This is a genomic window from Pseudomonas kitaguniensis (assembly GCF_049199985.1).
Lineage (GTDB): Bacteria > Pseudomonadota > Gammaproteobacteria > Pseudomonadales > Pseudomonadaceae > Aquipseudomonas > Aquipseudomonas kitaguniensis.
Map to the genome: position 1 here is coordinate 1 of NZ_JBLZPT010000002.1, position 113,768 is coordinate 113,768.

At 60.2% G+C, this 113,768-nt stretch carries 104 protein-coding genes, 2 tRNA genes, 2 rRNA genes and 2 pseudogenes (1 of these 110 running past the window's edge); 53 read left to right on the forward strand and 57 right to left on the reverse strand.

Annotated features, from left to right (window positions below):
* The 5 genes from ACOZK9_RS03885 to ACOZK9_RS03905 form a co-directional block, all read left to right on the forward strand.
* Positions 1–224: ribosomal RNA gene (locus ACOZK9_RS03885) — 23S ribosomal RNA — on the forward strand; the annotation flags it as partial.
* A gap of 154 nt (positions 225–378) precedes the next feature.
* Positions 379–494 (forward strand): 5S ribosomal RNA (gene rrf, locus ACOZK9_RS03890).
* 172 nt (positions 495–666) lie between these two features.
* Positions 667–1,326, forward strand: coding sequence for a paraquat-inducible protein A (locus ACOZK9_RS03895; protein ID WP_421555323.1), 660 nt, complete (start codon positions 667–669; stop codon positions 1,324–1,326).
* Entirely contained in the window at positions 1,313–1,936 is a 624-nt protein-coding gene (locus tag ACOZK9_RS03900) for a paraquat-inducible protein A (protein WP_058411515.1), read from the forward strand. Before ACOZK9_RS03895 ends, ACOZK9_RS03900 begins: the two co-directional genes overlap by 14 nt.
* A complete protein-coding gene (locus ACOZK9_RS03905; protein ID WP_421555324.1) occupies positions 1,929–4,232 on the forward strand; it encodes a PqiB family protein in 2,304 nt (767 codons plus the stop codon). The genes ACOZK9_RS03900 and ACOZK9_RS03905 overlap by 8 nt, the downstream gene beginning before the upstream one ends.
* A 163-nt stretch (positions 4,233–4,395) precedes the next feature.
* On the opposite strand, the gene mksF is transcribed toward ACOZK9_RS03905, so the two are convergent.
* Genes mksF through mksB form a run of 3 tightly spaced genes read right to left on the reverse strand, consistent with a single transcriptional unit; the run spans position 4,396 to position 9,201 of the window.
* Positions 4,396–7,236: an Mks condensin complex protein MksF gene (gene mksF / locus ACOZK9_RS03910; RefSeq protein WP_421555325.1), complete on the reverse strand. Its 2,841-nt coding sequence runs from the start codon at positions 7,234–7,236 to the stop codon at positions 4,396–4,398.
* A complete protein-coding gene (gene mksE / locus ACOZK9_RS03915) occupies positions 7,233–7,934 on the reverse strand; it encodes an Mks condensin complex protein MksE (protein WP_122249617.1) in 702 nt (233 codons plus the stop codon). Before mksE ends, mksF begins: the two co-directional genes overlap by 4 nt.
* Positions 7,924–9,201, reverse strand: a complete 1,278-nt coding sequence (gene mksB, locus ACOZK9_RS03920; protein WP_058411511.1) for an Mks condensin complex protein MksB — start codon at positions 9,199–9,201, stop codon at positions 7,924–7,926. The genes mksE and mksB overlap by 11 nt, the downstream gene beginning before the upstream one ends.
* A gap of 187 nt (positions 9,202–9,388) precedes the next feature.
* On the opposite strand from mksB, the gene ACOZK9_RS03925 reads away from it, so the two are divergent.
* Complete coding sequence (locus tag ACOZK9_RS03925) at positions 9,389–10,132, forward strand: hypothetical protein (RefSeq protein WP_058411510.1); 744 nt, start codon at positions 9,389–9,391, stop codon at positions 10,130–10,132.
* On the forward strand, positions 10,125–10,577 hold the full coding sequence (rimI, locus tag ACOZK9_RS03930; RefSeq protein ID WP_058411509.1) for a ribosomal protein S18-alanine N-acetyltransferase: 453 nt from the start codon (positions 10,125–10,127) through the stop codon (positions 10,575–10,577). Before ACOZK9_RS03925 ends, rimI begins: the two co-directional genes overlap by 8 nt.
* A 58-nt stretch (positions 10,578–10,635) precedes the next feature.
* Here rimI and ACOZK9_RS03935 read toward each other — a convergent pair whose 3' ends face one another.
* Positions 10,636–11,040 carry a hypothetical protein gene (locus ACOZK9_RS03935; RefSeq protein WP_058411508.1) on the reverse strand — a complete coding sequence of 135 codons (405 nt, stop codon included), beginning with the start codon at positions 11,038–11,040 and terminating at the stop codon, positions 10,636–10,638.
* Positions 11,041–11,192: 152 nt separating this feature from the next.
* Between ACOZK9_RS03935 and can the strand changes: the two genes are divergently transcribed.
* Positions 11,193–11,837, forward strand: a complete 645-nt coding sequence (can, locus tag ACOZK9_RS03940) for a carbonate dehydratase (protein ID WP_058411507.1) — start codon at positions 11,193–11,195, stop codon at positions 11,835–11,837.
* Here can and ACOZK9_RS03945 read toward each other — a convergent pair.
* The 3 genes from ACOZK9_RS03945 to ACOZK9_RS03955 all read right to left on the reverse strand — a co-directional run bounded on the left by ACOZK9_RS03945 (position 11,834) and on the right by ACOZK9_RS03955 (position 15,494).
* A complete protein-coding gene (locus tag ACOZK9_RS03945) occupies positions 11,834–12,247 on the reverse strand; it encodes an SET domain-containing protein (RefSeq protein WP_421555326.1) in 414 nt (137 codons plus the stop codon). The genes can and ACOZK9_RS03945 overlap by 4 nt on opposite strands.
* A 254-nt stretch (positions 12,248–12,501) precedes the next feature.
* Positions 12,502–13,671 (reverse strand): hypothetical protein, encoded by a 1,170-nt coding sequence (locus ACOZK9_RS03950; protein ID WP_421555327.1) that lies wholly within the window; start codon positions 13,669–13,671, stop codon positions 12,502–12,504.
* Between the two features lie 122 nt (positions 13,672–13,793).
* Positions 13,794–15,494 (reverse strand): acid phosphatase, encoded by a 1,701-nt coding sequence (locus ACOZK9_RS03955; protein ID WP_058411504.1) that lies wholly within the window; start codon positions 15,492–15,494, stop codon positions 13,794–13,796.
* A 158-nt stretch (positions 15,495–15,652) separates the two neighbouring features.
* On the opposite strand from ACOZK9_RS03955, the gene ACOZK9_RS03960 reads away from it, so the two are divergent.
* Both ACOZK9_RS03960 and ACOZK9_RS03965 read left to right on the forward strand, forming a co-directional pair.
* Positions 15,653–15,943: a nucleotidyltransferase family protein gene (locus ACOZK9_RS03960; RefSeq protein WP_058411503.1), complete on the forward strand. Its 291-nt coding sequence runs from the start codon at positions 15,653–15,655 to the stop codon at positions 15,941–15,943.
* Positions 15,940–16,284, forward strand: coding sequence for a HepT-like ribonuclease domain-containing protein (locus tag ACOZK9_RS03965; RefSeq protein WP_058411502.1), 345 nt, complete (start codon positions 15,940–15,942; stop codon positions 16,282–16,284). Before ACOZK9_RS03960 ends, ACOZK9_RS03965 begins: the two co-directional genes overlap by 4 nt.
* Positions 16,285–16,321: 37 nt before the next feature.
* On the opposite strand, the gene ACOZK9_RS03970 is transcribed toward ACOZK9_RS03965, so the two are convergent.
* Positions 16,322–17,740, reverse strand: coding sequence for a short-chain fatty acid transporter (locus tag ACOZK9_RS03970; protein WP_058411501.1), 1,419 nt, complete (start codon positions 17,738–17,740; stop codon positions 16,322–16,324).
* A gap of 185 nt (positions 17,741–17,925) precedes the next feature.
* Between ACOZK9_RS03970 and ACOZK9_RS03975 the strand changes: the two genes are divergently transcribed.
* A complete protein-coding gene (locus ACOZK9_RS03975) occupies positions 17,926–19,215 on the forward strand; it encodes an MFS transporter (RefSeq protein WP_122249611.1) in 1,290 nt (429 codons plus the stop codon).
* 3 nt (positions 19,216–19,218) lie between these two features.
* On the opposite strand, the gene ACOZK9_RS03980 is transcribed toward ACOZK9_RS03975, so the two are convergent.
* Positions 19,219–20,589, reverse strand: coding sequence for a GntT/GntP/DsdX family permease (locus tag ACOZK9_RS03980; RefSeq protein WP_058411499.1), 1,371 nt, complete (start codon positions 20,587–20,589; stop codon positions 19,219–19,221).
* A gap of 286 nt (positions 20,590–20,875) precedes the next feature.
* Between ACOZK9_RS03980 and ACOZK9_RS03985 the strand changes: the two genes are divergently transcribed.
* From ACOZK9_RS03985 to ACOZK9_RS03995, 3 genes are read left to right on the forward strand one after another with little or no spacing between them, the layout of a single operon-like run.
* Positions 20,876–22,063, forward strand: a complete 1,188-nt coding sequence (locus tag ACOZK9_RS03985) for a TolC family protein (RefSeq protein ID WP_421555406.1) — start codon at positions 20,876–20,878, stop codon at positions 22,061–22,063.
* Between the two features lie 18 nt (positions 22,064–22,081).
* Complete coding sequence (locus ACOZK9_RS03990; RefSeq protein WP_058411497.1) at positions 22,082–23,188, forward strand: efflux RND transporter periplasmic adaptor subunit; 1,107 nt, start codon at positions 22,082–22,084, stop codon at positions 23,186–23,188.
* 18 nt (positions 23,189–23,206) lie between these two features.
* Entirely contained in the window at positions 23,207–26,362 is a 3,156-nt protein-coding gene (locus ACOZK9_RS03995) for a CusA/CzcA family heavy metal efflux RND transporter (protein WP_421555328.1), read from the forward strand.
* Here ACOZK9_RS03995 and ACOZK9_RS04000 read toward each other — a convergent pair.
* The 3 genes from ACOZK9_RS04000 to ACOZK9_RS04010 form a co-directional block, all read right to left on the reverse strand.
* A complete protein-coding gene (locus ACOZK9_RS04000) occupies positions 26,277–27,713 on the reverse strand; it encodes a heavy metal sensor histidine kinase (protein WP_152751318.1) in 1,437 nt (478 codons plus the stop codon). The two genes, ACOZK9_RS03995 and ACOZK9_RS04000, sit on opposite strands and share 86 nt — an antisense overlap.
* Complete coding sequence (locus tag ACOZK9_RS04005; protein ID WP_058411494.1) at positions 27,710–28,384, reverse strand: heavy metal response regulator transcription factor; 675 nt, start codon at positions 28,382–28,384, stop codon at positions 27,710–27,712. The genes ACOZK9_RS04000 and ACOZK9_RS04005 overlap by 4 nt, the downstream gene beginning before the upstream one ends.
* A 359-nt stretch (positions 28,385–28,743) precedes the next feature.
* The gene (locus tag ACOZK9_RS04010; protein WP_058411522.1) at positions 28,744–30,063 is read right to left on the reverse strand and encodes an OprD family porin; all 1,320 of its coding nucleotides are present in this window, start codon (positions 30,061–30,063) and stop codon (positions 28,744–28,746) included.
* A 226-nt stretch (positions 30,064–30,289) separates the two neighbouring features.
* Here ACOZK9_RS04010 and ACOZK9_RS04015 point away from each other — a divergent pair, with 226 nt between their 5' ends.
* The 3 genes from ACOZK9_RS04015 (at position 30,290) to ACOZK9_RS04025 (ending at position 32,680) form a co-directional block, all read left to right on the forward strand.
* Entirely contained in the window at positions 30,290–30,622 is a 333-nt protein-coding gene (locus ACOZK9_RS04015; protein ID WP_058411493.1) for a DUF2790 domain-containing protein, read from the forward strand.
* 105 nt (positions 30,623–30,727) lie between these two features.
* Positions 30,728–32,044 carry a methyl-accepting chemotaxis protein gene (locus ACOZK9_RS04020; RefSeq protein WP_421555329.1) on the forward strand — a complete coding sequence of 439 codons (1,317 nt, stop codon included), beginning with the start codon at positions 30,728–30,730 and terminating at the stop codon, positions 32,042–32,044.
* A gap of 60 nt (positions 32,045–32,104) precedes the next feature.
* Positions 32,105–32,680: a flavin reductase family protein gene (locus ACOZK9_RS04025; RefSeq protein WP_421555330.1), complete on the forward strand. Its 576-nt coding sequence runs from the start codon at positions 32,105–32,107 to the stop codon at positions 32,678–32,680.
* A gap of 18 nt (positions 32,681–32,698) precedes the next feature.
* On the opposite strand, the gene ACOZK9_RS04030 is transcribed toward ACOZK9_RS04025, so the two are convergent.
* From ACOZK9_RS04030 to ACOZK9_RS04050, 5 genes and pseudogenes are all read right to left on the reverse strand, one after another.
* Entirely contained in the window at positions 32,699–33,508 is an 810-nt protein-coding gene (locus ACOZK9_RS04030; RefSeq protein WP_421555331.1) for an AraC family transcriptional regulator, read from the reverse strand.
* Between the two features lie 188 nt (positions 33,509–33,696).
* A pseudogene (locus ACOZK9_RS04035) lies at positions 33,697–34,188 on the reverse strand (laccase domain-containing protein); the annotation flags it as partial.
* A gap of 27 nt (positions 34,189–34,215) precedes the next feature.
* Positions 34,216–36,045 carry a gamma-glutamyltransferase gene (gene ggt, locus ACOZK9_RS04040; RefSeq protein WP_421555332.1) on the reverse strand — a complete coding sequence of 610 codons (1,830 nt, stop codon included), beginning with the start codon at positions 36,043–36,045 and terminating at the stop codon, positions 34,216–34,218.
* A 36-nt stretch (positions 36,046–36,081) separates the two neighbouring features.
* Positions 36,082–36,861 carry a PhzF family phenazine biosynthesis protein gene (locus ACOZK9_RS04045; RefSeq protein WP_058411487.1) on the reverse strand — a complete coding sequence of 260 codons (780 nt, stop codon included), beginning with the start codon at positions 36,859–36,861 and terminating at the stop codon, positions 36,082–36,084.
* Positions 36,862–36,957: 96 nt separating this feature from the next.
* Positions 36,958–37,791 (reverse strand): EamA family transporter, encoded by an 834-nt coding sequence (locus ACOZK9_RS04050; RefSeq protein WP_421555333.1) that lies wholly within the window; start codon positions 37,789–37,791, stop codon positions 36,958–36,960.
* Between the two features lie 371 nt (positions 37,792–38,162).
* Between ACOZK9_RS04050 and ACOZK9_RS04055 the strand changes: the two genes are divergently transcribed.
* The 11 genes and pseudogenes from ACOZK9_RS04055 (at position 38,163) to ACOZK9_RS04105 (ending at position 55,474) form a co-directional block, all read left to right on the forward strand.
* Positions 38,163–38,675, forward strand: coding sequence for a sigma-70 family RNA polymerase sigma factor (locus ACOZK9_RS04055; RefSeq protein ID WP_058411485.1), 513 nt, complete (start codon positions 38,163–38,165; stop codon positions 38,673–38,675).
* Positions 38,672–39,625, forward strand: a complete 954-nt coding sequence (locus tag ACOZK9_RS04060; RefSeq protein WP_082648972.1) for a FecR domain-containing protein — start codon at positions 38,672–38,674, stop codon at positions 39,623–39,625. The genes ACOZK9_RS04055 and ACOZK9_RS04060 overlap by 4 nt, the downstream gene beginning before the upstream one ends.
* Before the next feature lie 195 nt (positions 39,626–39,820).
* The gene (locus tag ACOZK9_RS04065; RefSeq protein ID WP_122249598.1) at positions 39,821–42,745 is read left to right on the forward strand and encodes a TonB-dependent receptor; all 2,925 of its coding nucleotides are present in this window, start codon (positions 39,821–39,823) and stop codon (positions 42,743–42,745) included.
* A 119-nt stretch (positions 42,746–42,864) separates the two neighbouring features.
* Positions 42,865–45,762 carry a TonB-dependent receptor gene (locus ACOZK9_RS04070; RefSeq protein ID WP_421555334.1) on the forward strand — a complete coding sequence of 966 codons (2,898 nt, stop codon included), beginning with the start codon at positions 42,865–42,867 and terminating at the stop codon, positions 45,760–45,762.
* Positions 45,763–45,825: 63 nt separating this feature from the next.
* The gene (locus tag ACOZK9_RS04075; RefSeq protein ID WP_371918593.1) at positions 45,826–47,676 is read left to right on the forward strand and encodes an extracellular solute-binding protein; all 1,851 of its coding nucleotides are present in this window, start codon (positions 45,826–45,828) and stop codon (positions 47,674–47,676) included.
* Positions 47,663–48,727, forward strand: a complete 1,065-nt coding sequence (locus ACOZK9_RS04080; protein WP_058411483.1) for a microcin C ABC transporter permease YejB — start codon at positions 47,663–47,665, stop codon at positions 48,725–48,727. Before ACOZK9_RS04075 ends, ACOZK9_RS04080 begins: the two co-directional genes overlap by 14 nt.
* A complete protein-coding gene (locus ACOZK9_RS04085; RefSeq protein ID WP_058411482.1) occupies positions 48,727–49,749 on the forward strand; it encodes an ABC transporter permease in 1,023 nt (340 codons plus the stop codon). The genes ACOZK9_RS04080 and ACOZK9_RS04085 overlap by 1 nt, the downstream gene beginning before the upstream one ends.
* Before the next feature lie 15 nt (positions 49,750–49,764).
* Positions 49,765–51,342: an ABC transporter ATP-binding protein gene (locus ACOZK9_RS04090; RefSeq protein ID WP_058411481.1), complete on the forward strand. Its 1,578-nt coding sequence runs from the start codon at positions 49,765–49,767 to the stop codon at positions 51,340–51,342.
* 130 nt (positions 51,343–51,472) lie between these two features.
* Positions 51,473–51,981 (forward strand): annotated as a pseudogene (locus ACOZK9_RS04095) (sigma-70 family RNA polymerase sigma factor).
* Positions 51,982–51,984: 3 nt separating this feature from the next.
* Complete coding sequence (locus ACOZK9_RS04100; protein ID WP_058411479.1) at positions 51,985–52,923, forward strand: FecR domain-containing protein; 939 nt, start codon at positions 51,985–51,987, stop codon at positions 52,921–52,923.
* Between the two features lie 121 nt (positions 52,924–53,044).
* Positions 53,045–55,474 (forward strand): TonB-dependent siderophore receptor, encoded by a 2,430-nt coding sequence (locus ACOZK9_RS04105; protein WP_058411478.1) that lies wholly within the window; start codon positions 53,045–53,047, stop codon positions 55,472–55,474.
* Positions 55,475–55,839: 365 nt separating this feature from the next.
* On the opposite strand, the gene ACOZK9_RS04110 is transcribed toward ACOZK9_RS04105, so the two are convergent.
* The 3 genes from ACOZK9_RS04110 to ACOZK9_RS04120 form a co-directional block, all read right to left on the reverse strand.
* Positions 55,840–55,916, reverse strand: a tRNA-Met gene (locus ACOZK9_RS04110).
* A gap of 263 nt (positions 55,917–56,179) precedes the next feature.
* Positions 56,180–56,413, reverse strand: coding sequence for a hypothetical protein (locus ACOZK9_RS04115; RefSeq protein ID WP_152745865.1), 234 nt, complete (start codon positions 56,411–56,413; stop codon positions 56,180–56,182).
* A 408-nt stretch (positions 56,414–56,821) separates the two neighbouring features.
* On the reverse strand, positions 56,822–57,367 hold the full coding sequence (locus ACOZK9_RS04120) for an RNA polymerase sigma factor (RefSeq protein ID WP_058411476.1): 546 nt from the start codon (positions 57,365–57,367) through the stop codon (positions 56,822–56,824).
* Between the two features lie 263 nt (positions 57,368–57,630).
* Here ACOZK9_RS04120 and sctW point away from each other — a divergent pair, with 263 nt between their 5' ends.
* From sctW to sctU, 11 genes are read left to right on the forward strand one after another with little or no spacing between them, the layout of a single operon-like run.
* On the forward strand, positions 57,631–58,689 hold the full coding sequence (gene sctW / locus ACOZK9_RS04125; protein WP_058411475.1) for a type III secretion system gatekeeper subunit SctW: 1,059 nt from the start codon (positions 57,631–57,633) through the stop codon (positions 58,687–58,689).
* Positions 58,686–60,779, forward strand: coding sequence for a type III secretion system export apparatus subunit SctV (gene sctV, locus ACOZK9_RS04130; protein ID WP_058411474.1), 2,094 nt, complete (start codon positions 58,686–58,688; stop codon positions 60,777–60,779). The genes sctW and sctV overlap by 4 nt, the downstream gene beginning before the upstream one ends.
* Positions 60,780–60,816: 37 nt before the next feature.
* Complete coding sequence (locus tag ACOZK9_RS04135; RefSeq protein ID WP_183141058.1) at positions 60,817–61,728, forward strand: FHA domain-containing protein; 912 nt, start codon at positions 60,817–60,819, stop codon at positions 61,726–61,728.
* On the forward strand, positions 61,725–63,083 hold the full coding sequence (locus ACOZK9_RS04140; protein WP_058411472.1) for a FliI/YscN family ATPase: 1,359 nt from the start codon (positions 61,725–61,727) through the stop codon (positions 63,081–63,083). The genes ACOZK9_RS04135 and ACOZK9_RS04140 overlap by 4 nt, the downstream gene beginning before the upstream one ends.
* Complete coding sequence (gene sctO / locus ACOZK9_RS04145; protein WP_058411471.1) at positions 63,070–63,483, forward strand: type III secretion system stalk subunit SctO; 414 nt, start codon at positions 63,070–63,072, stop codon at positions 63,481–63,483. The genes ACOZK9_RS04140 and sctO overlap by 14 nt, the downstream gene beginning before the upstream one ends.
* Complete coding sequence (locus ACOZK9_RS04150; protein ID WP_421555335.1) at positions 63,480–63,938, forward strand: type III secretion system HrpP C-terminal domain-containing protein; 459 nt, start codon at positions 63,480–63,482, stop codon at positions 63,936–63,938. The genes sctO and ACOZK9_RS04150 overlap by 4 nt, the downstream gene beginning before the upstream one ends.
* Positions 63,935–64,948 (forward strand): FliM/FliN family flagellar motor switch protein, encoded by a 1,014-nt coding sequence (locus ACOZK9_RS04155; protein ID WP_058411469.1) that lies wholly within the window; start codon positions 63,935–63,937, stop codon positions 64,946–64,948. Before ACOZK9_RS04150 ends, ACOZK9_RS04155 begins: the two co-directional genes overlap by 4 nt.
* The gene (sctR, locus tag ACOZK9_RS04160; protein ID WP_058411468.1) at positions 64,945–65,598 is read left to right on the forward strand and encodes a type III secretion system export apparatus subunit SctR; all 654 of its coding nucleotides are present in this window, start codon (positions 64,945–64,947) and stop codon (positions 65,596–65,598) included. The genes ACOZK9_RS04155 and sctR overlap by 4 nt, the downstream gene beginning before the upstream one ends.
* Before the next feature lie 7 nt (positions 65,599–65,605).
* A complete protein-coding gene (gene sctS / locus ACOZK9_RS04165; RefSeq protein WP_058411467.1) occupies positions 65,606–65,869 on the forward strand; it encodes a type III secretion system export apparatus subunit SctS in 264 nt (87 codons plus the stop codon).
* A 10-nt stretch (positions 65,870–65,879) separates the two neighbouring features.
* Positions 65,880–66,668: a type III secretion system export apparatus subunit SctT gene (gene sctT / locus ACOZK9_RS04170; RefSeq protein WP_058411466.1), complete on the forward strand. Its 789-nt coding sequence runs from the start codon at positions 65,880–65,882 to the stop codon at positions 66,666–66,668.
* The gene (gene sctU / locus ACOZK9_RS04175; protein WP_421555336.1) at positions 66,665–67,762 is read left to right on the forward strand and encodes a type III secretion system export apparatus subunit SctU; all 1,098 of its coding nucleotides are present in this window, start codon (positions 66,665–66,667) and stop codon (positions 67,760–67,762) included. Before sctT ends, sctU begins: the two co-directional genes overlap by 4 nt.
* Here the strand turns inward: sctU and ACOZK9_RS04180 are convergent, their stop codons facing one another.
* From ACOZK9_RS04180 to ACOZK9_RS04270, 19 genes are all read right to left on the reverse strand, one after another.
* Positions 67,763–68,128: a transcriptional regulator gene (locus tag ACOZK9_RS04180; protein ID WP_122249514.1), complete on the reverse strand. Its 366-nt coding sequence runs from the start codon at positions 68,126–68,128 to the stop codon at positions 67,763–67,765. It abuts the gene before it with no gap.
* On the reverse strand, positions 68,125–68,328 hold the full coding sequence (hrpT, locus tag ACOZK9_RS04185) for an HrpT family type III secretion system protein (protein WP_122249515.1): 204 nt from the start codon (positions 68,326–68,328) through the stop codon (positions 68,125–68,127). Before hrpT ends, ACOZK9_RS04180 begins: the two co-directional genes overlap by 4 nt.
* Complete coding sequence (gene sctC / locus ACOZK9_RS04190) at positions 68,325–70,460, reverse strand: type III secretion system outer membrane ring subunit SctC (RefSeq protein WP_058411462.1); 2,136 nt, start codon at positions 70,458–70,460, stop codon at positions 68,325–68,327. The genes hrpT and sctC overlap by 4 nt, the downstream gene beginning before the upstream one ends.
* Before the next feature lie 15 nt (positions 70,461–70,475).
* Positions 70,476–70,841, reverse strand: a complete 366-nt coding sequence (locus ACOZK9_RS04195) for a type III secretion system chaperone (RefSeq protein WP_147468888.1) — start codon at positions 70,839–70,841, stop codon at positions 70,476–70,478.
* A 28-nt stretch (positions 70,842–70,869) separates the two neighbouring features.
* Positions 70,870–71,103, reverse strand: coding sequence for a hypothetical protein (locus tag ACOZK9_RS04200; RefSeq protein ID WP_058411460.1), 234 nt, complete (start codon positions 71,101–71,103; stop codon positions 70,870–70,872).
* A 109-nt stretch (positions 71,104–71,212) separates the two neighbouring features.
* On the reverse strand, positions 71,213–71,803 hold the full coding sequence (gene sctL / locus ACOZK9_RS04205; protein ID WP_152745890.1) for a type III secretion system stator protein SctL: 591 nt from the start codon (positions 71,801–71,803) through the stop codon (positions 71,213–71,215).
* The gene (locus ACOZK9_RS04210; protein WP_082648970.1) at positions 71,781–72,362 is read right to left on the reverse strand and encodes a type III secretion protein; all 582 of its coding nucleotides are present in this window, start codon (positions 72,360–72,362) and stop codon (positions 71,781–71,783) included. Before ACOZK9_RS04210 ends, sctL begins: the two co-directional genes overlap by 23 nt.
* Positions 72,355–73,140 carry a type III secretion system inner membrane ring lipoprotein SctJ gene (sctJ, locus tag ACOZK9_RS04215; protein ID WP_058411457.1) on the reverse strand — a complete coding sequence of 262 codons (786 nt, stop codon included), beginning with the start codon at positions 73,138–73,140 and terminating at the stop codon, positions 72,355–72,357. The genes ACOZK9_RS04210 and sctJ overlap by 8 nt, the downstream gene beginning before the upstream one ends.
* 4 nt (positions 73,141–73,144) lie before the next feature.
* Positions 73,145–73,510 carry a hypothetical protein gene (locus ACOZK9_RS04220; RefSeq protein ID WP_172979333.1) on the reverse strand — a complete coding sequence of 122 codons (366 nt, stop codon included), beginning with the start codon at positions 73,508–73,510 and terminating at the stop codon, positions 73,145–73,147.
* A gap of 88 nt (positions 73,511–73,598) precedes the next feature.
* Complete coding sequence (locus ACOZK9_RS04225) at positions 73,599–73,766, reverse strand: hypothetical protein (RefSeq protein WP_161936687.1); 168 nt, start codon at positions 73,764–73,766, stop codon at positions 73,599–73,601.
* Positions 73,767–73,983: 217 nt separating this feature from the next.
* Positions 73,984–74,898: a sigma 54-interacting transcriptional regulator gene (locus ACOZK9_RS04230; protein WP_058411456.1), complete on the reverse strand. Its 915-nt coding sequence runs from the start codon at positions 74,896–74,898 to the stop codon at positions 73,984–73,986.
* Between the two features lie 263 nt (positions 74,899–75,161).
* A complete protein-coding gene (gene ychF, locus ACOZK9_RS04235) occupies positions 75,162–76,262 on the reverse strand; it encodes a redox-regulated ATPase YchF (RefSeq protein WP_421555337.1) in 1,101 nt (366 codons plus the stop codon).
* A 21-nt stretch (positions 76,263–76,283) separates the two neighbouring features.
* Positions 76,284–76,868: an aminoacyl-tRNA hydrolase gene (pth, locus tag ACOZK9_RS04240; protein ID WP_058411443.1), complete on the reverse strand. Its 585-nt coding sequence runs from the start codon at positions 76,866–76,868 to the stop codon at positions 76,284–76,286.
* A gap of 168 nt (positions 76,869–77,036) precedes the next feature.
* A complete protein-coding gene (locus ACOZK9_RS04245) occupies positions 77,037–77,642 on the reverse strand; it encodes a 50S ribosomal protein L25/general stress protein Ctc (protein ID WP_058411442.1) in 606 nt (201 codons plus the stop codon).
* 138 nt (positions 77,643–77,780) lie between these two features.
* Complete coding sequence (locus ACOZK9_RS04250) at positions 77,781–78,722, reverse strand: ribose-phosphate pyrophosphokinase (RefSeq protein ID WP_003208392.1); 942 nt, start codon at positions 78,720–78,722, stop codon at positions 77,781–77,783.
* 46 nt (positions 78,723–78,768) lie between these two features.
* Positions 78,769–78,843 (reverse strand) — tRNA-Gln (locus ACOZK9_RS04255).
* A 37-nt stretch (positions 78,844–78,880) separates the two neighbouring features.
* Positions 78,881–79,684: a 4-(cytidine 5'-diphospho)-2-C-methyl-D-erythritol kinase gene (gene ispE, locus ACOZK9_RS04260; protein ID WP_259642704.1), complete on the reverse strand. Its 804-nt coding sequence runs from the start codon at positions 79,682–79,684 to the stop codon at positions 78,881–78,883.
* A 49-nt stretch (positions 79,685–79,733) separates the two neighbouring features.
* On the reverse strand, positions 79,734–80,351 hold the full coding sequence (lolB, locus tag ACOZK9_RS04265) for a lipoprotein insertase outer membrane protein LolB (RefSeq protein ID WP_058411440.1): 618 nt from the start codon (positions 80,349–80,351) through the stop codon (positions 79,734–79,736).
* A gap of 4 nt (positions 80,352–80,355) precedes the next feature.
* Positions 80,356–82,080 (reverse strand): tetratricopeptide repeat protein, encoded by a 1,725-nt coding sequence (locus tag ACOZK9_RS04270; RefSeq protein WP_421555338.1) that lies wholly within the window; start codon positions 82,078–82,080, stop codon positions 80,356–80,358.
* Positions 82,081–82,295: 215 nt separating this feature from the next.
* Here ACOZK9_RS04270 and hemA point away from each other — a divergent pair, with 215 nt between their 5' ends.
* From hemA to ACOZK9_RS04300, 6 genes are all read left to right on the forward strand, one after another.
* The gene (gene hemA / locus ACOZK9_RS04275; RefSeq protein WP_058411438.1) at positions 82,296–83,585 is read left to right on the forward strand and encodes a glutamyl-tRNA reductase; all 1,290 of its coding nucleotides are present in this window, start codon (positions 82,296–82,298) and stop codon (positions 83,583–83,585) included.
* The gene (gene prfA / locus ACOZK9_RS04280; RefSeq protein WP_421555339.1) at positions 83,582–84,664 is read left to right on the forward strand and encodes a peptide chain release factor 1; all 1,083 of its coding nucleotides are present in this window, start codon (positions 83,582–83,584) and stop codon (positions 84,662–84,664) included. The genes hemA and prfA overlap by 4 nt, the downstream gene beginning before the upstream one ends.
* Positions 84,665–85,495: a peptide chain release factor N(5)-glutamine methyltransferase gene (gene prmC, locus ACOZK9_RS04285; RefSeq protein ID WP_122251911.1), complete on the forward strand. Its 831-nt coding sequence runs from the start codon at positions 84,665–84,667 to the stop codon at positions 85,493–85,495.
* A complete protein-coding gene (locus tag ACOZK9_RS04290) occupies positions 85,489–86,244 on the forward strand; it encodes a molybdopterin-synthase adenylyltransferase MoeB (protein WP_421555340.1) in 756 nt (251 codons plus the stop codon). Before prmC ends, ACOZK9_RS04290 begins: the two co-directional genes overlap by 7 nt.
* On the forward strand, positions 86,237–87,031 hold the full coding sequence (gene murI, locus ACOZK9_RS04295; RefSeq protein WP_421555341.1) for a glutamate racemase: 795 nt from the start codon (positions 86,237–86,239) through the stop codon (positions 87,029–87,031). Before ACOZK9_RS04290 ends, murI begins: the two co-directional genes overlap by 8 nt.
* 111 nt (positions 87,032–87,142) lie before the next feature.
* A complete protein-coding gene (locus ACOZK9_RS04300) occupies positions 87,143–87,661 on the forward strand; it encodes an acyloxyacyl hydrolase (protein WP_058411433.1) in 519 nt (172 codons plus the stop codon).
* 59 nt (positions 87,662–87,720) lie between these two features.
* On the opposite strand, the gene ACOZK9_RS04305 is transcribed toward ACOZK9_RS04300, so the two are convergent.
* The 12 genes from ACOZK9_RS04305 to ACOZK9_RS04360 all read right to left on the reverse strand — a co-directional run bounded on the left by ACOZK9_RS04305 (position 87,721) and on the right by ACOZK9_RS04360 (position 97,732).
* Positions 87,721–88,026 carry a YkgJ family cysteine cluster protein gene (locus ACOZK9_RS04305; RefSeq protein ID WP_122251909.1) on the reverse strand — a complete coding sequence of 102 codons (306 nt, stop codon included), beginning with the start codon at positions 88,024–88,026 and terminating at the stop codon, positions 87,721–87,723.
* Between the two features lie 54 nt (positions 88,027–88,080).
* Positions 88,081–88,572 carry a DUF2878 domain-containing protein gene (locus ACOZK9_RS04310; protein WP_421555342.1) on the reverse strand — a complete coding sequence of 164 codons (492 nt, stop codon included), beginning with the start codon at positions 88,570–88,572 and terminating at the stop codon, positions 88,081–88,083.
* Entirely contained in the window at positions 88,565–89,836 is a 1,272-nt protein-coding gene (locus tag ACOZK9_RS04315) for an SAM-dependent methyltransferase (RefSeq protein WP_099235386.1), read from the reverse strand. The genes ACOZK9_RS04310 and ACOZK9_RS04315 overlap by 8 nt, the downstream gene beginning before the upstream one ends.
* Positions 89,823–90,632: a DUF1365 domain-containing protein gene (locus tag ACOZK9_RS04320; RefSeq protein WP_421555343.1), complete on the reverse strand. Its 810-nt coding sequence runs from the start codon at positions 90,630–90,632 to the stop codon at positions 89,823–89,825. Before ACOZK9_RS04320 ends, ACOZK9_RS04315 begins: the two co-directional genes overlap by 14 nt.
* Positions 90,629–91,876 carry an NAD(P)/FAD-dependent oxidoreductase gene (locus ACOZK9_RS04325; RefSeq protein ID WP_421555344.1) on the reverse strand — a complete coding sequence of 416 codons (1,248 nt, stop codon included), beginning with the start codon at positions 91,874–91,876 and terminating at the stop codon, positions 90,629–90,631. The genes ACOZK9_RS04320 and ACOZK9_RS04325 overlap by 4 nt, the downstream gene beginning before the upstream one ends.
* Positions 91,873–92,655, reverse strand: coding sequence for an SDR family NAD(P)-dependent oxidoreductase (locus ACOZK9_RS04330; RefSeq protein ID WP_122251907.1), 783 nt, complete (start codon positions 92,653–92,655; stop codon positions 91,873–91,875). The genes ACOZK9_RS04325 and ACOZK9_RS04330 overlap by 4 nt, the downstream gene beginning before the upstream one ends.
* The gene (locus ACOZK9_RS04335; RefSeq protein ID WP_058411426.1) at positions 92,652–93,077 is read right to left on the reverse strand and encodes a nuclear transport factor 2 family protein; all 426 of its coding nucleotides are present in this window, start codon (positions 93,075–93,077) and stop codon (positions 92,652–92,654) included. The genes ACOZK9_RS04330 and ACOZK9_RS04335 overlap by 4 nt, the downstream gene beginning before the upstream one ends.
* Positions 93,070–94,515 carry a deoxyribodipyrimidine photo-lyase gene (gene phrB, locus ACOZK9_RS04340; RefSeq protein WP_421555345.1) on the reverse strand — a complete coding sequence of 482 codons (1,446 nt, stop codon included), beginning with the start codon at positions 94,513–94,515 and terminating at the stop codon, positions 93,070–93,072. The genes ACOZK9_RS04335 and phrB overlap by 8 nt, the downstream gene beginning before the upstream one ends.
* Positions 94,516–95,445, reverse strand: a complete 930-nt coding sequence (locus ACOZK9_RS04345; RefSeq protein ID WP_058411517.1) for a MerR family transcriptional regulator — start codon at positions 95,443–95,445, stop codon at positions 94,516–94,518. It lies immediately after the preceding gene.
* Positions 95,446–95,460: 15 nt separating this feature from the next.
* Positions 95,461–96,420, reverse strand: coding sequence for a YbgA family protein (locus tag ACOZK9_RS04350; RefSeq protein ID WP_058411424.1), 960 nt, complete (start codon positions 96,418–96,420; stop codon positions 95,461–95,463).
* A 113-nt stretch (positions 96,421–96,533) separates the two neighbouring features.
* Positions 96,534–96,749 carry a TIGR02450 family Trp-rich protein gene (locus tag ACOZK9_RS04355; protein WP_058411423.1) on the reverse strand — a complete coding sequence of 72 codons (216 nt, stop codon included), beginning with the start codon at positions 96,747–96,749 and terminating at the stop codon, positions 96,534–96,536.
* Positions 96,749–97,732, reverse strand: coding sequence for an NAD(P)/FAD-dependent oxidoreductase (locus ACOZK9_RS04360; protein WP_058411422.1), 984 nt, complete (start codon positions 97,730–97,732; stop codon positions 96,749–96,751). The genes ACOZK9_RS04355 and ACOZK9_RS04360 overlap by 1 nt, the downstream gene beginning before the upstream one ends.
* A 237-nt stretch (positions 97,733–97,969) precedes the next feature.
* Here ACOZK9_RS04360 and ACOZK9_RS04365 point away from each other — a divergent pair, with 237 nt between their 5' ends.
* On the forward strand, positions 97,970–98,869 hold the full coding sequence (locus ACOZK9_RS04365; protein WP_421555346.1) for a TIGR01777 family oxidoreductase: 900 nt from the start codon (positions 97,970–97,972) through the stop codon (positions 98,867–98,869).
* Between the two features lie 14 nt (positions 98,870–98,883).
* Complete coding sequence (gene hemH, locus ACOZK9_RS04370) at positions 98,884–99,909, forward strand: ferrochelatase (protein ID WP_152749939.1); 1,026 nt, start codon at positions 98,884–98,886, stop codon at positions 99,907–99,909.
* Positions 99,910–99,918: 9 nt separating this feature from the next.
* Here the strand turns inward: hemH and ACOZK9_RS04375 are convergent, their stop codons facing one another.
* Together ACOZK9_RS04375 and algW are read right to left on the reverse strand one after the other, a co-directional pair.
* A complete protein-coding gene (locus ACOZK9_RS04375) occupies positions 99,919–102,015 on the reverse strand; it encodes a TonB-dependent siderophore receptor (protein WP_421555347.1) in 2,097 nt (698 codons plus the stop codon).
* A gap of 113 nt (positions 102,016–102,128) precedes the next feature.
* Entirely contained in the window at positions 102,129–103,283 is a 1,155-nt protein-coding gene (gene algW, locus ACOZK9_RS04380) for a Do family serine endopeptidase AlgW (protein WP_058411418.1), read from the reverse strand.
* Between the two features lie 102 nt (positions 103,284–103,385).
* Between algW and ACOZK9_RS04385 the strand changes: the two genes are divergently transcribed.
* The 4 genes from ACOZK9_RS04385 to cysN all read left to right on the forward strand — a co-directional run bounded on the left by ACOZK9_RS04385 (position 103,386) and on the right by cysN (position 107,729).
* Positions 103,386–104,144: a Nif3-like dinuclear metal center hexameric protein gene (locus ACOZK9_RS04385; RefSeq protein ID WP_058411417.1), complete on the forward strand. Its 759-nt coding sequence runs from the start codon at positions 103,386–103,388 to the stop codon at positions 104,142–104,144.
* Between the two features lie 269 nt (positions 104,145–104,413).
* The gene (gene cysD / locus ACOZK9_RS04390; protein ID WP_122251901.1) at positions 104,414–105,331 is read left to right on the forward strand and encodes a sulfate adenylyltransferase subunit CysD; all 918 of its coding nucleotides are present in this window, start codon (positions 104,414–104,416) and stop codon (positions 105,329–105,331) included.
* Positions 105,332–105,435: 104 nt separating this feature from the next.
* On the forward strand, positions 105,436–105,777 hold the full coding sequence (locus ACOZK9_RS04395) for a four helix bundle protein (protein ID WP_421555348.1): 342 nt from the start codon (positions 105,436–105,438) through the stop codon (positions 105,775–105,777).
* A gap of 53 nt (positions 105,778–105,830) precedes the next feature.
* Positions 105,831–107,729: a sulfate adenylyltransferase subunit CysN gene (cysN, locus tag ACOZK9_RS04400; RefSeq protein WP_421555349.1), complete on the forward strand. Its 1,899-nt coding sequence runs from the start codon at positions 105,831–105,833 to the stop codon at positions 107,727–107,729.
* A 101-nt stretch (positions 107,730–107,830) separates the two neighbouring features.
* Here the strand turns inward: cysN and ACOZK9_RS04405 are convergent, their stop codons facing one another.
* From ACOZK9_RS04405 to ACOZK9_RS04415, 3 genes are all read right to left on the reverse strand, one after another.
* On the reverse strand, positions 107,831–108,730 hold the full coding sequence (locus ACOZK9_RS04405; RefSeq protein WP_421555350.1) for an acyltransferase: 900 nt from the start codon (positions 108,728–108,730) through the stop codon (positions 107,831–107,833).
* On the reverse strand, positions 108,731–110,830 hold the full coding sequence (gene pta, locus ACOZK9_RS04410; protein ID WP_058412782.1) for a phosphate acetyltransferase: 2,100 nt from the start codon (positions 110,828–110,830) through the stop codon (positions 108,731–108,733).
* Between the two features lie 79 nt (positions 110,831–110,909).
* Entirely contained in the window at positions 110,910–111,200 is a 291-nt protein-coding gene (locus ACOZK9_RS04415) for a DUF3565 domain-containing protein (protein ID WP_421555407.1), read from the reverse strand.
* On the opposite strand from ACOZK9_RS04415, the gene ACOZK9_RS04420 reads away from it, so the two are divergent.
* Complete coding sequence (locus ACOZK9_RS04420) at positions 111,199–111,684, forward strand: FKBP-type peptidyl-prolyl cis-trans isomerase (RefSeq protein ID WP_027606858.1); 486 nt, start codon at positions 111,199–111,201, stop codon at positions 111,682–111,684. The two genes, ACOZK9_RS04415 and ACOZK9_RS04420, sit on opposite strands and share 2 nt — an antisense overlap.
* A 184-nt stretch (positions 111,685–111,868) precedes the next feature.
* Here ACOZK9_RS04420 and rpsT read toward each other — a convergent pair whose 3' ends face one another.
* Complete coding sequence (gene rpsT, locus ACOZK9_RS04425) at positions 111,869–112,147, reverse strand: 30S ribosomal protein S20 (protein WP_003171647.1); 279 nt, start codon at positions 112,145–112,147, stop codon at positions 111,869–111,871.
* 253 nt (positions 112,148–112,400) lie between these two features.
* On the opposite strand from rpsT, the gene murJ reads away from it, so the two are divergent.
* Positions 112,401–113,768, forward strand: the 5' portion of a protein-coding gene (gene murJ / locus ACOZK9_RS04430; RefSeq protein ID WP_058412779.1) for a murein biosynthesis integral membrane protein MurJ. The gene runs 171 nt beyond the window's last position; the window shows 1,368 of its 1,539 coding nt (coding positions 1–1,368); its start codon is at positions 112,401–112,403; its stop codon lies beyond the right edge, outside the window.

The window sequence follows — 113,768 nt, forward strand, 5'->3', positions numbered from 1 at the left end:
CTCTGGTGTTCCGGTTGTCACGCCAGTGGCATTGCCGGGTAGCTATGTTCGGAATAGATAACCGCTGAAAGCATCTAAGCGGGAAACTAGCCTCAAGATGAGATCTCACTGGAACCTTGAGTTCCCTGAAGGGCCGTCGAAGACTACGACGTTGATAGGTTGGGTGTGTAAGCGCTGTGAGGCGTTGAGCTAACCAATACTAATTGCCCGTGAGGCTTGACCATATAACACCCAAGCAATTTGCTTGCTCTGACGAGCACCAGATTGCGGTGTGTGAAGACGATAGAACCGAAAGTTCGATCTCACAAAACACCGAAGCTATCACATACCCAATTTGCTGAAGCGAGGCCATCAGGCCACGACTCAGTACCCGAATTTCTTGACGACCATAGAGCATTGGAACCACCTGATCCCATCCCGAACTCAGTAGTGAAACGATGCATCGCCGATGGTAGTGTGGGGTTTCCCCATGTGAGAGTAGGTCATCGTCAAGATTAAATTCCAGAACCCCTGTTTGCTAACGCAAACAGGGGTTTTGTTTTGGGCGGTCGGAAACCCTGGAAACCTTGCTTGCCCACGGCTGGGCGGAGACAAATTCGTACAGTTATTTATGAACCACACCACTAGAATAGGCGCCTAACCTTTTTTAGAGCTTGAGCCCTATTTATGCCCGATCCGGTTGATACCTTCGAGGTGTCGGACTTGCCGCTGGACGAACTGGTGGCATGCCACGAGTGTGACTTGCTGATGCGCAAGCCAGAGCTTGTCCGTGGTGAAAAGGCCCAATGCCCACGCTGTGGTTATGAGTTGTACGCTCACCGGCACAACGTCGTTGACCGAAGTTTGGCGTTAGTGCTTGCTGCACTGTTGCTGTACGTACCCGCGAACTTTTTACCCATCATGCAGCTCAATCTACTCGGGCAGTCCTCGCAGGACACCGTATGGACCGGCGTTGTCGGTCTGTTCAACAGCGGCATGCAAGGCGTGGCCCTGGTGGTGTTCTTCTGCAGCATGGGCATTCCGCTGATCAAGTTGCTGTGCCAACTGGCGGTGTTGCTCTGTATTCGTTGGAACATCGGCCGCAGCTACGGCCTGCTGTTTTATCGCATTTACCACCACCTCAAGGATTGGGGCATGCTCGAGGTCTACCTGATGGGCGTGCTGGTAGCGATTGTGAAGCTCGCCGATATGGCCACGATCAGCATAGGCCTCGGTCTGGGCTGCTTTATCAGCCTGTTAATGGTCCAAGTGCTGTTGGAGGTGGTGATGTCACCTCACCAAATATGGGAAGCGCTGGCAGAAGAGGATGCGTATGCGGGCGATTGATGCGGGCATTCTGATCTGTACCGAATGCCACGAGTTAAACCAGCAAGACCCGGACGCCGACGAGCAAACCTGCACCCGTTGCGGCGCGCTTGTGCATGCTCGCCGTCCGAACAGCTTGACGCGCACCTGGGCGCTGCTGATCACGGCGGCTATCTTGTACATCCCGGCCAACCTGCTGCCGATCATGACCGTCAGTTCCTTGGGCCAAGGTGAGCCAAGCACCATCATGTCGGGTGTGATTCAGCTGGTGCAGCACGGCATGTTTCCAATCGCCGCAGTGGTGTTCATCGCCAGTATCCTGGTCCCCACCTTCAAGCTGGTGGGCATTGGCTTGTTGCTGTTCTCGGTGCAGCGTCACCAACCGCTGTCCGCGCAGCAGCGCATTATCATGTACCGCTTCATCGAATTCATTGGTCGCTGGTCGATGCTGGATATTTTCGTGATCGCCATCCTGGTGGCGGTTGTCAACTTTGGGCGACTTGCCAGTGTCGAGGCCAATCTCGGCGCTGCAGCGTTCGCCAGTGTGGTGATCTTGACGATGCTCGCCGCAGTAACTTTTGATCCCCGACTCATTTGGGACAACACGGAGTCGGACGACGACCATGAGTGATTTGCCAAAAGCTAAAACCCGCCCAGCGTCCAACTGGTCGGCCATCTGGGTGTTGCCGTTGGTTGCCCTGATCATCGGTGGTTGGTTGGGGTGGCGCGCCTATTCCCAATTAGGCATTGAGGTGCAAGTTCGCTTTGAAAGCGGCGAAGGGATTCAGGTCAACAAAACCGAAGTGGTTTACAAAGGCATGCCCGTAGGCAAGGTCAAGGCATTAGCGCTGGACGACGAGGGCAACAATCGCGGGGTCATCGCGACCATCGAGATGGGCAAGGATGTCGAGCAGTACCTTCGGACCAACACGCGTTTCTGGCTGGTCAAACCCAGCGTCAGCCTCGCCGGCATCACCGGCCTCGAAACCCTGGTCTCGGGTAACTATATCGCTGCCAGCCCAGGCGATGGCGAGCCCACGCGCAAATTCAAGGCGCTCTCTGAAGAGCCGCCTTTGTCGGATGCCAAGCCGGGCTTGCACCTGACCCTCAAGGCCGATCGTCTTGGTTCGCTTAACCGTGGCAGCCCGGTGTTCTACAAACAGATCCAGGTCGGTCAGGTCAAAAGTTACCTGCTGTCCGAGGATCAGAGCACCGTCGAGATCAAGGTCTACATTGAGCCGACTTACGCCAATCTGGTACGCAAACACACGCGATTCTGGAACGCCAGTGGCATCAGCATCGACGCCAACCTCTCCGGCGTTAAAGTGCGCAGCGAATCGCTGTCCAGCATCGTCGCCGGCGGCATCGCCTTCGCCACACCCGAGAATCGTCAAGACAGCCCGCCGACTGACCCGAGCCTGCCGTTTCGCTTGTATGAAGACTTCGATGCCGCTGCGGCAGGGCTCAAGGTCAAGGTCAAACTCACCGACTTCGAAGGCCTGCAGGCCGGGCGTACGCCGGTGATGTACAAAGGTATCCAGGTCGGCAGCCTGAAAACCTTGAAGATCGACCCGGATTTGACCAGCGCCAATGCCGAGCTGACCCTCGACCCGCTGGCCGAGGATTACTTGGTGCAGGACACGCAGTTCTGGGTGGTCAAACCGTCTATTTCCCTGGCAGGTATCACCGGGCTTGAGGCGTTGGTCAAAGGTAACTACATCGCCATTCGCCCCGGTGACAAAGGTACCGCGCCACAACGTGAGTATGTCGCTCGCGCCAAGGCGCCGCCGCTGGACCTGCGGTCTCCCGGCCTGCACATGGTGCTTTTGACTGACAGCCTCGGCTCATTGGACGTCGGCAGCCCGATCCTCTACAAACAGGTCAAGGTTGGCTCGGTGCAGAGCTACCAGTTCTCGCGCAAGAACAAACAACTGGTGATCGGCGTGCACATCGAGAAGGAATATGAAAACCTGGTGAATGGCTCGACGCGCTTCTGGAATGCCAGCGGTGTCACGCTCACTGGTGGCCTCACCGGCGGCGTGCAAGTGAAAGCTGAATCGCTGGCGAGCCTGATGGCCGGTGGTATCGCTTTCGAAACCCCACAGCCGAATGTACCCCTGAAAAAGCGTATCCCGCGTTTCCGCCTGTTTGCCGACCGCGACGCCGCCAATCAGCACGGCACGCTGGTGACGATCAAAGTCGACCGCGCTGATGGCCTGAGCGTTGGCTCGCCGATACGCTTCAAGGGTCTGGACGTGGGCAAGATCGAAAGTGTCGACCTGAGCGCCGATATGCAATCGGTGCTGCTCAGCGCGCGCATCACTCAAGTGGCGGACCGTGTTGCTCGCGTCGGCACGCAGTTCTGGGTGGTCAAGCCTGAACTTGGCCTGATGAAGACCGCTAACTTGCAAACGCTGGTCACCGGCCAGTACCTCGAAGTGCTGCCCGCCGCAAAAAATGCCGGCCCGCAGAAGAGTTTTGTGGCCTTGAATCAGCCGCCTGAAACGGTGCACCAAGAGGCTGGCCTGCGCCTGGTGCTAAGCGCCGCCCGCCGTGGTTCGTTGAAGGAAGGCGTTCCGGTGACTTACCGCGAAGTCACCGTCGGCAAAGTCACGGGTTATGAACTGGGCCAGACGGCTGACCGGGTATTGGTTCACATCCTGATCGAGCCCAAGTACGCGCCGCTGGTGCGCAGTGGCAGCCGCTTCTGGAACACCAGCGGTTTCGGTCTCGACTTTGGGCTGTTCAAAGGCGCGACGGTACGCACCGAGTCGCTGGAAACCCTGGTGGCAGGCGGTATTGCCTTCGCCACGCCAGACGGTGAGCGCATGGGTAATGCCGCACGCCCTCAACAAACCTTTGCGCTGTTCGACAAGTTTGAAGATGAGTGGCTGACGTGGGCGCCGAAGATTCAACTCGGTAAATAGACCGAGGTGCGGCCATCGGGAGCAAGCCCCCTCCCACATTCTGAAGTGTGAGCACGTTCAAAGTGTGGGAGGGGGCTTGCTCCCGATGAGGCCCTCAAACCCCAGCCCAAAAAAAAGGCCGCGATCCCCAGGATCGCGGCCTTTTGCGTATCAGCGAATAAACTCAGACTTCATCCAGCTCCGGCTCGTCTGCCTGCACATTCACCGTCGCCTTCACGGCATCATGACGACGGATGTACTTCCAGTCCGCCTCATCGATATAAATGCCATTCGGCCCGCTGCCGCCTTCCAGGTCGATTGCCACCTGGGCCGACACCTGCGGTTTCACACTGGCCAGAATCGGCACAAAGCCCAACTGCAAACTGGTTTCGAGCAGCGCCGCCTGGTTCTTCTCGTCGATGTCCGCGGCCTCATCCAGGTAGTACGGCAAGCGCACGCGCCCAGCCTGGTCGCGGTCCATCAAGTGCAGCAACAAGTACATGTTGGTCAGCGCCTTGATGGTCATGGTGGTGCCGTTGGACGCGGCGCCATCAATGTCGGTATGAATCACTGGCTGGCCGTGCACCTTGGTGATTTCGAAGGCCAGTTCGAACAAATCCTTGAGGCCCAGCTGGTTGTGGTTGGCGGCCACCAGGCGCGCCAGGTATTCCTTGGCCTCTTCGTTCTTGTTGTCTTGCTCGGCGCTCTGGCTCAGGTCGAACACCGACAGCGTTTCGCCTTCTTCATATTGACCGGCACTGTGGATGATCTGGTCGATATGCTTGAGGGCTTCCTTGTTCGGCGCCAGCACGATGCGAAAGCTCTGCAGGTTGGACACCTGGCGCTTGTTGATCTCGCGGTTGAACAGGGCCAGTTGGTGTTCCAGGCTGTCATAGTCGCTGCGGATATTGCGCAGGGTCCGCGCGATGTCGGTGACGGCCGCACGGCGCGCCTTGCCGAGGGTCAGCGCTTCATCGGTGCGGTGTGCATAGGCGTTGATCAGCAGGTGCAGGCGGCGCTCGACGTCGTCCTCGCTGTCGAACTTGGCCACGCCCTTGAGGCGCACCTGCGCATACAGCGCTTCAATTTGCCCATCGGCGCGCAGCAAACCTTGCCAGCTGTCCTGATAGTCATTGAGCAGTGGCAGCAGGTTGTCCATCGAGTCATCGACCGGGTCCATGAACGGCGTACCGAACGGCAAGTCTGCCGGCAACAACTGGCGACGGCGCAGCGCGTCATCCAGGGTTCGCTGCTTGGCTTCCATGTCGGCGATCTGGCGGCCGACCAGTTGCAGCTTGGCCGACAGTTGTTGGACGCGCTCGGTAAAGGCATCGCTGGAACGCTTCAACTCGTCCTGAGCCGCTTCCATCTGCGCCAGGTTTTCGAGCTTCTCGCCTTCTTCGGCACTCAACGTTTGCGCGCGGCGGAAGTCTTCCAGGGCCTTTTGCGCATCCAGCACTTGCTGGTACAGCGCTTCGGTTTGGGTTTTGCTCGCCGCACGGTCGGAGGCCACGGCTTGCTGGGTTTTCAGCTGCTTGAGTTCTTTTTCCAGGCGCTCTTTCTGGTCGCGCAACGCCGCGCGGTCGGCCAACGCTTGCAAGGCCGGCGGCTCGATGTGGGAGAGGTCGATAGACAACCCTGGCACTTCAAAATGCTCGCCCTTGAAGCCATCAAGAATCTGCTCCAGGGATTTAACCCACTGGCCGTCCTCGTCCAGCGTGATGCCATGCTCGCCCAAGGGCAGGCTGAACAACGAACTGTTGAACAGCCGCATCAGGCGCTCGACATCCGGCTGCGAGAATTCTTCGCGCAGTTTGGCGTAGCTGTTGTTGTCGGCGTGATCGAGCTGTTGCTTGACCGACTTGAAGCGTTTTTCCAGGTCGCGCAAACGCTCGTCCAAGTCCTCGGCGCTGAACTGCCGGGACTGCGCCAGCGCACCGGCCAATTCGTCGTGGGCATCCTTGGCCGCCAGCAGTTGCTGCTCCAGCACTTTGACGTTATCGACCAAAGCAAAACGATGCTTGAGCACCGAGAGTTCGCCGAGCCAGCGCTGGATGCCGCTGATTTCGCGCTCCAGGCGCATCAGCTCTTGGGTGCCGCCGCGTTGATTGTTTTGCAGCGCGTCCTGCTCGTTGCGGTAATGTTCGGCCTGAATGGTCAGCTCTTCCTTGCGCGCGCCGGCGTAGTCCGACCACGTGCCCAGCAACGAATCCAGAAGTGGCGACAGGCGATGCAACTTGCCGCGCAACACGTCGCGCTGGCGAACGCCATTCGCCAATGCTTCGACCAGCGGCCCGGCGGCTACCAGAGAGTTGTAATCCTGCTCCATGCGTCGCACATCGCGGAAGGCTTCTTCGCACGCCGCAATGTAATCAACACTGCCGGAACGCAGGCTGTGTTCGAAGGCATCCAGGAACAATTGCTTGAGCTTGGCCGCGGTGATTTCGCGCATGTGCAGCAGGTTGATAAACAGCGCGCGGAAGGTCTTCAGGCTCTGTTCGCTGGTGGAGCGCAGCGGAATCAACGTCAGGTCGAGCGGGATCGACGTGTGCCCGCCCACCAGCAAACGACGCAGCTCATCCGGCTTCAGTTCATAGGCTTTCAGGCCTTCGCGCTCAAGGTTGGTGAACAGCTCTTTCTGACGCAGGCAGGTGTCGTTTTTCTGGTAGTGGGCCAGGTCCAGCTTGCCGGCGTAGGCAAAAAACTGGTGACCGAAACCACCGCCCGGGCCACGGCCGACCACGCCGATGACGTGCGGGCCGTGGGGCAGGGAGACTTCCACGAGGATGTAGCTGGTGTCGGTGGCAAAGTAGAAGCGCCGCGATTGCTCCAGCGTGTACTTGCCGAAACTCATGTCCGACATGCGCGCCAGAATCGGGAACTGCAAGGCGTTGATCGACGCGGACTTACCCAGGTTGTTCGCGCCGTACACCGACAGGGGCTCCTCCAGCGGGAATAAACCCAAGCTGTAACCGGCGGTGTTCAATAGGGCGAAGCGGCGGATGCCGTAGCGTTCCTTGCTCATGCGTCGGTCTCCTGTTCTTCGGCGATGGCGCGGGCCATGGCGTCTTCTTCGCTCTCAAATTCGCTCAGGTCGAGCGGATCATCGGTCTTCAGCAGCTTTTCATCGCTGTCTTCGTCGATGATCACCGGCGCCGGCAATGGCAACACGCTGTGCACGCTGGCCGCGAGGTCGCGGTCTTGTTGCACCGACAAGCACACGTCGAGAAAGCGGTGCATCGGCGGCAGGAAGCGGTACACGCCGTTGTCTTCGCTGGCAAAACCCAGTTGGGTCATGCGGCGCATGATTTTTTCTTCGAGTTCTTCCTGGGTTTGCACTTCGGCCTGGATAAACAGGTCGCGGTACTTCTCCAGCAGCGACGGCAGTTCATCGCGGCCCAGGCTGCCACCGTCGAGCACGGCAATCGGGTCACGGCCCTGGTCGGCCAGGTGCTCGACGATGATGAAGGTGAACAGCGCCAGGCGCTGCGCGGTCTTGTTGACCTGCGCGCTGGCGATGGCCGAGTCCGGCACGAAGTAGTAGAAACCGCGCGTATCGCACACCAGTTCAAAGCCCAGGGCCTTGAACAGTGTGCGGTACTGGTCCTGAAAGTTTGACAGTTGTGCGTACAGCTCCGGGTCGCGGCGGCTGACGTGGTAACCCTTGAACAGCTCGCGAAAGATCGGCGCCAGCTGGGACAGTTCGGATAGATCAAGTTGCATTGGGTGTACTCGCGGAATTCTCGGGCGCATCAGCGTTGGCCGGGAGCAGGGCGAATGAGCGCAGGCTGACCTGGTGCTCGTGTGTGTGGTAATCGCGGCGTTCCAGGCGTTCGCGCTTGAAGCGTTTTTCACGCGAGAGTCGCGAGAACCAGTACAGCAATTCGTCGGTGGCGCCGTCGGGTTCCTGCGCAAGCAGCCAGGTCATCAGGTCTGGCATCGGCAGCGCGTCTTCGCAGCGCTCGAGCATTTCCTTGACCGTGCGCGGTGCGCGTTGGGCTTCGCCCTTGTGGGATTTGTGCGCCTTGGGGAAACGCGCCGGTTTGGGCTCAAAATTAGCCAGCGCATACACATACGCCTCTACCTGGCTGGCACTGCCGAGGAAGGTGCTTTGCGGCCGGCTGAACATCGGCATTGCCGCTTGCGGCACCGCGTCCAAACCTTTACGGCGGATGGCCGACAATGCCAGCGCCGCGCCGCGCGTCACGGCGTTATGCCGGCGCGCTTCTTCACGCAGCGGCAGCAGCAGCTCGCGCGCGTGACGCAAGGTCAACTGGGCGCTGGTTTGCATTTCGAGGATGCGCGCGTGGGTGCGCAGCAGCATGTCGTCGTCCACCAGGTGGCCGAGGCGCTGTTGCTCGGTGAGCATGCGCAGCAACACGTTCTCGACCTTGCGCACGCCTTGTTCGAAGGCGCCGTCGGCGTTCACCAGTTGGATCATCGGTTCAACGTATTCGTCCCACGTCGCCAACACTTCGGCGTAACGCTGGCGCAAGGGGATCTGCCGGTCGCTGGTCTTGGCGCGGTCGGCCACGGCGGCGAGCGCTTGTTCGTCGTTGGCGAGTTTTTTCAGCACATCGCGCACGCGCATATCCAGCAGGCGCAGTTGCCGGGCCAGGTCGTGGCCATCACGGATGTCGAAGGCGTCCTGAATGTAGCCGGCCAAACGCTCGAGGTGGCGCAGGTAGGCTTCGATTTCCAGGCACAGGCCGAGGCGGTGCTCTTTGCGCAGGTAGGCGAGGAAGTCGTGGATCTGCGCGTTCAGCTCGAAGCGGTTCGGGCTTTTGGCGACAGGCACCAGAATATCCAGGCGAATCCACACGTCCAGCAAACCGGTGATGTCTTGGGGCGTGCTGTCCAGTTGTTGGGCGGCCAGTTGCGCGCGCAGTTCGCTCAGGCTCAAGGTGCCTTGGTCGAAATGTTCGCACAGTGGCTCAAGTAAGGCCCAGTGTTCGGCGAGGGCGCGCAGGACGCGCTTGGGTTCGATCATGGGAATGGCCGGCTGGTTGGCGATTAAAAGTCGCGATTGTACTGCATCAGGCGCGGGATTTATCCACAGCCGGTCAGTGCACAGTGGGCGATTGTTACCGAACAGCGGTAGAATCCCCGCTCTTTACTTATCCACAAGTGGCCGAGCTGTGCTTATCGAGTCCCGACGTCGCGCTTACTTGACCGCCATGCAGGTGGTCAACTGGCTGCCCCGCACCGAATTGCCGTTTGCCGCCCCGTCGCGGCCGCAGTTGCTGGACGCGCCCGAGCCTTTTGAGGCACTTGAGGTGTCGGGTGAGGAGGCCGCAGCGCCAGTGGCGGTGGTGAAGCCCGAGCCGCAGGCGCGGCCTGTTGTAGAGCGCGCAAAGGTCGAAGTACCGCGCCCGTCGCCAATCGCAAAACCTGCCGTCGCCGAAAAAACGGCCCCGGTGGCCAAAGCCGCTGTGGTGCCGCCGCCACGCTTTGCCCTGCAATTGCTGCGGGCCGGGCGTTGCCTGCTGCTGGTGGAATTGCCTACCGGCGAACGCTTCCAAACCCGCGACCCGGCCTACATGCTGCTCAAAGACATGCTGCGCGCCGCAGGCCTGCCCGACAGCCCGCAAATCATCGGCGACCCGGTGCGTTGGCCATTGTTGGTGCGCGGCACCATGGACCAAGGCCCGGAAGCCGCGCGTGATTTTGTGCAAGGTTTTGTTTCGGCACGTCTGGAGGACGAACCCTGCGTGTGCCTTTGGCTGATCGGTTTGCCCGCCGTGCGCTTTGCCGGCGAGGCGAATGCCGAAGCCTGGTATCGCGAACTGCAGGTCGAAGGCCTGGGTTCTGTATGGGCCTTGCCGGGCCTGGAATTATTAATGGAAGAGCCACAGCGTAAGGCTGATGTATGGCAAGCCATGCGCCAGCTGATGGCGCGCTGGAAAAGTACCGATGAGTGACGCTTTATCCTTCCGCCCGATGACCGAGGCGGACCTCGACGCCGTACTCAAGATCGAGTACGCGGCGTTCAGCCATCCCTGGACCCGCGGAATTTTTCTCGATGGGCTGGGCAAGTACCAGATCTGGCTGATGTTTGAAGGCGAACAGCAGGTCGGCCACGGCGTGGTGCAAATCATCCTCGATGAAGCGCATTTGCTGAACATCACCGTCAAGCCGGAAAGCCAGGGCCGAGGCCTTGGGTTGAGCTTGCTCGAGCACCTGATGTCGCGAGCCTATGAGGCCAAGGCCCGCGAGTGCTTCCTGGAAGTGCGTGACAGCAATACCGGGGCGTTCCGCCTGTATGAGCGTTACGGGTTCAACGAGATCGGGCGCCGACGCGATTACTACCCCGCCGTCGGTGGGCGTGAAGATGCCGTCGTGATGGCCTGCACGCTGGTCGACTGATTACAAAAACCACTGTGGAAGGAAGCAAGGTTCCTCCCACAGTCGGCCCTGTGGTATCTCAGCGGTTGCCGTCTACCGGGTCCAGGTCGGCCAGTTCGGCCTCATCCAGCCCATTGCCGCCGCCTATCTCGTCTTCATCGACGATGCTCAAATCGTAATCCGCTGGCTGATCTTCGCCTGCCTCGCGGGCATCGCGTGCGCCGTCTTCATGGATCAGCGTTTCGGGGCTCATGTCATCATCGGTGGGTTCATGATCATCCGTCGAAGCACCGGTCATACCGGCCTCGCGCACCCGTTCGTCGGGCATCAAGTGCTCGCGCTCACCCGGCGGAATTTCATCGCCGATTTCTGCAGTCTGCGTTTGCTCGTCAAAATCCAGCTCACGCATTGAGCCCATGCGATCTTCGTTGTCATCAATCGGTTCGGGCTGTGTAGCGCCGTAGGGACGTCGTGATTCAGTCATGGCCTATCCTCATACTGTGGGGCTTATAGTGTGTGGACAGGCATGGCCGCCTAAAGATTCAAGCTAATTTAGCCTGGCTATTCTCGCGCCGCGCGTGACCCGCACCAGCGGTGGTGTGTCAAAGCTGGGCATCATTCCTGAGGCTTTCCCTGATGAACGAACTACAAGACTTGCTTGATAACAACGAACGCTGGGCGGATGCGATCAAACAGGAAGATCCCGAATTCTTCGCCAAGCTCGCCCGCCAGCAAACCCCTGAATACCTGTGGATCGGCTGCTCCGATGCGCGGGTGCCGGCGAACGAGATCGTCGGCATGCTGCCAGGCGATCTGTTTGTGCACCGTAACGTGGCCAATGTGGTGCTGCATACCGACCTTAATTGCCTGTCGGTGATCCAGTACGCAGTCGATGTGCTTAAGGTCAAACATATCCTCGTCACCGGCCACTATGGCTGTGGCGGTGTGCGTGCCTCGATGCAGGACCGCCAGTTTGGCCTGATCGATGGCTGGCTGCGCACGATTCGCGACCTCTACTACGAAAACCGCGAGCTGCTCGCCCAACTGCCGACGGAAGAAGAGCAAGTTGACCGCCTCTGCGAGCTGAACGTGATTCAGCAGGTGGCCAACGTCGGCCACACCAGCATTGTGCAGAACGCCTGGCACCGTGGGCAAAACCTGTCGATTCATGGCTGCATCTACGGCATCAAGGATGGCCGCTGGAAGAGCTTGAACACCACCATCAGTGGTTTCGAGCAATTGCCGCCGCAATATCGCCTGCGCCCGTTGGGTGACGCTTAAACAGGTTTGTTACGGTCGCGCTGCTCCAGGAACAACTGGCCTTCTGCGCTGAGTTGTTCCTGCGGGCCTTTGATCCAGCCCCGGCAGTTGGGCCCGGCGCATTCGCAGGCAAACTGGCGGTGCAAGACGTCGCCGGCGTTGGCGAAATCAATGGTCAGCCAAGTGTTGGCGGCAATCGGCAACACTGACCAAAGCTCCAGGTAGGCCGTGTCGAAATACACATTCGGGTCGCAGGCGTGACGCAGTTGGCCGCAGACCCACGGGTCATACAGCTGGATCCGTGCCGAGATCTGGAAGGAATGCTGGCGTCGTTCACTCAAGGCATAGCCGAACACCCTGGCGATGAGCGTGTGGTTGTCGAACGCTACGCGCGATTTGATCCCGGCGGCTTCGCCGTTTGGGGCGCGCACGATCTCAAACTGGCGTGTGGTCGGATAGCCGTACTCCGCTGATGTTGTCGCAAACGGGTACAGACCAGCATTGTCAGCGTCACTAGCCTTATCCCTGGCTGGAGTTTTCATGGTTTTCCTGAAATGGGCTGCATCGACCTGCCAATGGTGTCGAGTGCCAGTCTTGCAGCGAATGGGTCCGGCTTAAGACTCGCTGAACAGGCTGCCGATGACTACTGTCAATGTTGACAGTAGTCATCGTTTTTTTGTGCGACCTAAAGCACCGGCGCGATGATGGCCGTGGGCGCAGTGGCATTCTTCAGTTGTTTCAACTGAGCCTTGATGACCGGCGTGGCGCACTTGGCGTTGGCTTGCTGCGGGGTGAGCTTGCGCACCGAGGTGTAGAACAGCTCACACGTCTGCTCTTTGCGGGTGACCTGCCAGGTGTTCATGCAGGCCTTGAGCAGCACATTGGCATCGCTGGCGGGTTTCTGGCCCATCCCGGCTTGCCAGCACGCCGCGCTCAAATCTTGCCCCATCACTTTCAAACCGGCGTCGTCGGCCTTCTGTTCATCGCCTGCATAGGTTGCAGGGTCTGCCGCATACCAGATGTAACTCGGGTGGTTGGCGCCGAGTACCGCCACGCTTTTGCCGGCTTGCGGGCTGATCTGCGCCAAACCCAGCACGCCCACGGTCTGGCCGTATTGCTGCTTGATCCAACTGCGCACCGGCGCGCCGAACGCGACCATCGGCAGTGAAACGTCGCCGTGCTGGCTCAGCTCCTTAACCATGCGCGTCTGATAGTCGGTGAAATAGCCGTAGACGTTTTCCAGGTCCTTGCCTGCGTTCGAAGGCGCGGCGATGGGCGCAATATCAATGATGGTCTGATAAGCAGGCGTTTCGGTGGCTGCGATGCCATTGTCGGTGAGCAAGCTAGCCCAACGGTCGGTGGTTGCCGACTCCAGGTAGTCCTGGGCCTGGGTCAGCGAGTAGTCCGGTGGGAAGTGCAGCAATTCGATGCTTTTGCGGTTTTCCAGGGCCATGCCCAGCGGCAGAAACAGGTACCAGTTATAGGCCCACTTGCCGTCGCTGTTGAGCTTGCTCGCGCCTTGATACGCCAGGTCGGCGGTATCAAGCAGCGTCTTCAGCGGCTGGCCGTACTGGTCGGGCACGCCGCTGAAGGTGGCCGTCACCTCGCCGTCATGGGTTTTTACGCTGACCCTGGCCCGGCTGTAGCCGTCGCGCTGCAGGCTCTGGTTCAGGTAATGCTCGGCAGTTTGCTCCAGCGTCCATGGCCGAAAGCAGATCACATTGCAGTTATTCGGGAAGGCGAACAGTTGGGTGACACGTTGCGTGCTGCCCAGTGGCACGTCGATGTCGGCCTGTACGGCCGCACTGGCCAGCAGTGCGGCCAGGGTAAAAGACAGCCTGGTCGGTTTGAACATAGTTGGTTCCTTGTCAGCGAATGCCCGTCTGCGCGGGGTGAAAGCCCACCCACACACAGTAGCGGTTGCTCAGGAAAACCGCGTGTTAAATCGCCAGGCGTGTCGTTATTGGATAAGCCAACCTACACGTTGAACTGCAAGGCATTGCTCAAGTCACCCATGGGTTTCTGGCCGCGGGCGGTCATCGCGTCATCACGCTGCTTGAGGCCATCCAATGTCTCCAGCTGGAACACCCGAGTAATTAAACGCAGGATCGACGCCGTGTCGTAAACCGTATGGTCAACCGTGCCTTTGCGCGCGAACGGCGACACCACCAAGGCCGGAATTCGCGTGCCCGGCCCCCAGCGGTCGCCTTTGGGCGGTGCGACGTGGTCCCACCAGCCACCGTTTTCATCGACCGTCACCACCACCACCATGTTTTTCCACTGCGGGCTTTCTTGCAGCACCTTCAACGCGCGGGCGATATGCCGGTCGCCCGAGGCCACGTCGGCGTAACCTGCGTGCATGTTCAGGTTGCCTTGAGGCTTGTAAAAACTCACGGCGGGCAGCTTGCCAGCCTGGGCATCGGCGAAGAACTTATTGGTGCTTGATTCATCACCCAAACCGCCATCGCGAAGGCGTTTGTCACGTTCGGCGCGGTTCTCGGGGCCTTGTTGCTTGAAGTAGTTGAATGGCTGGTGGTGGTACTGGAAGTTCGGAATCTTGGGGATGCCGCCTGAATCCTTGAACTGGTCCAGGGTGGCTTGCCACGCCCCGGCGTACCAGGCCCAGTCGACGTTCTTCTTCGACAGCTTGTCGCCGATGTGTTCGTGGGTTTGTGGCACGAGTACGTTGGGCAGGTCCGGTTTGGAGTAATCCGGGTTCTGTGGGTCGCGAATCCAGGTCGGCCAGTAGGGCGGGGCCAGCGTGTTCACGCCGTAACCGTCCGGCGTCAGGGCGCTGGGGCCGAACTGCGGTGGGCCGGTCATGGCGCTGGCCGGGGACGTGCCCAACGGCTTGAGGCGTGGGTCGGTGGGGTCATCGCTTTGCAGCGTGGCGATTTGTGCCTTGGCCACGGACTGCGCGGCATTCGGATAAAACGGCGCAGTGGCGCTGATCAGGTATTGGTGGTTAAGGAACGAGCCACCAAAGGCGCCCTGAAAGAAGTTATCGCAGAGCACAAACTCCTTGGCCACGTCCCACAGGCGCAGGGAATAACGGCTCTGGGCGTAATGGCCCATGACCAAACCACCCGAATCCGCCCAGGCGACAAAGTTGTCGTTCTTGCCACCGTTGATCTGCATCTGGTTCTGGTAGAACACGTGCCACAAATCGCGGGTGACCAGGCTCAAGGGCAAGTCCTCAGCGTTCGGGCCTTTGAGGGCGAATGGCGCGTTGGGCAGGTTTTCCTGGAATTGCACTTCACTGGGGTAGGTCACGCCGTCCACGCTTTGCGGGCCGACTTGCAACACACCGCCCCACGCAGGCGGCAAAGTGCCCAACAGGCTACCGTCGCGGTCGCGTTGCTGGAACTCGGCAGCCGTCAGCGCCGCGAGTGGCTTCTCAACGCCCGGGAAATCGGCGAACAGGTTGTTGAAGCTGCGGTTCTCGGCATAAATCACCACCACGGTTTTCACCTGATCGTGCAACGCCTTGTCCAGTTCTTGCGGAGTCAGTGGCCGAGGCGCCGGTTTGCCGGGTGCCTCACTGGCATTGCCACAGGCAGCCAACGTCGCGCCGACCCCCAACACCGCCGCGCCCCCCAGGAAGCGCCGCCGGCTGGTGTCCAGCGGCGTTTGAGCTACGGAATCGGGAGCGGGGCGTTGGTTGTGCTCGTCACTCATTGCGGGAAGTCCCTGATGCGTGGTTGTTTCAAGATATTTCGCAGGACGGTAGCAACGCAATGTGACGGAACGAAGACAGTGGCGTCAGGCGTGAGATGTGTCTACGCGTGCCCGGCGCTGCTAGACTGACTCGATAATGGACGTCACCGAGGTGAACCGTGAAACCTTCAATCGCCCTTGAACTGAAACGCGCCGCCGTCAGAGACGTGGTGGGCCGTTTTCGTGTCTCAAACCCGAGAGTATTCGGTTCTGTGTTGCTCGGTACCGATCATGAAGGCAGCGACCTTGATTTGCTCGTCGATGCTCCTCCGGGGACCACACTGTTTGATCTTGGTGGGCTACAGGTTGAGCTTGAGGATTTACTGGGGATCAACGTGGATTTACTGACACCTGCCGATTTGCCCTTGAAGTTTCGCGCAAAAGTGTTGGCTGAGGCTCGGCCGGTATGACCGCGAATCGTCTTGCAGATTACCTGGAGCACATCCGGCAGGCCGCCACTGACGCGATCGGCTTTGTTGAAGGCTTGAGCAAGGAAGAGTTTCTGGAAGACCGGCGTACTCAGCAAGCGGTCGTGATGAGCCTGGTCATCATGGGTGAGGCGTCGACCAAGATCATGGATCAGCACTCGGATTTCACTGTGGTTCACGCACAGGTGCCGTGGCGCAGCATGCGTGGAATGCGCAACCGGATTGCCCACGGTTACTTTGATATCAACCTCGACGTGGTTTGGGACACAATCCAGAACGCCTTACCTGATTTACTGGAGCGCCTTCCTGGCCCTCCAGCCTGAACGCCTCGGTTGCAACAACCGATGCGTGATTTTTTGACTAAGGCATCACCGGCGGCAAATACTTCAGCGTCGTCCCCAACGCCCACAGCAAGAACAACACCAGCGGCGTGTGCACCAGCAACTGCACAAATGAAAACCCGATCAAATCCCGCGCCTTCAACCCCAGCACCCCGAGCAGCGGCAACATATAGAACGGGTTGATCAGGTTCGGCAGCGCCTCGGCCGCGTTATAAATCTGCACCGCCCAGCCGAGGTGGTATTGCAGGTCATTGGCGACTTGCATCACGTAAGGCGCTTCGATAATCCACTTGCCGCCACCCGACGGAATAAAGAAGCCCAGCACCGCCGAATAAACGCCCATCAGCAGCGCGTAGGTGTCATGCGAGGCAATGGAGGTGAAGAAGGTCGAGATATGGTGCGCCAGGGTCTGGCCGTCGCCGCCTTTTACCACGGTCATCAGCGCCGCAATCGAGCCATACAGCGGGAACTGGATCAGCACGCCGGTGGTGGTCGGCACAGCGCGGGCCACCGCATCGAGGAAGCTGCGGGGGCGCCAGTGCAGCAGCGCGCCGACCATGATGAACAGGAAGTTATAAGTGTTCAGCCCCGAGATCGCGCTGATCGCAGGCTTGGTCGAAAACTCATGGAACAGCCAACCGGCCGCCAGTAATGCCAGCAAGATAGTCAGCAATGGGCTGTGTTCCAGCCATTCGCCAGGGCGGGTGGGCGGCTGGATTTTTGGCAGGTTGAACGCCGGGTCGACGCCGCAGGCCTTGGCATCACGAGCACTGTTCGGGCCAGGCGCGGTGGCGTAGGCAATGATCAGCGAGACCACGATCAGCGCCAGCAACAACACACCGGATTGCCACAGGAAGATCGTGTCGGTGAACGGGATCACGCCGGTGATTGACAGAATCGACGGCGGCAAACTGGCCGGGTTGGCCTGCAATTGCGCAGCCGACGACGACAACCCCAGTGCCCATACCGCGCCAAGTCCCAAGTAGGCCGCAGCACCAGCGGCGCGGTAGTCCATGCGCAAATCCGTACGCCGCGCAAGTGCACGCACCAGCAAACCGCCGAACACCAGGGACAACCCCCAGTTCAGCAGTGAGGCAACCATGGAAATCAGCGCCACCCACGCCACCGCCGAGCGGCCGTTTTTGGGGATGCGCGCCAAGCGGTCAATCAGCTTCACCGCAGGCGGTGAACTGGCCACCACATAACCGCCGATTACCACGAAGGCCATCTGCATGGTGAACGGGATCAGGCTCCAAAACCCGTCCCCAAAGGCCTTGGCGGCTTCTGTTGGCGCCGCGCCCATGCCCAAGGTCGCTACGGTGACGATGATCACGGCGAGGGCGGCAAATACCCACGAGTCTGGAAACCAGCGTTCGGCGAAGTTGGAACAGCGCAGGGCAAATCGGGCATAGCGGCTTTCTTCGATAGCATCGGCCACGAGTCTTTCCTCTTGTAATTATTATGGTGTTGGCAGTTTTACGGCATGTTCCGCTACGGCCATTGATATGGGAATGCAGTTATCTTCATCGATCCATGAGTAAAACAAATATATCTGTCGTGATTGCCATGATTGGGCTCAGCTCATAACCTGCACGCCATTTTGTTTGTCTGCCGAGCCTTCACATGACTGCCACCTTTGCTTCACAGGCGCAGCGTTTTTCCCGCTCCGACTACAAAACCCTGGGCCTGGCCGCCCTCGGCGGTGCCCTGGAAATCTACGACTTCATCATCTTCGTGTTCTTTGCGCTGACCCTCAGCCAACTGTTCTTCCCACCCGAAATGCCCGAATGGCTGCGCCTGCTGCAAAGCTTCGGCATTTTTGTTACCGGCTACCTGGCGCGCCCGCTGGGCGGCATTTTGATGGCGCACTTCGCCGATCACTTGGGGCGCAAACGCGTGTTCAGCCTCAGCATTCTGATGATGGCGTTGCCCTGCCTGCTGATCGGGATCATGCCGACCTACGCGCAAATTGGCTATTTCGCGCCGCTGATCCTGTTGGTGCTGCGTGTGCTGCAAGGCGCCGCGGTGGGCGGCGAAGTCCCGAGTGCCTGGACCTTCGTCGCCGAGCACGCGCCGCCCCATCACCGTGGCTACGCCTTGGGCTTCCTGCAAGCCGGCCTGACCTTCGGCTACCTGCTCGGCGCACTCACCGCCACGCTGCTGGCGCAGGTGTTCACGCCTGCCGAAATTCTCGACTATGCCTGGCGCTTTCCCTTCCTGTTGGGCGGCGTATTCGGCGTGATCGGCGTGTGGCTGCGCCGCTGGCTCAACGAAACCCCGGTGTTCCTTGAAATGCAGGCGCGCCGCCAAGCCGCCGCCGAAATGCCACTGCGCACCGTGCTGCGTGACCATCGCGCGGTGCTGCTGCCGGCGATGATCCTCACCTGCGTGCTCACCTCCGCCGTGGTGGTACTGGTGGTCATCACCCCGACCCTGATGCAAAAAACCTTCGGCATGAGCCCCAGCCATACGTTTGCGTTGAGCGCGTTGGGTATCGTCTTTTTGAATATCGGCTGTGTACTCGCAGGCCTGCTGGTCGACCGCATCGGCGCCTGGCGTGCCGTGCTGGTCTACAGCCTGTTGCTGCCCGTCGGCATCGCGATTTTGTACGCCAGCCTGATCAACGGCGGTATCTGGCTGGGCGCGGCGTATGCCGTGGCGGGCTTGAGTTGCGGAGTTGTCGGCGCGGTGCCGTCGGTGATGGTCGGCCTGTTTCCGGCGCCGGTGCGGGTGTCGGGAATTTCCTTCACCTACAACATTGCCTACGCGCTGTGGGCGAGCACCACGCCACTGCTATTGATAGCGCTGATGCCGACCCGCCCGTGGATTTGCGTGGGGTACTGCGTGGTGATGGGCGCGGTGGGCGTTGCGAGTGTGGCGCTGTTCAGCAAACGCCACACGTTGGCCGCCTGAGGGTTACGTCAAAAAGTACCAAAGCAACAGCGTGCCCACCAGGCCGACCACCGAGACAATGGTTTGCAACACCGACCACACCCAGATCGTCTGCTTCAGTTGCAAACCAAAATACTCACGCACCATCCAGAACCCGGCGTCGTTGACGTGGCAAAAGAACACTGAGCCTGCGCCAATCGCCAGCGCCACCAATGAACTCTGCGTAGCCGCCAGCCCGGCCATCATCGGCGCGAGGATGCCCGCAGTTGTGGTGGTGGCAACTGTTGCCGAACCGGTGGCCTGGCGCAGGGCCACGGCGATCAACCATGCGAGTAATAAATACGGCATGTGCGCGCCTTCGGCGACTTTGCTGATGGTTTGGCTGACGCCTGCGTCCAGCAAGGTTTGCTTGAGGCCACCGCCAGCGCCGATGGTCAGCAGCAACACGGCAATCGGCGCCAGGGCTTTGCGCAGGGTGTTGCCGACGTCTGCGCGTGGCATGCCGGCGGCCCAGCCCAGGCAGACCACCGCAGCGATCACCGCCAGGCCGAGGGCGATCAGCGGTTCACCGAGAAATTTCAAGGTCAGGGCCACCGGGCTTTCCGCTGCCATGGCGACCTTGGCCAAGGTGCTGCCGAGCATCAGGATGACCGGCAGCAAGATGATCAGCAGCGACACCCCAAAGCTTGGCTGGCGCGGCGCCTTGGGCGGCGCGCTGAACAGCGCACCGATCTCGGCCGGTGCTTCCACGTGCATGCGTTTGGACAGCCAATTGCCGTAGAGCGGCCCGGCGAGGATCACCGCAGGCACTGCCAGGCAAAAGCCCAGCAACATGGTCAGGCCCAAGTCGGCGTGCAGCGCGCCCACTGCAATCAGCGGCCCCGGATGCGGCGGCATCAGGGCGTGCAGGGTGGTCATGCCGGCAAGCGCCGGGATGGCGATTTTCAGCAGCGGCTGGTTCGAACGCTTGGCCATTACAAAGATGATTGGCACCATCATCACCAGGCCCACTTCGAAGAACAGCGGCAAGCCAATCACCATGGCCACCAGCGCCATTACCCACGGCAGTGATTTGCCCTTGCCCAGCCCGAGCAGCGTGGTGGCGATGCGGTCGGCCGCGCCGGATTCCGCCATCAACGCGCCGAGCATTGAGCCCAGGGCGATGATGATCCCGGCTTCACCGAGAATCGCCCCGGCGCCTTTGCTGAACGCCTTGGCGACGTCTTCGGGCGGCAAGCCGGCGCCGACACCGGCGATAAAGGTGCCGATCAAAATCGACAGGAACGGTGGCAGCTTGGTTGCGCTGATCAACACAATAATGCTGGCAATGGCCAGTAGCACGCAGAACATCAAGCGGGTGTCGTGAACCATCCACGCAGCAGTCGATAACGCCAAAACGGAGCTCCTTAGCGAACAGGGTGGGAAATATGTTTCTTTTTGTTTCCTGCTCGAAAAGCATACCTGATACCGCGCTGGCCAAGTGCGCTTGTGCGGTTTTGGTGCGATCAGGGGTGGCGGGCCAAAAATGCCGCACCAGAGCTGTTACTGTCGGATTTGTAATCTTTCCTCCACCGGCCTGATAAGTCCCGAAAGCTACATTGCCCCCGCTGGGAAACCTCAGCGACTTTATGGGCGTGGAACTCTCGATATGGCTTTTTCGGTAAACATACGGGTGGCGGCGATGGCGTTGTGGGTGGCCGCAAGTGCTGCTCAGGCGCAAACCCTCACCCTTGATGCAGCCCTGCAAACCGCCTTCGCCAACAACCCCGACCTGGCCGCCGCACAATGGGAAATCGACATTGCCCAAGGCGCTCGCCAGCAGGCGGGCTTGATCCCCAACCCGGTGGCCTCGTGGGATGCCGAAGACACTCGGCGTAGCACGCGCACCACCACCGTCAAACTCAGCCAAACCCTGGAACTGGGCGGCAAACGCGGTGCGCGGATTGACGTGGCGACCGGCGCTCAGGACGCTGCCGCGCTGACGTTGGAGCAGCGTCGCAACGGCCTGCGCGCCGATGTGATCGACAGCTACTACGGCGCTTTGCGTGCTCAGGAGCGCCTCGACCTGGCGCAACGCTCAATGACCGTTGCCGAGCGTGGCCTGGTTGTCGCGAAGGGGCGCGTGACTGCCGGCAAATCATCGCCGGTGGAAGCCACCCGCGCGCAGGTGCAGTTGTCGCAGATTCGCCTGGAGCTGAATCGCGCGCAGATCGGCCTAAGCGATGCCTACCGCCGCCTCGCCGCCAGCACCGGCAGTGCTGCGCCTGAGTTTCAGGCCGTGGCTACACAACGCCAGTCTGCGCCGCCGTTGCCGGCCTCCGCAGCATTGCTCGCGCGTCTTGAGCAAACCACCGAGGTGCGTTTGGCCGAGCTGCATATCCGCCAGAGCGAGGCCAGCGTCGGCCTGGAAAAAGCCCAGCGCATTCCCGACCTCGATGTTTCCATCGGCAGCCAATACGACGCCAGCGTGCGTGAGCGGGTGAACCTGGTGGGCGTGTCGATGCCGATTCCGTTGTTCAACCGCAACCAGGGCAACGTGCTGGCCGCCAGCCGCCGCGCCGATCAGGCCCGCGACCAGCGTAACGCCGTCGAACTGCGCCTGCGCACCGAAACACGCCAGGCCCTGGACCTGTGGCAAACCGCAGAGACCGAAGTGCGCACCTTCAACGAACAGATCCTGCCCGCCGCGCAAAACGCCGTGGACAGCGCCACGCGCGGTTTCGAAATGGGCAAATTCAATTTTATCGACGTGCTCGACGCCCAGCGCACCTTGATCGCTGCACGCACCGACTACCTCACGGCGACCGCTCAGGCCACCGAAGCGTGGGTGCGCATCGAACGGATTTACGGCGACCTTGCCCGGTTTTGATTTTTTCTGGAGCCACCTATGAATACAAAGTACGCCACGGCGCTGGCCGTGGCCCTGGGCCTGATGCTGTGCGGTTTTGCCAGCGCCGACGAAGAAGAAGGCGAGCTCGAACTCACCGAACAGCAGATCCAGGCTGCAGGTATTCAACTCGCCGAGGCCCAACCCCGCGCGATCAGCACGCTGCTCACGCTGCCGGGGGAAGTGCGTTTTGATGAAGACCGCACCTCGCACATCGTGCCGCGTGCGGCCGGCGTGGTGGAATCGGTCACGGTCAACCTCGGCCAGTCGGTGAAAAAAGGTGAGTTATTGGCCGTGATCGCCAGCCAGCAAATTTCCGATCAGCGCAGCGAACTGGCCGCCAGCGTGCGCCGGGTTGAACTGGCGCGCACTACCTTTCAGCGCGAGCGCCAACTGTGGAAGGACGAAATCTCTGCCGAGCAGGATTACCTGCTGGCGCGCCAGACCTTGCAAGAAGCCGAGATTGCGCTGAACAACGCCCGCCAAAAGATGACCGCTCTCAGTGGCAGCGCGGTATTGGTGGGCGGCAATCGCTACGAGCTGCGTGCCCCGTTCGCCGGCGTGGTGGTCGAAAAACACCTGGGTGTGGGCGAGGTCGTCAGTGAAACCAGCAACGCCTTCATCCTCTCGGACCTGTCTCAGGTGTGGGTCACCTTCGGTGTGTTCCCCAAGGACCTGAACAAGGTACGCGTGGGCAAACCGGTGAACGTCAGTTCTACCGAAATGGGCACCGAGGTGCGCGGCACCGTGGCGTACGTTGGCAATTTGCTGGGTGAGCAGACGCGTACGGCCACCGTGCGCGTGGCGGTGCCCAACCCCGACGACACGTGGCGCCCGGGGCTGTTTGTGACCGTGCAAGTGGCCACCGACACCTACCAGGCGAAAGTCACCGTGCCGCAAAGCGCGATCCAGACCGTTGAGGACAAACCCTCGGTGTTCGAACGCACGGAGCACGGCTTTGTTACCCGTCACCTTGAGCTGGGCGTGAGTGAAAACGGCTACGTCGAAGTGCGCAAAGGCCTGAACGCCGGCGCGCAGGTGGCCACCGTCGGCAGCTTCGTTCTCAAGTCCGAACTGGGCAAAGGCTCGGCCGAGCACGCCCATTGATCCTGCGAGTGATTCCCCATGTTTGAGCGCCTTATTCAATTTGCCATCGAGCAGCGCATCATCGTGCTGTTGGCGGTGCTGTTAATGGCCGGTGTCGGTATCGCCAGCTATCAGAAGTTGCCCATCGACGCGGTGCCCGACATCACCAATGTGCAGGTGCAGGTCAATTCGGCGGCGGCCGGGTTTTCGCCGCTGGAAACCGAACAGCGCATTACCTTCCCAATAGAAACCGCGATGGCCGGGTTGCCGGGGTTACAGCAGACACGCTCGTTGTCGCGCTCCGGTCTGTCGCAGGTGACGGTGATTTTCAAAGACGGCACCGACTTGTTTTTCGCCCGCCAGTTGGTTAACGAGCGCCTGCAAGTTGCTCGCGAACAATTACCCACCGGCATCGAAACGGCGATGGGGCCGATTTCCACCGGGCTCGGGGAGATTTTCCTGTGGACGGTTGAGGCCGAAGACGGCGCGCGCAAAGAGGATGGCACGCCGTACACGCCGACCGACCTGCGGGTGATTCAGGACTGGATCATCAAGCCGCAACTGCGCAACGTGCCGGGTGTGGCCGAGATCAACACCATCGGCGGCTTCGCCAAGGAATACCAGATCGCCCCGGACCCCAAGCGTCTGGCGGCGTACAACCTGACGCTGGGCGATTTGGTCACGGCGCTTGAGCGCAACAACGCGAATGTCGGCGCCGGTTACATCGAGCGCAGCGGCGAACAGTTGTTGATCCGCGCACCGGGGCAGGTGGCGTCGATTGATGACATTGCCAACATCGTCATCACCACCTCGGGTGGCACGCCGATTCGCGTGCGCAATGTGGCGGAAGTTGAAATCGGCCGCGAGCTGCGCACCGGCGCCGCCACCGAAAATGGCCGGGAAGTGGTGCTGGGCACGGTGTTCATGTTGATCGGCGAGAACAGCCGCACCGTGTCCCTGGCGGTGGCGAAAAAGCTCGAAGAAATCAACCGTTCGCTGCCTGAAGGCGTGGTGGCGGTGACCGTCTACGACCGTACCAACCTGGTCGAAAAAGCCATTGCCACGGTGAAGAAAAACCTCTTTGAAGGTGCACTGCTGGTCGTCGCCGTGCTGTTCCTGTTTTTGGGCAATATCCGCGCGGCGCTGATTACCGCGATGGTGATTCCGCTGGCAATGTTGTTCACCTTTACCGGGATGTTCACCCACAAAGTCAGCGCCAACCTGATGAGCCTCGGCGCGTTGGACTTCGGCATTATCGTCGACGGCGCGGTGGTGATTGTCGAGAACGCCATCCGCCGCCTGGCCCACGCGCAGCAGCGCCACGGCCGGCTGTTGACGCGCAGCGAGCGCCTGCACGAAGTGTTCGCGGCGGCCAAAGAGGCGCGACGCGCGTTGATCTTCGGGCAACTGATTATCATGGTGGTGTACCTGCCGATCTTTGCCCTCACCGGCGTGGCCGGGAAGATGTTCCACCCCATGGCCTTCACCGTGGTGATCGCGCTGTTGGGCGCGATGATTTTGTCGGTGACCTTTGTACCGGCGGCGATTGCGTTGTTCGTTACCGGCAAGGTCAAGGAACAAGAAAACCTGGTGATGCGCACGGCACGCCGGGCCTACGCGCCGGTGCTGGATTGGGTGATGACGCGCCGTCCGCTGGTGTTCGGCCTGGCGCTGCTGACCATCGTGGTTTCGGGTGCAGTGGCCAGCCGCATGGGCAGCGAATTTATCCCCAGCCTCAGTGAGGGCGACTTCGCCCAGCAGGCGCTGCGCGTGCCGGGCACCAGCCTGACGCAATCGGTGCAGATGCAGCAGCAACTGGAAAAAACCTTGATGGCGCAGGTGCCCGAAATCGAGCGCGTGTTCGCGCGTACCGGCACCGCAGAAATCGCCTCCGACCCGATGCCGCCGAATATTTCCGACAGCTACCTGATGCTTAAACCCAAGGAGCAGTGGCCTGACCCGAACAAGTCCCGCGAGGTGCTGATCGCCGACATTCAGCGCGCCAGCGCGATAGTGCCCGGCAGTGCGTATGAACTGTCGCAACCGATCCAACTCAGGTTTAACGAGCTGATTTCCGGGGTGCGCAGTGATGTCGCGGTCAAGGTGTTTGGTGACGACATGGCGGTGCTGAACAAGACCGCTGCGGAAATCGCCGAGACCTTGCAAAAGCTTGAGGGCGCCTCGGAAGTAAAAGTGGAACAAACCTCCGGCCTGCCGGTGCTGACCATCAATATTGACCGCGACAAGGCCGCGCGTTTTGGCCTGAACGTCGGCGATGTGCAGGACACCATTGCCGTCGCGGTGGGTGGTCGCCAGGCCGGAACATTGTATGAAGGTGATCGGCGTTTCGACATGGTCGTGCGGTTGTCCGACGCGCTGCGCACCGACATCGAAGGGCTTTCGCGGTTGCTGATCCCGGTGCCGGCGCTGGCCAGCAATGCGTCAGGCCAATTGGGCTTTATCGCCTTGTCGCAAGTCGCCAGCCTGGACCTGGTACTCGGCCCCAACCAGATCAGCCGCGAGAACGGCAAGCGCCTGGTGATTGTCAGCGCCAACGTGCGCGGGCGCGACATCGGCTCGTTTGTCGAAGAGGCCGAGTCCGCCATCAGCCGCGAGGTAAAAGTGCCGGCGGGTTATTGGACCACGTGGGGCGGCCAGTTCGAACAGTTGAAGGAAGCGTCCGAGCGCTTGCGCGTGGTGGTGCCGGTAGCATTGCTGCTGGTGTTCGGGTTGTTGTTCATGATGTTTAACAGCCTCAAAGACGGCTTGCTGGTGTTCACCGGCATTCCTTTTGCGTTGACCGGCGGCATCATGGCGTTGTGGTTGCGCGATATTCCGCTGTCGATTTCGGCAGGGGTCGGCTTTATCGCGCTGTCGGGCGTGGCCGTGCTTAACGGCTTGGTGATGATCGCGTTCATCCGCAACCTGCGCGAGGAAGGGCGTTCGTTATCCGTGGCGATCAACGAAGGCGCGCTGACCCGCTTGCGCCCGGTATTGATGACTGCGCTGGTGGCGTCTCTCGGGTTTATTCCGATGGCGTTGGCCACCGGCACCGGCGCTGAAGTGCAGCGGCCATTGGCGACGGTGGTGATCGGCGGGATTATTTCTTCTACGTTGCTGACCTTGCTGGTGCTGCCGGCGCTGTACCAGTGGGCGCATCGCAAGGAAGAGGAAACACCAGGCGAAACTGCGTAACACCACCGGGCGGGCTGCGTACCTCAGCCTGCCCCTGGTGCAAGGTCATGATCGACTGCACGATGGCCAGGCCCAGGCCAGTGCCGCCCTCGGTGCGTGCGCGGCTGCTGTCGACGCGGTAGAAACGTTCGAACAGGAGTGGCAAGTGTTGCGCCTCGATCCCGGGGCCAGGGTTACTTACCGACACAGACACCTCGTCCGCATAGGTCTCCACCCACAGCGAAATATGCGCGCCCGCCGGGCTGTGGCGGATCGCATTCGACAGCAGGTTCGAGAGTGCACGTTGAATCATCAAGCGGTCGCCCTGCACTTGGGCATCGCCGCTGAGGGTGACGGTGAGTTGTTTGTCTTCGGCGCTCAGGGCGAACAAATCCATTACCCTATTTGCCTCAACCGCCAGCGACACGTCGGTGAATGAAGCCCGCGCCGCCGGGTGGCTGACCTGCGCCAGAAACAGCATATCGGAGACAATGCGCGCCAGGCGCTCCAACTCCTCGCTGTTGGATTCCAGCACCGCTTTGTACTCCTCTGGCGGGCGCTGGCGCGAGAGTGTCACCTGCACCTTGCCCATCAGGTTGGTCAGCGGCGCGCGTAATTCGTGGGCCAGGTCATCAGAGAATTGCGACAGTTGCTGCACGCCCGCGTCCAGCCGGTTGAGCATCACGTTAAAGCCTTGCGCCAGCTCGCCCAGCTCATGCGGCAGGTTGTCGACGGCCAAGCGATGGGTCAGGTTTTGCGTGGTGACTTTGGCCGCCACATGGCTGAACTGTTTCAACGGTGCGAGCCCGCGTTGCACCAGCCACCAGGCACCCATGCCGATCAGCAGCAGCAGCAGCGGCAGCGCGATTACCGTGGCGCGCAGGTAAGCACTGAGCAGCGCCTGGTCGTCCATGCGGTCCAGCGACAACAGCACGCGTACGCGCTCGCCGCTGGCCAGGCGCATCAGGCTGGAAGCCGTCAGCACTTGGTTGTCATTGTTGTCGGCCCAATTGCGGTAGCCGAGGGTTTCGCGCGGCGAGAAGTCTGTCAGCAACGGCTCTTGAGGCTTGGCGCCGATGCTCAGCAGCACGCTTTCGTCGGGCGCGGTGCCGACGATGGTCAGGTAGAAATTGTCATGCCCGATGACCAGGTCCAGCAGTGAATGCGGGCGGGCGCGGATGGCGCGGGCATCCATGCCTTGGGACAGGCTGTGCTGGATCTGTTCCATCTTGCTTTCGAGGCCCTTGCGCGCGAGTTTTTCCAGCTCGTGTGTCAGGGCCAGGTACGCCAGGGTCGCGAGCAACAGCACCAGGCCTGCGCCCATCAAGCTGACCGTCAAGCCCAGGCGCATCGACAAACTGCCGGGTTTCATGCGCGTACCTCCAGCACATAACCCACGCCGCGAATGGTGTGTATCAGCTTGACCTCGCTTTGGTCATCGACCTTGGCGCGCAGGCGGCTGATGGAGACTTCCACCACGTTGGTGTCGCAGTCGAAATTCATGTCCCACACCAGCGAAATAATCTGTGTGCGGGTCAGCACTTCGCCGGTCTGGCGCATCAACACCTGCAGCAGGGCGAATTCCTTGGTGGTCAGGTCGATACGCCGGGTGCCGCGGTACGCGCGATGGCGGCGGGGGTCGAGTTCCAGGTCCGCGACACGGAACACTTCCGGCTGCGGGATATGCTCGCTGCGCCGCAACAGCGTGCGTACGCGTGCGAGTAATTCGGGAAACTCGAAGGGTTTTACCAGGTAATCATCGGCGCCCATGTCGAGGCCCTTGATCTTGTCGGCCAGCCGGCCACGGGCGGTCAGCATCATCACGCGCTGGCTGCCATTGCGGCGCAATTGTTCGAGCACTTCCCAGCCATCCTTGCCCGGCAGGTTGACGTCAAGAATCACCAGCTCGTAGGCGTGTTGCCCGGCGAGGTGCAGGCCGTCGATGCCATTGGCTGCACAGTCGACCACATAGCCACTTTCATTCAGGCCTTGTTGCAGGTAGTCGGCGGTTTTTTGCTCGTCCTCAACCACAAGGATACGCATAGGGATTTACCTTTTACTGATGAGAGAAGGGCGCCATTTCCCTATGGAGTCAGGTGTCTTTGGAGTAGGAGAATTCTGAATCGTGAAGTAGCTTCAGGGTCAACTGCGACCATTGGTCGCGACCCTCCCGCAACGTGAAAAAAAAACGCCCCAGCGGGGCGTTAAAATTCATCTCTTTCCAAAGGAGCTACACAACCGCTTCAGAGATGAATGTGCTCGGTTAAAACAAAGTGTGTACGAGTATATAAAGCTAAACTTAACGGCAAGCTGGGGCGAATATTACAGTTTTGATAGATGGCAAACTGTGAGCAGATGTTAGTTAACCACTAACAACTGTAAGCGCTCACCGGCATGCTTGTTCAAAGTGCCAGTAATGGGTACTCGGCGATCAAGCGGATCTCTTCAAGGTCGGACTCGAATGCACTTGAGCGCACGGTGGCCTGACGCAACCGCAGCGACAAGTCCTTCAGGTTGCCGCTTTGCACCACGTACTTGGCCTCGACGTCGCGCTCCCAGCGGCGTTGATCAGTCAGCGGGTTGCCCGCTGCATCACGGCGCATGTACACCGAGTTGGCATTGCTGTAATCGGCGCCGGTGCCTTTTGCGTAACGGGTCATGAACGACAGGCCGGGAATGCCGAAGGTGTGCATGTCCAGATCGTAACGCAGCATCCACGAGCGCTCCTTGGGCGAGTTGAAATCGCTGTACTGGATCGAGTTATTAAGAAAGATCGAGTCCGACTGGCGCAGGTAATCGAAGTCGTCATCGCCGTTATTGCGCTGATGCGACAACGCCACGCTGTGCGCGCCGGCCTTTACCCCGAGCCTTGCGCTCCAGATGGAGTTGTCGAATTTACCCAGCCGCTGTTTACCTTCGTCCACCGCCTTGTAGTAATTGAAGTCGCCGAATAACGACACATCGTCGGTCAGCGGGTAACTGGCGGTGGTGCCGAGGTAATACTGATCCCATGCATCCTTCAACCGGCTGCTGTACAGGCTTACGCCGAGGTGTTTGTTGAGCTGGTAATCGCCGCCGAAATAGCCGACCCACGGCGAGTCGACCTTGCCCGCATAGAACGTCGCAAAGCCATTGTTCATGCCGCTTTCGCTGGGTTGGCTCATGCCGCTCAGGTGTCCGCCTTGCACGCTCAACCCTTCAACGCTGGTGTTGTGTACGGTGACGCCGCGAAAGCTTTGCGGCAATAGACGCGAGTCGCCAGCGGCCACCACCGGCGTGGCGGGGAATACATCGCCGGCTTTGATAACGGTGTCGAGTACGCGAAATTTCGCCGCGCCACCGACTTTGCTGTAGCTGCTTTGCGGGTGATTGTTGCTGTCTACCGGCAGTACGCCGAACGAGCCCTTGCCGCCGCTGCGGCCGGTGCCGGAGTCGAGTTTGAGGCCGTACATCACAAATGCATCCAGGCCAAAACCCACGGTGCCTTGGGTAAAGCCGGATTCGAATGTGCCGATCAAGCCTTGTGCCCACGCCTCGGAATACCCATTGCCGGTGGGGCTGGACTGGCCCTTGCGGTCATCGCGGTTGAAGTAAAAATTGCGTGCCAGCACGTTGGTGCTGCTGCCTTCGATGAAACCTTCGGGCGTGTCTTCCACGGCTGCGGCTGCCAGGGGCAGTACGGCTAACAGTGAAAGGGGAAGTGTGTAAGCAATAATGCGCATGTTTCGCTCCTGGGTGTTGGCAGTTATCGGCTGCTTATTGGCGTGGGCGTTCTTATTGATTTGGCCCGGGCTGATAGTTGCAAACAGCGGTTAACGACTTCGTTGCGCGAACATTACAAAATTGGAAGCTAGCGGCCTTCTAACAGATACGTAATGTTTTGGTGAACTTGGCGACAGGCTTGATTGAGTAATCTCGTTACTTAACTTTTCAGTCGAGGAACCTGTCATGAACGTTTATAAAATTGGCCTGGGTGTATTAACTGCAGTCTTGTCCTTTGGCGCAGTGGCCGAGGGCGGCGGTGACCGTACCTTTGCCCTGATGATGGAGCGCAATCAAGCAGCCATGGCGGCGTACGCCGAGAAAAAGGGCAAGCCGGCACCCGAGCTGCAGGCGTATCGCTACGGCATGAAGCTGGACATTGCCAAGGTGGTCAACGTCACGCCGCCGATCCGTTCGTGCAATCCGGTGCCCTCGCGCATGACCTATGAAGACTCCAGCGGCAAGCTGAACACGCTTGAATATCAAGTGATGGGTGTGTGCCGAAACAACGGCGGTTAATGGATCCAAAAAAACAATCGGGTTTGGCGTTAAAGAGCGCTTCAGAAAACCCTGGCAGCGCCGATGCAGGTCAGGTCTCTCTCCCAATACGGCCATCGGTGCACCATGTTCAACACCCGTTTGAAACAGGAGCTGTCGGCTCTTCGTGAAGAGTTGTCCAGCTTGAATCAGGTTAAGGAGAGCCTGGAAAGTGAAATGTTGTGCCTGACGCTGGACGCGGAAGGCCGGGTGGAGTGGGCGAACGCCAACTTCCTGCAGGAACTGGCCTATCAGGCGACGAACATTGTGGGGCGCCGGATTGATGACTTGGTGCCGCCACACGTGCGCCAAGACGAATTTCAGCTGCGCTTCAAGAATGCTTTGCTACGCGGTGAACACTTCGCCGGCACCGTGCGCTTGCTGCGGGGTAACGGTAAGGAGGCGTGGTTGCGCTCTATCGTGCAACCGCTGCGTGGCTCGGATGGGCGCGTTCAGCGATTTTCGATTTACTCAAGCGACCTCACCCGCACCATTGAAGCTTCGCGCGATCATGAAAACCTGATCACCGCGCTGGTGCGTTCCACGGCGGTTATCGAGTTCGACCTCGGCGGCCATGTGCTCACTGCCAACGACCGGTTTCTCGGGGGCATGGGCTACAGCCTGGCGCAAATCGTCGGTAAACATCACCGTATGTTCTGCGAGCCAGCGGAATACAACAGCGCTGAATACCAGAGTTTCTGGAGCCGCTTGAACGCGGGTGAGTTTGTTGCCGCGCGCTTCAAGCGCATCGACAGCCATGGTCGTGTGGTGTGGCTGGAGGCGACCTATAACCCGGTGCTGGATGCAAATGACCGGCTGTATAAAGTGGTCAAGTTCGCCACGGTGATCACCGACCAGGTCAACCAGGAACAGGCCGTGGCCGAGGCTGCCAATATGGCCTACAGCACCTCGCGGCAGACCGACAGCAGTGCCCAGCGCGGCACCACCGTGGTGACTCAGGCGGTGGACGTGATGCGTGACTTGGCCAAGCACATGCAACAGGCCGGTGATGGCATTGAGGCGCTGAACGCCCAGTCCCAAGTGATCGGCACCATCGTAAAAACCATCAGCGGCATCGCCGAACAAACCAACTTGCTGGCGCTTAACGCGGCCATCGAAGCGGCCCGTGCCGGTGAGCAAGGCCGTGGTTTTGCGGTGGTAGCCGATGAGGTGCGTCAATTGGCCTCGCGTACCAGCAAGGCGACCGAGGAAATCGTCGGTGTGGTGCGTCAAAACCAGGAGACGGTTCGCGACGCGGTGAGCTTGATGACCGAAGGCCGCCTGCAAGCCGAGCACGGCTTGGCGCTGGCGACCGAGGCCGGCACGGTGATCGTCGAAATCCAGGACGGTGCGCAAAAAGTGGTCAGCGCGGTCGAGCAATTCGCCAATCAGCTGTCGAGCTGACACGTGGGGCTCATGCTTGAGGTATCGTTGGGTTTTTCTTGCTTAAAGAGCCGATCCTCCATGAGCCCTACTTACCGTCGCCCCGTTCCGCTGTCCAAGGCCTACCGCTTGCTCAACCACGGGCCGACCGTGTTGGTGAGCGCGGCCCACGCTGGCCAGCGCAATATCATGGCCGCGGCCTGGGCCATGCCAGTGGATTTCGAACCGCCCAAAGTTGCCGTGGTACTCGACAAGTCCACCTGGACCCGCCACCTCCTGGAAGGCGCAGGCACCTTCGTGCTTCAGGTGCCCTGCGTGGCCCAGGCTGACCTTGTGCAGGCGGTCGGTAACATCAGCGGCCGCGACACCGATAAATTCGCCACCTACGACCTGCACACATTCAGTGGCGAACACACCGCAGCGCCGCTGCTGGAAGGGTGCGTGGCGTGGCTGGAATGTCGCGTGCTGCCCGAGCCGCACAACCAGCAAACCTATGACTTGTTCCTCGGTGAAGTGCTCGCAGCGTATGCCGATGTGCGGGTGTTCAGCGACGGGCATTGGCACTTCGACGGTCATGATCAATTGCGCACCTTGCACCACGTGGCGGGCGGGAATTTCATGGCAATCGGCGCGCCGGTGATCGGGCGCCAGTTGTAAACCTTGCCCGCGTGCATCTCAACGCCCGAGCATCTTCACCCAGCGCGACGGCGGCATGCCGTAGGTGCTGCGAAATTGCCGGGTCATATGGCTTTGGTCAGTAAAACCGGCAGTCATCGCCGCGTCCACCAACGGTTGGCCTTGCGCCAGCAGGCTGCGCACCAGGTCCAACCGCCGCATGATCAAGTAGCGGTAGGGGCTGGTGCCGAATAACAAACGAAAATCGCGCGATAACGCCCAGCGATCACGGCCGCAATGGTCGGCCATTTGATCCAGGCTGATGCTGCGGCCTAACGCGCTGTGAATAAATTCCCTGGCGCGTTCGGCGGCCACGTAATCGAAGGATTTACGGCTGACGATCACGCCCGCCGATGCGCTCAGCGCCTGGGCCAGGTCGTAGAGCGCGTCTTGCTCCTGCAGCGGATCAATCGGGCAGTCCAGGCTTTGCAGTAACACGTCGCTGGCGCGAAACAACCTCGGGTCCGTCGACAGGCCGTTGTGGATAAACGGTAACGGCCTGCCGCCGAGAATCTGTTGGATCAGCGCCGGCTCCACATAAATCATGCGGTACTTGAAGCCTTCCACGCTGCTGGCGCGACCGTCGTGGGTTTCGTCGGGGTGAATCACCATGGTCGTACCGGGCAAGCTGTGGGTCATGCAGCCGCGGTAATGAAAACTCTGCACGCCGAACAGCGTACGCCCGATGGCGTAGGTGTCATGGCGATGCGGGTCGAACGCGAACCCGGCAAAGTACGCCTCGATACGGTCTACGCCACTGGCGTGCGGAGCGCGGTGCAGCCAGTCCAGCGTGGAGTTCGGTTTGCCCATGATGGCTTGTCACACATAAATGGCGGTTAAAACACGTTAACCCAGTCTGCGCGGGTTGTGTGGCGAGGTCTTGAACGATTGTGCAGGTTGCCGGCAGGCGGGTTGGGCATCATTTCGAGTGAGCGCATGGGCAGCCTCTACAGCCGCTCGCGCACATGGCTCGACCGGTTTGCCGGTGGTTGTTACCTCAGCAACGGTGCCGGCTGCTCGAAATACCACGGGGCGGGTGCGCCTTGCCACACATGGCCCTGGTCTGCCTGAAACTGCGCGATAAAGCCCTCACTCACCTCATAACAGCACGGTTTGATCGAAGGGCCGATAGCCACCCGCAATTGGTCTGCAGCAAAGCCCCCGGCGGCAAAGCGCCGTATGGCCGTGGCGATGATGCCGCCTTGTAAACCCTTCCAGCCGCCATGCACCGCAGCGACTTGCTCGGCGTTTTTTGATGCAATAAGAATCGGCAGGCAATCGGCGGTAATCACCGCGATCGGTTGCTGCGTGCGGGTAAACACGCCGTCCGCTTCAAGCGTGTTAGTCAACTGATCCGGCTGCCATTCAATCACCGACGCGCTGTGCACCTGCTTGCAAATGAACACTGCAGCCGGGCGCAGCGGATCATTGATCGAACAAAAACCGTGATCGATGCCGGGAAGGGCACCGAGATTATTGGCGTGCTGCACGAGGACTTTCTCCGTTGATTAACCGGCTCAATCGCCGAGTGCCTCGCCTTCACGCCGAGGGTCGGCGCCGCCGCTCAGCGACACCTTGCCTTGGGTATCCCGCGTGCGCACGATGGCTTGAATGCCGCTGGTCATGTCGATTTCGCTCAACGCGTGGCCTCGGGCCCTGAGTGCTTGCTTTAACGCCGGGCTGAACAAACCGGCTTCGAGTTCGGTCGCGCCGTTGCGGCTGCCAAAGTTCGGCAGGCTGATGGCGGCTTGCGGATCGAGGTTCCAGTCGAGCATCGCGACCAGCGATTTGCTCACGTATTCGATGATCTGCGAGCCACCCGGTGAACCCACCGTGGCCAGCAACTCACCGCTCTTGCGGTCGAACACCAGGGTTGGCGCCATGGCTGAGCGCGGGCGTTTGCCAGGCTCGACGCGGTTGGCCACGGGCTGGCCGTTTTCTTCGGGGATGAACGAGAAGTCGGTCATCTGGTTGTTCAGCAAAAAGCCCTGCACCATCACGTGGGAGCCGAACGCGGCCTCCACCGTGGTGGTCATCGACACCGCGCCGCCCTGGTCATCGACGGCCACCACTTGCGAGGTGGAAATGCGCAGCGGCGAGCGGTCCGGCGCGTACGCCACTTGGATGCCGGCAGGCGTGCCCGGCGTGGCGGTGCCCATGCTGCGCTCGCCGATCAGCGCGGCGCGTTTGGCCAGGTAATCCGGCGCGACGAGGCCCGCGGTCGGCACCGGCACAAAGTCGGCATCGGCGACGTATAAACCACGGTCAGCGAAGGCCAGTCGACCCGCCTCGGCAAGCAGGTGCACGGCCTCGGGTGTCGGTTCAAGGCCCGCGGGCGATGTGCTTTTCAGCGGTTTCATCGGTGCGATGGCAAGGCGCGGGTCGCGCGCCTCAACGGCCTGCAAGGTGCCGAGGATCTGCGCAACCGCAATCCCGCCCGACGACGGCGGTGGCATGCCGCACACTTGATACTGCTTATAGTCGGTGCACAGCGGCGTGCGCTCTTTGGCGGTATAGGCCGTAAGGTCGGCCTGTGACAGGCTGCCCGCATTGCGGTTGCCCTGGACTTTGCGCGCGATTTCATCGGCAATCGGCCCACGGTACAGCGCGTCCGGGCCTTCCTTGGCGATACGCTTGAACACGGCCGCCAGCGCCGGGTTTTTCAGCAGTGTGCCGGTGGCTTTAGGCGTGCCGTCGGCGTTCAGGAAGTAGGCCGCCATCTCCGGTGACTGCGCGATGTAACGGTCGGCGGCGATCAGCGCGTGCAGGCGCGGGGAAATCGCAAAGCCTTGCTCCGACAAACGAATCGCCGGTTCAAACAGCGTGGCCCATGGCAAGTGCCCGGTCTGCTTGTGCGCCATCTCCAGGGCGCGTAAAACCCCCGGCGTGCCGACCGAACGGCCACCTATTTGCGCTTCGGTAAACGCCATCGGCGTGCCGTTGGCGTTCAGGAACAACCGCTCAGTGGCACCGGCCGGCGCCGTTTCGCGGCCATCATACGCGTGCACTTTTTTGCCGTCCCACAGCATGATGAACGCGCCGCCGCCGATGCCGGAAGACTGCGGCTCCACCAGGGTCAACACCGCCTGCATCGCAATCGCTGCATCAATGGCCGAGCCGCCCTGGCGCAACATCTCGCGCCCGGCCTCGGCCGCCAGCGGGTTGGCGGCGGCGGCCATATGGCGCTCGGCGTGGCGGGTGCTGAGGTCGGTGCGATAACCCGAACCCACCTCCGGTGCCGGCGGTTGTTCATTGGCCGGGGTGTGACAGCCGGCCAGGGCGAGGGCGGCGGCAATCATCGACAGTTGACGGCGGGAAATCGAAAACACGCGTTGAACTCCGTTCATTGTGAGAATGATCTGTTGTTCCTGGGGCCGTACTTTTTACACGTAAATGCAGCCTTGCAGGTAAAGCACCGCTGCGCCTGAAATGATCACGCGGTCGCCTTTAAGCTCGCAACGCAACTGCCCACGGCGTGTGCCGCCCTGTTCAGCGGTCAGCAACGACTTGCCCAGGCGCTCGGCCCAGAACGGTGCCAGCGAGGTGTGCGCGGAGCCGGTAACGGGGTCTTCATTGACGCCGACGTTGGGGCCAAACCAACGGGAAATAAAATCAAACCGCGTGCTTTTGGCCGTTACCGCGATCCCGCGTTTGGGCAAGCCTTTGAGGCGCGCGAAGTCCGGTGTCAGGGCTGCAACCTGTGCCTCATCGTCGACCAGAACGATGTAGTCATCGGCGGCAAATACTTGCGCGTGCTCAAGCCCCAACGCGCTCAACAGTCCGCTGGGCGGCTCGCACTGCTGAGGTTGCCTGGCCGGAAAATCCATCGCCAGTTCGTCGCCATTGCGGGTCACACGTAGCTCGCCGCTGCGGGTGGCAAAACGCAGCACCTCAGGCGCCTTCGGCAACTGATGAATCAACACCCACGCCGCTGCCAGCGTGGCATGGCCGCACAGGTCGACTTCAACCTGAGGGGTGAACCAGCGCAATTCATAGCCTTCGCCCTGCGGCACGAAGAACGCGGTCTCCGACAGATTGTTTTCCTCCGCAATGCTCTGCAATAGCGCGTCAGGCAGCCATTCGGTCAGCGGGCAAACGGCCGCCGGGTTGCCGCCAAAAGGCTGTTGGCTGAAAGCATCGACTTGGTAGATGTCCAATTTCATCGGGGGCGCTCCTTGTAGGGGAGGCTGGACACTAACAGTGGGCCCGAAGGGCGTCAAAATACAGATACGCAGTTTTTTCGAGCGCATTAGCTGCGTTCAGCCCAGGCGCAACAGCATTGCCCCCGCTGCAATGACGCACGCTGCAACAATGCGCCCTCGCGTAAGATGTTCTTTCAGCACCCACGCCGAGATCACCACGCCAAACAGAATCGACGTTTCGCGCAGCGCCGAAACGCTGGCGATGGGGGCCATGGTCATCGCCCACAGGGCCAAACCGTATGACGCCAGCGTGCCAACCCCGCCGACCACGCCGAGCCGCCAGTGGCGAGTGGCGTAGTCGCAGAACACAGCACGCCGTGTGGCCAGCGCCCAAGCCGCCAGCGGGATGCCGGTCAGCAAAAAAATCCACAGTGTGTAGGCCGCAGGCGCGCCAGATTTACGCACGCCCACGCCGTCGATAAGTGTGTAGCCCGCGATCACACCCGCGTTGATCAGGGCCAGCACCACGCCTTTTCGTTGCTCGGCAGATGGCGCAGCGGCCATGCTCAAAATGCCGAGGGAGATCACCGCAATACCCAGCCAAGCGAACGTCGACAAGGCTTCGGACAACACACACACGCTCACCGTGGCCACCAGCAGCGGCGCGGTGCCGCGCATGATCGGGTAGGTTTGGCTCATGTCGGCAATGCGGTAAGTCGAGGCAACCAGCACAAAATACAGCACCTGAAAAATCACCGATGCGCCGATAAATGGCCAGCTCTGTTTGGCCGGCAATTCAAGAAACGGAATAACCGTGAAGGCAATCAGGGACGCGATGGAGGTAATCATGCACGTGGTCAGCAACTTGTCGCCGCCACCTTTGACCACTGCATTCCAGGTGGCATGCAGCGCGGCGCCGAGCAGGATGATGGCAAATACATGGAGGCTCATACTGGGTGATTGGCGCGGTTGATCAGCGACGTCAACACGTGGTCGGCCCATGCGCCATTGATCTTGAGGCACGCCCGTTGTGTGCTGATGCCGTGGGTGGGGAATTGACGGTTCACGTTGCGCCTCCGTGGTTGAGGGCGAGTATGCCTCAGGGCTTTTCCCGAGGCATAAAAATCCGCTTGCCGTGGGGTTGCGCCCAGTTCCAGGCGTCCCGGTCTTGCAAAGGTGCATATGTCAAATGTGCAGGTCTTTGCAATTTTTTATTCTTTCCGTATCTACGTGCCCTTCATGCAGAGTCCGACCTTTAGCGATGAATTTTCATCGTTCCTTAACGGCAAGGCTCAATAGCCGTTTTCCGCACGGAGCACGCAATGAGTGTGAATCAGAACCTGCACTTCGGTCTGATTGGGCAGATGTTCAAGAGCGATTACAGCTGGTTATGCGCGCGCGTCAGCCGCGCAATGGACTGCCCGCACGGTGCGCAGGACATTGCGTCGGAAACGTTTTTGCGCGTATTGGCGTTGCCGGACCCGTCGGCCATTCGTGAGCCGCGGGCGTTATTGACAACTATTGCACGGCGGCTGATGTATGAGGGCTGGCGTCGACAAGACTTGGAAAGGGCGTATCTGGAGACACTGGCCCAGGCGCCGCAACTGGCGCATCCGTCGCCGGAGGAGCGCTTGTTGTTGATCGAGACGCTGCTGGAGGTTGATCGCTTGCTCAATGGTTTGTCGGCCAACGCCCGCGCGGCGTTTTTGTATCACCAGTTGGACGGGTTGACCTACGCGCAAATCGGCGAGCGCTTGCAGGTGTCGGTGAGCCGGGTGCAGCAGTACATGGCGGATGCATTCAAGCGCTGTTACTTGGCGATGGAGCACGCGTGAGCGGCGCGGCGCCGGATGAGGCGATGATCGATGAGGCGGCGCAGTGGATGGCGCTGTTGCAGTCGGGGCATGCCAGTGCGCAGGAGCAATTGGCGTTCAGCCGCTGGCGCGAGTCGGACCCACGGCGCGAGGAAGTGTTGAGTCGCATGGGGGCGGGCATGGCGGTGCTGGGCAATGAGGACCTGCGGCGCATGCCCAGGGACAGCTTGTTGCACACCTTGAGTGCGCCCTCGGGGCGGCGGCAGTTTTTGCGCAATACCCTGGCGCTGGCGGGCTTTGTATCGTTGGCCGGGTTGGTCACGCGGTTGTCGGACCGTTGGACGCCGGCGGGTACCTTGAGCACCGCCACCGGCGAGCGCTTGAACGTGACGCTGGGTGACGGCAGTGCGTTGTCGCTGGCGGCGCGCAGCCGGGTGGTGGCGTTATTTGATCCTCAGCAGCGGCTGTTGAAATTGCTCGAAGGGCAGTTGCTGGTGGATGTGGCCAGGGACAGCGCGCGGCCGTTTGTGGTTGAAACCGCTGACGGGCGCATGCGCGCATTGGGCACGCGTTTTCTGGTGCAACAGCAACCGAACCAGACGCAAATCACCTTGCTGCATTCCCAAGTGGAAATCACCACCCGCGACGGCGCCAGGCAAATCATCCAGGCTGGCCAGCAGGCAACGTTCAATGCCCAAGGCATTCTGTCGCTGCACGCTGCGACGGGTGATGAAGCAGCCTGGACGCAAGGGCTGCTGGAAGTGCGCAACCGCACGCTGGGTGAGGTCGTGGAGGCGCTGCGCGACTATCGGCGCGGCATTATTCGGGTCAGCCCGCAGGCAGCGCGCTTGCGGTTGAGCGGTATTTTCCCGCTGGACGACACCGGCAGCGCTCTGCAATTACTGGCCAGCTCCTTGCCGGTGCAGGTCGACTATCACAGCGCGTATTGGGTCAGCATCGACCTGCGCTGAAAAAATAAATGCGCGGCCCTCTATAAAAACGCCGTGGTTGTTGCACAACCCTGCAGCAGTCACGGGTTTGCCCAATCACTGCCGTCGGCACGCAGCGTTATAAACTCATGCTTAAACGGCCTATCGCGGGCCTATAAAAACGCCCACTTGGTTGTTCAACCCATCAACTGAACAACAATGATGGGAGCCCCAACTATGTACACCCACTACCGTTTTCGCCGGTTGCTGGCGGCACTGTCCCTGGCCATTGGCGCGATGCTGTGCGCGCAGGGCACGGCGGCTGCGACGCCAGCGCCAGCGCCCGCCAGCCACATCCAAACCTTTGACTTTGACCTCGCCGCCGCGCCGCTGGACCGCACGCTGCTGAGTATTTCCCGGCAGAGCGGCTTGAGTATTTCGTTCCAGCAAGACCTTGTGCAGGGGCTCAACAGCGCAGCGGTGCGCGGGCGCTTGTCCACCGAGCAAGCCTTGCAGCAGGCGCTGCACGGCTCTGGCCTGGAAGCGCTGCCGAGCGAAGGCGGCTGGGTGGTGCGGCGCGCCACGGTGGTGCCGGTAAAACCGCTGTCGGCAGCCAAGGTGCCGGGCGACGTAGCGTTGCAGAAGGTCGTGGTCACGGGCTCGCGCATCGCCCGTGCGCAGGTTGAGGGGCCGTCGCCGGTCACGGTGATCAGCGCAGAGGAGATCGCTAACCGTGGCTACAAAAACGTGTACGACGCGGTCGCCTCGCAAACCCAAAACACCGGCATGACGCAGGGCGAAGACTACGGCAACACCTTCCAGCCCGCCGCCAGCGCCCTCAACCTGCGCGGCCTGGGGCCGAATCACACGCTGGTGTTGATCAACGGCCGGCGCGTCGCCGATTACCCCACGGCTTACGATGGCAGCGTGAACTTCACCAACCTTGCGAATATCCCGTCGGTGATGATCGAACGCATCGAGATCCTCAGCAGCGGCGCGTCGGCGGTGTATGGCTCGGATGCGATTGCCGGGGTGGTGAACATTATTCTCAAAGACAAAATCAGCGGCGTCGACGTCAACCTGCGCGGCGGTGGCACCGAGCGCGGTGGCGGTGACAACCAGCGTTTGCAGATCAGCGGCGGCGAAAGCTGGGGCGACTTCGACGGCGTGTTCGGCCTGGAGCTGACCAACCGCCAGCCGATCTGGGCCGACCAGCGCGGCTTTATGAACGACGGCCCGGCCAAGGACGTCGGCTACCGGCGCAACCTCGACAGCGGCGAATACCTCGGCCCCGGCTGCGCTGCTTATGGCGGTATCTACAACGGCACGCTCGGTGGCAGTGGCCGCCGTTGCACCACTAACCAGTACTACAACGATTACTGGACCGTGCAGGCGCAAAAAGAAAACTACGACGGCTACACCCGTGGCACCTGGCACTTCAGCGATACCGGCAACGTGTTTGCCGACCTGATGTTCGGCTTCGATCACACCCAGAACAACACGCGCGGCCCCAGCTTTACCTCGCCGGACTTCATCAACCAGAGCACCGGCAACCTGGAGCGCTGGTCGCGCAATTTCGCCAGCGAAGAAATTGGCGGCAAGACCAGCAACAACAGCAAATGGCGTGAAATCTCCTGGACCGGCAGCCTGGGCCTGGAAGACAAGATTGGCGACAGCGGCTGGGGTTATCAGTTGGCGGCCAATCGCTCGGAATACACCAGCACCCGGAACACCCGCTACACCCCGCTCAGCGGTATTCGCGATTACTTCCTCGGCCCGCAACTGGGCACCCAGGACGGGCACCCGGTGTACGCGCCGGACCCTTCGCGGCTGGACCGGCCGCTGACCGAGGACGAGTGGCGGGCGTTCCGCGGCAACCTGGTGCAAAAGAGCAAGTCGGTGTCGCAAACCTTCAGCGCGAATATCAACGGTGACCTGTTCGAGCTGCCGGCGGGGCCGGTGTCATTTGCCGGGGTGACCGAAGTGGGGCGCCAGTCCTACAGCGTTGACGTCGATGACCAGCTCAATGACGGCACCTTCTACAACACCACGCCGGCGTCCAACTCCGGCGGTTCGCGCGACCGTTATGCGGCGGGCGGCGAGTTCAGCATTCCGCTGACCGACACACTGCTCGCATCTGCCGCCGGGCGCTGGGACCAATATAAATTCAGCGGCCGCACCGAGCAGCAGAAAACCTACAACCTGGGCCTGGAATGGCGCCCGGTCAGCAGCTTGTTGCTGCGCGGCAGTTACGGCACCAGCTTCCGTGCGCCGGACCTGAATTACCTCTACCAGGCGAATACCAACGGCTACACGCCTGACCAGATCGACTATTACGGTTGCAGCAAAGGCGTGGCAGGCGCCTGTGATCGGGGGCGGGTCGATTACACCCAAAGCGGCAATGCTGACCTTGCGTCCGAGCGCGGCAAATCCTGGACCTATGGGTTTGTCTGGTCGCCTTCGCGTCAGTTTGATTTCTCTGCGGACTTCTGGCGTGTCGAGATCAAGGACCTGCTCACCACTGTCGATATTAACCGCCTGCTGCAACAGGAAAACCAATGCCGCAACGGCCAACTCGACGCGGCGACCTGCGACGACGTGCTGGCGCGCATCCAGCGTAACGCGAGCAATGCGGCGGTCGACCCGAACGTGCTGCAACGTGTGCAAATCAATGCGATCAACGCCGCCAGCGAACGGGTCAGCGGCCTCGACTTGAAGAGCAATATCCGCTGGGGCGCCGGCCCATACGGCGCCTTTAGTTCGGCCCTCGGCTACAGCCTGGTGCTGTCGCATTACCTCAAGGAGTCGGACGACGCGCAAACCCAGGACCTGCGCACCAGCACCAACAATCACGACTGGCGCAGCAAGGTCAACGCCAGCCTGACGTGGGATTACCAGCGCCTCACCACCACCCTCACCGGCATTCGCTACGGCAGCGTCACCAATGGCGCCGGCGACGGGCGCCTGTCGCCCTGGACCACCTTCAATGCCAGCGCGCGCTACCGTGTGAATGAGCAAGCCAGCGTCGGCCTGACCGTCAACAACCTGCTCAACCAGGTCAAGCACGACGACTCCGCCGGCTGGCCTTACTACCCCACCGGCAACTATGACCCGTATGGCCGCCAGGTCTGGCTGGACGTGAGTTACCACTTCGGCAAGTGATTGTTAAACAACGCATAAGGACATGCGTTATCGGTCTAACTGCCGCCCTATAAAAAATCCGCTATCGGCGCACAACCCTGCATACCCAGACAAAAGGACAGGGAGCCCTCGACGCCATGATGAATGCCAGACCCACCCGATTTTTACTCACGCTTGCCGCGACGGTTGCCACCGGTTCGGTTGCGGCCAGCCCGCTGGATATTCCCGCCGGCGCCCTCGACCAAACGCTACTGAGCATTTCGCAGCAAAGCGGCAAGCGCATTTCGTTTGACCAGTCATTAGTCGACGGTTTGAATGCCCCCGCTATCAAGGGCGAATTAAGCGCCGGTGAGGCGTTGCAGATCGCCTTGCAGGGCACCGACCTGCGCGACAACGAAGGCGCCAGCGGCATCGTGGTGAGCGCCGCGCCGCGCCAACCCAGCGCTCAATCAAGCACTCAGGCCGGTGTCGAAACGCCCTCGGTGATCCCGCAACTGCAACGTATCGAAGTCACCGGCAGCGCGATCCGCCGGGTGGATGCCGAGACGGCGGTGCCGGTGACCATCCTGCGCACCGAAGAGCTGAAAAAACAGGGCGTGACCAGCACCGAACAATTGATCAACCGCATCTCCGCCAACCAGTCCTCGGTAGGCTCCGGCCGTTCGGTCGGCTCCAGCAGTGGCGGCGCGTCGTTTGCGGATTTGCGCGGTATCGGCCCGAATAAAACCCTAGTGCTGCTCAATGGCCGGCGCTTGAGCAACAACGCGACCACCGCCATCAACGGCTCGGGCGTCGACCTCAATACCATCCCGTTTGCCGCCATTGACCGCGTTGAAGTGCTGCGCGATGGCGCGTCGGCGCTGTACGGCACAGACGCCATCGGCGGCGTGATCAACTTCATCACCAAAAAAAGCGTGACCGAGGGCCAACTCACGGCGGGTGGCAGTTCACCGACGGCTGCTGGCGGCGGCGACACCAGCAACTTCAGCGGCAGTTGGGGCTTTGGTGATCTGGAGGCAGACCGCTTTAACGTGTTCGGCGTGGTCAGCCACGACAAGCAGCAAAGCCTCAAGGCGCGTGACCGCGACTACACCTACAACTACCAACCGGGCCGCGGCCTGGATTATTCCTCGGGCATCGCCTCACCGGCCAACTACAGCCAGGGCTCGAACGCCAGCAACCCATTGGCGGCGAGCGGTTGCAACGCGCCTGGCCTGATTTCGCGCAGTGGCATCTGCAGGCAATCGCTGTGGAGTTACCTGGACTTGGTGCCGGAAACCGAGAAGACCTCGTTTTTCGGCAAGGCCACCGGCGAATTGGCCGATGAGCATTCGGTGAGCCTTGAATATTTCTGGGCGCGTAACCAGAACCGCACCCAGATTGGCCCTGGTTTGCTGCAAGGCCTGCAAGTACAACCCGGCACGCCGTTCTACCCCGGCAACGGCATCACCCCAGGCCCGACCACCTTTGCGCTGGACCCGACCCAGCCGGTGGACGCCAACTGGCGCGAAAGCGAAGTAGGCCCGCGTCGCCACGAAGACGATAACGTCGGCCAGCGCCTGCTGTTGACCTTCGAAGGCACGCTGGCCGGCTGGGATTACAACGTTGGCGCCGCGTACAACCAGAACAAGGTCACCAACGCGATCCAGAGCGGCTACGTGGATGACCGTGCGGTGACCAGCGGCATCAACAGCGGCGTGATCAACCCGTTCGGCGCGCAGGCCCCCGCCGGCGCCGCGTTGCTGGCGGCGAATGCGGTGGACGGCGATTACGCCACCGGCGTCGGCCGCGTCAAAAGCCTTGATGGGCGCGTCAGCCGCGACATTGGCGACTGGTTCGGCGCAGGCCCGTCGGCTTTGGCACTCGGCGGCGAGTACCGCAAGGAAGACTTCCACCAGGACTTCGAAGACTTCGCCACCAACGTGCAAAGCCTCGGCATCGACCCGGCCGCCAGCGTGGCCGGCGACCGTTCGGTGTCGGCGCAATACGCCGAAGTCAACGTGCCGGTGCTTGAGAGCCTGGAGCTGTCGGCGGCGGTGCGGCACGACAAGTACAGCGATTTTGGCAGCACCACCAACCCGAAATATTCGTTCCGCTTTCAGCCTTTCCGCGAGCTGGTGGTGCGCGGCGCCTACAGCGAAGGCTTCCGTGCGCCGTCCCTGTACGAGCTGTACAACCCCACCGCGACCACCTTCACCGTGGCCAACTACAACGACCCGCGCCTGTGCGCCGGTGGCTCGCCGAGCAATGGCGGCCTGGCCAACCGCGATTGCGCGCAACAGTTTTTCAGCCGTAATGGCGGTAACCCGGACCTCAACCCCGAGACCGCGCGCAACGTGACGTTGGGGTTTGTTTACCAGCCGATCACCAACTTGTCGCTGGGCCTGGATTTCTGGTGGATCAAGATCGCCAACCAGATCGCTGAATTCCCCGAGTCGGCGGTGTTTGAACAGCCCGACCTGTACCCCGAGCGCATCGTGCGCAAGGCCGATGGCTCGATCGACCACATCGTTACCGGGCTCGCCAACCTCGGCAAGGTCCGCACCAATGGCGTAGATGTGAGCTTCGACTACCGCTTCCCGGAATCCAGATTGGGCCAGTTCGGCACCAACCTGCAGGGCACCTACGTCGACCGCTACGAGTACCAGCAGCAGCTCAAAGGCGCTTACATCGACAAAGCCGGCGATTATCGTGGCGGCGACTTCGCCTCGGCCGGCGCCGTGGCCCGCTGGCGTCATAGCTGGAACGGCACCTGGAACCAAGGCCCGCTCGGCGCCACGCTGACCAACCGTTACACCAGCGGCTACAACGACTACAACCGCGCGTACCACGACAAGGTCGGCGCCTGGAGTGTGTGGGACCTGGCCGGTACCTACACGTGGCGCGACACTGCGCAGGTCACGGTGGGCGTACAAAACCTGTTCGACAAGGAACCGCCGTTCAGCAACCAGACCTCGACGTTCCAGAGCGGTTACGACCCGCGTTACTCCGACCCCTTCGGCCGCACCCTGTACAGCCGGGTTTCCTACAATTTTTGACCAGGCCATGGCCGGCGCCCGCACCGGTGTCGGCCAGGCGTGCGAGGAGCTGCGTTTGTGATTCTGTTTCGTCCAACGGTATGCGCGCTGTTACTGAGCCTGTGGGCTCCGTCGCTGTTGGCCCAGCCGGTTCATGCACTTACGGTGTACGGCGAAGCGCCCAAGTACCCCGCGAGTTTCAAACACCTGAATTACGTCAACCCGCAGGCGCCCAAGGGCGGCAGTTTTCGGCGCGCGTCGATGGAGGACGGGGCGTTCGACCACCTGATTCCGTATGTCGACAAAGGCACCGGCGTCACCCAGATTCAGGGCTGGCTTTACAGCCCGTTGGCCTATCGCTCACAGGATGAGCCTTACACTGTCTACGGGCTGGTCGCGCAAAGCATGGAGCTGGCGGATGACCATTCGTGGCTGCGTTTTTACCTCAACCCCAAGGCGCGCTTCGCCGACGGCACACAGATCACCGCGCAAGACGTGGCCTACACCTTCAACCTGCTGCGCAGCCAAGGCAGCCTGGTGTATCGGCAGCGCTTTGCCGATGTCGATCAAGTGCTGATCGAGTCGCCAAGCCAAGTGCGCTTTACCTTCAAAAGCACTGCAGACCGCACCTTGCCGCTGGACCTCGCGTCACTGCCGGTGCTGCCGCAGCATTGGTGGCAAACGCGCAAATTCGCCAACGGTGGTGGCTTTGAAGCGCCGCTGGGCAGCGGCCCGTATCGCATCAGTGCGCTGGACAACGGCCGCAGCGTGACCTTTGAGCGGGTCAAGGACTGGTGGGGCAACGGTTTGCCGATCAATCAAGGCTTGTACAACTTCGACAGCGTGCGCCTGGAGTTTTTTGGCGACACCGACGTGGCCCGCCAGATTTTGCGGGCTCAGGGTTATGACTTTAATCGCGAGTTTTCGGCCACCAGTTACACCGTCGGCTACGACGGCGACGCCTTGCGCGATGGTCGCCTGCAACGCGAACACCTGGCGCCCAACGCGGTGCAGGGTACTCAGGGCTTTGTGTTCAACCTGCAAAAACCGCAGTTTCAGGATCGCCGTGTGCGTGAGGCACTGAGCCTGCTGTGGGATTTCGACTGGAGCAATCGGCAGATGATGCATGGCCTGTACATCCGCCAGCGCAGCTTCTTTTCGCGCAGCGAACTGGCGGCCAGCCAACTGCCGGATGCCGAGGAACTGAAGCTCCTCGAACCCTGGCGCGGGCAAATCCCCGATGAAGTGTTCGAACGTGTTTACCAGCCGCCGCACACCGACGGCAGCGGGCGCATCCGCCCACATCAGGCGCAGGCCTTGAAGCTGCTGGAGGCGGCTGGTTGGACGCCTAAAGGCGACCAGTTGGTGAACGCCCAAGGCGTGCCGTTGCAGTTCACTTTCCTGAGTAATCAAAAAGGCTTCGAGCGCTTGCTGTTGCCCTTCAAGCGCAACCTGGCGCAGATCGGCATCGGCTTTCATATCCGCATGATCGATTCGGCGCAGTACGCCAACCGCGTGCGTGCGCGCGATTACGACATGATCGTCAACGGCTATCCGGTCAGCCCTTCGCCGGGGCGTGAGCTGAGCAACTATTTCGGCTCGCAAAGTGCTGATGATCCGGGCTCCAACAACTACATGGTGTTGCGCAACCCGGCGGTCGATGCGTTGATTGATGGCCTGGTGCGCGCCAACGACCGGCCGAGCATGCTGCGTTACGCGCATGCCTTGGACCGTGTGCTGCAATGGGGCTTTTACTGGATTCCCAACTACTACCCGCCGGGCTCTTCATCGGTGTGGTGGAACCGCTTCGGCCGCCCGCACACCGCGCCGTTGAACGACGTGGGTATTGATACTTGGTGGGAAGTCAGCCCGACCGCGCTGACCGCCGCGCAGATGCGCCAACACAACGAGGAGCGCCAACATGCTGGCCTATAGCGCGCGCCGTTTGCTGCTGATCGTGCCGACCTTGCTGTGCATCTTGTTGGTGAATTTTTTTATCGTGCAGGCCGCGCCCGGCGGGCCGGTGGAGCAAGCCATCGCGCGCTTGCAAGGCATTGGCGGCCAGGCGTCGGCAGCGGGTGGCAGTGTGGAAAACGTCGGCAATCAACCGCGCACGATGCGCGGTCTGGACCCGGCGCTGGTGGCTGATATCGAGCGCCAGTATGGCTTTGACAAACCATTGGGCGCACGCCTGTGGCTGATGCTCAGCAGTTACGCGCGGCTGGATTTCGGCGACAGTTTTTTTCGCGGCGCCAAGGTCACCGACCTGATCCTGGAGAAGCTGCCGGTCACCTTGTCTTTGGGTTTTTGGGCCACATTGTTGAGTTACCTGGTGTCGATTCCGCTGGGCATTCGCAAGGCGGTGCGCCACGGCAGCCGCTTTGATGTGTGGAGCAGTGCGGCGATCATCATCGGGCATGCGATGCCGGCATTTTTATTCGCGTTGCTGCTGATCGTGGTGTTTGGCGGCGGCAGCCTGCTCAACTGGTTTCCGGTGCGCGGGCTGGTCTCGGAAAACTTCGCCGCGCTGTCGTGGGCGGGCAAGGTGGTGGATTACTTCTGGCACTTGGTGCTACCGGTGCTGGCGCTGGTGATCGGCGGGTTTGCCACGTTGACCATCCTCACCAAAAACAGCTTTCTCGACGAGATGAGCCGCCAGTACGTGGTCACCGCGCGAGCCAAGGGCTTCAGTGAAAAGCAGGTGCTGTACAAGCATGTGTTACGCAATGCAATGCTGTTGATTGTGGTCGGCTTGCCGCAAGCCCTGATCACAATGTTGTTCGGTGGCTCGCTGCTGATCGAGGTGATTTTTTCCCTCGATGGGTTGGGGCGATTGAGTTACGAGGCGGCGGTGGCGCGCGACTACCCGGTGGTGTTCGGCACGCTGTTTATCTTCACGGTGGTCGGGCTGGTGATCAAGCTGCTGGGCGACCTTTGCTACCGGCTGCTCGACCCGCGCCTGGACTTTGCCGGGAGGTCGCATTGATGCAGGTTTTTTCTCCCCTCACTCGGCGGCGTTGGCTGCACTTCAAGCGTAACCGTCGCGGCTGGTGGTCGCTGTGGATATTTGTCGTGCTGTTTGCGCTGTGCCTTGGCGGTGAACTGGTGGCCAACGACAAACCGCTGCTGGTGTCTTATCAGCACGCGCTGTATTTGCCGGCCTTCGAGCGCTACACCGAGCAAGACTTTGGCGGCACGCTGCCGTTTCAGCCGGATTACCGCGACCCTTACGTGCGTGAACTGATCGAAGGGCAGGGCGGCTGGCTGCTGTTCGCGCCGATTCCATTCAGTTATGACACAGTCAATTACGACCTCGCAACGCCGTCGCCTTCGCCGCCCTCCGCGCAGGACTGGCTGGGCACCGATGACCAGGCTCGGGACGTGTTGGCGCGGGTTATTTATGGCACTCGGGTGTCGTTGTTGTTCGCCTTGGCGTTGACCGTGGTGAGCACGCTGATCGGCATCGCTGCCGGTGCCTTGCAAGGTTATTACGCCGGCTGGATCGACCTGCTGGGGCAACGCTTGATCGAGATTTGGTCGGGGCTGCCGGTGTTGTATCTGTTGATCATCCTCTCCGGTTTTGTCGAGCCGAGTTTCTGGTGGCTGTTGGGGATCATGGCGCTGTTTTCCTGGCTGACTCTGGTGGATGTGGTGCGCGCCGAGTTCTTGCGCGGGCGCAACCTGGAGTATGTGAAAGCCGCGCGCGCACTGGGCGTGGGCGACTTCCAGGTGATGCTGCGCCACATCCTGCCGAATGCGCTCACGTCCACCTTGACCTACCTGCCGTTCATCCTGACCGGGGCAATATCGACCCTCACGGCGTTGGACTTTCTCGGCTTTGGCATGCCCACCGGTACTGCATCGCTGGGCGAGTTGATCGGCCAGGGCAAAAACAATCTGCAAGCCCCATGGCTGGCGTTGACGGCGTTTTTTACCTTGGCGCTGATCCTGTCCCTGCTGGTGTTTATCGGCGAAGCCTGCCGCGACGCCTTCGACCCTCGATCCTGATAAGCGAGCCTGTGTGTGAGCGATGCACTGATTCAAATCCGTAACTTGCAAGTGGCCTTCGAAGGGCATAAAGCCGTGCGCGGCATTGACCTGGATATTCAGGCGGGTGAGTGCCTGGCGCTGGTCGGGGAGTCGGGCTCGGGTAAATCGGTGACGGCCCATTCGATCCTGCAACTGTTGCCGGCGCATATCACCCAGACGCGTGGCAGCATTCGCTATCAGGGTGAAGAACTGCTCGGCGCCCGACCGGAACGTCTGCGCCAGATTCGCGGCGACCGTATCGCAATGATCTTCCAGGAGCCGATGACCTCGCTCAACCCGCTGTACACCGTGGAGCGCCAATTGGGCGAAACCCTGCTATTGCACAAAGGCCTCGGCGGCGCGGCGGCGCGTGAGCGGGTGCTGGAACTGCTCGAACTGGTGGGTATTCAACAGCCGCGCCAGCGCCTGAATGCTTACCCGCATCAGCTCTCCGGTGGGCAGCGCCAGCGCGTGATGATCGCCATGGCGCTGGCCTGCGAACCATTGCTGCTGATCGCCGATGAGCCGACCACCGCGCTCGACGTGACCGTGCAGCGGCGCATCCTCACGCTGCTCAAAGACGTGCAACAACGGCTGGGCATGGCGCTGCTGCTGATCAGCCACGACCTCAACGTGGTGCGCAGCATCGCCCAGCGTGTGGCGGTGATGCACGCCGGTAAAATCGTCGAGCAGGCCAGTTGCGATGCACTGTTCGCCGCGCCGCAGCACGCCTACAGCCAGCAACTGCTGCACGCCGAGCCCGAGGGCCACGCGGTCAGCCGTGCCCCAACCGCCAACCTGCTGGAAGTCGATGACCTGCGGGTGTGGTTCGCCCAAGGCAATTTGCTGCGCCGCCAGCCGCCGATTAAAGCCGTAGACGGTATCGACCTGCGCCTGCAACGTGGCAAAACCCTGGGGATTGTCGGCGAGTCCGGTTCGGGCAAATCGACCCTGGGCCAGGCGATCCTGCGCTTGATCGATGCTCAAGGCAGCATCCGCTTCAAGGGGCACGCCCTCGACGAACTCAAGGGCAAGGCACTGCGCCCGTGGCGCCGGCAACTGCAAGTGGTGTTTCAGGATCCCTTTGGCAGCCTCAGCCCGCGCATGAGCGTGCAACACATCATTGAGGAAGGCTTGCGCGTGCACACCGACCTCGACGCGGCGCAGCGCGAAGCTGAAGTGATTGCCGTGTTGCAGGATGTCGGCCTCGACCCCAAGACCCGACACCGCTTCCCCCACGAGTTTTCCGGTGGCCAGCGCCAACGCATCGCCATCGCCCGCGCGTTGGTGATCAAACCCGAACTGATCCTGCTCGACGAACCCACCTCAGCCCTCGACCGCACCGTGCAAAAACAAGTGGTAGCACTGCTGCGCCGCTTGCAGGAAGAACACGGCCTGACCTATCTGTTCATCAGCCACGACCTCGCCGTGGTACGCGCCCTTGCCCATGATTTGATCGTGATCAAGGACGGCGTGGTAGTGGAAGCGGGGAGTACCGAGCAGTTGTTCGACGCGCCGCAGCATCCGTATACGCGGGATTTATTGGTGGCGTCTTCGTTGAAGTGGGGGTGAGATTCGATACGTATGGGCGGTCATATCAACCCAAGCGCGGCGAAGCCGGCCCGCTTTCCAGTCTTGCAAAATCATCCAGCACACACGAAAATGAGATTGATTATCATATAAACCTCTTCAGGTTTGAGCCATGTCCTCCGTCGACCGCCCGTACCAACAGGCCGTACACACCCTTTACGCCGATCATCATCGCTGGCTGTGTGGCTGGCTGCGAAACGCCTGGGCTGTGTCGATCACGCTGCGGACATGGCTCAAGATACCTTCATGCGGGTACTGACCCAACGCAAGGCGCCTGAACTGCGTGAGCCGCGTGCGTATTTGAGCACCATCGCGCGCAGCCTGATGATCGATATGCTGCGGCGCCGGACGGTGGAACAGGCGTATTTGGAAACCCTGGCATCCCGACCCGAAGCGCTGGATATCTCGCCGGAAGCACGCTTTCTGATCATTGAAACCTTGCTGGAGATCGACCGGATCTTGAATGGCCTGGGGGCTCGCACCCGGCAGATTTTCCTGATGGCCCAGCTGGATGGCTTGAGCTATGTGGAGATCGGCCGACAGCTGCACGTATCGGTTAACACCGTCAAGAAACACGCGGTGCGCGCGTTGATGCACTGCCTGCTGGCCACTGAGGAGTAAGGCGTGGCACTGGATCATGCGACCCTTGAAGCCGCCGCTCGCTGGTACGTCGACTTGCGATGTGATGACGCCGATGAAGCCACGCAGGAGGCGCATCGGCGCTGGCTTGAGGGTGCGCCTGGGCATCGTCAGGCCTGGGAACGGCTGATCCAACTGCAGGAACGCTTTGATCGGGTCGGCCCCGGCATCGCTCGGCCAACGCTCAACAGCGCACGGGTCAAGCGGCGTGAAGTGCTCAAGGTACTGTCGCTATTGCTTGCGGCCGGTGGTGCCGGCACGTTGGCCTGGCGCAACACTGCACTGCCGTCACTGGTGGCAGACCAGCGCACCGTCACAGGTGAAAGCAAAAGCCTGAGACTTGAAGATGGCAGCCAGGTGCGCCTCAATACCGCCACCGCGATGAATATTCACTTCAGCCCAAGCCTTCGCGAGCTGCAATTGCTTAGCGGGGAAATCCTTGTAGAAACCGCGCGTGATACCCAGGCTCGGCCCTTTGTGGTGCACACTCGCGAAGGCAGTATCCGCGCGCTGGGTACACGCTTTATCGTGCGTTGCGAAGACGTTCAAACCCGGGTCTGTGTGCTTGAACATGCCGTCGAAGTGCGCAGCGCAACCCACACGCCGTCAGTGCGGGTGGAGGCGGGCCAGCAGGTGTGGTTCAGCCAGGGCCAAGTGGGTAATGTGCAGCCTGCGAGCCCCGACGCCGATGCCTGGACTCACGGCATGTTGGTGGTGAACAACTGGCGCCTGGAGGATTTGATCCTTGAACTCCAACGCTACCGTCCCGGGCACCTGGGCTGCCAGGCGCAGGTCGCGGCGCTGCGTATCTCGGGGGCGTTTCATTTGAACAATATCGATATGATCCTGGAAAACCTGTCCTTTACCCTGCCTGTGCGCATCCGCCAATTCAGTCGCTATTGGACGCGTGTGGAGTCGGTCTGAACAAGCGCCAGAAAATAAATGCCCGACAGGGGTTGTTGATTCAAGTTCTCATTCGACTTGGTAGATAGAGGCGCATCAGACGCCGCTCTCACTCTACTGCCACTGGGCGAAAGGAAACGGTATGTCCGTACGCAAGCCAACCACTCAACGACCGCCTTCACTGGCTCGCATCGTGCGCCGCACGCTGCTCGGCATGGCCCTGGGGGCCCCGCTGACCTCAATCATGGTTGCCGCGCCCGCCTGGGCGCAGACGGCCGCGACCCGCCAGTTCGATATCCCTTCCGGCTCGGTCAACACTGCACTGGCGCAGTTTGCAGCCACGGCGGGGGTCAATATTTCGTTCGACCCTGCCCAGGCGCAAGGGCAACGCTCGCCTGGTCTGCACGGTGCCTACACGGTGGACTCAGGCTTGCGCCAGTTGCTGGCCGGCAGCAAATTGCAGGGCGTGCTGCTGAGTAACGGTAGCTACTCGCTGATCCCTGTCGTCGACGCAACGTTGCAATTAGACCCCACAAGCATCACCGGCAAATCGGTTGAGCCCGCCGCCGGCCCAGTGGAGGGTTACGTGGCCACCCGCAGCAGCGCAGGTACCAAGACCGATACACCGATCATCGAAATCCCACAATCGATCTCGGTGATAACCCGCCAGCAAATGCAGGCCCAGGGCGCGCAGACTGTCACCGACGCTTTGCGCTACGTCCCCGGTGTCAAGGTGGAAGCCTTCGGCCTGGACCCCAAGGGTTTTGACTGGTTGTACATTCGCGGCTTCAACGGCCAGGCCAGCAGTGACTACCTCAATGGGCTGCGCCAGCAAAACAACAGCTACGCATTTTTCCGCAGCGAACCCTACTCACTGGACCGCATAGACGTCGTACGAGGCCCGGCCTCCAGCCTGTTCGGCCAAGGGGATGCGGGCGGCATCGTCAACCGGGTCAGCAAGAAACCCGAGGCCAATCACGTCAACGAAGTGCAGTTGACCGGCGGCAATCATGACCGCCTGCAAGGCCAGTTTGATATCGGCGGTGTGCTGAGTGACGATCAACACCTGCTCTACCGGGTGGTCGGCCTGGCCCGAGACGCCGATACTCAGGTGGATTATGCGGACGGCCACGCGCTGAAAGACGACCGCTTGTACATCGCGCCGTCCCTCACTTGGGCGCCGGATGAAGACACCAGCCTGACCCTGCTCAGTGACTTCATGCGCGATTCGAACGGCGGTTCGCTGTTCGCATACAGCACGCCGAACGGCCACACCACCAACACGCTGATGGGCGATCACAGCTTCAACCATTTGGACCAGGAACAATTCAGCCTGGGCTATGAGTTCCGCCATCGGCTGGACGACACCTGGGAGTTCCGCCAGAACGCCCGTTACGGGCAGGTCGACCTGATCTTCCAGAATCTGCTGCCTACCGCCGTCGACACCAACACCGGCAACGTGACGCGAATCGCCGACCGCTTCGACCAGCACATGGACACGTTCAACCTGGACAACCAATTGCAGGCCGACTTCACCACCGGCCCGCTCAGCCACACCCTGTTGATGGGCGTCGACTACACTTGGCAAGACGCCAGTATCTCGCGCTGGCGCACCCAAGCGCCGGGCCTGAACCTTAACGCGCCACAGTATGGCCTGGCGATCGCTCGTCCCAACGTCGCAAACAGCCTGAGCTCGATTGATTACGATCAGACCATCGAACAGGTTGGCGGTTATATTCAAGACCAGATCAAGTTCGACGACCACTGGATAGTCACGGCCGGCGGGCGCTATGACTATGTTCGCAACGCCTTGGACAACCATGTCGGCGCCTCCTCCAACCAGAAAGACAATGCCTTCACCGGCCGCCTGGGCCTGACCTATCTCACCGAGTTCGGCCTGGCCCCCTACGTCAGCTACGCCGAGTCGTTCACCCCCAACACCGGCACGGACCGCAACGGCAGTGCGTTCGACCCAAGCATGGCGCATCAATGGGAAGTGGGTGTGAAGTACCAGCCCACCGACGCCATCCTGATGACGCTGGCCGCTTACGACCTGACCAAGACTAACGTGCTGACGACGGAAATCGTCGGCGGCGTGAATACCGGCTTCACCGTTGCGTCGGGCGAACAACAATCGCGCGGCATCGAAGCCGAGATCAAGGCACGGCTGGATCAGCACTGGGATCTGATCGCGTCCTACACCTACACCCACGCCGAAATCACTAAGAGCAATCGCGGCGACGAAGGCAAACGCCCGGCCAACGTGCCCAGGCACATGGCGTCCACTTGGTTGAACTACACCTTCAGCGACAGCACTCTCAAAGGCCTGAGCCTGGGCGGCGGTGCCCGCTACACCGGCGTGCTGTATGGCGACAACGACAATACTTACCACATCGACAACTACACGCTGTTCGATGCGGGCGCCAGCTACCCGATCAACAAACACGTGACCGTCTCGGTCAATGCACAAAACCTGCTAGACACCGAGTATGTGGCCACCTGTGACGATTCTTATGAGTGCTACCCAGGGATGCGGCGTACGCTGCTAACCAGCGTTAAATACGCCTGGTGACCAGATGCACACCCTTGACTAAAAAGCGGCTTACCGAGAGGTAAGCCGCTTTTTTATGTACGCCAGGCAGGGCGCGTTGAAGCGCAGCTGGTTCCGTAGAGTCTCGACGGCCGCATCTGGCCGATTGCTGCCCTCCAATCGGTTGCGTTGGACGGCAAATGTAGCAATTAGCTACCATCGCCGAGCATCCATTGAGCGCCTGCACTTCCCCCAATACCCACGCAACAGGAGCACTTCTATACGTGGGCGTACACGGTGGGGAAGGATAGGGGTAGACAGAGGTGAACAGCCAGAAACAAGAAAGCCCGCACGAGGCGGGCTTCTTGTGATTCATAGAATGCTGTAGACATCTATGGATCGGTACTTGGTGGCTACACAGGGACTTGAACCCCGGACCCCAGCATTATGAATGCTATGCTCTAACCAACTGAGCTATGTAGCCAAGTGGCGCGCATTATTCGCGTAGAACGGGAATGCGTCAAGCACTTTTGTTGAAAATTTTTCTACGCTTTCAACTGTTTAACTGAAATCAGGCTAATCGGCGACGAGTGGTTAGGTGCGCACCGGTTTTGCAGCGGTCATGAGCCATTGTCGCAGCGGGCTGGCTCGCGATGGCGTTGGTTCAGTCGGCAGAGGTGCTGGCTGACGCCACGCTATCGCGAGCAAGCCCGCACACATTGGGTGGGTGGCGCTTTGCACGCTGTGTTATTGGCGCGGGTGCAGGCTGTCAATCGAGCCGTTAATCACGGTCTTGGCCATTTCCAGCAAGTGCCACACGGCGTGAATTTTTGCGCGGTCGTGGGGTTGCAGGTGGTCGCCGCAGCCCAGCACGGTGGCGCAGGCGCTGTGGATCAGGTGGGAGAGGTAGAGCTGGGCGTCTTCGAAGCTGAGGTTTTCGTTGACGACGAGGCAATCTGTGGGTGGAAGCGATGTGTTCATGGTGGAACTCCAGTTTATGAACGAAGTTGGCACCTATTGATTTCCGGCTGCTAAACCCAGGCCGCTTGATAAGTGGCGGGGCGAAATTAATCAGCTAACTGAGTGAGAGCAAGCCCAAAAGGTTGTTCAGGAAACGTCCTGCAATTTAAACGGACACGCCCTACTGGCCCTTTACAAAACAGGGTGCGATGCGGGCAACTCTGTGTGTCAGGCCTTCCGAGTTGATCCTATCGCGAGCAAGCCCGCTCCCACATTGGGCTCCCACATTCGATTTCGGCGGGGGCGTTGCGGTGTTGCCGGGGGGCTTGTACGGGCGCTGATCGTTCTTGCTGTCACACACAAAAGAGGTAATTCGGTTGGGCAGATATCCCTGCCGCCCAACGGTTTCCCCTTTACAGGGGCTTACGGTTACAACGGGTTGTGCGTGACGCGTTTAAGGTGTTCGCGCGCGCGCGACAGGCGTGAGCGAACGGTGCCGATAGGGATGTCCAAGGCGTCGGCAGTGTCCTGATAGCTGCCGTCGGTCTCCAACGAGGCATATAGCGTTTTACGCATTTCTACCGGCAAGTCGTCGATGGCCGTCAGGGTTTTTTCCAGGCGGCGATTGATCTCGAACGCCCAATCCAGGTTGTTGTTTTCCTCTTGGCCATGCCACAGCGACTCATCGAATTCGCAATGCACCGGTTTGGCATACATGCGCCGAAAATGGTTGCGGACCAGGTTCTGTGCAATGCCGCACATCCAGGTACTGAGGGTGGCCTGGCCACTGAAGCGCTCCCGGTTACGCCAGGCCTCCAGGTAGGTCAGTTGCAGGATGTCATCCGCATCTTCGGGGTTGAGTACGCGTTTATGAATAAAACGACGAAGCTTTTTCTGCTGGTCGTCGGTCAGTTGGAGCATGAATTGAGGCGAGCTGCCGACGAGGTGAGCCAGGGTTTCAATAGGAATATTCATATTTTTTCCTTAAGGAAGACGCAGTCGAACTGGTGTCGACGTCAAGCCTTTTGCACTGGCTGTGCCAAGCAGAAAAATAAGAACAAGTTATTGATTTATATAGTTAAATCATTTTGTTAAGCGCGCTTTTTACGCAGTAATCTGCAAAATCAAGCCACGCTCTGTGCGGGTTTTTTCAATTTTTCGATCAGCGCTATTTCGATGGAACCAGCGACGTAGGTCTTGCCACATAGGGAAACATTCACCCCGGTAGTGGCATGCCCATGAAAGTCGAATCCATCAACGATGTGCACTCTATCCAGCGCTTGGATCAACCCACTGTTGCAGTTGCCCCCACGCCCACGCCGAAGATTGATGACGTTGCTCATATCTTCAGTCAGGAAGTTGAAGCCAACAATCGGGTGCTGACGCAGCGGTCGCTGGGCGTGCGTGTGCCCCCCACCGAGCAGCTCGCGCAACTCTATGAACAGTTGGGCCACCCGGCCCAGACGACGTTGTCGTCGATTTCCCGGCAGATCAGGATGCAGTTGCTGCAGCTTCCCACTGTCGACAAGTTGATGGACCTCACCGGGGGTGATCCTGCGCGTGCGTTTGTGGTGCTCAAGCATGTGGCGGCACAGGCGGACAGCGAGGTGCGACCGTCCGAAGCGGCCCTGGCGCGTGATGCCATCGCCAAGCTGGAGGTGCGTTTCCAGGGGGAGATCCAGGCGGGCCTCAATATCGCTGTGGCGTTGCAGGCCGCGGGTGTCGACCCGCAAGAGCGCCAAGCGTTACGCGTGCTCTATTACTCCAGCGTGGTCACACGGCAATCGTTGGCAACGATGATGCAGGCTTTGCTGGGCGTGTACGGCGGCGGGGAGTTTTCCAAAGGGCTCAATGTGATGAGTAAAGCCCTGGCGGACGACATAGCGGCGCATGTCTCTTCAGTCCCCTCGGCGCTGTTGCGCACCCTGTTGCTGGGCCTGCAAAGCTGCGGTCAGTTGAACTCGGTGTTGACCAATTGCAACGGCGTGATCCAGCGCCTGCATATCGAGCAAGACGCAGTGGGCCTGCTGCAACGCATGCTGGGTTACGCAGGCTCCGGGATTGCGGCGGCTGAAGTGCTGCGCTTGACGGAGGATCTTGGCGGCCGCGCGTCGCCGCGCAACTTGACGATCCTCAATGCGCTTTACCCGCTGATCCAGACGTTGCCGCAGGCGGTGTGGCCTGACAGCCGAATGCGTCAGGATGCACTGCATGCCTTTTTGGTGGTGATGGATGAGCTTGCCCGTATCGAACGCGGCCCTGCAGGCATTGCCGTTGCATTGAGGACCCTGGCGTGACCGCATTGTCGGCCATCAACAACGTCTTGCTCAAGGTCGCGCAGCGTGCCGAAGTGCTCGGCGCCGTGGTGGTCATGGGCATTGTGTTCATCTTTATTGTGCCGCTGCCCACCTGGCTGGTCGACATCCTGATTGCGATCAACATCTGCATATCCTGCCTGTTGATCGTACTGGCGCTGTACTTGCCGGGGCCGTTGGCGTTCTCCTCGTTCCCGTCGATTCTGTTGTTGACCACCATGTTTCGCCTGGCGCTGTCGATCGCCACGACGCGCCTGATCCTGTTGGAACAGGACGCCGGCGACATCGTTGAGGCATTCGGTAATTTCGTGGTGGGCGGCAACCTGGCGGTGGGCATGGTGATCTTTCTGATCCTCACCCTGGTCAACTTTCTGGTGATCACCAAGGGCTCGGAGCGCGTCGCCGAAGTGGCGGCACGCTTCAGCCTGGATGCGATGCCAGGCAAACAAATGTCTATCGACAGCGACTTGCGTGCCGGCCTGATCGACGGCATTCAAGCGCGCGACAAGCGCGAGCAGTTGTCCCGCGAGAGCCAATTATTCGGTGCCATGGACGGCGCCATGAAGTTCGTCAAAGGTGACGCTATCGCCGGTTTGATCATCGTCGTGGTCAACCTGTTGGGTGGTTTTACCACGGGCATGTTCCAGCACGGCTTGAGCGCTGCCGATTCGATGGCGCTGTATTCGGTGCTGACCATTGGTGACGGCCTGATTGCACAAATTCCCGCACTGCTTATCTCACTGACCGCCGGCATGATCATCACCCGTGTGGCCCCGGAAGGGCGCAAAGGCGCGACCAACATGGGGGCCGAGATTGCTCGGCAAATGACCAGTGAGCCCAAGAGCTGGATGATTGCCTCGGTCGGCATGCTCGCCTTCGCGTTGGTGCCCGGCATGCCTACCGTGGTGTTTGTGATGATCGCGATGGTGACCGGCGGCCTGGGTTATTACCTTGCGCGTGAGCGTCAGCGGGCAGAGAAACCTGAAGCTGAAGACGCCGATGCCGTTCGCCCGGAAGATAATGGCAATGAGGACCTGCGCGGGTTCGACCCGTCGCGGCCCTACTTGTTGCAGTTCCCCCAGGCGTTGCGTGGCACGCCTGAAGTGACGGACCTGATTCGCGGGATTCGCCAGGCGCGTAACGCGATGGTCGCCAACATTGGTTTGACGTTACCGCCGTTCGAAGTGGAACTGGATGATTCGCTGGACGATGATGAAATGCGCTTCTGCGTGCATGAAGTGCCGATGGTCAAGGCGTCTGTCGTCAGCTACCTGGCGGTGGCGCGTAAATCGTTTACGGTCGAGCCTGAGCATGCGCTGCCGGGGTTGGCTGAGCGCGATGAACAGAATTTAATCTGGTTGGCCGCTGATGATCCGCTGCTCGATGATCCGCAGTTGGAGCGCTTCACCGCGACGGACCTGATCCTTGATCGCATGAAGCAGGCAATGATGCTCAGCGGGCCGCAGTTCCTCGGTATCCAGGAAAGCAAATCAATCCTCAGTTGGCTGGAGCATAACCAGCCGGAGCTGGTTCAAGAACTGTTACGAATCATGCCGCTTTCGCGGTTTTCTGCGGTATTGCAGCGCCTCGCCGGTGAAGGCGTGCCGTTGCGCGCCGTGCGACTGATTGTCGAGTCGCTGATCGAGTATGGCCAGCATGAACGTGAGCCGGACGCGTTGGCCGACTATGCACGCATTGCGCTCAAGGCGCAGATCTTCCACCAGTACAGCGAAGCCGATGGCTTGCATGCCTGGTTGTTGTCGCCGCAGACCGAGAACATCTTGCGCGAAGCGTTGCGCCAGACCCAGACCGGCGTGTTCTTTGCCCTCGACACTGAAAGCAGCGCGGCGCTGATCAACCTCCTCAACCAGGCCTTTACCTTACGCGCCAAACTCAAAAGCGTGATGTTGGTCGCGCAAGACCTGCGTAGCCCGCTGCGCGCGCTGTTGCTGGAAGAGTTCAACCATGTCCCGGTGCTGTCCTTTGCGGAGTTGGGCAGTACGTCCAAAGTGAAAGTGCTCGGGCGTTTTGACCTTGGCCAGGATGAACTGATGCGTGGTGCGGTGGCATGAATATTCAGCCAGTTTCAGCCTACGGGAGTGCTCGATGATGTTTGAGTTGAGAGTGCTGAGCGGCCTGCATCAAGGGGCTGCGCTGCCGCTTTTTGGTGAGCAGTGGAGCATCGGTGCGCACCCTGACGCTGACTTGATGCTGAATGATCCGGGCATCGCCGAGCACCATGCGCGGTTGCGTCTGGTTGACTCGAACTGGTCAGTGCAGGCCGAAGCCGGGCTGTTGCAAGGTGCCGAGGGGCAAGTGCTGGCCCAGATCGCGAGCTTGGCGCTGAACGTGCCGTTTTCGGTGGGGGCGATCCAACTCTGCGTCACCCTGGCCGATCAGCCCTGGCCCCAGGCGCCGGCTCCGGTTGATGCGCCTGCCGTTGCGCCACGGGCTCTGCCGCGTGAGGCGCCGGGCGCGCTGCGCTTATCGTCGATCACGCACTCGCAGCAAAAGCGTCTGATCAGCGTGGCGCTGGTGGTGGTGGCCATCCTCGTGTTGGTGGGCCTGACCTCCACCGGGGAGCGTGAGGCCCAAGCCTCGTTAATGCCGGCCGTGGCGACCAAGCACGAACTGATCTCGCCGTCTGAAGTGCGCCAGCAGTTGTTAAAGATGCTCAGTGAGCGGGAGTTGGCCCAACGGGTCAGCTTGCAAGTGATCAATGGTCAGGTCGCGCTCAACGGCGACGTTTCCCAAGACGACGTTGAACTGGTAACGCGCATGCTCAACCGCTTCGGCGAACAGTTTGACAGCGCCGTGCCGGTGATCAGCCGTGTGCGCGTAAACGACGGCGTATTGCCGTTCAAAATTGTACAGATCGTGGGTGGACCGAACGGCCACGTGGTTCTGGAAGAGGGTAGCCGATTGTTTGTAGGTGATGAAGTGGATGGCATACGCCTGGTGCTGATCGACAACAGCAAAGTGGTCTTCGATGGTGCGCGGCGATATGAGGTGCGCTGGTGAGCGAGGACCTGCAAGCACGTCTGGCTGCCTGGCAGCAACGCCAGGCCCAGTCGCTGGCGAGCATTATGCCGGTGACGATGCGCGGTCGAGTCCAGCGCGTCAACGGCATGCTGTTGCAATGCCGCCTGCCCAGCGCGCGTATCGGTGACCTGTGCCGGGTTGAAAAAACCAGCGACGATTACATGCTGGCGGAGATCATCGGTTTCGATCAGCAGGACGCCGTGCTCAGCGCCCTGGGCAACCTTGAAGGCATCCGTGTGGGCGCCAGCGTGCAGCGTCTGGGGGTGTCGCATCGGGTGCGCGTCAGTGATGAGTTGTTGGGCCAGGTGCTGGATGGTTTCGGGCGGCCGATTGCGGGCGACGGCCCGAGTGCCTTCGTGGAGGCCGACGGCCCGGACGCGAGCATGGTGTTGTGTGAGGCACCGTTGCCGACCGAGCGGCCGAGGATTAATCGCGCACTGGCCACCGGCGTGCGCTCGATTGATGGCCTGTTGACGTTGGCCGAGGGCCAGCGCGTGGGCCTGTTTGCCGGTGCCGGCTGTGGCAAGACCACCTTGCTGGCGGAGATCGCCCGAAACGTTGATTGCGATGTGATTGTGTTCGGCCTGATCGGCGAGCGTGGCCGCGAACTGCGCGAGTTCCTCGACCATGAGCTGGATGATCAGTTGCGCGCCAAGGCAGTGCTGGTCTGCGCGACGTCCGACCGCTCAAGCATGGAGCGCGCCCGCGCGGCCTTCACCGCCACGGCACTGGCTGAAGGTTATCGACGCAAGGGCAAGCGGGTGTTGCTGCTGATCGATTCCTTGACCCGTTTCGCCCGCGCTCAGCGCGAAATTGGCTTGGCCGCCGGTGAACCGCTGGGGCGCGGCGGCTTGCCGCCTTCGGTGTATAGCTTGTTGCCGCGTTTGGTCGAGCGCGCCGGTTTGACCCGCGACGGCGTGATCACCGCGATCTACACCGTACTGATCGAACAGGACTCCATGAATGACCCGGTGGCCGACGAGGTTCGCTCGTTGCTCGACGGCCATATTGTGCTGTCGCGCAAGCTGGCCGAGCGCGGTCACTACCCGGCGGTTGATGTACTGGGCAGCCTTTCACGAATTCTAAGCAACGTCGCCACGCCTGAGCATATCCAGGCCGGTACGGCACTGCGGCGCCTGTTGTCGGCGTACCAGCAGATCGAGCTGATGCTCAAGTTGGGCGAGTACCAGCCTGGCAGTGACGCCCTGACCGACATGGCGGTAGACAGCCGGCAGGCGGTGGATGGTTTTCTGCGCCAGGACTTGCGTGAACCCGCGCCGATGCAGGCGACCCTGGATCAACTGATGGAGCTGACCGCGCATGTTCCTTTCTGAGTTGGAAACGCTGCGGCGTCTGCGCAAACACCGGGCAGACCGCGCTGAGCGCGCGTTGGGTGAGGCTAAAAGGCATCAGCGCGCGTTGCAGTTGCAAGTTGAGCAGGCGCAGCAAGCCCTTGAGCAAACTCGTCTGCAGGAGGCCCAGGAGGGCGCGCAGTTATTGAGCCAGCACCAAGGGCAAGTGATCTCGTTCAAGCAGCTCAACTCGTGGAACACCCAGGAGCGCTCGTTGTGCGCCAGTACGCAGCGCGAAGAAGCGCAGTTGCATGAGTTACATGGCCAGCAGGAGCAGCAAGTGATCCACATCGACGGTGTGCAGAGGCAGGTCACCCAACGTTTGCGCGAAGTTGAAAAGCTTTTGGAATTATCCCGTCTACTCGTACAGGAAGAAACATGAAGCAGGTGCCTGTGAGCAAGTCTGAACGGCCCCGTGTGCGCGAGCCATGGGAAGACGCTGAAGTGGGCAGTGGGGCGCCGGCGTCCCTGGAACAAAGGCGCTTGTTTGTCCAACTGTTTGCTAAAAGTGATGATCAAGGCGGTTACGTTTCCACGTTGCCTGGCCTGATGGCGTCACCTGATCGGGTGATGCTTGAGGCGTTGGCCGGGCAACTGACGGCGCGAATCCACGGCGCCGCGCAATGGCCCTTGCTGGTGGCGCTTTACCTGCCGCGGCTTGGGCGAATCAACGCCAGTGTGCGTAAGGAACCCGGCACCTGGAGCGTCGAGCTGGAGGCTGAAGAAGAGCGCACCGCGCAGTGGCTCAACCGTCAGCACAAACGCTGCCAGGACACGCTGACCGAGGCTTTGGGGCAGCCTGTCGACGTTCATATCAGGCACGCGAACCCAGCATGATCATGTCAGTTTTAACCTTGCCATTGGTCGATGCCGGAAGGGTTGCCGCGTTACAGCGGTTGGGGCGCGGTTTACGCATGCCGTTCCAGGTTGCGGATCAGCCGGGCGAATTGTTGCTTGAGCCCGGCCGTGCTCCCGCGAACGCAAAACCTATGTGTTTCGAGAGCGCCATCGGTGTGCTGGCATTCGCCGAACCCGGGCCGATGTTCAGCCTGATGGGCGAATGCCCGGTCACCCTGGCAGAGGCCAGCAACTCCCCGACGTCCTGGTTCTGGGAGCTGTTTCTGCATCACTTGAGCCCGCAGTTGTTAGCGCTGTTCGGTTACCTGCGATTGCTGCCGGCCCCCACAAAGCTGGGCTTTGGATGTCGCTTAACCGTGACGCTGGGCGCCTCCAGGGTCGCAGGTTACGTGTGGATGGCGCCCCAGACGTTGTTGGCGATGTGCGCGGCCGGCCCGTGGCAGCGTACGGCCGGCCCGTTACCGCTGTCGTTTCCGTTGGCAATCGTCGTGACCTTGGGCCGCTTGAGCCTGCACGTCGAGCAACTGCGCGGTTTGCGTGCCGGCGATGTAGTGATGCTTGAACAGCCTTTTTTCGACGCGCAGGGCCATGGCCATTTGCGTATCGCCAACCATCGTCTGCAAGGGCGCATTGACGATGAATCCGGGCCGTTGTGCCTGAACCTTATTTCGATCGAGGAAACCTCCGTGGACGAAGATTTTGTAATAGAAGAATACCCAGGGCCTGAGCTTGATCACCCGGTGGTGGATGCGTTCGGCCAGGAGCCCTTCGATGAGTTGAGCATGGCGCTGACCGTGCGCTGCGGCCTGATGAGCCTGACCCTTGGCGAGCTGCGCAACCTGGTGCCCGGTGCGGTGTTGGGTATCACTGGCTATGCCCCCGGCATGGCTGGCTTGTATTACGGTGAACGGCCTATTGGTCAGGGGCAGTTGGTGGAAGTGGATGGCCGACTCGGCCTGCAAATGTCTCGCGTGGTTTTCTCCCGATGATATTTCAGGGCATCGACCCGGTAATCCTGGCGCTGTTCTTCGGGGCAATGTCGTTGATGCCGATGCTGTTGATCATCTGCACGGCGTTCTTGAAGATCGTCATTGTGCTGATGATCACGCGCAACGCGATCGGCGTTCAGCAAGTGCCGCCGAGCATGGCGATCAACGGAATCGCACTGGCGGCGACGCTGTTTATCATGGCGCCGGTGGGTTACCAGATTGCCCAGCAGCTCAAGGTGTCGCCGCTGGACATGAGCAGTGTGCAAACGCTGCAAGAGACCGGGCTTGGGGCCATACAGCCGCTGCGCGCGTTCATGAAACGCAACACCGACCCGGACGTGTTGACCCACCTGCAGGAAAACAGCGCGCGTATGTGGCCGCCTGAAATGGCGCAAAGCACCCAGCGCGATGACCTGATCCTGTTGATCCCGGCCTTTGTGCTGTCGCAGTTGCAGGCGGGGTTCGAAATCGGCTTTCTGATCTACATTCCGTTCATCGTCATTGATTTGATTGTCTCCAACCTGCTCTTGGCCCTCGGTATGCAAATGGTCTCGCCGATGACCATTTCCCTGCCGCTAAAACTGCTCTTGTTCGTCATGGTCTCCGGATGGTCGCGGTTGCTCGACAGCCTTTTCCTCTCTTATCTCTGAGTGCCTTATGGAACCGATCGTACTGTTCAAACAGGGCATGCTGCTGGTCGTCGTATTGTCGGCACCGCCGCTGATCGTGGCGGTAATCGTCGGCGTGCTGACGTCCCTGGTTCAAGCCCTGATGCAGATACAGGACCAGACACTGCCCTTTGGCATCAAGCTGGTTGCGGTGGGCATCACCCTGATCTTGACGGGGCGCTGGATCGGCGTGGAGTTGATTCAACTGATCAACCTGATGTTCGACATGATTGCCCGTTCGGCGCTGAACTGAGGGCCTGCACGTGCTGCCTTATCTTGAGTTATTGCCGAGCCTGCTGATTGCCATGGCGCGCATTTATCCTTGTGCCATTCTGGTGCCGGCGTTCTGTTTCCAACATTTACGCGGCATGCCCAGGCACGTCATCGTGATGGTCATGGCCTTGATCCCGGCGCCAGGTATCCATGCGGTACTGGTAGCCCAGGACTACTCCGCGCTGATGATAACCGGGCTGATGTTCAAGGAAGCGGCACTGGGCTTATTGCTGGGCGTATTGTTGGCCATGCCGTTCTGGATGTTCGAGTCAGTCGGCGCGCTTCTGGATAACCAGCGTGGCGCCTTGGCGGGTGGCCAACTCAACCCGTCATTGGGGCCGGACGCGACGCCCATCGGGCACCTGTTCAAACAATTGGTGATTTACTTGCTGATCGCTTTTCTGGGCCTGAGCGTGCTGACCCAAGTGATCTGGGACAGTTACGTGATCTGGCCGGCGACGGCCTGGATACCGCTGCCGGCAATCAATGGCTTCAGTATTTTCGTGGGCATCATTGGCGACACTTTTTCTCACATGATGCTTTACGCCGCGCCCTTTATTGCCGTGCTGTTGTTTCTGGAGTTCGGTGTCGCGCTACTGGGCGTCTACAGCCAGCAATTGCAGGTGAGTACGCTGGCGCCACCGCTCAAGTCGCTGGCGGGCATTGGTATTTTGCTGCTGTACTTTGCCTTGCTTCAGGACCTGATGGTCGGGCGCTTGAGCCTGTTGAGCGACCTTAAACACTCATTGGGGTTGATGTTCGAGGTCTCGACGCCATGAGTGACTCGGGCGAAAAAAAGCACCCGGCTTCCGCCAAGAAGCTGCGCGATCAACGCAAAAAAGGCCAGGTCTCGCAAAGCCAGGACGTGGGCAAATTAATGGTGCTGACGGCGATCAGTGAGATTGCTTTGTTTACGGCCGAAACCAGTATGCAACGCTTCCAGCAACTGATGGTGTTGCCCATGTCGAGCATGAGCCAGCCCTTCGTACACGCCCTGGAAACGGTGCTGTTTGAAGGCATGCTGGTGTTTTTCGCGTTCGCGCTGTTGATGGTTGGCGTCGCAATCATGATGAAGCTGATCAGCAGTTGGATGCAGATCGGGTTTCTGTTGGCCCCGGACACCTTGAAGCTCGACTTCAATCGCCTCAACCCGCTCAAGCAGCTCAAGCAGATGTTTTCCGTCCAATCAATAACGAATCTGTTGATGAGCGTGACCAAGGCGGTGCTCCTGGGCGTGGTGTTGTACGTGGTGATCAAGCCTGCGTTGAACGCACTGATCAACCTGGCCACCAGTGATTTGCAAACCTATGTTCTGGCGCTGATCGCCCTGTTCCGCCACTTGTTGCATGCCTGCCTTGGGCTGTTGCTGGTGCTGGCGCTGATTGACCTGGCGATGCAAAAGCACTTCTTCGCCAAGCGCATGCGCATGACCCAGGTCGAGGTCGTCAAAGAGTACAAAGACATGGAAGGCGACCCGCATGTGAAGGGCCAGCGCCGTGCGTTGGCGCAGCAATTGTCCCAGGAAGAACCAAAGGTCAAGCTGCCCAAGCTGGAAGAGTCCGACATGCTGGTGATCAACCCGACGCACTTTGCCGTCGCGCTGTATTACCGCCCCGGTGAGACGCCGCTGCCCATGCTGGTCAGCAAAGGCACGGACGCCGAGGCGCGCCAATTGATCGAGCAGGCGAAGGCGGCGCAGGTGCCGGTGATTCAGTGTGTATGGCTGGCCCGCACGCTGTACACGCACGCGCTGGGCGCCGGTATCCCGCGTGAGACCTTGCAGGCTGTGGCGCTGATCTATCGCACCTTGCGCGAGCTGGATGATGATGCCAAGCGCGAAACCCTGGAGTTGCCGGCGCTTGAGTTGCGCTGATCAGCGCCTTGCGCGTACGTCCAGGGTTTCAAGACCTGCCAGCGAAAGCATGCGGCTTAGCGTCTTGTCGAGCGCCGCGTGCGATGCCGGCAGCGCCTGCCATATCACCAGGCTGCCCTGGGCGTCGAGGTAGATAAAACTGCCGTCGAACAGCAAGGCCTGCTCGAAGCGTCGCTCAAGCACGCGCTGCAACTGCCCGGTGTGTAACCGTTCACGCGCGATGTTCAAGGCCAGCCCCGAGCACTTGCCCGCGTGCAGTGCGTGCACGTTGACCCCGTGAGCGAGGGACAGGTGAGCGGCAGTGCCGCTCACCAGGTTGTCCAGAAACACCCGACGTTGATCGTTGAACGCTTCTGGAAGACTCATTGTTCCAGGGATATCGTCTGGTAGTCCGCTCGCTCCCCGGAGGGGCCTGGCTCGACCCGCGTTTGCGGCGGCCACCAGATCACCATGGTATTTTTGCTCGATTGTGGGCGTGAGCAGGAGTCACCCTTGCACGTGGGGGTGCAGCCGGCGACGAGCATTACTGCGCTGATCAGGGTGACGCACAACACGCGGTGTTTCATGGCGTAGCCTTCTGAGCTGGAGTGATCAAGGAGGGGCGGGGCACGCCGATGTGTTCATCCTTTACCACCGGACGCATGGCGATAAATACCTCGGCTTCTTCACCCGGTTTGAGCCAGGCGCGCGGCCACACCGTCACCGCCAGGGTTTGCGAGTTGCTGCATTCCTTCTCGTCGACGCGCACATTGCGCTTGATCTGATTACGCACCACCACCACCGCCACATTGAACTGCGGGCCGGCATACCACTGGCTGCGTTCGGTGTTCATGGCGAGTATTTCGCGTGTGTTGCACAAGGTCTCAAGACCCAATGGCATCGCTGCCATCTTGAATGCCGGAGGAATTTGCCCGGTCACCAGATGAGCCAGGGTGCTGGTGATGTCACTGCGTTTGATGACCGGTTGGTGTTCGGCATAACGCCTGGCCAGTGGTTTGAGTGCGGCCTGTAGCTCCAGCTGATCTTCCTGCGGCAAATAGCGTGAAGGGTCGGCTTGGTCGCCGATCACGCGCGGGGTCAGGATAAACAAGCGTTCGCGGCGATTGTTCTTGCGTTCGGTGGATGAAAACAATGCCTTGCCCAGCAGCGGTATATCCCCGAGCAGTGGAATCTTGTTGCGCTTGTCGGTGCTCTCGGTGACATGGAACCCACCGACCACCAGCGAGCGGCTTTCCGCCATGACGGCCTGAGTACTGACATTGCCACGGCGTACGTCGAGGCCCAGGCGATCCGGGTTGGACTCGTCGAAGTTACCGTCTTCAATATCCACCATGAGGTGAACTTGATGAGTGCCACGGGTGGTAATCACCCGGGGCACCACTTGCAGGCTGGTGCCGACAGTGATGGGCAGAACGGTCGCGACTTCTGTGCCCGCCGTCAGGTATTGGGTGCGGTTGAAGTCAATCACCGACGGCTGGTTTTCCAGGGTGAGCACCGAGGGGTTAGATACCATGGTTGCGAGGCCGCGTTGTTCCAGTGCGCGTATCTTGGCAAAAAAACGGTCACGGTTTCCGATCGACAATTGCGATGAACTGCCCGGTGCGATTCGCACGTCGCTGCTAAAGCGACTGTTGCCCCAGTTGACCCCGAATTCACGCAGTTCAGTGCGTTCTATATCGAGAATAATCGCGTCGATTTCCACCATTTTGCGTGCCACATCGAGCTGGGTAAGCAGCTCTCGATACATCGCGTGCCGCTCCGGCAGGTCATAAATCAGTACGGCGTTATTGCGCACATCGGCTTCGACGCGAATTCGGCCCATAGACACCGGTGCTCGCGGGCTGAGGCTTGCGCCCGTTTCCAACGGCCCCTGGTTGGCTGTCTGGCCAAGCATCTGCCCCAACATCGGGTTGCTCAACCGCGGGAAATTCGGTGTGATGGGAGAGGGCTGGGAGGCGGATGAGCGGTTTTGGCTCATGCTTGAGAGGGTGCTGGGTGAGCGCGGTTCCAACAACCCGCGCAGCATGCTCGCGACGCCTGGAATGGTTATTTTTTCACCGCGATAATCGATCTGGCGATCGCCGGCGTTGGCGAATTTCAGTGGGTAACTGAGCACGCTCTGCTTTTCGTCAGGTGATTTGCGCTGGCTGCTGAACTGCTTGATCTGGTCGATATAGCGCTTGGGGCCAGACACCAGCACCACCCCGTCATCGGGCAGCTCACCCCAGCCGAAACGGCTGTCGAGCAGGCCGATGTCGGTCAGCGCGCGCTTGAGGTCGGCGACGGTCTCGGAAGAGACCTCCAGGCGCGCGGACTCTTGCAGGTCCAGGGTGCTGATATACAGGGTGTTGTTGTACAAGTACCACTGGAAGCGGTGTTCCACCCCAAGCCTGTCGAGCAACGACTGCGGAGTATTCGCGCGTATCTTGCCATTGACCGTCCCGTCCAGCAGGCCGTCGACTTGCAGTTGTGTGCCAAAGGTCTGAGCGAAGTCCTCGAGTACATCTCGCAGCGGCTTATGATTGGCCTCATAGGCGTAGGCGGTGTTTTTCCATTCTGGGGGGATCGCGGCAAGGCTGCTGTGCAGCGGCGCCAACAGTAAGGGCAAGGCGAGCAGGCAACGCCAGGGCGCGCGTTTTACCAACGCCGCGGGCGCGTTTAAACGCAAGCGGGTGTGCTTGTTGATCTTGCTAGGCATGACAGGGTCTCTGTTTCAGTGCGGCAGCTGACGTAATGAAGTGGGCTGGAACTTGCGCCCGGCCTTTCTCAGGCGCGCCGTTACGCTGCGCCAGGTGTCACGTTGGTTGAGAAGCACTTCAAGGGATTTCAACAGGTGTTTTTGGCTGCATTGCCTAGGCAGGCATTGCACCAGCCAGAGGTGGCCTGTGGCGGGTGCCAAGGCCAGTGCGCCCTGGAAATGCGCCAGGCTGGACTGGCCGAGAAGGCACCAGGATTGCAGCGGAAATTCGAGGTCTGCAGGGGTCAGTTGAGCACGCAGCACGACGCGTTGTTCGTCGCACTGCACGTTGACCTCATCATCCTGTTCAAACAGCAGAACCGTCTGTTGGTGGCCACTCAAACAGTCCGTCAACGTTTGCTGCCAGTCACTAGACGACATTGATGGCGGATTTAACCGTTTCGTGTTTGTAGCTGAGGTAGGTCGAACTCACCGCAAAATTGTTGACCAGCCTGGACTTCTCCTCATTCAGAAACTCCAGGAACATCGTTGTGTCTTCGCTGCGTTCGATGTTTGGAATATCGGCACTGATTTGGTCGAGGTTTTTTTCGGAGCGAATTTGCTGCCGGTAGAGATTACTGAGTACGCGTGCGTCAGCATTCATCGCTTGTATCTCCAATGGGGTTCTATTGCCTGTGTGGCGCCTGGTGAATGACCAGTTCCATCGGCGACCAGTTTTTTTAAAAAAGATAGGTTTTTATTGAGCTAAGTTGTCACTTGATTTTGGTCGTGGGTGGGACCGCCACGAGCATATTGATGGCATCGGTCCAATTGATGTGAAACCCGCCATCTTCTGTTTCAAGCACCAGGGACTGCGTGGCCAGCCCGTTTTCAACGCGAAGCGTCCACGGCACTGCGCAGTGGGAGCTAAGCCATTGCTCTACAAGTTCGCGGTCCAGCGGGTTGCACAGTAAGTTCGCCTCGACCGCCGGCAGTTGGGCCGCCAGTAATTTATTGAGCAATGCGGCGAGGCGCTGGGCGGGTACGGTCTCCTCCAGGATGCTTCGAATTGCCGTGTTAACGACGCAGGTGGCGGCATGCTCCAACTCATCGAACATCGCCAGTCGCTCCGACTCCCAGCTTTGCAGTTGGGCATTGGCGCGCTCCCAGAACGCCTCACGGGCAGTTTGCAACAGGCTCTCGCAACGCTCTTCGGCTTGGTGTATGAGCGCCTGCGCTTGGGTTTCGGCGAGTTCCAGCATTTGACGGGCCTGGGTGTAATCAGCAAGCATTTCCTTGGGAATCAGGGCCGTCGGCAGGTCGTGAGTGAGGGTGTGCAGCTCAATCTTGCGGGCGCAAAACATGATTGGAATTCTCGCGGGGGGCGCGCAGGGCATCATCGACAGGGGTAGAGGTTGCGCGCCAAATAGTGGCTTGCCACAGGGTGTCCAGCCGGCCATGCGTGTCCGCCAGCTTGGGTTTTTGCTCCAACTCAAGCACCCTTGGGCGAGCAAAGCTCAAACGCAGCCGTTGCCAGATAACGGGGGGCACCCAGGCCCGCAGGTAGTGCAAGGGGTCGCCGACAGCCACCGGTGTTGGGCCTGTTGGAAGCGCCTTGGCCAAGCGCTGGCACCAAAGAAGCTGTTCTTGATTCAACTGGCTGCCGGGGGGCGCGTTGTACACCTCATTGACGAGTTCGAGTACGAGTTCCTGTTGTTGCGCGCGACTCAGCACCAGTTTCAGCAAGGCCGCCGAGGTCGGCGGGGGAAGCTCGGGGGCGATCTCGAACATGCTGCTGACCCGGCCATGATGGCTGCGTGAAAGCGCCGTTGTCTCTACAAAGCCGGTTTGTGTGAGCCAGTCGACGTGGGCATTCTCCCAGGGGAAGGCCCACCATCTTGCCCAACTGAGGTCTTCACTCATCAGCGTCGGCTGCGGCAGGCGTTGCTGCAGAGGCGCGCGTTTGCCTGCGGCGCCAGACTTGCCAGGCAATACCGCCCAGAATCAACGCAACCAGCGGCGCGAAAATGCTCATGCGCCAGAACCCGACGTCTTGCTCCGGTACCAGAAATGGTCCGAGATGGATAAGTTTTTGCTGCTCTATATAGGCCGTGGCGGGTACGAACACCACGGTCAGTTTGGCAGTATTGTCTACCGCCGAAGCCATTCCGGGGATGCTGCTGGCGACCATCCTGCGCACTCGCGGATTGATCTTGTCAGGTTCCAGTCGCGGGTCATGCTTGATGAATACAGACGCCGACGCCGGCTGCACCGGCTCGCCTGGCGCTATTCGTTCAGGCAGCACCACATGCACACGTGCGACGATCACGCCGTCGATGTTGGACAGGGTCGATTCAAGTTCCTGGGAAAGCGCGTAGATATAACGTGCGCGCTCTTCCAGCGGGGTGGAGATGACGCCCTCTTTGCGAAAAATATCGCCCAAGGTTGAGCGGGCCAGTCTGGGCAGCCCCGCAGCGTCCAGAGTACGAACCGCGCGACTGATGTCACTGGCCTTGACCCGAACAGCGACGCCATCTTTGCCCGGTATCTTCTGTGCACGGATTTGTTTGTCCGCCAGTTCCGCGATGACTTCGTTGGCTTCCGGCTCGGAAATATTGCGATGCAGCTCTACGCTGTCGCCACAGCCCGTGAGTATTAAGGTCGTTGAGATAAATAATAGGCTGATTAGACGGCGGTACATGCAACTACCCCATGCTTGAAATTTTATCGATGCCTTTTGTGAGTGCGCTGATTACCTTGACCCGTGACATGATGTCGATATGCGCCTCGGCGAGCGATTGGGCGAACTCGTTCGCATCCTTGGTATTTTTGTTCTGGCTAGAATCCCTGAACCCTTTGGACACGCGCCTGGATAACGTGTCCGACTCAGTAGAGCCCCAGGACACGGGAGGCGATGCCATGGCGGGCGCGACGCCTTTGCCGGGCTGTTCGGGGTTGCCTAGTTGGGCGTTGAAAAAACTGATGTCCGCCGCCCGGTTGATCGCGCCAAAGGCATCGGCCTGGGTGCTGGTGTTTCTGGTTTCTGCGAGCCCTGGGGTTGCGATGTACATATGAATCTCCATCGAACGTGTCGATTGTTGTACGCGGGGTGACGCTGAAAACCTCCTCAACCTGATGGGCTGAGGAGGTTGGTCTGGCTTAGGCGAATCGCAAAGATTTAATGCGGCCGGCTTTTGCGGTAGTCAGTTCTTGTTCAGCAGTCTTTTTGGCCTCGTCGACTACTTTCTTTTCTTTATCAGCGTTGATGGCATCCAGTTGCGCCTGGTTACCTGCGCTGGAGCTACCCAAACCTGAGATTGAGGACATAAATCACCTATACGATTTTAAATAAAGTCTGATAGCGAACAGTGGCTATCGTGGGGTGTTGAGTGGCTGTGAAATCACTCGCTTTATAAGTGGCGGATGACAAACAAAGCGTTCCAAACTTTATAGGTATCTATGTAAATTATTGCTTCGTGTTGCCTTTTGGAGTAACGCTGGAGTTGCACGCCAGAGGAAAGTTTCAGCTGTCGCACGCTGCCGGTTATATTTCGAGTTGCTTCATGCGGTAATAGAGCGTGCGTTTGGCGACGCCCAACTCAATCGCTGCGCTATCGACTGAATGGTCGTTGCGGCGCAGTGATTCTTCAATCAGGGCTTTTTCAATTTGTTGCAAGCGTGCCTTCAGGCTCATTTCGCCGTCGTGCTGGTTGCTCAGGGGCAGCGAAAGCGCGGGTAATCCCAGTACGAACCGTTTGGCGGTCGAGCGCAGTTCGCGCACGTTGCCCAGCCAGGCGTGGCACAGCAACTGTTGCAATAACTCACCGGGCGGGGTTGGAGCAGGGCATTTGAAAAGGTCCGCCTCTTGTTGGACCATCTCCAGGAACAAGGGGATGATCCTTTCTCGTTGGTCGCGCAGGGCCGGGAGTTGGAGGCTGACCACATTCAGTCGAAAATACAGGTCGCGCCGGAAGGTGCCTTGCTCGACCATTTGGTCCAGTGACTGCTGGGCGGAAGCAATAACCCGCATATCGACCGGGATGAAGCGGGTTGAACCAAGCCTTTCAACGCCACGCGACTCCAGCACCCGAAGCAATTTGGCCTGCAGGTTCAAGGGCATGCTGTCGATCTCATCAAGGTACAGGGTGCCCAGATGAGCCGCCTCAACAAAGCCTGCCCGCGACTGCATTGCCCCGGTAAAGGCGCCGCTGTTGACGCCGAACAATTGGCTTTCTGCGAGGCTGTCCGGGATGGCGGCACAATTGACCGCAATGAAGCTGCCGCGCCGTCTCGACAAACGATGAACCCGCTGGGCCAAGGTATCCTTGCCCGTACCGGTTTCGCCCAGTAACAGGATGTCTATATTAAGTGACGCGGTGCTATTAAGTGTATTTTCAATGTCTGGACCCTCAATAAGTGAGGGGGCCGTTTCAATGTCCCTATTGTAGGAGTCCGACATCGCATGGGTGCTCCATTATCACGGTGTACTAGTTAGGCAGCGGTCAGCAGGCACCGGTCAGCGGAATGGAAATTATAGATTTTTTGTTCTATTTTAAAAGTAGGAACTTGCGCGAATGATGTAGGAGAAGTTAGATGTGTTGGGAGGTTAATGCGGCTCAATTGTTTTTCAGGTTAAAAAGGCCTGGGGTTAATCACTCGCCCACAAAAAAGCCGATGCACTGCATCGGCTTTTTTGTGGGCGGCCAAAGCCGCCAGTAATGCTTACACGTTGAAACGGAAGTGCATCACGTCGCCATCCTTGACGATGTATTCCTTGCCTTCCAGGCGCCATTTACCGGCTTCCTTGGTGCCAGCCTCACCTTTGTACTGGATGAAGTCGTCGTAGGCGATCACTTCGGCGCGGATGAAGCCTTTTTCGAAGTCGGTGTGGATCACGCCAGCGGCCTGTGGGGCGGTGGCGCCGACTTTGACGGTCCAGGCGCGGACTTCTTCGGCACCGGCGGTGAAGTAAGTCTGCAGGTGCAGCATTTCGTAGCCTGCGCGGATCACACGGTTCAAGCCAGGCTCTTCCAGGCCCAAGGCCTCAAGGAACATGTCTTTCTCTTCGCCATCATCGAGCTCGGCGATTTCTGCTTCGATCTTGTTGCACACCGGCACCACAATCGCGCCTTCTTCGTCGGCGATGGCCTTGACCACGTCGAGCAGCGGGTTGTTCTCGAAGCCGTCTTCAGCGACGTTGGCGATGTACATCACCGGCTTGGTGGTCAGCAGATGGAAGCCTTTGACCACCGCTTTTTCGTCGGCGCTCATGCTCTTCATCAGGCTGCGCGCCGGTTTGCCGACGGTGAAGTGAGCGATCAATTGCTCCAGCAGGCCTTTTTGGACCACGGCGTCCTTGTCACCACCCTTGGCGTTACGCGCAACTTTCTGCAGTTGCTTTTCGCAGCTGTCGAGGTCGGCGAAAATCAGCTCCAGGTCGATGATCTCGATGTCGCGTTTCGGGTCGACGCTGTTGGAGACGTGAATCACGTTCTCGTCTTCAAAGCAGCGGACCACATGGGCGATGGCATCGGTTTCACGGATGTTGGCCAGGAACTTGTTGCCCAGGCCTTCGCCTTTCGACGCGCCCGCCACCAGGCCTGCGATGTCGACGAATTCCATGGTGGTCGGCAGCACGCGCTTGGGGTTGACGATGGCCGCCAGGGCTTGCAAGCGCGGGTCCGGCATGGCCACGATGCCGCTGTTCGGTTCGATGGTGCAGAAGGGGAAGTTCTCCGCCGCAATACCGGACTTGGTCAGGGCGTTGAACAGGGTGGATTTGCCGACGTTGGGCAGGCCGACGATGCCGCAATTGAATCCCATGGTGTTTCCCCTCGGTAAAAGTCAGGCCTTCTGGCTGTGCAGGTTTTTCATCGCACGGTTCCATTCACCGGCGAAGATATCCGGCAGCACGCCGAGGGCAAAGTCGATGCTGGCATCGAGTTTTTCCTGTTCGGCGCGTGGCGCACGACCCAGGACGAAATTTGAAACCATACTGGCAACGCCTGGGTGGCCAATGCCAAGCCGCAGACGGTAAAAATTATTCTGATTGCCCAACTGCGCGATGATGTCGCGCAGGCCATTGTGCCCGCCATGCCCGCCGCCCAGCTTGAGCTTGGCAACGCCGGGTGGCAGGTCCAGTTCGTCATGGGCCACCAGGATTTCTTCGGGTTTGATCCGGAAGAAACCCGCAAGCGCCGCGACAGACTGGCCGCTGCGGTTCATGTAGGTGGTGGGAATCAGTAGACGAACATCCTGACCCTGATGCGAGAAGCGCCCGGTCAGGCCAAAATATTTGCGATCGGCCACCAGGTTCACACCTTGGGCGTGGGCGATGCGCTCAACAAAAAAGGCCCCCGCGTTATGCCGGGTCTGTTCGTATTCGGCGCCTGGATTTCCCAGGCCAACGATCAGTTTAATGGCGGTCACGACAGGGGCCCTTCCTTTGGAGTTGTGGGTAACATCGCCGCAACCGTTGTGCGGCGAAAGTGGACGACAGGAGCTCACTTATCCAGAGATAAACTTCGCGTTATCGCCCGCTTTCTCGCTACGTTTCGGTCCGCGATGTTGCCTCAAGCTCCGACGTTGCAGAGAGCATTACTCTGCAGCGGTTTCGCCTTCTTCATCTTCAGCTACAACACGTGGCGCGTGGACGTTGGCAACAGCCTTGTCGTCGTTGTGAGCCAGTGCTACGAACTCAACGCCTTTAGGGGCTTTGAGGTCGGACAGGTGAATGATGGTGCCGATTTCAGCAGCCGACAGGTCGACTTCGATGAACTCAGGCAGATCTTTCGGCAGGCAGCTTACTTCGATCTCGGTAGTCGTGTGGGAAACAACGCCACCTTTCTTGATCGGAGCTTCTTCACCAACAAAGTGCACAGGCACGATTGCGGTCAGTTTCTGGCCCGCTACGACACGGATGAAGTCAGCGTGCAAAACGTGGCCCTTGGATGGGTGACGTTGCAGAGCTTTGATGATGACGTTCTGCTTTTTGCCGCCAACGTTCAGTTCGATAACGTGGCTGTAGGCAGCATCGTTTTCGAGCAGTTTGGCAACTTCTTTAGCCAGCATGCTGATGGATTCAGGGGCTTTTTCGCCACCGTAAACTACAGCTGGAACCAGGCTTGCGAGACGACGCAGGCGGCGGCTCGCACCTTTCCCCAGGTCGGAACGCAGTTCAGCATTCAGAGTAAAATCGTTCATGTTGTATCTCCAAAATAACCACATTCGCCCCAGCGTTTGCGACCAGCGCTAAAGGCGATATGGGCAAAAAAGCCCCGCCCCGGCAGAATGCTGGGGCGGGGCGCTTTTCGTCAGTGAGAGGTTCCGAAGGTTTGACCCTTAGCGGAACATCGCGCTGATCGATTCTTCATTGCTGATGCGGCGAACCGCCTCGGCAACTACCGGCGCAATATCCAGTTGGCGGATACGCGAACAGGCTTGAGCAGCAGCGGACAACGGGATGGTGTTAGTCACCACCAGTTCATCCAGCATGGAGTTCTCGATGTTCTCGATCGCTCGGCCCGACAGCACAGGGTGTGTGCAGTAGGCGAAGACTTTAGCGGCACCGTGCTCTTTCAAGGCTTTTGCCGCGTGGCACAGCGTGCCGGCGGTGTCGACCATGTCATCAACCAGAATACAGGTACGCCCTTCGACATCACCGATGATATGCATCACTTCAGAGTGATTGGCTTTTTCACGGCGTTTGTCGATGATCCCGAGGTCCACGCCCAGGGATTTGGCAACGGCACGTGCACGCACGACGCCACCAATGTCCGGGGACACGATCATCAGGTTTTCAAAGCGCTGATCTTCAATGTCATCCACCAATACCGGGGAGCCGTAGATGTTATCCACTGGAATATCGAAGAAACCCTGAATTTGGTCAGCGTGCAGGTCAACCGTGAGAACACGGTCGATGCCTACCACGGTCAGCATGTCAGCGACGACTTTCGCGCTGATAGCCACACGTGCGGAACGCGGACGGCGATCCTGACGGGCATAACCAAAGTAAGGGATTACAGCTGTGATTCGAGTCGCTGAGGAGCGGCGGAAGGCATCAGCCATCACGACGAGTTCCATCAGGTTGTCGTTGGTCGGAGCGCAGGTCGGCTGAATAATGAAGACATCTTTACCGCGGACGTTTTCATTGATCTCGGCTGTAATTTCGCCGTCGGAAAATTTGCCGACAGAGATGTCACCGAGAGGGATATGCAGCTGACGTACGACACGTCGAGCCAGATCGGGGTTGGCGTTCCCCGTAAAGACCATCATCTTGGACACGCGCAGTACCTAGAGGCTGAGGGTAACCTGGATGAGTATTAGAAAATGGCAGGGGCGGCTGGATTCGAACCAACGCATGGCAGGATCAAAACCTGCTGCCTTACCGCTTGGCGACGCCCCTGTATCTGTTGCAACGAGTGCCTAACACTCGGTTCCTTTTAGAGCAGATTTTGCAGCGTGCGATGCAACATCGAAATGTTGCTTCCCTTTGCTACAAACCCTGTAAGGGTCTCTGTAAGAAGGGCCGAGACTTTATCAGCTTCAGCTTTGCTTGGGAAGCCCCCAAACACACAACTTCCAGTGCCGGTTAATTTTGCTTCGGTAAATTTACCTAACAAATTCAAAGCGTTACGTACCTCTGGATAACGCCTTGCTACAACCGGCAAGCAGTCATTTCGACTGTTTCCCTTGGGAACGGGGCGCACTTTAATGGGAGGAGAGTTACGTGTCAACAGTGGATCTGAAAAAATTTCTGCTGTACTTACAGATACTTGCGGAACAAGCACGACATACCACGGCTCTTCGGGGTATTCCGGGGTGAGTTTTTCGCCCACACCCTCAGCAAAAGCGGCGTGCCCGTGCACGAAAACCGGCACGTCGGCGCCCAGTGTCAGGCCCAGCGCCGCCAAGCGATCAGGGCTCCAGCCGAGCTTCCACAAATGATTAAGACCCAGCAGCGTGGTTGCGGCGTTTGAGCTGCCGCCACCAATGCCGCCGCCCATGGGCAAAACTTTATTGATCCAGAGGTCGATGCCGAGCGGGCAACCTGATTGCTCTTGAAGTTTTTTTGCGGCCTTCACAATCAGGTTGCTGTCGTGGGGCACACCTTCAAAGGCTGTATGCAACTGAATCACGCCATCGTCGCGTACGGCGAAGGTCAGTTCATCGCCGTAGTCGAGAAATTGAAACAGCGTCTGCAACTCGTGGTAGCCGTCTTCGCGGCGACCCAGAATGTGCAGCATCAAATTGAGTTTGGCCGGGGCGGGCAGGGTCAGGCGGTCTGCGTTCACGTTATTGCCCCAGCTTGCGCGGTTGCCAGTCCTTGATCACCAGCGTCACATCCAGGTCAGTGCCGTGCAGCTTGATGCGCTCGGGCAGCCAGTAACCGCTTTGCTGCACGTAGCTTAAGTATTCAACCTGCCAGCCATCCTGCTCCAGGGTGGCCAGGCGGCTGTCGCCGTTGAGGCTCAGGCGACTTTTACTGTCGGGCGCGGGCAAACCACGTACCCACCACACCAGGTGCGAGACCGGCAACTTCCAGCCAATCTGTTCTTCCAGCAACGCTTCCGGGGTGGGCGCTTCATAGCGGCCCTGGTTGGCCACTTCAAGGCTCACCTGCCCAGGCCGACCGGTCAGGCGCGCAGCGCCGCGGCCCAGCGGGCCAGACAAACGAATGTCGTAGTAATCCTGGCGTTGCAGCCAGAACAACGTGCCGCTGCCGGAGTCTTTCGGCGCGCGCACCCCGACTTTGCCTTCGATCTGCCAGCCATCGATGCTGCTGAGCTGGTCCTTGTGTTGTTGCCATTGCGCCGGGTTGCCCTGGCCTTCAACGGATTCACGGCTGCCTGTGCCCGCGCAACCGGCGAGCAAGGCGATAAAACTGAAAACAATAACGTGGCGCAAGAACATAAGCTTAAAGGGTCTCGGATCCGGTCAGGCGCTTGATGGTGCCGCGCAGGATAGGGCTTTCGGGTTGCTCCTTGAGGAACTTCTCCCAGATTTGACGGGCTTCGCGCTGTTTGCCGTTGGCCCACAGTACTTCACCCAAGTGCGCTGCCACCTCCTGGTCGGGAAAACGCTCCAGCGCCTGGCGCAGCAAGCGTTCGGCCTCGTCCAGGTTACCCAGGCGGTAGTTTACCCAGCCAAGGCTGTCGAGCACGGCCGGGTCTTCCGGGTTGAGCTTGTGCGCTTGTTCAATCAGCACTTTGGCTTCGGCGTAACGCGTGGTGCGGTCGGACAAGGTGTAGCCCAAGGCGTTCAGCGCCATGGCGTTGTCCGGGTCGCGCTTGATGATCAGCCGCAGGTCTTTTTCCATCTGCGCCAGGTCATTGCGTTTTTCCGCCTGCATGGCACGGGTGTACAGCAGGTTCAAATCGTCGGGGTATTGCAACAAGGCTTGTTGCAGCAGTTTCCAGGCGCGCTCGCCCTGGTTGTTGGCCGACAGGGTCTCGGCCTGGATCAGGTACAACTGGATCGCGTAATCCGGTTCGGCGTCGCGCGCGGCGGCCAGGCGTTTTTCCGCCTCGTCGGTGCGGCCATTGCTGATCAGGATGTCGGCCTGGCGCAATTGGGCCGGCAGGTAGTCGTTACCAGGGCCAACCTGCGCGTATTCGAGCAGCGCGGCTTGCGGGTCGTTGCGCTCCTCGGCGATACGGCCGAGGTTCAAGTGCGCCGAGTCGACATGGCTTTCGCGTTGGATCAACTCTTCCAGATAGCCCTTGGCCTCGTCCCAGGCCTTGGCTTCCAGGCACACCAGTGCCAGGGAGTAGCGCAACTCGTCGTCGTCCGGGTATTGCTGCACCAGGTTGGCGAACTGCACTTTGGCGTCCGCCATGCGGTCCTGCTCAACCAGCATGCGCGCATACGTCAGGCGCAAACGCTTGTCGTCCGGGTATTTTTTGATGCTTTTTTCCAGCAGCGGAATCGCTTCCTTGCCGCGATTGAGGTTCTGCAGCAGGCGCGCGCGCAGCAAAATCGGGGCGATTTCGCCGTCTTCCGGCGGGTTCTGCTCCAGCAACTTGAGCGCGGCGTCGGCCTCATCATCTTGTTGCAGCAGCAAGGCCTTGCCGAAAATCAGCTGGCTGTTCTTCGGGTGCTTTTGCAGCAGGCGGTCAAAACTTTTCATCAGGCCATTACGCGTGCCCTGGTCGGTATCGGCAGCCGACAGCGCAAGGAAGTCGAAATGCGTGTCACCTTTGCCCTGCAGGACTTTCTCCATGTAGACCATGGAGTCGTCATAGCGCCCGGCGCGCGCCAGTTGAATTGCCGCCGCGCGCTGTGCTTCGAGATCGTCCGGCGCGTTTTTCGCCCAGATCAGCGAGGTATCGAGTGCCGCCTGGTCCGCGCCCAGGTACTCGGCGATGCGAAACGCGCGCTCCGCGATGCCCGGGTCCTGCGTGTTGATGGCCTGGGTCACGTAGTTATCCAGCGCAATGTCGAAACGATTACGCTGGCCGGCGAGTTCCGCCGACAGCAGGCTGTACACCGTTTCTTCTTTGAACGAGGAATAAACCTTCGGCTTTTCAGGGACGGGAGGGCTGTCTTCCACCGGCGGCGTAGCGTCCGGCGACACGGGTGCCAAAGCTTGGCAGCCGCTGAGGAAGATGAGAGCAAGGAACAACGCGGAAGATCTATTCATATCGGAGAGGACGACTAACCTGCGGTCGGATCATCATGACACAAGCCTTCGGCCAAACATAACCGGGGCACCCGTAATGCTCTAAATCCTGGCTTTGCAGGGGCGCGCTCGCCCCTGCATAGGCTCAATGTATAAGGACAATAGACGACGGTGGTTGTTCTGGATCTTTCGAAGTAGGACAATTGACGGCTTCCCGACATCATCAGCGATATTGAATGGCCTTCCTCGCACTCGGTATTAACCACAAGACTGCTTCCGTAGACGTGCGCGAGCGCGTGGCGTTTACGCCGGAGCAGTTGGTTGAGGCCTTGCAGCAGCTCTGCCGGCTCACCGACAGCCGCGAAGCTGCGATCCTTTCGACCTGCAATCGCAGCGAGCTTTATATAGAGCAGGAGCATCTGTCAGCGGATGGTGTGCTGCGCTGGCTGGCCGATTATCACCATTTGGGCCTCGACGACCTGCGCGCGTGTGCTTATGTGCATGAAGATAATGCGGCAGTTCGTCACATGATGCGCGTCGCCTCCGGGCTCGACTCGCTGGTGTTGGGCGAACCACAGATCCTCGGCCAGATGAAATCCGCCTACGCCGTGGCCCGCGAGGCTGGCACCGTGGGGCCGCTGCTCGGCCGCTTGTTCCAGGCCACGTTCAATTCCGCCAAGCAGGTGCGCACCGACACCGCCATCGGTGAAAACCCGGTGTCCGTGGCGTTTGCCGCCGTCAGCCTGGCCAAACAGATTTTCAGCGACTTGCAGCGCAGCCAGGCGTTGCTGATCGGCGCCGGTGAAACCATCACCTTGGTCGCCCGTCACCTGCACGACTTGGGCGTGAAGCGTATTGTGGTCGCCAACCGCACCCTGGAACGTGCGAGCATTCTCGCCGAGCAGTTCGGTGCGCACGCGGTACTGCTGTCGGACATCCCGGCTGAACTGGTGCGCAGCGACATCGTTATCAGCTCCACCGCCAGCCAATTGCCGATCCTTGGCAAAGGCGCGGTCGAGAGCGCGCTGAAGCTGCGCAAGCACAAGCCGATCTTTATGGTGGACATCGCGGTCCCGCGTGACATCGAGCCGGAAGTCGGCGAGTTAGACGACGTTTACCTCTACAGCGTCGACGATTTGCATGAAGTGGTCGCTGAAAACCTCAAAAGTCGCCAGGGTGCTGCCCAGGCTGCCGAGGAGATGGTCAGCGTCGGCGCCGAAGATTTTATGGTGCGCCTGCGTGAATTGGCGGCCGTCGACGTGCTCAAGGCCTACCGTCAGCAGGGCGAACGCCTGCGCGACGAGGAGTTGATCAAGGCCCAGCGTTTGCTCGCCAATGGCAGCAGCGCCGAAGAGGTGCTGCTGCAACTGGCGCGTGGCTTGACCAATAAGTTGCTCCACGCACCCAGCGTACAGTTGAAAAAGCTTACCGCCGAAGGCCGCCTTGATGCGCTGGCCATGGCCCAGGAACTCTTTGCCCTCGGTGAGGGCGCGTCAGACAGCTCTTCGGATAAAAAACCGCAATGAAAGCGTCACTGCTCAATAAACTGGACGTGCTCCAGGACCGTTTTGAAGAACTGACCGCCTTGCTCGGGGATGGCGAAATCATCTCCGATCAGATCAAGTTCCGCACCTATTCCAAGGAATACGCGGAAGTTGAACCCATTGCGGCGACTTACACCCACTGGCTGAAAACCCAGGCTGACCTCGAAGGTGCGCAAGCGCTGCTCAAGGACAGCGACCCGGACATGCGTGAAATGGCCGTGGAAGAAGTTCGCGAAGCCAAAGACAAGCTGCTTGAGCTGGAGGGCGACCTGCAGCGCATGCTGCTGCCCAAAGACTCTAACGATGGGCGCAACGTATTCCTCGAAATCCGCGCCGGCACTGGTGGTGACGAGGCGGCGATTTTCTCCGGCGACTTGTTTCGTATGTATTCGCGCTACGCCGAGCGGCGCGGCTGGCGTGTCGAGATTCTGTCCGAGAACGAAGGTGAACACGGCGGCTATAAAGAAGTCATCGCGCGGGTTGAAGGCGACAATGTCTACGGCAAGTTGAAGTTCGAGTCCGGTGCACACCGTGTGCAGCGGGTTCCGTCGACTGAATCGCAGGGCCGTATCCACACCTCGGCATGCACCGTGGCGGTATTGCCCGAGCCGGACGAGCAGGAAGCCATCGAGATCAACCCGGCGGACCTGCGTGTCGACACCTACCGCTCGTCCGGCGCCGGTGGCCAGCACGTGAACAAGACCGACTCGGCGATTCGCATCACGCACTTGCCGTCGGGCATCGTGGTGGAATGCCAGGAAGAACGTTCGCAGCACAAAAACCGTGCGCGGGCCATGTCCTGGCTATCGGCCAAACTCAACGACCAACAGACCAGCGCCGCCGCCAATGCGATTGCCAGCGAGCGTAAATTGCTGGTGGGTTCGGGCGATCGCTCCGAGCGCATTCGTACCTACAACTTTGCCCAGGGCCGGGTCACCGATCACCGGGTAAACCTGACCCTTTATTCCCTCGACGAAATTCTTGCCGGTGGCGTGGACGCGGTGATCGAACCGTTGCTCGCCGAATACCAGGCTGATCAATTGGCGGCGATAGGTGAATAAATGACCATTATTGCCAGCATGCTGCGCGCCGCCGACTTGCCCGACTCGCCGACTGCGCGTCTGGACGTAGAACTGTTGCTCGCCGCTGCCTTGGGTAAATCGCGCAGCTACCTGCACACCTGGCCCGAAAAAATTGTCAGCAGCGAAGCGGCGCTGACCTTTGCCGACTTCCTGCAACGTCGCCGTGGCGGTGAGCCGGTGGCGTACATCCTCGGGCAACAAGGCTTCTGGAAGTTGGACCTGGAAGTCGCGCCGCACACGCTGATCCCGCGCCCGGAAACCGAGTTGCTGGTGGAAGCTGCCTTGGAATTGCTCGCGGCTACACCGGCCAAGGTCCTCGACCTGGGCACCGGCAGCGGCGCCATCGCCTTGGCCCTGGCCAGTGAACGCCCGGCCTGGCAGGTCACGGCGGTCGATCGGGTGTTGGAAGCCGTTGCCCTGGCCGAACGCAATCGCCAGCGCCTGCACCTTAAAAATGCCACGGTGCTGAACAGCCACTGGTTCAGCGCGCTGCAAGGCCACACCTTTGACCTGATCATCAGCAACCCGCCGTACATAGCCGACAATGACCCGCACCTGGTGGCGGGCGATGTGCGCTTTGAACCGGCCAGTGCATTGGTGGCAGGCCATGACGGCCTCGACGACCTGCGGCTGATCATCGCCGCGGCCCCGGCGCACTTGAATGCGGCTGGCTGGCTGCTGCTGGAACACGGTTACGATCAGGCCGAGGCCGTGCGTGAGCTGTTGTTGGGCGAAGGTTTTGAAGACGTTCACAGCCGCATTGACCTCGGCGGCCACGAGCGCATCAGCCTGGGCCGCCGGCCGTGCTGACCGACCAGGAGCTGTTGCGCTATAGCCGACAGATTCTGTTGCAGCATGTCGACATCGAGGGTCAGTTGCGCCTGAAAAACAGCCGCGCGTTGATCGTCGGCCTCGGTGGCCTGGGCGCGCCCGTCGCGCTGTACCTGGCGGCGGCCGGTGTCGGCGAGTTGCACTTGGCCGACTTCGACAGCGTCGACCTGACCAACCTGCAGCGCCAGATCATCCATGACACCGACAGCGTCGGGCAGGCCAAGGTCGATTCGGCCATGCGCCGCCTGAGCGCCATCAACCCTGAAATCACCTTGGTCGCGCATCGCACAGCGTTGGATGCCGACTCGCTCGCCGCCAAGGTCGCGGCGGTGGACGTGGTGCTCGATTGCAGCGACAACTTCGGCACCCGCGAAGCCGTCAACGCCGCGTGTGTCGCCGGCGGCAAACCATTGATTAGCGGCGCAGCGATTCGCCTCGAAGGGCAATTGTCGGTGTTTGACCCGCGCCGCGCCGACAGCCCGTGTTACCACTGTTTATACGGGCACGGCAGCGACACCGAACTGACCTGCAGCGAAGCCGGTGTGGTTGGCCCGTTGGTCGGCCTGGTCGGCAGCCTGCAAGCCCTGGAAGCCCTGAAACTGTTGGCAGGTTTTGGCGAGCCGCTGGTGGGCCGGCTTTTGCTGATCGATGCCTTGACCACGCGGTTTCGCGAATTACGCGTCAAGCGCGACCCCGGTTGCAGCGTGTGTGGGACTCAGCATGGTTAAGAGCGCGCCAGTCGGTGTGTTCGATTCCGGTGTCGGCGGCCTGTCGGTGCTGGATGAAATCCAACAGTTGTTGCCGCATGAGTCGCTGTTGTACGTGGCCGATTGCGGGCATATTCCCTACGGCGAGAAAACCCCGGCGTTCATTCTTGAACGCTCCCGGCGCGTCGCCGAATTTTTCCGCGAGCAGGGCGCCAAGGCTTTTGTGATTGCTTGCAACACCGCGACCGTCGCGGCCGTCGCCGACCTGCGCCAGGACTACCCAGGCTGGCCATTGGTGGGCATGGAGCCCGCCGTCAAACCTGCGGCAGCCGCCACGCGCAACGGCGTGGTCGGCGTTCTCGCGACCACCGGCACCCTGCAAAGCGCCAAGTTCGCAGCCTTGCTCGACCGCTTCGCCACCGACGTGCGTGTGGTCACCCAGCCGTGCCCAGGCCTGGTCGAACTGATAGAAACCGGCGACCTCGGCAGCCCGCTGTTGCGCCAGAGGTTGCACGGGTATGTCGAGCCATTGCTCAGCGCCGGCTGCGACACGATTATTCTCGGCTGCACGCATTACCCCTTCCTCAAGCCGCTTCTGGTGCAGATGCTTCCCTCAAGCATCATTCTGATCGACACCGGCGCCGCAGTGGCGCGTCAGCTCAAGCGGTTGTTGGGCGAGCGTGACCTGTTGGCCAGCGGCACCCCTCAGCCCGCGCAGTTCTGGACCAGCGGTGACGTGTATCACCTGCGAAATGTCCTACCTACCCTATGGAAACATCTTGCAGTTGTGCGAAGCTTTAACGCGTAAAAAAAACGTGAAATATCGTCGTTAGTGGCTGAACTTCTGGTTGCGCGTTGGCTTCTATAGCGGGATTGCCTGTACAAAATCATACAACTTAGTACTCAAGGACTGTTTCATATGAAGCGCTTGTTCTGTTTGGCTGCGATTGCGGCCGCGGTAGTGGGGCACTCTATTTCGGCGCAGGCGGCGGGCCTGGAATTTGGAGTGGGGAGCACAAGCAGTTCGACCATGACGTATCGTCTGGGGCTGACGTCGGATTGGGATAAGAGCTGGATGCAAAGCAATGTGGGGCGTCTGACCGGCTACTGGAGCGGTGCATATACCTACTGGGAAGGTGATGATCGTGCGGGCGCCAGCAGCCTGTCGTTCTCGCCGGTATTTGTGTATGAGTTTGCCGGCGAGTCGGTCAAGCCTTACATCGAAGCGGGTGTCGGCGTGGCGGTGTTCTCACGTACGCGCCTGGAAGACAACAACATCGGCCAGGCCTTCCAGTTTGAAGACCGCTTTGGCTTTGGCTTGCGCTTTACCGGTGGGCATGAAGTGGGTATTCGCGCCACGCATTATTCCAACGCAGGCATCAGCAGCAATAATGACGGCGTAGAGAGTTACGCGCTGCACTACACAATGCCGCTGTAATGCTTAATGTGGGAGGGCGCAACGCGCACTCCCACATTGGCCCGGCACTTATCCAACGCTCAGCGATACACCGTCGCAATCCCTTCACGCTCGGTCAGACATTCCGGCGCACCCATCTCGAATTCCCGGCAGATCAGCGGCCGGCGTTCATAAATCGAACACATCATGGTGTTTCGATCCAGCGCCGCGCACCAGCCGTCATCCAGGCGCAGCATCACTTCACCGCCCCAATCGTCGGTATCGATATAGCGCTCCGGTACGCCGGTGTCGGTGATCAGCATCACTTCCAGCTGGCAGCAACAGGCCGCGCACGTCGAGCAAGTGACGGCGGGTTCGGGGATTTGGGTATGCGGGATGTTGGTCATAGGTGCGCAGTGTAAGGCAAGCGCGTGTCGCGCGTATGAATGCTCTGACGGGCGTTAACGCCCCAGCCGCCGCGCGACCCAATGCAGCATGGGGAACAGCAGCGCCCACAGCAGCGCCAGCCCGAGCAGGGTCGGCACGGTGGCGTAACCAAAGCTCACGCCGGCCAATTGGCTGCCGGCGTAATACGACAGTGGCCCGCCCAACGCACCCAACACACTGGCGCGCCACCAGGGTTGCGCGCTCCAGGCCAGGCAGTGGCGCAGTGTGGTCGCCAGCAACGCCCACAGCAGCATCAGCCAAAAAGGAATCAGCGGCCCTGGAAGGCTGAAATGAAACACGTCCAAGGCGCGCAACACGGTGTCGACCGCGGTGCCCAGCACGGTCACGGCGAGGATGGCTCGCCCGTCCTTCGACCATGAACTTATCCACAGCAGATGGATGGCCAGCACGGCGACCCCAACGAGTAACCAGCGGCTGTCGCCACCCAGCACGCACGCAAACCAGCCGCACTGGAACAGCGCGGCATTCGCCAAAGGCTTAAGCACTGAAACGTCCGAGCAAAGGCGGGTTGATCGCGGCAGGCTTGGCCAGCAGCAACTGCGCGGTACCAATCGTGCGTTCCATGAACCCACCTTCGCAGTAGCACAAGTAGAACTCCCACAAGCGCAGGAAGTACTCATCGTAGCCCAGCTCTGCGAGACGGCTGTGTGCGCGACGAAAGTTTTCGTGCCACAGGCGCAGGGTGCGCGCGTAGTGCAGGCCGAAGTCCTCCATGTGCAGCAGGTTCATGTCGGTGTCGCGGCTGACGATCTGCAACATATTCTGCACACAGGGCAGGGCGCCACCGGGGAAAATATAGCGCTGGATAAAGTCGACGCTGTTCTTGGCCTGCTCAAAACGTTGCTCACGGATGGTGATGGCTTGCAGCAACATCAGGCCGTCGCTCTTGAGCAAATGCGCGCACTGCTTGAAGTAAGTCGGCAGAAAACGGTGGCCCACGGCTTCGATCATCTCGATCGACACCAGCTTGTCGTACTGCCCGGTGAGGTCGCGGTAATCCTGCAGCAACAGGGTCACTTGGCCCTTCAGCCCCAAGGCCTCGATGCGTTTTTCGGTGTAGGCAAATTGCTCTTTGGACAGCGTGGTGGTGGTGACCTTGCAACCGTAATGCTGCGCCGCGTACAGCGCCATGCTGCCCCAACCGGTGCCTATTTCCAGCAAGTGGTCAGTGGGTTTGAGCGAAAGCTTCTGGCAGATGCGCTCCAGTTTATTCAGTTGCGCCTGTTCCAGGGTGTCGTCGGGGCTCAGGAACTGCGCCGCCGAATACATCATGGTCGGGTCGAGGAATTCTTCGAACAGGTCATTACCCAAGTCGTAGTGGGCGGCGATATTTTTTTGCGAGCCCTTGCGCGTATTGCGGTTGAGCCAATGCAGGCCTTGGGTGAATGGTCGCGCCAGGCGTGCCAGGCCGCCCTCCATCGCGTCGAGCACCTCAAGGTTGCTGACCATCACGCGAACCACGGCGGTCAGGTCGGGGCTGGTCCAGTAACCGTGAATAAACGCCTCGCCGGCACCGATCGAGCCGTTGGCCGCCACCAGGCCCCAGACGGCCGAATCGAGGATCTGGATTTCCCCCAGCAAGTGCGCTTCACGTGCGCCGAACACTTGGCGTTCGCCCTCCTCAATCACCACCAACTGGCCGTGGCGCAGTTGGCCGAGTTGGCGCAGCACGGCCTTGCGCAACAATGCGCTGGTCATGCCATTGACGTTCAGACGGCTGGTCTTGACCGATAAGCTAGGGGATTTCATGGCGGCGATCCTTGTTATACCCAACAGCAGTGCGAGAGGCGCCATCGGCGGCCTGATGAGAAAAAATCGGTGTGCGTTTGAGTAAAAGGCGCACGGCCTGCCAATAAATGGCGAGGCAGGTCTTGGCGGTCATCCACGGAAAACGCCACAGGTAGCGATGCAGGCTGGCGCGGTTGAGCGATTCTTTCTGCAGGCTCAAGGTGGCGTCGAAGACTTTCAGCTCGCCTTGCCAATCGGCCATGTGCACGCCGAGCTTGGCGGCGGGCGGGCTGAAGCTCATGCGGTATTCGAGGTCGCGCGGCAAAAACGGCGACACATGGAAGGCCTTGGCCACGGCGAAATGTTGATGTTGATCCGCGCCGAGCGCCTGCGCTGGCAGCACGTAGTGATAACGCTCGCGCCATGGCGTGTTGGTCACTTCACAGAGGATCGCAGCCAGTTGCCCGTCGGCCTCGAAGCAATAAAAGAAACTCACTGGGTTGAATGCCAGGCCCCAACTGCGCGCCTGGGTCAGCAGGCAGATAGCGCCCTGCGGTGTACGGCCCAAGGCCTGGCCGACTTGCTGGCGCACGGCATCGGTCAAACTCATGCCGTGGCGCGTAAATTCACGCAGGTAGTCTTGCTGACGAAAGCCGAACGGCGCCAGGCGACTTGCGCCCGCCAGCGGCGACAGCCCGAGTACTTGCTCTTGTTCGCTCAAATCCAGGTACAGCAGGCCGATGCGGTAGCGAAAGGCGTGCGCCTTGGGCGTAAACCGGCGATGGGCTATCCAGCCGCTGTACAGGGCGCTGTTCACAGGGTTTCCCCAAAGGCTGCGGCCACGCGCAATGCGCTGACCACGCCGTCTTCATGGAAACCGTTGGCCCAATAGGCGCCGCAATAATGCGTGTTCTGTGCGCCGTTCAGCTCTTGCCAACGTGCTTGCGCGGCGACTGCCGCCAGGCTGTATTGCGGGTGGGCGTAGGTATAGCGGGCGAGGATTTTCAGCGGGTTGATCATCGGCGTCTGGTTCAGGCTGACGCAGAAGGTGGTCGCGCTGTCGATGCCTTGCAGGATGTTCATGTCGTAGGTCACGGCAGCCTGCGTCTGCGCGTCGCCGGTGAGGCGATAGTTCCAGCTGGCCCACGCCAGTTTGCGGTCCGGCAGCAGGCGCGTGTCGGTGTGCAGTACCACGTCGTTGTCAGCGTAAGGCAGCGCACCGAGGATTTCCTGTTCGGCCTGGCTTGGGTCAGACAACAACGCCAGCGCCTGATCGCTATGACAGGCGAACACTACGTGATCAAAGGTCTCGCTGCCGGCAGAGCTGTGGATAACCACGCCGTCACCCGTGCGCTCAACCTTATGCACAGGGCAATTGAGGCGGATGTGCTGGTGAAAACTGCGCGTCAGCGGTTCGATGTAGCTGCTCGACCCGCCTTCGATCACGCACCATTGCGGCCGGTTGTTCACCGACAGCAAGCCGTGGTTCTTGAAAAAACGCACAAAGAACTGCAGGGGAAAACCGAGCATGTCCGCCAGCGACATCGACCAGATCGCCGCGCCCATCGGCACGATGTAATGCTTTATAAACCGTGGGCCATAACCCCCGGCTTCGAGGTAATCACCCAAGGTCATCTCGGCACTGATGCGCTGCTCTTGCAGGTCCAGCGGCGCTTGGCGATTGAAGCGCAAAATGTCGCGCAACATGCCCCAGAACCCGGGTGAGAGAATATTGCGCCGCTGCGCAAACAGGCTGTTGAGGTTGTTGCCGTTGTACTCAAAACCTGCGTTCTGGTCACACACCGAGAAGCTCATCTCGGTGGGTTTGAACGTCACGCCAATCTGCCCCAGCAGGCGGATGAAGTTGGGGTAGGTCCAGTCGTTGAACACGATAAACCCGGTGTCCACCGCATAGCCTTTACCCTCGACGGTCACATTGACCGTATGGGTATGCCCGCCAATGCGCTCGCCCGCTTCGAACACGCTAATGTCGTGGCGACGGCTGAGCAGGTAAGCGCTGGTCAGCCCGGCGATGCCGCTGCCGATAATGGCGATCTTCACAGGTCGTCCTTCTGCGGCGGCGGGCTGCGCAGCATGCGTTTGCCGATGATCAGTTGCACACGGTTGGGCAGCTTCGACAGCGGCCATAAGGTCGCGATAAACATCGCCGGGAAGGCAATTTCCAGTGGGCGTTTTTCGAGTTTGGCGAAGATATGCCGCGCGGCTTTATCGGCAGACCAGCTCATCGGCATCGGGAAGTCATTGCGCTCGGTCAGCGGCGTGTCGACAAAGCCCGGGCTGATGACCGTGACGTCGATGTTCTCGGGCGACAGGCTGATGCGCAGGGCTTCGAACAAATAGCGCAGCCCGGCTTTGGAGGCGCCATAGGCCTCGGCGCGCGGCATCGGCAGGTAGGTCACCGCGCTGGCCACGCCCACCAGGTGCGGGGTGAGGCCTTTGCGCAACAACGGCAGCGCCGCTTCGATGCAATAGCTGCTCGCGAGTAGATTGGTGCGTACCACGTGCTCGACAATTGACGAGTCAAACTGGCGCGCATCCACGTATTCGCAGGTGCCGGCGTTGAGGATCACCGTGTCGAGCGAGCCCCAGACCTGCGCGATATGTTCGCCGATTTCGCGCACGGTCTGGCTGTTGGTCAGGTCGCCTTCGACCACCAGCACTTGCCCCGGATAACGCTGAGCGAGCGCCTCCAGCGGGCCTTTGCTGCGCGAGCTGAGGGCCACGTGGGCACCGCTGTTGAGTAATTCCACGGCCAATGAGGCGCCGATGCCACTGCTGGCGCCGGTCAACCAATATCGGCGGGGCGGTGTGAGGCTCATCCCATTCTCCTTTTCAGCCAACTGACTACGCGGCCGAGTACTGGCAAGTGTTCATAGAGCAGGGCGCCCGCATCGAAATAATCACGATGGCGGTACACCTTGTTGTCGCGCCACAGCAGGTGCGAACAACCTTCCACCCGTATCACCTTGCCATTGGCCAGGCGTGGGTGGCAGAAGCTCATTTTCCAACGCAAATAGCCTTCGCCTTCGGCCACCGGGTCAAAACCGTGGAAGTCGAAACGTAGCTGGCTGACGTTGCTGTACAACTCGGTGAAGTAGCGATGCATCGCGGGCAGCCCGTGAACTTCATGCAGCGGGTCGGTGAACGCGATGTCTTTGCTGTAAAGGCTGTCGAGCAGGTGCAAGTTATGCTTGTCGAGCGTCGCAAACGCTTGGGCGAACCTGGGCAGGAAGTCACTCATGCGCGCCTCCCGCCGCCGCGCGCGATGGCAGGCTGCGAAACGCTGCCAATGCACGCTCCCGGGACTTTTTCAGGTCGACAATCGAGCGCGGGTAATCCGCCACGCCGAACAGGCCGCCGGCCGCCTCGGGGTTGTGCACTTCCTTTTTATTCAGCGCGGCCAGCTCCGGCAGCCAATGCTTGATAAACACGCCTTCGCTGTCGAATTTTTCCGACTGGCTCAACGGGCTGAAAATCCGGAAATACGGCGCCGAGTCGGTGCCGGTCGAGGAACTCCACTGCCAGCCGCCGTTGTTCGCCGCCAAGTCGCCGTCGATCAAGTGGCGCATGAAAAAGCGCTCGCCTTCGCGCCAGTCGATCAACAAGTTCTTGGTCAGAAACATGGCCACGACCATGCGCAGGCGGTTGTGCATCCAGCCGGTTTCGAGCAATTGGCGCATTGCGGCGTCAATGATCGGCAGGCCGGTGCGCGCTTCTTGCCAGGCGGCAAGGTCCTTGGGTGCGTTGCGCCAGGCTACCGCTTCGGTCTCGGGGCGGAATGCACGGTGGCGTGACACGCGTGAGTAGCCGACCAGAATGTGCTTGTAGAACTCGCGCCATAACAGCTCGTTGATCCAGGTAATGGCGCCGATGTCGCCACTTTCGAATTCACCCTGGTTGCTTTGCAAAGCAGCGTGCAAGCACTGGCGCGGCGAAACCACGCCTGCTGCGAGGTAGGCAGAGAGCCGGCTGGTACCGGGTTTGGCCGGGAAGTCGCGCTCGTCTTTGTAGTAGCTGATCTGCTGGTCGGCGAAGGCCTCCAGACGGCGCCGCGCTTCGTCTTCACCGGCTGGCCAGAGCGCGCGCAGGCTGTCGCTGGGCGGCTCGAAGCCTGCAACGGCGTGCGGGATCGGGTCGCTTTTCAGCGCCATCGGCGCTTGTGCGTTCGGCGTCGCCACCGTGCGCGGCAACGCGCTGTGCAGGCGTGTGTAGCACACCTTGCGGAACTGGCTGAACACCTGGAAGTAGGTGCCGGTTTTGGTCAATACGCTGCCGGGCTGGAAGAACAACTGGTCCAGGTAGCTGTGAAACGTTACGCCGCAGGCTTCCAGGGCCTTGGCCACGGCGGCATCGCGGCGGCTTTCGTGGATGCCATATTCCTCGTTGACGTGCACCGACTGCACCGACAGTTCCCGGCACAGCGTGCTCAGCACATCAGGTGCCTGGTCCCACGTTGCGGCGGTGCGAATCAGCAAGGGAATATTCAGCTCGCCAAGCGCCTGGCTCAAGTGCTGCAGGTTGCGCAGCCAAAAGTCGACTTTGCACGGCGCATCATCGTGCGCCAGCCACTGTTCGGGCGTGATCAGGTACACAGCCGCCATCGGGCCGCGCTGGCTCGCGGCGGCCAGGGCGGTGTTGTCGTGTAGGCGCAGGTCGGTGCGCAGCCAGATCAAGTGCATTTAAACAATTCCACGCTGGAGCAGTATCTGGTGGGCCGCCAAGGGGTCTTCGGCCACATACAATTCAGGGGTGTCGCGGGTTAATACGGCTAACTCGGCTTGGTGGATGCATACCGTTGGTCCGGCTATTAACGTTGGGCAACTGACACCATTGAGAAGTTTTGGGATAGCCGAAAAATGTAACGCTTTGCTTGAATACAGCAGCACCGCACGCGGTTGCAGGTGCTCGACCGCCAGCGCCAGTTCGCCCGCCGGCAGCGGCCAATCGAAGACTTCCACCGGGCAGTCGGCGCTACTCGCCAGCCAGGCGCTCAGCCACAAGTGCGGTTCAAGCGGCACGTCGGAGTGGTTGACCAGCAGCAACGGCGGGCCTTGGAGCTGGCGGTTGTTGTGGTAAATACGCGCGCCAAACTTGCTGCGCAGCCAGGACAGGAAAAACACCCGCTCCATCTGTGCGCCGAACTGGCCTTGCCAGCGTTGTTCCAGCTCCTGGAGCAGCGGCAGCATCAATTGCTCGCACAAGGTGCGCGGCGGGTACAGCGCCATGGCTTGGTTGAAGGCGTCGTCGACGCGGCGCTCGGCCAATTCGCTGATTGCACTCACCAGGGTCTGGCGCAGCGCGTGCCATTCATTTTCAACGGTATCGCTGCTGGATTGGGCGGAGTCGAGCAAGCCTTTTACCTGGCTGACCGGTACGCCGCGATTGAGCCAGGTCAGAATGGTGTGAATGCGCTGCACGTGGTCGTCGCTGAACAGGCGGTGCCCTTTGGCCGTGCGCTGCGGCACGATCAGGCCGTAGCGGCGCTCCCACGCGCGCAAGGTCACCGCATTGACGCCGGTTTGGCGCGCCACTTCGCGAATCGGCAACCAGCCGTCTTCGAGGGCTTGGGCAATGTCTTCGCCGGGTTCGTCTTGCAGGGTAGCTTCAATGGCGCTTTTCATGGATTAGATCGCATTACGCAGGCTGAGATTTTCCGGGTGCGGTTGCAGGTACGCCTGTTGCGCGATGTAGCGGTCCGGGTGTTGGCGAAAGTGGTGCTTGAGCAGCGTCAATGGCACCACCAGGGGCACGATGCCGTGGCGGTATTGGCCGATGACGGTTTGCATTTCCTGTTTGTCATCAGCGCTGATCGCCTGCTTGAGGTAACCGCTGATGTGTTGCAGCACATTGGAATGGGTGCCACGCGTGGCGCATTTTTTCAGCCCGGTCATCAGGTCGCTGAAGTAGCAGGCGGCGAGTTCATCCAGGTCAGTGCCCTTGTGCATGCTGCCGAGCAAGTGGCCCAGGCTTTTGTAATGCGCCGGGCTGTGGGCCATCAACAAATACTTGTAGCGCGAATGAAAACCCAGCAGGCGATGACGGCTGAGGCCTTCGCTGAGCAGCTGTTGCCAACTGGCGTAGACGAACACACGGGTCAGGAAGTTTTCGCGCAGCACCGGGTCATTCAGTCGGCCGTCTTCTTCCACCGGCAGGTTGGGGTGGCGTGCGCAAAATGCCTGGGCGTAGATACCCCGCCCGCCACCGTCGACGGGCGTGCCGTTATCACGGTAGACCTTGACCCTTTCGAGACCGCACGACGGCGACTTCTGCATAAAGATGTAGCCGCACAAGTCGGTATGTTCGGCCGCCATCTGCTGACCGTAGTCGTCCAGCGGCTGCGTCACATTCAGTTCGCGGCGCACGCTGCCGACCGCTTGTGGGTTGGCCGGGTCGCCCACCAGGCGAATCGGCTCGCGCGGAATACCCAAACCGATGGCGACTTCAGGGCACAGCGGCACAAAGTCGAAATAGTCGGCGAGGGTTTGGCTGCACAGCAGCGATTGTTTATGTCCGCCGTTGAAGCGCACGTTCTCGCCCAGCAGGCAGGCGCTGATGGCGATCTTCGGTTTTGCGGTGTCGGACATGATCAAACCTCTGCAAGATACCTGTACAAACTGCAAGTTCTGTACAACTTAACCTCATCATAGGTTTGATGCTGTACAAGTCAAATATTTTGTACAAGTAATTGCGGAGGGGGCTATTTCCAGCCGATTCGCCAGTCGTCGTCGTTTTGCAGGGTTTGCCACGCCAGGCGTTCAGCGCGCCGGGTCATAATGGCCTGGAGCTCGATTTCAAGCACGGTGCCTTCTTCGTCCCGAAACAACTCGGTTACCAAAAAATGTTTCTCTTTGTTGCTGGGGCGCGCTGCTGTCCACTTTGACAGCAGCAATTTGGCTGGGTTGATCTGATTCATTACAGGTTCTCGATCAAGCGGCGCGCGGCTTCCTGGCCGCTCAGCCAAGCGCCTTCGACACGGCCGGAGAGGCACCAGTCGCCGCACACGTAAAGGCCCAGGTCGGCGTCGGCCAACACGCCGAACTCATGCGCGCCGGACGGCCGTGCGTAGAGCCAGCGATGCGCCAGGCTGAAGGACGGCGCCGGCATGGCGCTGTGCAACAGTTCGGCGAAGGCGCCGTGCAGGTGCTCGATCACCGCTTCTTTAGGCAGGTCGAGATGCGCCTTGCTCCATGCACTCGTGGCGTGCAACACCCACGTGTCCAGGGCTGCATCGCGCCCGGGTTTGCTGCGGTTGCGCGCCAGCCAGTCGAGCGGGCTGTCTTGCACAAAGCAGCCTTCCATCGGCGTCTCCAGGGGTTTGTCGAAGGCCAGGGCGATGGCCCACGTCGGGTCCATTTTTACCCCGGCGGCGGCGCTCGCAAGCTTGGGCGCGGCGGCCAGCAGCGCGGTGGCTTGCGGCGCCGGGGTGGCAATGATGACGTGGCTGAATGGGCCATGGTTGCCGCCGTCGGCGTCCAGCAAGTTCCAGTGCTGTTTGCCTTGGAACACATCGGTGATGCGGCAACCGAACGTCACCGGCAAGTCATCAAGCAGCGCGCGGGTGATTGCGCTCATGCGCGGCGTGCCGACCCAGCGGATCTGTTCATCGGGGGAGGGCGTGAGTTGGCCGGACTTGAAGTTATACAGCTGCGGCTTCCACTGTTCGGCCCAGCCGTGGCTTTGCCAGCGTTGCACTTCGTTGACGAAGCGCCGGTCGCGGGCGGTGAAGTACTGCGCACCCATGTCGAGCGCGCCAGCGTCACTGCGCTTGCTGGACATGCGGCCGCCACTGCCGCGGCTTTTATCGAAGAGTTGCACCACATGCCCCGCGTCTTGTAACGCTCGGGCGGCGGAGAGACCGGCGATGCCGGTGCCGATGATCGCGATGGGAACAGTCATGGGAGGCCTCGTTTTACCGTTGGGTACAGACTACGCCGACACCAATAGCTGTACAATATTGTTTTTTAGTATAAGTTTTGGCGTACCTGTTCTTACGGCGTGACCTATGGTTAAAGCGCAGGCTTGAACGTGCTGCAGGCACCTGTTGCTTAAACCAAGGCCACGCCCGATTACGCTTCATCCCTGCCTATAAAATAGACCAGTGACGGGTGGCGAACGTTACATGAGGAGCGTCCCATGCACATTTTGCTGACCGGCGGTACAGGCCTTATCGGCCGCCAACTCTGCCAGCATTGGCTTGCCCAAGGGCATCGCCTGACCGTTTGGAGCCGTGAACCAGACACCGTCGCCCGTTGGTGCGGTGCGCAGGTGCAGGGTGTCGGCCGCTTGCAAGACGTGAGCGGTAATGTGGACGCGGTGATCAACTTGGCTGGCGCGCCGATTGCCGACCGCCCGTGGACCAAAAAGCGCAAGGCGCTGTTGTGGCGCAGCCGCATCGGCCACACCGAAACCCTGCTGGCCTGGGTGGAGGGCCTGGCGCAAAAACCGGCGGTGCTGATTTCCGGCTCTGCGGTGGGTTGGTACGGCGACGGCGGCGAGCGCGAGTTGACCGAGGAGAGTGGCCCGGTACAGGACGATTTCCCCAGCCAGTTGTGTATTGCCTGGGAAGAAACCGCCCTGCGCGCCGAAGCATTGGGCGTGCGCGTGGTGCTGGTGCGCACGGGCCTGGTGCTGTCGGCCAAGGGCGGCTTTTTGTCGCGGCTGTTGCTGCCGTTCAAGCTGGGGTTGGGCGGGCCGATTGGCAACGGTCGGCAGTGGATGCCCTGGGTGCATATCGACGATCAAATCGCCCTGATTGATTTTCTTCTGCACAACGCTGATGCCCGCGGTCCTTATAATGCCTGCGCGCCACACCCGGTGCGTAACCGCGAGTTCGCCAAAACCCTCGGCCACGTGCTGCACCGCCCCGCGTTCATGCCAATGCCTGCGTTTGCGTTAAAGGTGGGGTTGGGCGAATTGTCCGGCTTGTTGCTGGGCGGGCAGAAGGCAATTCCCGAACGGCTGCAGGCCGCCGGTTTCACTTTTCAGTTCACTGAGTTGCACGCGGCCCTGGAAGACTTATCCAGCCGCCTTTGAAGATAGGATGTTGCATGACTGATCACGCGTTGTTACTGGTCAACCTGGGTTCACCGGCGTCCACTTCGGTGGCCGATGTGCGCAGCTACCTTAATCAGTTCCTGATGGACCCTTACGTGATCGACCTGCCTTGGCCGGTGCGCCGCTTGCTGGTGTCGCTGATTTGCATCAAGCGCCCCGAGCAGTCGGCGCATGCCTACGCGTCGATCTGGTGGGACGAGGGCTCGCCGCTGGTGGTGCTCAGCCGCCGCCTGCAACAGCAGATGACCACACAATGGACACACGGCCCGGTCGAATTGGCCATGCGCTATGGCGAGCCTTCGCTTGAAACGACCCTCACGCGGCTCGCCGCTCAAGGCATTCAAAAGATTACCCTGGCGCCGCTGTACCCGCAGTTTGCCGACAGCACCGTGACCACCGTGATTGAAGAAGCCAGGCGTGTGGTGCGTGACAAAAAACTCAATGTGCAGTTCTCGATCCTGCAACCGTTCTACGATCAGCCGGAATACCTCGACGCGTTGGTCACGAGTGCCAAGCCGTACGTAGAAGATGATTTTGATCACTTGCTGCTGAGTTTTCACGGCCTGCCCGAGCGCCATTTGAAGAAGCTCGACCCGACCGGCCAACACTGCTTCAAGGACGCCGACTGCTGCAAGAACGCCTCGCCAGAGGTACTTGCCACGTGCTATCGCGCGCAGTGCTTCAGCGTCGCCCGGGACTTTGCCGCGCGCATGGGCCTGCCGGACGGTAAATGGTCAGTCGCCTTCCAATCGCGTTTGGGCCGCGCCAAGTGGATCGAACCCTACACCGAAGCCAGCCTTGAAGCGCTGGCGGGGCAAGGCGTGAAAAAGCTGCTGGTGATGTGCCCGGCGTTTGTTGCCGACTGCATCGAGACGCTGGAAGAAATCGGCGATCGCGGGCTGGAACAGTTCCGCGAAGCCGGGGGCGAGGAGCTGGTATTGGTGCCGTGCCTCAACGATGCGCCGCAATGGGCTGCGGCGCTTAACACCCTGTGCGAGCGCGCGCCGCAGCAACTGTAGGCGCGAGCGTTAGAGGTTGAGGGTCAAACTGACGGTGAAATTGCGCGGCTCGCCGGGGTTGACCCAGTAATTGCTGTAAGAGCGCTCGTAGTACTTTTCATCGAACAGGTTGTTGAGGTTCAGGCCCACGGTGACATTTTCCGTGGCCTTGTAATGCGCGAGTAAATCGACGGTGTGGTAGGCCGGCAGTTCGAAGCTGCCGCCTGCTTCGCCGGAGCGATCACCCACATAGGTGAACGCTGCGCCGAGGTCCGAGCCGCGTAACGCCCCCTCCTGGAATTCATACACACCCAACAGGCTGCCGCTGCGCTTGGCCACGCCGAGAATCCGGCTGCCGGCGGGAATCGCCTTGTCGCCTTTGGTCACTTCGGCGTCGATGTAGGCAAACGCGCCGATGACGCGTATGGCATCGGTCAGTTGCCCGCTCAATTGCAGGTCAACACCCTGGCTGCGCGCTTTGCCCATGGCGCGGTTGGTGTCGGTGGCCGGGTCCAGCGCCAGCACATTTTCCTTTTCGATATGGAAGGCGGCGAGGGTGGCGCTGAGGCGGTCGTCGAACAGCTCGGTTTTGATACCCACTTCGTAACCCACGCCTTCTTCGGGCTTGAACGATTTGCCGGCGGCGTCCAGGCCGTTGTTCGGTTTGAATGAGGTGGACGCGTTGGCGAACACGCCAACCTGCGGCGTGAGCTGGTAGAGCAAACCGGCGCGTTGGGTCAACGCATCGTGGGTTTGCCGGCTCTTGGCGTTGTTACGGGTGAAGTCATCGGTGCTTTGCTCGAAATGCTCGAACCGCGCGCCGAGCATGCCGCGTAGGCGGTCGGTGAAGACTATCTGGTCTTGCAGGTTCAGCGCCTGGCTTTTCACCTGCTCGAAAAAATCGGTGCCGGAGCGCGCGCCGTTGGGTTTGGGCTGGCCGTAAACCGGGTTGTAAATGTCGATGGCGTAGGGGCTGCCGCCAATCGCGGTGACGCGCTCCTGCTTGCGGTAGTCCTCGTATTCGGTGCCGATCAGCAGTTCATGCTGCCAACGGCCAATGTCAAACAGGCCGCGCAATTCCAGTTGAGTAATGCTGTCGTGCCAGCCCGTTGCGCGTTCGCGGTAGCGGCGGTTGACGGTGTGGCCGTCGGCATTCAGCGCGCGGTTTTCCGAGGCATCGCCCCACAGGCTGCCCTGTTTATAGTGGCTGGCGAGGCGCAGTTTCCAGGCGTCGTTAAGGTGATGTTCGAGGGCGGCTTGCAGGCGGTTGTTGTGGTTGCGGATGTCGCCATCGTTGGGTTCGCCGAGGAAGGTTGCGCGCGATACACCGCTGGCGTCGACGATGCCACGGTCGAACGTTGAGCTGTGGCGCACGAATTCGCTTTCCACCAGCAGGCTGGTATCCGGGTTCAATTGCCAACTGAAAGACGGCGCGACGAACACACGCTTGGCGCCCACGTGATCGCGAAAGCTGTGGTTGTCTTCCACCGCCAGGTTAACCCGCGACAGCACTTGGCCCTCGGCGTCCAGCGGCGTGTTCACATCCAGCGCCGTGCGGTAGCGGTCCCAACTGCCAGCGCTGGTTTGCACGGTGGTAAAGGCCTCCGGCTGAGGCTTCTTGGTGACGATATTCAACGTGCCGCCCGGATCGCCACGCCCATACAGACTGGCCGCAGGGCCTTTGAGCACTTCAATGCGCTCGATATTGGCCGCGTCCGGTGTGCTTGGGTAGCCACGGTTGGCGCTGAAACCGTCCTGATAGAACTCTGAGGTGGTGAAGCCGCGCACGCTGTATTCGTAGAGCGTGAGGCCGCCGAAGTTGTTTTGCTTGGATACGCCGCCAGCAAACTCCAGGGCGCGCTCCACACTGGTACTGCCGAGGTCTTTGAGTACCGTGGCGGGAATCACGCTGATCGATTGCGGAATGTCGCGCAGCGCCGTGTCGGTCTTGGTCGCGCTGGCGGAGCGGGTCGCGCGGTAGCCTTTGACCGGGCTGGTGGCGGACTCATACGCGTCGCTGGTGACGCTGATGGTGTCGAGTTCTACGGTGTTTTCTTCTGCAAAGGCAGGGTCCAGCAGTAAACCCAGGGCCAGGCCAGCCAAGGGTGCGATTCTTCGAGACGGCATGATAGAGCGTTCCAATGTCTATATTGAAACAATATAACATGACCAATGAGAATGGCTGCTCTTTGAAATATAAGCTTACAGGTGCCCGCGAACGGGCACCCAAGTGAGCGGGTTTATTCCTCTTCTTTCACCGGTGCAGGCGGTGGGCGCAGGCCGATTTCGGCCATCAGCTTGATCTCTTTGCCGTTGCGCATCACCTGGATCGCGACCTTATCGGTCGGTTTGATCCGCGCTACCTGGTTCATCGACTTGCGGCCATCGCCTGCCGGTTCGCCGTTGATGCTCAGAATCACGTCACCCAGTTGCAGGCCGGCTTTCTGCGCCGGACCGTCGCGGAAGATCCCGGCCACTACGATGCCGGGGCGTCCGGTCAGGCCAAACGACTCGGCCAACTCTTTGGTCAGCGGCTGCACTTCAATCCCGAGCCAGCCACGAATCACCTGGCCATGCTCGATGATCGATTTCATCACTTCCATCGCCAGCTTCACCGGGATCGCAAAGCCGATGCCTTGGGAGCCGCCGGATTTGGAGAAAATCGCCGTGTTGATCCCGGTCAGGTTGCCATTCGCATCTACCAGCGCGCCGCCGGAGTTACCCGGGTTGATCGCGGCATCGGTCTGGATAAAGTCTTCGTAGCTGTTAAGCCCCAGCTGATTACGCCCGGTGGCGCTGATAATGCCCATGGTCACGGTTTGGCCGACGCCGAACGGGTTGCCGATCGCCAGCGCCACATCGCCCACGCGCAGCCCCTCGGAGCGGCCGATGGTGATCGACGGCAGGCTTTTTAAATCAATTTTGAGTACCGCAAGGTCGGTTTCCGGGTCACTGCCGACCACGCGTGCCAGGGTTTCACGGCCGTCGCGCAGGGCCACCACAATTTGGTCGGCGCCTGTGGTCACGTGGTTGTTGGTGAGAATGTAGCCCTCCGGGCTCATGATCACACCGGAACCGAGGCTCGACTCCATGCGGCGCTGCTTTGGCCCGTTGTCGCCAAAATAACGGCGAAACTGTGGGTCTTCAAACAACGGATGCGCCGGTTTGTTGATGACCTTGGTGGTGTACAGGTTAACCACGGCGGGGGCGGCGATCACCACCGCGTCGGCATAGGTCACCGGGCCTTGCACCACCGAGCTGGTTTGCGGTGCCTGTTGCAGGTTCACATCCAGGCTTGGCAAGCCCACCCACTGGGGATAACGCTGAATAATCAGCGTCGCGATCAGCACGCCAGCCAACAATGGCCATCCAAAAAAACGCAGTGCCTTGAGCATCAAGTAAGTCCTGACAGGTTGCAGGGGGCGGGAGAGCGCCCATAATGTCGCGCATTATACGAGGCTGCGTGCGCCTCGGAACGGGATATTTAGGAGTCTTTTATGGCCGTTGCTTTGAGCACCCTCGTCGAGGAAGCGGACCGCTACCTCGGCAGCGCAAAAATTGCCGATTATTGCCCCAATGGCCTGCAGGTTGAAGGGCGCCCGCAAGTGATGCGCATCGTCAGCGGGGTGACCGCAAGCCAAGCTCTGCTGGACGCCGCCGTCGAAGCCCAGGCCGACCTGGTGCTGGTGCACCACGGTTATTTCTGGAAGGGCGAAAACCCGTGCATCACCGGCATGAAACAGCGCCGCCTGAAAACCCTGCTCAAGCACGACATCAGCCTGTTGGCCTACCACTTGCCACTGGACCTGCACCCGGACGTGGGCAATAACGTGCAGTTGGCGCGCCAACTGGACATCACCGTAGAAGGCCCGCTGGACCCCGGCAACCCGAAAATCGTCGGTTTGGTCGGCTCCCTCGCCGAGCCTGTGTCACCCCGCGATTTTGCGCGCCGGGTGCAAGACGTAATGGGCCGCGAGCCGCTGTTGATCGAAGGCAGCGAAATGATCCGCCGCGTCGGCTGGTGCACCGGCGGCGGGCAGGGCTACATCGATCAGGCGATTGCAGCGGGTGTCGACCTGTACCTGAGCGGTGAGGCGTCGGAGCAAACCTTTCACAGCGCGCGCGAAAACGACATCAGCTTTATCGCCGCCGGCCATCACGCCACCGAGCGGTATGGCGTGCAGGCGCTGGGTGAATATCTGGCGCGGCGTTTTGCCCTGGAACATCTGTTCATCGACTGCCCGAACCCGATCTGATCCGCAACGCCGGGCAAAATGTGGGAGGGGGCTTGCTCCCGATTGCAGTGTGTCATTCAGCGCATTCATTGACTGAACCACCGCCATCGGGAGCAAGCCCCCTCCCACAATGGCCGCCGTTCATAGATCGCAAGGGCCAAACTGCGGGGCATATTCATATACCGTTTCGATCTAGCCAGCTCCCTGAATAGAAGAAGGTGCTGTGCTAGCATGCCCCGCTCGAACACGGCCCGCTGGCCGTCCATAAGATCGTTTTTCCGTGAGTAACCATGGTCGACAAACTGACGCATCTGAAACAGCTGGAGGCGGAAAGCATCCACATCATCCGCGAGGTCGCCGCCGAGTTCGATAACCCGGTGATGCTCTACTCGATCGGTAAAGACTCCGCCGTGATGCTGCACTTGGCGCGCAAGGCCTTTTTCCCGGGCAAACTGCCGTTCCCGGTGATGCACGTCGACACCCGCTGGAAATTCCAGGAGATGTACAGGTTCCGCGACAAAATGGTCGAAGACCTCGGCCTGGACCTGATCACCCACATCAACCCGGACGGCGTGGCGCAGAACATCAACCCGTTCACCCACGGCAGCGCCAAGCACACCGACATCATGAAGACCGAAGGCCTCAAGCAGGCGTTGGACAAGCATGGTTTCGACGCAGCGTTTGGTGGTGCGCGTCGCGATGAAGAGAAATCCCGCGCCAAAGAGCGCGTGTACTCGTTCCGCGACAGCAAGCACCGCTGGGACCCGAAAAACCAGCGCCCGGAGCTGTGGAACGTCTACAACGGCAACGTCAACAAGGGTGAGTCGATCCGCGTGTTCCCGCTGTCCAACTGGACCGAGCTGGACATCTGGCAGTACATCTACCTGGAAGGCATCCCGATCGTGCCGTTGTACTTTGCCGCCGAACGCGACGTGATCGAGAAGAACGGCACGTTGATCATGATCGACGACGACCGCATCCTTGAGCACTTGTCCGACGAAGACAAAGCCCGCATCGTCAAAAAGAAAGTACGTTTCCGTACCCTTGGCTGCTACCCGTTGACGGGCGCGGTGGAGTCCGAAGCCGAGACGCTGACGGACATCATTCAGGAAATGCTCCTGACGCGAACTTCCGAGCGCCAGGGCCGTGTCATCGACCACGATGGCGCAGGCTCGATGGAAGATAAAAAACGTCAAGGCTATTTCTAAGCTTCGAGTTACAAGCGGCAAGCTGCAAGTTAAGGGCGTTACGCGTAATTTTGCAGTTTGGTGCTCGCAGCCGGTTGTTGCGAGCCGCGATTGAGTGACTCGTAATGGACTTCGAGAGACTGGTTGTTTGGCAGAGAAGCAGGCGTTTAGCGGTTGGGGTTTATCGAGAGCTTGCTGACTGCAGGGACTTCGGTTTCAAGGACCAGATTACCCGCTCTGCACTTTCGGTGCCCTCCAATATTGCTGAAGGCATGGAGCGTCGCAGTGTCAAAGAGAAAGCGCATTTTCTCTGGATCGCGAAGGGTTCTTGTGGGGAGTTACGTACACAGATTCTCATCGGCAGCGACATTGCTTACATCGCCCAACCGCTGGCTGATAACTGGATTGCAGAAACTCGCGAGCTCTCAAAAATGCTCTGCGGCCTGATCAACAAAATTTCTGACTAGCTGTACGCCGACAAGCTTGCCGCTTGAAGCTTACAGCTTGGAGCTTGAACACTATGAGCCATCAATCTGATTTGATCAGCGAGGACATCCTCGCCTACCTGGGCCAGCACGAGCGCAAGGAAATGTTGCGCTTCCTGACCTGCGGCAACGTCGACGACGGCAAGAGCACCCTGATCGGGCGCCTGCTGCACGACTCCAAGATGATCTACGAAGATCACCTGGAAGCCATCACCCGCGATTCGAAAAAATCCGGCACCACCGGCGATGACATCGACCTGGCCTTGCTGGTCGACGGCCTGCAGGCCGAGCGCGAGCAGGGCATCACCATTGATGTTGCCTACCGCTACTTCTCTACCGCCAAACGCAAATTCATCATTGCCGATACCCCTGGCCATGAGCAGTACACCCGCAACATGGCCACCGGCGCGTCTACCTGTGATCTGGCGATTATTCTGATCGACGCGCGCTACGGCGTGCAGACCCAGACCCGTCGCCATAGCTTCATCGCCTCGTTGCTGGGCATCAAGCACATCGTGGTGGCCGTCAACAAGATGGACATCAATGGCTTTGACCAAAGCGTATTCGAGCAGATCAAGGCTAATTACCTGAAGTTCGCCGACGGCATCGCGTTCAAGCCGAGCACCATGGCGTTCGTGCCGATGTCGGCGCTCAAGGGCGACAACGTGGTGAACAAGAGCGAGCGTTCGCCTTGGTACACCGGCCAGTCGCTGATGGAGATTCTCGAAACCGTCGAGATCGCCAACGACCGCAACTACACCGACCTGCGTTTTCCGGTGCAGTACGTCAACCGTCCGAACCTGAACTTCCGTGGTTTTGCCGGCACCCTCGCCAGCGGCATCGTGCACAAGGGCGACGAAGTCGTGGTGCTGCCGTCGGGCAAGAGCAGCCGCGTCAAATCCATCGTCACCTTCGACGGTGAGTTGGAGCAAGCAGGCCCAGGCCAGGCCGTGACCCTGACCATGGAAGACGAGATCGACATCTCGCGTGGCGACCTGCTGGTGCATGCCGATAACGTGCCGCAAGTGACCGACGCCTTCGACGCCATGCTGGTGTGGATGGCCGAAGAACCGATGCTGCCGGGCAAGAAATACGACATCAAACGTGCCACCAGCTACGTGCCGGGTTCCATCACCAGCATCGTGCACCGTGTGGACGTGAACACCCTGGCCGAAGGCCCGGCAAGCTCTTTGCAGTTGAACGAGATTGGCCGGGTCAAAGTCAGCCTCGACGCGGCCATCGCGCTGGACGGTTACGACAGCAACCGCACCACCGGTGCGTTTATCGTCATCGACCGCCTGACCAATGGCACTGTGGCTGCGGGCATGATCATCGCGCCTCCGGTCAACCATGGCGGCGCTGCGCAACACGGCAGCCTTGCCCATGTAGCCACCGAAGAACGCGCCCAGCGCTTCGGCCAGCAGCCGGCCACCGTGTTGTTCAGCGGCCTGTCGGGCGCCGGCAAAAGCACTTTGGCCTACGCGGTTGAGCGCAAACTGTTCGACATGGGCCGTGCGGTGTTTGTACTCGATGGCCAGAACCTGCGTCACGACCTCAACAAAGGGTTGCCGCAGGACCGTGCCGGGCGTACCGAAAACTGGCGGCGTGCCGCTCACGTTGCGCGTCAGTTCAACGAAGCTGGCTTGCTGACCCTGGCCGCCTTCGTCGCGCCGGATGCCGAAGGCCGCGAACAGGCCAAGGCGCTGATCGGTGCCGACCGCCTGCTCACGGTTTACGTGCAGGCATCGCCACTGGTGTGCGCCGAGCGCGACCCGCAAGGTTTGTACGCCGCCGGTGGGGATAACATCCCTGGCGAGTCCTTCCCGTACGACGTGCCGTTGAATGCCGACCTGGTAATCGACACCCAGGCGTTGTCGCTGGAAGACAGCGTCAAACAGGTGCTGGAGCTGTTGCGTCAGCGCGGCGCGATCTAAAGAAGAGGCTAGCTAGAAGCGGTTAGCTGCAAGCTGCAAGAAAAAGCCCGCCACCGGGAGATCGGTGGCGGGCTTTTTTACATTCTCTAGATCGGGCAGGGTCACCTGTTGGCTGGGTAATCTGTGTGAAGCTTATCCAGCAGGGCATCCTTGTCTTCCCACAACCGGTTGATCCAGGCCTGGAACGCCAACCGATACTCGCCGTCCTGCTCATAATTCTTGCCGATAAATTCGGCCGGAATCTGCACCTCTTCAAAGTGCACCACCACGTCCTTCACATTCCCGCAGAGCAAATCCCAATAGCCGGGGCGCCCGGCAGGGTAGTGGATGGTCACGTTGACCAGTGACTTCAATTGCTCGCCCATGGCATCCAGCACAAACGCGATGCCACCGGCCTTGGGCTTGAGCAGATAGCGAAACGGCGATTTCTGCTGGGCATGTTTGCCCGGCGTAAACCGCGTGCCTTCAGCAAAGTTGAAAATGCCCACCGGATTGTCGCGAAACTTCGCACAGGTCTTGCGGGTGGTCGCCAGGTCTTTGCCTTTTTTCTCCGGGTGTTTCTCCAGGTAGGCCTTGGTGTAGCGCTTCATGAACGGGAAACCCAAGGCCCACCACGCCAGGCCAATCACCGGCACCCAGATCAGTTCCTGCTTGAGGAAGAACTTCAGCGGGCGAATGCGTCGGTTGAGCACGTATTGCAGCACCATGATGTCGACCCAGCTCTGGTGGTTACTGGTCACCAGGTAGGAGTGCTCATAGTCCAGGCCTTCAAGGCCGGTCAGGTGCCAGCGCGTGCGCCGTACCAGGTTCATCCAGCCTTTGTTATTGGTCACCCAGGCTTCGTGGGTGTGGTTCATCAGCCATTCGCTGAAACGTTTGGCGAACGGCAGCGCCTTGAACAGCGCGACGATAAACAGAAACGAACATAAAAGGATCGTGTTCAGCGCCAGTAACAGGGACGCGATCACCCCGCGCACGGCGGCAGGCAGAAAACCCAGCATTTAGATCTCCATAGGTCGGTTGGCGGCTTGGATCGCGGTCAACGCGATGGTGTACACGATGTCGTCGACCTGAGCGCCGCGCGGCAGGTCGTTCACCGGTTTGCGCAGGCCTTGCAGCATTGGCCCAAGGCTCACGCAATCGGCGCTGCGTTGCACGGCTTTATGCGTGGTGTTGCCGGTGTTCAGGTCGGGGAACACAAACACCGTGGCCTTGCCGGCAACCTGGCTGTTGGGCGCCAATTGCCGGGCGACGGTTTCGTTGGCGGCGGCATCGTACTGCAACGGCCCGTCGATCAGCAGCGAGCTTTGTTGCTCTTGGGCGAGCAGGGTGGCTTCGCGAACTTTTTCGACTTCCTCACCGCTGGCCGAGTCGCCGCTGGAATAGCTGATCATCGCCACGCGTGGGGTGATGCCGAATGCCGCGGCCGAGTCGGCGCTTTGCAGGGCGATTTCCGCCAGTTCCGCCGCGCTTGGGTGCGGGTTCATCACGCAGTCGCCGTACACCAGCACCTGCTCGGGGAACAGCATGAAAAATACCGACGACACCAACGTGCAGCCCGGCGCTGTTTTGATCAACTGCAGGGCTGGGCGGATGGTGTTCGCGGTGGAATGGATAACCCCGGAGACCAGGCCGTCCACTTCATCCAGGGCGAGCATCATCGTGGCGATCACCACGGTGTCTTCCAGTTGCTGCTCGGCCATGGGTGCATTCAGGCTCTTGCTTTTACGCAGCGCGACCATCGGTTCGACATAGCGTTGGCGAATCAGGTCCGGGTCCAGAATCTCCAGGCCGTCGGGCAATTCGATGCCGTGCGCGCGGGCGACCGCCTCCACATCCGCAGGCTTGGCCAGCAGCACGCAGCGCGCAATGCCGCGCGCCTGGCAGATAGCGGCGGCCTGCACGGTCAGCGGCTCACTGCCTTCGGGCAGCACAATGCGCTTGTTGGCGGCCTGAGCGCGTTGGATCAACTGGTAGCGGAATACCGCCGGCGACAGGCGCATTTCGCGTGGTGTGCCGCAGCGTTGGTGTAGCCAGCGGGCGTCGAGGTGGCTGGCGACGAAGTCGGTGATGATTTCTGCGCGCTCGCGGTCATCAATCGGGATTTCTTTGTTCAGGCCGTTGAGCTGGTTCGCCGTGTCGTACGAGCCGGTGCTCACCGACAGCACCGGCAGGCCGGCCTGGAACGCACCCCGGCACAAATCCATGATGCGTGGGTCGGGCAGGGTGTCGCTGGTCAGCAGCAAACCGGCCAGCGGCACACCGTTGATCGCGGCCAGGCTGACGGCGAGGATGATGTCGTCGCGGTCGCCCGGCGTCACTACCAGCACGCCGGGCTTGAGCAGCTCCACGGTGTTACGCATGGTGCGCGCGCAAATGATGATTTTGCTCATGCGCCGGCTTTCGTAGTCACCGGCGTTGAGAATTTGCGCGCCCATCAGGTCGGCCACATCGCGAGTGCGCGGCGCGTTGAGTTCGGGCTGGTAGGGAATACAGCCGAGCAGGCGAAAATCACCGCTGCGCAACAACGGCGAATGTTCTTTTAGCCGCGCCGAGAAGGCCTCGATGCTTTCGTCGGTGCGCACTTTATTCAGAATTACACCGAGTACTTTCGGGTCTTTTGGGCCGCCGAACAGTTGCGCCTGCAACTCCACGCGGCCTGATAACTCTGTGAGTACTTCGTTTTCCGGCGCCGACACCAGGATAACTTCCGCGTCGAGGCTCTTGGCCAGGTGCAGGTTGACCCGCGCCGCATAGCTGGCGCTGCGGGTTGGCACCATGCCTTCAACAATCAGCACGTCTTTGCCCACGGCGGCTTGCTGATACAGGGTGATGATTTCTTCGAGCAGTTCGTCGAGCTGGCCGTCGCCGAGCATCCGCTCCACATGGGCCAGGCCCAATGGCTGCGGCGGCTTCAAGCCGTGGGTGCGCGCCACCAGTTCGGTGGAGCGTTCGGGGCCGGTGTCGCCCGGGTGTGGCTGGGCAATCGGTTTGAAGAAGCCGACTTTCAGCCCGGCCCGTTCAAGTGTACGCACCAGCCCAAGGCTGATGGAGGTCAGACCCACACCAAAATCGGTGGGCGCGATAAAAAAAGTTTGCATGCGAATTCTCTGGAGGTGCATGGCTTCGGTGGTGCCCTATGGCTGAGCGCCTACCGGGAATCAGGTGCCAAGGTTATCGTTATTCGCGAACTTGCGCACACCAGCCGCAAGCAAAGGCTTGGCCTATTTTTTCAAGGCGTTGCGCCGCATCGAGCACCCACGCACGCGACTGCCATGGCGGCTGGTGACGCAGGTGCTGAGTGTGCCCGCAGGACAGTTCGACAACCCAGTGCAGCGCAAAGTCCTGGTGGAATCCAGTGATCAACGGTGCCGTTGATCGGCTCCGTCTGTCCGGGTTCTGTTCGCTTTCGGGCAAATCCTTGTTTAGACTTGTCCGTTCTTCATTCTTATGCAAAAGGTCTCGCCCCATGACGATCGCCGCTAACAAGGCTGTCTCCATCGACTATACCCTGACCAACGACGCTGGTGAGGTCATCGACAGCTCCGCCGGCGGCGCGCCGCTGGTCTACCTGCAAGGCGCAGGTAACATCATCCCAGGCCTGGAGAAGGCGCTGGAAGGCAAGAGCGTCGGTGATGAACTGACCGTCGCCGTAGAACCTGAAGATGCCTACGGCGAATACTCCGCCGAACTGGTCAGCACCTTGAGCCGCAGCATGTTCGAAGGCGTTGATGAGCTGGAAGTCGGCATGCAGTTCCACGCTTCTGCCCCGGACGGCCAAATGCAGATCGTTACTATCCGTGATCTGGACGGCGACGACGTTACTGTCGACGGCAACCACCCTCTGGCTGGCCAGCGCCTGAACTTCCAAGTGAAGATCGTCGCCATTCGTGACGCTTCCCAAGAAGAAGTAGCTCACGGCCACGTCCACGGTGAAGGCGGTCATCACCATTGATTGTGGTTTGATCAATAGGTAGAAAAAACGCCCCGACTGGTTCGGGGCTTTTTTTTGTGTTTGAAAATAGCCCTCTGACAGATTTGGTTCTGCGCATTCCAGAAAACAAAAATGCCCCGGACCTTTCGGTACGGGGCATTTCTTAACTGTTACGTAACCTGAGCTACGTTGCAGTTTTTACCACTTAGGCTGCTGCAGCGACGTTCAGAGCCTTGATGTGGCCATTCAGGCGGCTCTTATGACGAGCGGCCTTGTTCTTGTGGATGATGCCTTTATCAGCCATACGGTCGATAACTGGCACGGCCAGAACGTAAGCAGCTTGGGCTTTTTCAGCGTCTTTGGTGTCGATGGCTTTAACTACATTCTTGATGTAGGTACGAACCATGGAACGCAGGCTGGCGTTGTGGCTGCGACGCTTCTCAGCCTGTTTTGCACGTTTTTTGGCGGAAGGTGTGTTGGCCACCGTCGAGCTCCTCGAAAGACTTTTTAGGAAATAGCAAACAAAATAGGCCGCGAATCATGCCGATGACTTGATGGGTTGTCAAGAGCGGCTGATGCGAACTGCTGAGTGGTCGATCTGAAGAGGCGGGTGATTTATTTCCGGCGCTTGACCTGTAAACTCGCGAGCTTTGGCTCTGTGCTGTTGCAGGCGCGCAGTATCGCATAAGTGGGCGCTTTGTTCGCCTGCTCTTTATCTATAGGCGCAAACTCTTTCAATGAATCTGCTCAAATCGTTGGCTGCCGTCAGCTCTATCACGATGATCTCAAGGGTTTTGGGGTTCGTGCGCGACACATTGCTGGCGCGCATTTTTGGCGCCAGCATGGCCACGGATGCCTTCTTTATAGCCTTTAAACTGCCCAATCTGCTGCGGCGGATCTTCGCCGAGGGCGCATTTTCCCAAGCCTTTGTGCCGATCCTGGCCGAATACAAAACCCAGCAGGGCGAGGAGGCCACGCGCACGTTTATTGCCTATGTTTCGGGCCTGCTAACCCTGGTGCTGATGCTGGTGACCCTGGTTGGCATGCTCGCTGCGCCATGGGTGATCTGGGCGACGGCGCCGGGTTTTGCGAATACCCCGGAAAAATTCGCACTGACCACCGACCTGTTGCGTGTGACCTTTCCTTATATATTGCTGATTTCCCTGTCGTCGCTGGCGGGCGCGATTCTTAACACCTGGAACCGCTTTTCGGTGCCGGCCTTCGTGCCGACGCTGCTCAACGTCAGCATGATTATTTTTGCGCTGTTCCTCACGCCGTATTTCGATCCGCCGGTGATGGCCTTGGGCTGGGCGGTGCTGGCCGGCGGTTTGGCGCAATTGCTCTACCAACTGCCACACCTGAAAAAGATCGGCATGCTCGTGCTGCCGCGCCTGAACCTGGCCGACACCGGTGTGTGGCGCGTGATGCGCAACATGCTGCCGGCGATTCTCGGCGTTTCGGTCAGCCAGATTTCGCTGATCATCAACACCGCGTTCGCCTCGCTGCTGGTCTCGGGCTCAGTGTCGTGGATGTACTACGCCGATCGCCTGATGGAATTGCCCTCTGGCGTGCTCGGTGTCGCCCTGGGCACGATTTTGCTGCCGACGCTGGCGCGCACCTACGCCAGCAAGGATCGCCAGGAGTACTCGCGCATTCTCGATTGGGGCCTGCGCCTTTGCTTTGTGCTGGTGCTGCCGTGTTCCCTTGCCTTGGGGATTCTGGCCGAGCCGCTGACCGTCTCGCTGTTCCAATACGGCCAATTCGATGCGCACGACGCCTTGATGACCCAGCACGCGCTGGTGGCTTACTCCGTCGGCCTGCTCGGCATTATCGTGATCAAAGTGCTGGCGCCGGGGTTCTACGCCCAGCAAAACATCCGCACGCCGGTCAAAATTGCGGTCTTCACACTGATCGTCACGCAACTGCTCAACCTGGTGTTTATTGGCCCACTGGCGCATGCCGGGCTGGCGCTGGCCATCAGTGCCGGCGCGTGCATCAACGCGGGCCTGCTGTTTTATCAACTGCGTAAGCAACAGATGTTCCAGCCGCAGCCAGGCTGGGGCCTGTTTGCGCTGAAGCTGTTGGTGGCGGTGGCGGCGATGTCG

Coding starts and splice junctions, on each gene's coding strand:
- ACOZK9_RS04115 (WP_152745865.1), bottom strand. CDS start 56,413: ATGAACACATCGCTTCCACCCACAGATTGCCTCGTCGTCAACGAAAAC.
- ACOZK9_RS03925 (WP_058411510.1), top strand. CDS start 9,389: ATGCAGGTGGTCAACTGGCTGCCCCGCACCGAATTGCCGTTTGCCGCC.
- algW (WP_058411418.1), bottom strand. CDS start 103,283: ATGCTCAAGGCACTGCGTTTTTTTGGATGGCCATTGTTGGCTGGCGTG.
- sctR (WP_058411468.1), top strand. CDS start 64,945: ATGATATTTCAGGGCATCGACCCGGTAATCCTGGCGCTGTTCTTCGGG.
- ACOZK9_RS04210 (WP_082648970.1), bottom strand. CDS start 72,362: ATGAGTGAAGACCTCAGTTGGGCAAGATGGTGGGCCTTCCCCTGGGAG.
- ACOZK9_RS03995 (WP_421555328.1), top strand. CDS start 23,207: ATGTTTGAGCGCCTTATTCAATTTGCCATCGAGCAGCGCATCATCGTG.
- ACOZK9_RS04005 (WP_058411494.1), bottom strand. CDS start 28,384: ATGCGTATCCTTGTGGTTGAGGACGAGCAAAAAACCGCCGACTACCTG.
- ACOZK9_RS04395 (WP_421555348.1), top strand. CDS start 105,436: ATGGACTTCGAGAGACTGGTTGTTTGGCAGAGAAGCAGGCGTTTAGCG.
- ACOZK9_RS04070 (WP_421555334.1), top strand. CDS start 42,865: ATGAATGCCAGACCCACCCGATTTTTACTCACGCTTGCCGCGACGGTT.
- lolB (WP_058411440.1), bottom strand. CDS start 80,351: ATGTTCTTGCGCCACGTTATTGTTTTCAGTTTTATCGCCTTGCTCGCC.
- ACOZK9_RS04030 (WP_421555331.1), bottom strand. CDS start 33,508: ATGGGCAAACCGAACTCCACGCTGGACTGGCTGCACCGCGCTCCGCAC.
- sctU (WP_421555336.1), top strand. CDS start 66,665: ATGAGTGACTCGGGCGAAAAAAAGCACCCGGCTTCCGCCAAGAAGCTG.
- ACOZK9_RS04230 (WP_058411456.1), bottom strand. CDS start 74,898: ATGTCGGACTCCTACAATAGGGACATTGAAACGGCCCCCTCACTTATT.
- ACOZK9_RS04105 (WP_058411478.1), top strand. CDS start 53,045: ATGTCCGTACGCAAGCCAACCACTCAACGACCGCCTTCACTGGCTCGC.
- sctL (WP_152745890.1), bottom strand. CDS start 71,803: ATGTTTTGCGCCCGCAAGATTGAGCTGCACACCCTCACTCACGACCTG.
- ispE (WP_259642704.1), bottom strand. CDS start 79,684: ATGCTGCACATTCTGGGTCGCCGCGAAGACGGCTACCACGAGTTGCAG.
- ACOZK9_RS04155 (WP_058411469.1), top strand. CDS start 63,935: ATGATCATGTCAGTTTTAACCTTGCCATTGGTCGATGCCGGAAGGGTT.
- ACOZK9_RS04010 (WP_058411522.1), bottom strand. CDS start 30,063: ATGCGCATTATTGCTTACACACTTCCCCTTTCACTGTTAGCCGTACTG.
- sctO (WP_058411471.1), top strand. CDS start 63,070: ATGTTCCTTTCTGAGTTGGAAACGCTGCGGCGTCTGCGCAAACACCGG.
- sctS (WP_058411467.1), top strand. CDS start 65,606: ATGGAACCGATCGTACTGTTCAAACAGGGCATGCTGCTGGTCGTCGTA.
- ACOZK9_RS03950 (WP_421555327.1), bottom strand. CDS start 13,671: ATGTTCAAACCGACCAGGCTGTCTTTTACCCTGGCCGCACTGCTGGCC.
- ACOZK9_RS04180 (WP_122249514.1), bottom strand. CDS start 68,128: ATGAGTCTTCCAGAAGCGTTCAACGATCAACGTCGGGTGTTTCTGGAC.
- ACOZK9_RS04080 (WP_058411483.1), top strand. CDS start 47,663: ATGCTGGCCTATAGCGCGCGCCGTTTGCTGCTGATCGTGCCGACCTTG.
- ACOZK9_RS04220 (WP_172979333.1), bottom strand. CDS start 73,510: ATGTACATCGCAACCCCAGGGCTCGCAGAAACCAGAAACACCAGCACC.
- ACOZK9_RS04420 (WP_027606858.1), top strand. CDS start 111,199: ATGACGATCGCCGCTAACAAGGCTGTCTCCATCGACTATACCCTGACC.
- ACOZK9_RS04085 (WP_058411482.1), top strand. CDS start 48,727: ATGCAGGTTTTTTCTCCCCTCACTCGGCGGCGTTGGCTGCACTTCAAG.
- phrB (WP_421555345.1), bottom strand. CDS start 94,515: ATGCACTTGATCTGGCTGCGCACCGACCTGCGCCTACACGACAACACC.
- ACOZK9_RS04055 (WP_058411485.1), top strand. CDS start 38,163: ATGAGTGTGAATCAGAACCTGCACTTCGGTCTGATTGGGCAGATGTTC.
- ACOZK9_RS04315 (WP_099235386.1), bottom strand. CDS start 89,836: ATGAAATCCCCTAGCTTATCGGTCAAGACCAGCCGTCTGAACGTCAAT.
- ACOZK9_RS03985 (WP_421555406.1), top strand. CDS start 20,876: ATGGCGTTGTGGGTGGCCGCAAGTGCTGCTCAGGCGCAAACCCTCACC.
- can (WP_058411507.1), top strand. CDS start 11,193: ATGAACGAACTACAAGACTTGCTTGATAACAACGAACGCTGGGCGGAT.
- ACOZK9_RS04365 (WP_421555346.1), top strand. CDS start 97,970: ATGCACATTTTGCTGACCGGCGGTACAGGCCTTATCGGCCGCCAACTC.
- ACOZK9_RS04015 (WP_058411493.1), top strand. CDS start 30,290: ATGAACGTTTATAAAATTGGCCTGGGTGTATTAACTGCAGTCTTGTCC.
- ACOZK9_RS04375 (WP_421555347.1), bottom strand. CDS start 102,015: ATGCCGTCTCGAAGAATCGCACCCTTGGCTGGCCTGGCCCTGGGTTTA.
- ACOZK9_RS04355 (WP_058411423.1), bottom strand. CDS start 96,749: ATGAATCAGATCAACCCAGCCAAATTGCTGCTGTCAAAGTGGACAGCA.
- hemH (WP_152749939.1), top strand. CDS start 98,884: ATGACTGATCACGCGTTGTTACTGGTCAACCTGGGTTCACCGGCGTCC.
- ACOZK9_RS03905 (WP_421555324.1), top strand. CDS start 1,929: ATGAGTGATTTGCCAAAAGCTAAAACCCGCCCAGCGTCCAACTGGTCG.
- ACOZK9_RS04330 (WP_122251907.1), bottom strand. CDS start 92,655: ATGAGCCTCACACCGCCCCGCCGATATTGGTTGACCGGCGCCAGCAGT.
- ACOZK9_RS04300 (WP_058411433.1), top strand. CDS start 87,143: ATGAAGCGCTTGTTCTGTTTGGCTGCGATTGCGGCCGCGGTAGTGGGG.
- sctC (WP_058411462.1), bottom strand. CDS start 70,460: ATGCCTAGCAAGATCAACAAGCACACCCGCTTGCGTTTAAACGCGCCC.
- ACOZK9_RS03935 (WP_058411508.1), bottom strand. CDS start 11,040: ATGACTGAATCACGACGTCCCTACGGCGCTACACAGCCCGAACCGATT.
- ychF (WP_421555337.1), bottom strand. CDS start 76,262: ATGGGATTCAATTGCGGCATCGTCGGCCTGCCCAACGTCGGCAAATCC.
- hrpT (WP_122249515.1), bottom strand. CDS start 68,328: ATGAAACACCGCGTGTTGTGCGTCACCCTGATCAGCGCAGTAATGCTC.
- ACOZK9_RS04350 (WP_058411424.1), bottom strand. CDS start 96,420: ATGTCCGACACCGCAAAACCGAAGATCGCCATCAGCGCCTGCCTGCTG.
- ACOZK9_RS04065 (WP_122249598.1), top strand. CDS start 39,821: ATGTACACCCACTACCGTTTTCGCCGGTTGCTGGCGGCACTGTCCCTG.
- ACOZK9_RS04245 (WP_058411442.1), bottom strand. CDS start 77,642: ATGAACGATTTTACTCTGAATGCTGAACTGCGTTCCGACCTGGGGAAA.
- mksF (WP_421555325.1), bottom strand. CDS start 7,236: ATGAGCAAGGAACGCTACGGCATCCGCCGCTTCGCCCTATTGAACACC.
- ACOZK9_RS04020 (WP_421555329.1), top strand. CDS start 30,728: ATGTTCAACACCCGTTTGAAACAGGAGCTGTCGGCTCTTCGTGAAGAG.
- prfA (WP_421555339.1), top strand. CDS start 83,582: ATGAAAGCGTCACTGCTCAATAAACTGGACGTGCTCCAGGACCGTTTT.
- ACOZK9_RS04360 (WP_058411422.1), bottom strand. CDS start 97,732: ATGACTGTTCCCATCGCGATCATCGGCACCGGCATCGCCGGTCTCTCC.
- ACOZK9_RS04335 (WP_058411426.1), bottom strand. CDS start 93,077: ATGAGTGACTTCCTGCCCAGGTTCGCCCAAGCGTTTGCGACGCTCGAC.
- prmC (WP_122251911.1), top strand. CDS start 84,665: ATGACCATTATTGCCAGCATGCTGCGCGCCGCCGACTTGCCCGACTCG.
- hemA (WP_058411438.1), top strand. CDS start 82,296: ATGGCCTTCCTCGCACTCGGTATTAACCACAAGACTGCTTCCGTAGAC.
- ACOZK9_RS04405 (WP_421555350.1), bottom strand. CDS start 108,730: ATGCTGGGTTTTCTGCCTGCCGCCGTGCGCGGGGTGATCGCGTCCCTG.
- ACOZK9_RS04415 (WP_421555407.1), bottom strand. CDS start 111,200: ATGGGGCGAGACCTTTTGCATAAGAATGAAGAACGGACAAGTCTAAAC.
- ACOZK9_RS04225 (WP_161936687.1), bottom strand. CDS start 73,766: ATGTCCTCAATCTCAGGTTTGGGTAGCTCCAGCGCAGGTAACCAGGCG.
- mksB (WP_058411511.1), bottom strand. CDS start 9,201: ATGATCGAACCCAAGCGCGTCCTGCGCGCCCTCGCCGAACACTGGGCC.
- sctJ (WP_058411457.1), bottom strand. CDS start 73,140: ATGTACCGCCGTCTAATCAGCCTATTATTTATCTCAACGACCTTAATA.
- ACOZK9_RS04305 (WP_122251909.1), bottom strand. CDS start 88,026: ATGACCAACATCCCGCATACCCAAATCCCCGAACCCGCCGTCACTTGC.
- ACOZK9_RS03990 (WP_058411497.1), top strand. CDS start 22,082: ATGAATACAAAGTACGCCACGGCGCTGGCCGTGGCCCTGGGCCTGATG.
- ACOZK9_RS03895 (WP_421555323.1), top strand. CDS start 667: ATGCCCGATCCGGTTGATACCTTCGAGGTGTCGGACTTGCCGCTGGAC.
- ACOZK9_RS04150 (WP_421555335.1), top strand. CDS start 63,480: ATGAAGCAGGTGCCTGTGAGCAAGTCTGAACGGCCCCGTGTGCGCGAG.
- ACOZK9_RS04200 (WP_058411460.1), bottom strand. CDS start 71,103: ATGAATGCTGACGCACGCGTACTCAGTAATCTCTACCGGCAGCAAATT.
- ACOZK9_RS03955 (WP_058411504.1), bottom strand. CDS start 15,494: ATGAGTGACGAGCACAACCAACGCCCCGCTCCCGATTCCGTAGCTCAA.
- ACOZK9_RS03965 (WP_058411502.1), top strand. CDS start 15,940: ATGACCGCGAATCGTCTTGCAGATTACCTGGAGCACATCCGGCAGGCC.
- ACOZK9_RS04025 (WP_421555330.1), top strand. CDS start 32,105: ATGAGCCCTACTTACCGTCGCCCCGTTCCGCTGTCCAAGGCCTACCGC.
- murI (WP_421555341.1), top strand. CDS start 86,237: ATGGTTAAGAGCGCGCCAGTCGGTGTGTTCGATTCCGGTGTCGGCGGC.
- rimI (WP_058411509.1), top strand. CDS start 10,125: ATGAGTGACGCTTTATCCTTCCGCCCGATGACCGAGGCGGACCTCGAC.
- ACOZK9_RS03900 (WP_058411515.1), top strand. CDS start 1,313: ATGCGGGCGATTGATGCGGGCATTCTGATCTGTACCGAATGCCACGAG.
- ACOZK9_RS04120 (WP_058411476.1), bottom strand. CDS start 57,367: ATGAATATTCCTATTGAAACCCTGGCTCACCTCGTCGGCAGCTCGCCT.
- ACOZK9_RS04385 (WP_058411417.1), top strand. CDS start 103,386: ATGGCCGTTGCTTTGAGCACCCTCGTCGAGGAAGCGGACCGCTACCTC.
- ACOZK9_RS04050 (WP_421555333.1), bottom strand. CDS start 37,791: ATGAGCCTCCATGTATTTGCCATCATCCTGCTCGGCGCCGCGCTGCAT.
- ggt (WP_421555332.1), bottom strand. CDS start 36,045: ATGAACGGAGTTCAACGCGTGTTTTCGATTTCCCGCCGTCAACTGTCG.
- mksE (WP_122249617.1), bottom strand. CDS start 7,934: ATGCAACTTGATCTATCCGAACTGTCCCAGCTGGCGCCGATCTTTCGC.
- ACOZK9_RS04000 (WP_152751318.1), bottom strand. CDS start 27,713: ATGAAACCCGGCAGTTTGTCGATGCGCCTGGGCTTGACGGTCAGCTTG.
- cysN (WP_421555349.1), top strand. CDS start 105,831: ATGAGCCATCAATCTGATTTGATCAGCGAGGACATCCTCGCCTACCTG.
- ACOZK9_RS04135 (WP_183141058.1), top strand. CDS start 60,817: ATGTTTGAGTTGAGAGTGCTGAGCGGCCTGCATCAAGGGGCTGCGCTG.
- ACOZK9_RS03975 (WP_122249611.1), top strand. CDS start 17,926: ATGACTGCCACCTTTGCTTCACAGGCGCAGCGTTTTTCCCGCTCCGAC.
- cysD (WP_122251901.1), top strand. CDS start 104,414: ATGGTCGACAAACTGACGCATCTGAAACAGCTGGAGGCGGAAAGCATC.
- sctW (WP_058411475.1), top strand. CDS start 57,631: ATGAAAGTCGAATCCATCAACGATGTGCACTCTATCCAGCGCTTGGAT.
- pta (WP_058412782.1), bottom strand. CDS start 110,830: ATGCAAACTTTTTTTATCGCGCCCACCGATTTTGGTGTGGGTCTGACC.
- ACOZK9_RS04045 (WP_058411487.1), bottom strand. CDS start 36,861: ATGAAATTGGACATCTACCAAGTCGATGCTTTCAGCCAACAGCCTTTT.
- ACOZK9_RS04270 (WP_421555338.1), bottom strand. CDS start 82,080: ATGAATAGATCTTCCGCGTTGTTCCTTGCTCTCATCTTCCTCAGCGGC.